The sequence below is a fragment of the Streptomyces sp. NPDC093065 genome (assembly GCF_044754585.1).
Taxonomy (GTDB): domain Bacteria; phylum Actinomycetota; class Actinomycetes; order Streptomycetales; family Streptomycetaceae; genus Streptomyces.
Genome location: NZ_JBIVPJ010000003.1, coordinates 389,117 through 501,499 on the forward strand (window position 1 = coordinate 389,117; position 112,383 = coordinate 501,499).

The following is a 112,383-nucleotide window of genomic DNA, read 5'->3' on the forward strand; positions in this document are numbered from 1 at the left end:
AGCACGGTCGGGCCCTGCCTGTCACGGGCGGGGCGGTCAGGGCGCTCAGGGGCGGCCCGTCAGATAGCCGCCCATGGAGGTGAAGTACTCCGACGCGGCCAACTCCCGGCCGTCCTCCGTCCGTACGCGCGTGACGGCCAGGCCGTGATTGCGGCCCCGCCGCGCGTCGGTCCCGGCGACGATCACCACACCCTCGCCCTCCCGGTAGAAGATCCGGCCCGGCGTGCCGCCGTAGCGGCCCTCGGAGACCACGGCGGCGAGGATCTCCAGCCGCCTGCCCCGGTGGAAGGTGAAGGCGCTGGGGTACGGCTCGGACTGGGCCCGGACCAGACGCTCCAGGTCCTCGGCCGGCCAGTTCCAGTCGATGCGGATGTCCTCGGCGGACCGCTTGTGGAAGAAGCTCGCCTCGGAGCGGTCCTGCCGGGTGAACTCCGTCTGCCCGGAGGCGATGAGCCCGAGGGCGCCGATGGTGACCGGGGCGATGAGGTCCACGGTCTTGTGGAACAGGTCCGTGGCGGTGTCCGCCGGGCCCACCGGCACGGCCTCCTGGCGGACGATGTCGCCGGCGTCCAGCTCGTCGTTCATCATGTGCGCGGTGACGCCCACCTCGGTCTCGCCGTTGATCAGCGCCCAGATCAAGGGAGAGAACCCGGCGTACTTCGGCAGCAGCGAGTCGTGCACGTTGAGGGTGCCGTGGCGGGGCAGCCCGAAGATGCGCGGGGGGATCCAGGTCCGCCAGTTGTTGGCCACGATGATGTCCGGATCGGCGTCCTTGAGGCGCTCGAACAACTCGTCGTCGTCCGGGCGGTTGCGGATCAGCACCGGCACGCCGTGCTCCTCGGCGAGGTCGGCGACGGAGTCGCTCCAGATCTTCTCGTAGGCGTGCTCGCTCCTGGGGTGCGTGACCACGAGGACCACGTCGTGCTCGGAGTCCAGCAGGGCTCGCAGGGTGCGGTGCCCCCAGGTCTGGTAGCCGAACATGACGACCCGCATGGGGGTTCCTCCTCAGGGCAGGGGCTGACCCGAGCAGTTAAGCAAGGCTTACCTTAGTGCGCAACACCGTCTCGGGGTGCCTCAGTTGGCTCGAATCGGCCCCTGGGGTGCCCTATCGACAGCCGTATCTCATTAGCTTAGGCTCACCTAAGTTTCCGGCGTACGATGGGAGTGACATGTCACAGGTTCTTCCTGCTGACTCAACGCTGGTCCACGACCTCATTGGTATCGGCTTCGGGCCGTCCAATGTCGCCATGGCGATCGCGATCCGCGAACACAACGCACAGGCCGGCGGGCAGGAGGCGCTCGACGCCCGCTTCTTCGAGCAGCAGCCGCGCTTCGGCTGGCACCGCGGCATGCTGATCGACGACGCGACCATGCAGGTGTCCTTCCTCAAGGACCTGGTGACACTGCGGAATCCGGCCAGCGAGTACAGCTTCCTCTGCTACCTGCAGAGCAAGGGGCGGCTGATCGACTTCATCAACCACAAGAACCTCTTCCCGCTCCGGGTCGAGTTCCACGACTACTTCGAGTGGGCCGCGGCCAAGGTCGACGACATGGTCTCCTACGGCCACGAGGTCGTCGGCGTGGTCCCCGTCGTGCGGGACGGAACCGTGGACCACCTGGAGGTCACGGTCCGTTCGGGGGAGGGGCTCGAAGTCCACCGGGCGCGCAACCTCGTCGTCGGGACCGGACTGCGCCCCGTCGTGCCGGAAGGCGTGGAGCGCGGCGAACGGATCTGGCACAACTCCGAACTGCTGTCCAGGGTGGACGCGTTGGAGGGCACCTCGCCCTCCCGGTTCATCGTTGTCGGCGCCGGTCAGAGCGCCGCCGAGAACGTCGCCTACCTGCATCGCCGCTTCCCCGGCGCCGAGGTCTGCGCGGTCTTCGCCCGCTACGGCTACAGCCCCGCCGACGACAGCGCGTTCGCCAACCGGATCTTCGACCCGTCGGCGGTCGACGACTACTTCACCGCACCCGCCGGCGTGAAACGCAGGCTGATGGACTACCACGGAAACACCAACTACTCCGTGGTGGACATCGACCTCATCGACGACCTGTACCGGCAGATGTACCGGGAGAAGGTCCTCGGCACCGAGCGGCTGCGCTTCCTCAACGTGTCCCGGCTCACCGACGTCAAGGAGACACCGGACCGGGTACGCGCCACCGTGACCTCCCTGGTCACCGGTGAGGAGACCCTCCTGGACGCGGACGTCCTGGTCCTCGCCACCGGCTACGGCCCGGCCGACCCCCTCGGTCTGCTCGGCGAGGTCGCGGACCACTGCCTGCGCGACGAGGAGGGCCGGGTGCGCGTTGAGCGCGACTACCGCGTGGCCACGGACCCCGCCCTGCGCTGCGGCATCTATCTGCAGGGCGGCACGGAGCACACGCACGGCATCACGTCGTCGCTGCTGTCCAACACCGCCGTCAGGGTCGGCGAGATCCTCGGGTCGCTCCTCGACCGGGGAGTCAAGTCCGCCTCCGACGAGGTCCGTACGGTCGCCGACGGGACCGGCACCGGCGCGCGTTAGTGTACGAGTCCATGACCACGACTGCGGTTGAGCGCCCCGTGCCCGGGGGCACGACAGAGGCACGTAGGCGCCGTATTGCCGGATTGGGCGTCCTCGCGGCGCTTCTCGTGGTCGCGGCCGCGGCGTCGCTGGCGGTCGGAGCGCGGGCGCTGAGCCCCGCCGAGGTCTGGCACGGGCTGTTCGCGGCGCCCGAGGCCGACCAGCGGCTCACCGAGATCAGGCTCATCGTGCAGACCGTGCGGGTGCCCCGCACGGTGCTCGCGGTCGTGGCCGGTGTCGCGCTGGGCGTCGGAGGGGCGCTGATCCAGGGCTACACGCGCAATCCCATCGCCGACACGGGGCTGCTGGGGGTGAACTCCGGTGCCTCGTTCGCCGTGGTGTCGGGGATCGCCGCCTTCGGGTTCACCAGCCCCTTCCAGTACGTCTGGTTCGGCTTCGCGGGCGCGGCGGTCGCCGGTGTCGTGGTGTTCGGCCTGTCGAGCATCGGCCGGGGTGCGGGCAACCCGCTCACGCTCGCGCTCGCCGGGCAGGGCGTCACGGTGTTCCTCGCGGCGATGACCACGGCGGTCGCCCTGACCGACAAGGCCTCGCTGAACGCCCTGCGGTTCTGGAACGCGGGCTCGCTGACCGGTGTCGGCTTCGACGTCATCTGGCCCGTGTCCGCCTTCATCGCCGCCGGGCTGCTGCTGGCGCTGACGACGCTGCCCTCCGTCAACCTGCTCAACCTGGGCGACGACGTCGCACGGGGCCTCGGGGTGAACATCGCGCTGACCCGCACCGTCGGCGTCGTCGCCATCACCCTGCTGGCCGGGGCGGCGACGGCGGCCTGCGGTCCCATCGCGTTCCTCGGGCTCATGGTGGCCCACGTGGGCCGGTACCTGACCGGTCCGGACTACCGCTGGCTGGTGCCGTACGCGGGTCTGCTCGGGGCCGTCGTGCTGCTGGTCTGCGACATCGTGGGGCGCCTGGTGGTGAGACCGGGGGAACTCGACGCCGGGGTCGTCGTCTCGCTCCTCGGCGCACCGTTCTTCGCCGTCCTGGTGTGGCGCGGGAAGTTCAAGAACGCGTGAACGGGGCGGACATGAAGGCGGACGGGGCGGACACGGCTGTGGACGTGAAGGCGGATGTGCGGGCGTCGGTGGCGCCGGGTGTGCGGTTCGGCGGTGTGTCGTTCGTGTGGCGGCCCTGGATCGCGGGCGTCACCCTGCTCCTGGCGGTGGCGGGCTTCCTGGTGTTCTGCCTGTCCATCGGCGTGGGGGACTTCCCCATCGCCCTGCCCCGGGTCGTCGCCACGATCTTCGGCGGGGGCGAGCAGGTCGACGAGTTCGTGATCATGGACCTGCGGATGCCGCGGGCCCTGGCCGGGATCGTCGTGGGCGTCGCGCTCGGGGTGTCGGGCGCCCTCACCCAGTCGATCGCCCGCAATCCGCTGGCCAGCCCGGACGTTCTCGGCATCACCAGCGGGGCCGGCGCGGTCGCGGTGTTCCTGGTGACGGTGTCGGGCGGCGCCGCGACGGCCGTCGCCGACTCCGTGGGCCTGTCGGCGGCGGCGCTCGCGGGCGGCCTGGGCACGGGACTGCTGGTGTACTTCATGGCCTGGCGCCGCGGGATCGACGGCTTCCGGCTCATCCTCATCGGCATCTCGGTGAACGCCGTGATGCAGGCGATCACCACCTGGCTGCTGGTCACCGCCGACATCAGGGACGTGGCCAGGGCCCAGGCGTGGCTGGTCGGCTCGCTGGACAACCGGTCGTGGGGCGAGGTGCACGTCGCGCTGTGGTGCACGCTCGTCCTCCTGGTCGTCGTGGCCTGCGTCGCCTTCCAGTTCAAGCCGCTGCACTTCGGCGACGAGGTCGCCGCCGGACTCGGGGTCCGGTACGGCGCGGTACGCGCGGTCCTGCTGCTGTGCGCCGTGCTGCTGGCCGGCGTGGCGGTGAGCGCGGCGGGCCCGGTGCCGTTCGTCGCGCTGGTGGCGCCGCAGGTGGCGATGCGGCTGGCGCGGTGCCCCACGCCGCCGCTGGTCGCCTCCGGCCTGGTGGGGGCGCTGCTGCTGACCGGCTCCGACCTGCTCGCGCGCACCGCCCTGCCCGTCTCCCTGCCGGTCGGCGTGGTCACCGCGGCCATCGGCGGACCCTTCCTCGTCTATCTGCTGGTACGGGCGAACCGCAGATAGCTGGTACAAAGTAAGGCGAGCCTAATCGAGGGGGCCTTGTGGTCGTTCAGTCCATCACCGGGACCGGTACGCGAGTTGACGGGGCCTCACGGCTGGCGGCCCGGGGAATCACCGTCGGGTACGGCGCGCGGACCGTCATCGACGGCCTCGACGTGGCGATCCCGCCCGGCGTGATCACCACCATCATCGGACCGAACGGCTGCGGCAAGTCGACCCTGCTGCGCACCCTCTCGCGGCTGCTGAAGCCGACCGGCGGCACGGTCGTGCTGGACGGCGAGGACATCGCCGCGCTCAGGACCCGTGACGTGGCCAAGAGGCTCGGCCTGCTGCCCCAGGCGCCGGTGGCGCCGGAGGGGCTGACGGTGTCCGACCTGGTGGCCCGGGGCCGTCATCCGCACCAGAGCTGGCTGCGGCAGTGGTCGTCGGACGACGCCGACGTCGTACGGCGGGCACTGGCCATGACCGGGGTGTCCGACCTCGCGGACCGCCCGGTCGACTCGCTGTCCGGCGGACAGCGCCAGCGTGTGTGGATCTCGATGACCCTGGCCCAGGGCACCGACCTGCTGCTGCTGGACGAGCCGACCACCTATCTGGACCTGGCGCACGCGGTCGACGTCCTCGACCTGGTCGACGACCTGCACGAGTCCGGCTGCACCGTGGTCATGGTGCTGCACGACCTCAACCTGGCCACGCGCTACAGCGACAACCTCGTCGTCATGCGGGAGGGCGCGATCCTGGCCCAGGGCCACCCGCGCGACGTGATCACCGCCGATCTGCTGCTCGAGGCGTTCGGGCTGCGCGCCAAGGTGATCGACGACCCGGTGGGGGACCGCCCCCTCATCGTGCCGATCGGGCGAACCCACGCCGAACTCGACCGACCGACGCCGGAGTTGTCACGGTGAGGGTAGGCTAACCTCACTCAGGCGCGATAAGGTTTGCTGCCCTCAGACGGGCGCAGTGGACGGCGCGACAGCAAAGGGATCTCCGGATGCTCCTCAGAACGACGCGTATGAAGCCCTGGCGACGACTCGCGGCGGCCCTGTCCGCCGCCGCGCTCGGCGTCGGACTCCTCGCGGGATGCGGTTCCGACTCGGACGACTCGGCGGACAAGGCCGGCGGCGGCACACCGGCCGCCGCCGGTGCCTTCCCGGTCACCGTGGAGCACGCGTTCGGAACGACGAAGATCGAGAAGGCGCCCGAGCGGGTCGTCTCCGTCGGCTACACCGACGACCAGACCATCCTGGCCTTCGGCGTCAAGCCCGTCGGCATGGTCGACCAGTACCCGAACCCGGCCGGTCAGAGCCCCGACATCAACACCCAGTGGCCCTGGGTGAAGGACAAGTGGGGAGACACCAAGCCCGAGGTCATCATGAAGAACGGAGACTCGGGGCCCAACTACGAGAAGATCGCGGCCCTGCGCCCCGACCTGATCATCGCGGTCTACTCCGAGATCGACCAGGCCGGCTACGACAAGCTCTCCAAGATCGCGCCCACGGTGGGCCGCACCAAGGGCGAGAAGGAGCCGTTCAGCGCCCCCTGGCAGGACAACGCGCTGCACATCGCCAAGGCGCTCGGCAAGGCCGAGGAGGGCGAGAAGATGGTGGCCGACATCCAGGGCAGGCTGGACGCGGCCAAGCAGGCGCACCCCGAGTTCGCGGACAAGACCGCGGTCGTACTGTCCTGGTACAAGGACTCGGTCGCCCCGTTCACCTCCACCGACGTGCGCGGACGGCTCGTGACCGGCATCGGCTTCAAGTACCAGACCGAGATCGACAAGGTCGCCGGCGGCGACTTCTACACCACGCTCTCGCCCGAGCGCGTCGACCTGGTCGACGTGGACCGCGTCTTCGTCATCAACGACAAGGCGGACCAGGACGCGCTGAAGAAGTTCAAGCTGTTCGCCAACCTGGACGCCGTCAAGAAGGGCAACGTCTCCTACCTGCTGGACAGCGAGGGCCCGGCGGTCGGCGCGGCCATCTCCCAGGGCACCCTGCTGTCCATGCCGTACGCCGTCGACGAACTCGTCAAGGCGGCCGGGTAGGTGTGAGCGTCACCGACACCCGCGTCGCCCCCGCCGTCCTGCGTACGGCGACCGGACGCGAGGCCGGACGATGGGTCGCGGCACACTGCCGCGAGGTGCCGTGGCTGACGGCCGCCACCGTGCTCACCACGGTGGCCGGAGCGGCGCTCCAGGTGCTTCCGGTGGTGCTGCTCGGCCGCGTGGTCGACGCGGTGGCCGGGGGCGGGTCGCAGTCCGTCCTGGTCACGATCGGGGCCCTGATGGTCGCCGCCGCGCTGCTCGGCGCGGCGGCGACCGCGGCGTCGACCTACCTGATCGGGCGGTTGGGCGCCGACCTGCTCGCCCGGCTGCGGGAGGGCGCCGTCCGCGCGGTACTGGGCATGCCCAGCGCACGCGTCGAGCAGGTCGGGCGCGGCGACGTGCTGTCGCGGGTCGGTGACGACGTCGCAGTGATCTCCAAGGGCATCCGCACGGCCGTGCCCACCGTGTTCTCGGCCGGTGTCCTCGTCGCGATCGCCACGGCCGGCATGTTCGGCCTCGACTGGCGGCTCGGTCTCGCGGGCGCCGGCGCGCTGCCCGCCTACGCGCTGGCCCTGCGCTGGTACCTGCCGAGGTCCGCGCCGCTGTACCGGAAGCAGCGGGTGGCCCAGGCCGACCGCGCGCAGGCCCTGATCAGCGGTCTGAACGGCATCGACACGGTCCGGGCCTACCGGCTCGAGGACGCCTTCCGCGAGCGCGTCACCCGGGAGTCCTGGCGGGTGCGAGACCTCGGCATCGAGGTGTTCCGGTTCTTCGGCCGCTTCGTCGGCCGGGAGAACCGCGCCGAGTTCATCGGGCTGACCCTCATCATCGTGGTGGGCTACGCGCTGCTGGAGGCGGACGCGGCCACCCTGGGCGAGGTGTCGGCGGCGCCGCTGCTCTTCCACCGGCTGTTCACCCCGCTGGGTGCCATCATGTTCACCTTCGACGAGGCACAGAAGTCGGGTGCCAGTCTGACCCGTCTGGTCGGCGTGCTGGGCGAGGACGCCGAGGACCGGCTGGTGGGCGACGAGTCCGTCGGGACGCCGGGCGGACCCTACCCGGTGACGGTGCGCGGACTGACGTTCACCTACCCGGGCACCGAACAGCCGGTCCTCAGGGACGTCGACCTGACGATCCCGGCGGGAGGCTCGCTCGCCCTGGTGGGGGCCACGGGCGCGGGCAAGACGACGCTGGCCGCGCTGGTCGCGGGCATCGGGACGCCGCAGACGGGATCGGTGCGCGTGGGGGCCACCGACCTGGCCGGGCTCGACGAGGCCGGGGCGCGGGCCCTGGTGAGCATCCTGACCCAGGAGACCCACGTGTTCTCCGGGCCGCTCGCCGACGACCTGCGGCTGGCCGCATCGGAGGCGACCGACGACGAACTCATGGACGCCCTGCGCACCGTCGGCGCGGCCGGGTGGGTCGAGGCCCTGCCCGACGGGCTGGACACCCCGGTCGGCGAGGGCGGCGAGCGCCTGGACGTGACCAAGGTCGCGCAGATCGCACTGGCCCGCCTGGTGCTCGGGCGGGCGCCGGTGGTGGTGCTCGACGAGTCGACCGCGGAGGCGGGCAGCGAGGGCGCGGCCGAGCTGGAACGGGCCGTGCTGGCCGCGTGTGCGGGCCGCACCACGCTGTTCGTGGCGCACCGCCTGACCCAGGCGACGGCGGCGGACCGGATCGCCGTCCTTGACGCCGGGCGGGTCGTCGAGGAGGGCACGCACGAGGAGTTGGTGGCCCTGGGCGGCCGCTACGCGCGGCTGTGGCGCGCCTGGCGAGAGGGCAGCCGGGCGGGGTAGTTAGGCATGCCTTAGTTAGGTTAGCCTGCCTTCATTCCTTGGAAGGGGCGTTGAGTCTTCGATGATGGAACCGACCGCTTCTCTCGTCCGGCTTTCTCATGGGCACCTGACCGGCATACGGCGGCGTACCGGTGACTTCTCCGACCAGGTCGTCGCCACGGCGTGCGCCCTCGGGCTGTCGTACTGGGCCTCGGGCGACAGTCCCGCCGGCCTCGACCTCACCGCGAACACCCTGTTCACCGATGTGCTCTCCTGGGTCGACAACGGCGGTACGGCGCCCGGCGGTTGGGAGATCGGTGCCGACGGCCGGAGCATCACCCTCCCGGACGGCGTCGTGCCGGACGACGCGCGGCTCGCGCTCGACGACCTGGCCGACTTCCCGGACCGGCCGCTCGGCACCATCGGCCCCTCCGGTCCGGCGGAGCGGCTGGAGAACCTCGCCAGGTGGAACGACACCGACGCCCACCGGGTCCGCCCCACCCTGGTGGAGATGTTCCGCGAACAGGTACGCGCCAGACCGGACGCCGTGGCCGTCGTCGACGAACACCGCACGCTGACCTACCGTCAGGCGGACGAGCTGTCCGCCCAGTTGGCGCATCACCTGATCGCCCGCGGGCTCACCGCCGAAGACGTGGTCGGCATCTCCCTCGAACGCTCCGCCGACATGGTGATCGCGCTGCTCGGAGTGCTCCGGGCGGGCGGCGCGTTCGTCCCGCTCGACCCGCACTGGCCCGCCGAGCGCCGGGCCGTCGTCGTCGAGGACGCCCGCGTCGTCCTACAGCTCAACTCCTCGGGCGAGCCCGCCCCGAACGAGCCGGAAGCCCTGGCCGTGGACCTCGGCGCCTGGCGATTCGGCGCCCACCCCACCGGGGGGCCCGACGTCGACCTCCCCGGCGACGCCCTGGCGTACGTGATCTTCACCTCCGGTTCCACCGGGCGGCCCAAGGGCGCCATGATCCGGCACGAGGCCATCAGTGAGCGCCTGTTGTGGCAGATCCACGAGATCCTGGGCTTCGGGCACGACGACGCGTCGCTGTTCAAGGCCCCCCTGTCCTTCGACATCTCCATCAACGAGATCTTCCTGCCTCTCGTCAGCGGCGGCAGGCTCGTGGTCCTGCGACCCGGTGGCGAACGCGACCCGCACCATCTGCTCGGCGTGATCGCCGAACAGCGCGTCACCTTCACCTACTTGGTCTCCTCCATGCTGGACGTGCTCCTTGAGATGACGGGCGACTCGGGGCGCCTCGACAGCCTCCGGCACGTCTGGTGCGGCGGCGAGGTGCTCACTCCCGAACTGTACGAGCGCTTCCGCGCCCGGCTCGACATCCCCCTGTACCACGGTTACGGCCCCGCCGAGACGACGATCGGTGTCTCCCACGTCGTCTACCGGGGAGCGGCGGAACGCCTGTCGACGTCGATCGGCAGGGCCAACCCCAACACCCGGCTGTACGTCCTGGACGACGAACTGCGCCCGGTCCCGGTCGGCGTCGGCGGCGAACTGTACGCCGGTGGCCTGCTGCTGGGGCGCGGTTACGTCAACGCGCCGGGCCTCACCGCCTCCCGGTTCGTGGCGAACCCCTTCGCGAACGACGGCTCCCGGCTGTACCGGACCGGCGACCTCGCGCGCTACGCCCCCGACGGCTCGCTCGACTTCCTCGGCCGCGCGGACAACCAGGTCAAGATCCGCGGCATGCGCCTGGAGATCGAGGACGTCGAGGTCGGTCTCGCGGAGCACCCCGGAGTGCGCCACACGTGTGTCGTGGCGAAGAAGAACACGGCGGGCGGCACCTACCTGGTGGGATACGTCATCCCCGCCGCCGGCCACGAGGACCTGCGCGCGGACGACGTGAAGACCTGGGCCGGCGCCCACATGGTGGAGTACATGGTGCCCACCCACGTCGTCGTGATGACGGAGTTCCCGCTCACGGCCAACGGCAAGCTCGACCGGAACGCACTGCCCGAGCCCGTCGTGGGCACGGCCGCGGTCGTCCCGCCCGCCACCGACGAGGAACGGGCGGTGTGCGCGGCGGTCGCGGCGCTGCTCCACCTCGACCAGGTCGGCGTCGACCAGGACTTCTTCCAGCTCGGCGGAGACAGCATCCTGGCGATCTCACTGCTGAGCGCGCTGCGCGACGCGGGGCTCTACGTCACGGCCGGGCAGATCTTCACCCACAGCACGGTGGGCGCCCTGGCGGCGGTGGCGAGCCGCGAGGACACCACGACCGTGGACCACCGCGACGTCCCGACCGGCACCGTCGTGGGATCCCCCGTGGTGCAGTGGCTCGGCGAGACCACCGACGCCGTCGACGGCTTCGTCCAGTCCGTCGTGCTCAACACCCCGGCCGACCTGACCCCCGGTGCCCTCGACGCGGTCCTCGCCGCCGTCGTCCGCAGGCACCCCATGCTGCGGGCCGCTCTGGTGCGGGGCGAGCGCTGGGGGTTCGACATCCCGGAGGCGGACGAGGCCCGGGCCGCGGACCTGTGGCAGGCCGGCGACCGGGATGTGGAGGCGTGCGTCGCCCTCGCCACCGGACAACTGGATCCGTCGGGCGGCGCGATGCTGCGCGCCGTCTGGCGCCGTGCGGCACGGCAACTGGTCGTCGTCGTCCACCACGTGGTGATCGACGGCGTGTCCTGGCGGGTGCTCATGGAAGACCTGGCCACGGCATGGCGACAGTCCGTCTCGGGCGCACCCGTCGAACTCCCGTCGACGGGAACGTCGTTCCGGCGCTGGACCCAACTGCTGGAGCGTGCGGCGTTCGACGCGGACAGCGCCTACTACCGGCGCCCACTGCCCGGACCGGACGAGCCGCTGGGCCGACGCGCCCTCACCGCGGACGACACCGTGGCACGCGAGCGGATCCGGACCGTCCCGGTCGACGCCCGGACCACGGCCGCGCTCCTCGGTGAGACGCCCGCGAGATTCCACGCGGGCGTCAACGACGTACTCGTGACCGCGCTCGCCGTCGCCCTCGCCCGATGGCGCCAGGACCTCGGCCAGGACCAGACCTTCGCGCACATCGAACTCGAGGGCCACGGCCGGGAACCGCGCTTCGTCGCCCCGTCCGCCGGCTTCGAGCCGGAACTCTCCAGGACGGTGGGCTGGTTCACCACCCTCTTCCCGGTGACCGTCGACCCCGGCGAGGCCACCGACCCCACCGCACCCGAGTACCTGACCACCGCCCTCAAGGCGGTCAAGGAGGACCTCGCGCGCGTCCCGGACAACGGCGTCTCCTACGGAGCCCTGCGCCACCTGGCCCGGATGGCCTTCGACGCCCCCGCACCCCAGGTGCTCTTCAACTACCTGGGCCGCTTCGCAGCGGGCTCACCGGACGACTGGCAACTCGCCCGCACCACAGGACAACTGGGCGAGAGGCGCGACCCGCGCATGCGCCTGCCGCGCGCCCTGGAGTTCAACGCGATCGCGGAACCCGACCCCACCGGCGCCTACGAACTGGTCACCGCGATCTCCTGGCCCGAGGGCGTGTTCACCGACGCGGACATCGAGACCCTCGGCACCTACTACCAGGAGGCACTCACGGGGCTGGCCGCACTGGACGGCGGCGGCCACTCGCCCAGCGACTTCCGCCCGCTGCCGCTCACCCAGGCCGACGTCGACGCCCTGGACGGCCCGGCGCTGCGGGACATCCTCCCGCTGACCCCGCTGCAGGAGGGGCTGTACTTCCACTCGGTCTACGACGACGAGGCCACGGGCAGCTACGTCGAACAGCAACTGCTCACGCTGGAAGGCGAGGTGGACCCCGACCGGCTGGCAGCGGCTGCCACCCGCCTGCTCACCCTCCACCCGAACCTGGCCGCACGCTTCGTGGCCCTCGCCGACGGGCGCGTGGTCTCCGTGCTGGAGAGCGGAGCACAGGCGCCCTTCACCGTGCTGGACCGCCCCGGCATCACCGAGGACGAGATCCGCGCCCACGCCGAGCGCGACCGCCGCGCAGGATTCGACCTGGCCGTCGGCCCGCTGATGCGCTGCACACTGATCCACGCCGGAGCCGGACGGCACGTCCTGGTGCAGACGGTGCACCACATCGTCGCCGACGGCTGGTCCGTGCCGCCCATGCTGCGCACCCTGCTGGCCGAATACCACTCGCCCGGTTCCGGACACGCGCTCGGCGGCTTCCCCGACCACGCACGCCGCCTCGCGGCGCGAGACGACGAGGCGAGCGACCGGGTGTGGTCCGGGCAACTGGCCGGACTCCCCGGCCCGTCCCTGATCGCCGAGGGGCACACCCCCTCCGAACACTTCGCCGACACCGCCGCGACGGCGGACACCGACGTGGACACGGCGGCCCGGTCGGCCGGGGTGCCGCTGAGCGTCGCCGTGCACAGCGCCTGGGCCCTCACCCTGGGCGGCATCCTGCACAGCGACGACGTCGTGTTCGGCTCCACGGTGTCCGGCCGCGACGCCGACGTGCCCGGCATCCGGGACATGGTGGGCCTGTTCATCAACACGATCCCCCTGCGCGCCCGCTGGACCGCCGCCACCACCGCGCGCGAACTGCTCTCCTCCGTCCGGGCACACCAGAGCGCGGTACTGCCGCACCAGCACGTGTCGCTGGCGCGGATCACCCGCCGGGCCGGCGTCGGTGCGCTCTTCGACACCCTGGTGGTCTTCGACGTGGCGACCGACGTGTCCGCGCTGCGGCGCCCCGGCGACACCCTCGTCGTCACCGACATCGTCAACGAGGGCGCCCCGCACTACCCGCTGACCCTGGTGGTGGAGCGCACTCCGGACGGCAGCCCGCGCTTCAACCTGATCTACGACGCAGACCTGCTGCGGGAGACCGAGGTCCGCGAGATCCTGCGCACGTTCACCCGGAACCTCACCGGCCTGCTCACCCGGCCGGACGCACCGGCCGGCGGCCTGGCAGCAGGGGACACCGGGCGCGTCGAGCCGGTCGCCCCCACCACCCTGGGGGAACTTCTCGACGCCGCGGCGCACCGCGACCCGGCCGCCACCGCGGTCACCCAGTGCGCCCTCGACGGCACCACCCGGTCACTCACCTACGGTGAACTGCTGCGGTGCAAGGACGAGTTGGCCGCCGTCCTGGGTGCGGCCGGGGTCGGCCGCGGCAAGCGCGTCGCCGTCGCCGTGCCGCGCTCCGTCGAGCAGGTCGTCGCCCTGGCCGCCGTCGTCGGCGCGGGCGGGGCCTACGTACCGCTGGACCTGGCGTATCCCGACGAGCGCCTGGAGTACGTCCTCGCCGACTCCGCCCCGCAGGTCGTGCTCGTGGAAGCGGAGCAGCGCGACCGGTTCGCACGGCTGCTGGCCCGCGCGGGCGTGCCGGCCCGCGTGCTCGTGCCGGGGGAAGAGCCTGCGCCCCCCGTGGCGGAGCCCGCACCCGGAGCCCGGTGGCACGACCCGGCGTACGTGATCTACACGTCCGGATCGACCGGCCGGCCCAAGGGCGTCGTCGTCCCGCACTCCAGTGTGGTGACCCTGCTCGCCCACACCCGGTCCGCGATGGCGTTCGGCCCGGACGACGTGTGGGTGCAGTTCCACTCGTTCTCCTTCGACTTCGCCGTCTGGGAGCTGTGGGGCGCGCTCGTGCACGGGGGCGAGCTGCTGGTGCCGGAGTACGCGCTGACCCGTTCCCCGGTGGACTTCCACCGTCTGGTCCGCGAGCGCGGGGTGACGGTGCTCAACCAGACCCCGTCGGCGTTCTACCGGTTCGCCGAGGCCGACCGGCACGCGGACGAACCGCTGCCCGCACTGCGCCGGATCGTCTTCGGCGGCGAGGCGCTGGACCTCGGGCGGCTGCGCGACTGGGTCGAGCGGCACGGCACCGGCTCGCCCGAGCTGGTCAACATGTACGGCATCACCGAGACCACCGTCCACGTCACCCACCGGGTGCTGACCGCCGCCGACTTCGCTCCCGGCGCCGCCACCAGCCCGGTCGGCGGCCCGGTCCCCGGTCTCGTCACCCACCTGCTCGACGACCGGCTCCGCCCGGTGCCGCCCGGCCGGGTGGGCGCCATCTACGTCGCCGGTGACCAGGTGTCCCTCGGCTACCTGGGCAGGCCGGGGCTGACCGCGGGCAGGTTCGTCGCGGATCCGTTCCGGGCGGACGGCTCCCGGATGTACCACACGGGCGACCTGGCCCGCCGGACGTTCGACGGCGACCTGGAGTTCGTCGGCCGCGCCGACGACCAGGTCCAGCTGAAGGGATTCCGCATCGAGCCGGGCGAGGTGGAGTCCGCGATCCGCGAACTCGACGGCGTGGTCGACGTCGCCGTCACCGTGGCGGACAGCGAGGACCACCTGGTCGCACACGTCGTGGGCCGGGTGCCCGGGGACCTCACCGCGCTGCTGTCGGCGAAACTGCCCGCGCACATGGTGCCGGGCCGGGTGCTGCCCGTGGACGCCCTGCCGCTGACGGTCAACGGCAAGCTGGACCGCAGGGCGCTGACCGAGCGCGCGTCGCTGACACCGGCGGCGGGCGACGGCACGCCGGGTGGGGACGCGGCGAGCGCCGGCGGGGTGGACGGCGGCGCGGTGAACGGCGTACGAGAGGGCGGTGCGCCGGACGTCGGTGCGCCGGGTGGCGGGGGCGGCTCCGCGCTCGCCGCTCTCGTCGGCATCTTCACCGAGACCCTGCCCGGCACCACCCCGGACGCCGACACCGACTTCTTCGCCGCCGGAGGCGACAGCATCGTCGCCATCACGGTCATCAACCGGGCCAGGGCGCTCGGTCTGCCGATCACACCCCGTGACGTGTTCCTGCTCCGCACCCCCCGCGCCCTCGCCGGGCACCTGGACACCCGCGCACCCCGTGCGACACCATCCGCGCCCGCCCGCCACGAGGACGGCCCGCTGCCCCTCACCCCGATCGTCCTGCGACTGCGGCGGCTGGGCGGGTCTCTCGCCCGGTTCGCCCAGGCCAGAACGCTGACGGCACCCGACGGGACCGGGTTCGCCGACGCGGAACGCGCCGCGCGGGCCGTCGTCGCCGCGCACCCGGCGCTGCGACTGCGGTTGCGCGTCGACCAGGGGGTGTGGTCCCTGCGCACGGAACCCGTCCGCGAGGTCACCGTCGCCCGCCGGGCCGGCACCGACGCGACGGAAGCGGCCGACGAGGCGGCCGGCCGGCTCGATCCCGAGAGCGGCCGGGTCGTCGCGTTCACGTGGCTGGAGGCGAGCCGCACCCTCGTGGTGGCCGTGCACCACCTCGCCGTGGACGCCGTGTCCTGGCTGATCCTGCTGGACGACCTGGCCGACGCCATGCGCGGTGCGGCCCCGGCACCGCCCACCACCTCCTACGCCGAATACGCCCGAGCACTCACCCACCGGTCCGCCCAGGAGACCGAGGGCCTGGGGCACTGGATCACCACGCTCCAGGCCCCCGCGCTCCTGCCCGCCGCCGGGAACCCGCGCGAGCGGACGGTCGTACTCGCCCCCGACCTGAGCGACGGCGTCACGCGCACCGCGCCCGCCGCACTCGGCGTCGGCCTCACCGAACTGCTGTGCGGCGCGCTGCGCACCGCGCTCACCCGCGTCCAGCCGACGCCCACGGACCTGGCGGTCGACCTGGAGCGGCACGGCAGGGTCCCGGCCCTCGGCCACCACGACTACACCCGCACCGTCGGCTGGTTCACGGCCATCGCGCCCGTACGGCTCACCCCGCACACCGACCCCGTCACCGCGGCCCGCGAGGTCGCCGAACGCCAGCCGGACGAGGGCGCGCACGTCGCCTACGGCGGGCTCAGGTACCTCAACCCCCAGACGGCCCCGCTGCTCGACACCGCCCACCCCCAGGTGCTCTTCAACTACCTGGGCCGGGGCGGCGAGTCGCAGGCGCCGCGGCTCACCGGCCCGGAGCAGGGCAGCCCCTACGCCGTCGAGGTGAACGCCTGGACCGACGCCGCCACCGGCAGCCTGCACGCGGCCTTCACCCTCGCCGAGGGCGTCCCCGACGAGATCACCGAGCACTGGCACCGCGCACTGGAACAGATCGCGGACGCCGCCGCGACGGCCGAGCGCACGGCACCCGTCACCCCCCTCCAGCGGGGCCTGTACTTCCAGGCCCAGCTGACGGGACCGGCCGGACACTACGTCGCCCAGAGCTACTTCACCTTCGAACGGCGCCTGGACACCGACGCGTTGTCCCGGGCCATGGCACACGTGCTCGCACGGCACCCGGCCGCGGGCGCGGGCTTCACCACGGACGAGGAGGGGAACCCCGTCCAGGTACTCGCCGCCGGGCGCCGGGTCGACGTGCACACGGTCGAGGCGGCGACCGACACGGAGGTCGACGCCCTGCGGCTCCGGGACCGGGAGACGGGATTCGATCCCGGTGAACCGCCGCTGATCCGGCTGACCGTGGTCCGTCTGCCCGACGACCGCGACGGGCTGCTGCTCAGCTACCACCTGCTGCTGTGGGACGGCTGGTCCCGCGAGATCGTGCTGCGCGACCTCTTCGACGCCTACCGCGCCGTCCTGGAGGGCACGTCCCTCGACACCGTGCCGGCCACCCCGCGCTTCGAGGACCACGCCCGGGCCCTCGCCGCGAAGGACCCGGCCGCGTCGGAACGCTTCTGGGCAGAGCACCTGGCCGGTCTGCCCGGCCCGACCCTGCTCGCCGGACCGGCTCCCTCCCTCCCCGACGACCTGCCGCGCGCGCTCGTACAGACGCTGACCACCGGACAGTCCCACGCCCTCCGCGAGGCGGCCCGGGCCCACGGTGTCACGCTGAACACCGTGCTGACCGGAGCGTTCGGCCTCCTCCTCGGCGCCCGCACCGGACGCGCCGACGCCGTCTTCGGCGTGACCGTCTCCGGCCGGGAGGGCGAAGGACTGGCCGGCATCGTCGGCGTACTGCTCAACACCGTGCCCATGTGGACGCGGCCCCGGCCGCACGACACCGTCCGCGACTACCTGACGGCCGTACAGGCGGCCCGGGTCGAGGCCATGGAGCACGAGCACCTGGGACTCGGCGAGATCCAGCGGGCCGGCGGCCACGACACCCTCTTCGACAACCTGTTCGTCCTCCAGAACTTCCTGGACCTGGACGCCTTCGCCGAGATGAACGCCAGACACGGCATCACCTCGGTGCGGGCCGACGACTCCACCCACTATCCGTTCACGTGGGTGGTCACCCCCGGCGAACGGCTCACCGTCAAACTGGAGTACCGCGACCACGACACCGCGGGCGCCCGTGGTCTCCTCGACGACTACCTGCGCGTGCTCGACGACCTGACCGGGTCCGCCGAGCCCAAGGGGCTGATCGGTGCCCTGCCCGGCCCGGTGCCCGCGCCCGAGCCCGCCGAACGCACCGACATCGGCACGGACACCGTCGTGGACCGGTTCGACCGGGCGGCCGACCGCGAACCGCGGCGGACGGCGCTCGTCGCCCACGGCTCGGTCATGACCTTCGCCGAACTGCGGGACCGCAGCCGGGCGCTGGCCGGTGTGCTCGCCCGTCGCGGCATCGGCCCGGAGACGACCGTGGGCCTCGCGATCCCGCGCTCCCTCGACTCGATCGTGGCGCTCTTCGCCGTACTGCGGGTGGGCGCCGCCTACGTGCCGCTGGAGCTGGACCACCCGGACGAGCGGATCGCCGCCATCGTCGCGGACGCCCGCCCGGACGCCGTACTCACCGTGAGCACGGTGACGCACCGGCTCACCGGCGGCATCGACCTGATCGAGCTGGACCGTCCGCTGCCCGACGCCGAGCCGTTCGTGACGTTCGCGCAGGACGACCCGGACCGGCTGCGGCACCCCGCGTACACGATCTACACCTCCGGCTCGACCGGCCGGCCCAAGGGGGTGGTGACCGAGTACGCCGGACTCACCAACATGCTGGTCAACCACCAGCGCCGGATCTTCGAACCGGTCCTGGCGGCGCACGGCCACCGGACCTTCCGCATCGCCCACACCGTGTCGTTCGCCTTCGACATGTCGTGGGAGGAACTGCTGTGGCTCGCCGACGGCCACGAGGTGCACATCTGCGACGAGGAACTGCGCCGCGACGCGCCCCGGCTGGTCGAGTACTGCGTGAAGCACGGGATCGACGTCGTCAACGTCACCCCCACCTACGCGCAGCAACTGGTCGCCGAGGGACTGCTCGACGACCCGGCTCACCGGCCCGCGCTGGTGCTGCTGGGCGGGGAGGCCGTCACCCCGGCCCTGTGGCAGCGGCTCGCCGAGACCGAGGGCACGGTCGGCTACAACCTGTACGGACCCACCGAGTACACCATCAACACCCTCGGCGTCGGCACCTTCGAGTGCCCGGACCCGGTGGTGGGCGTCGCGATCGACAACACGGACGTGTACGTGCTGGACCCGTGGCTGCGTCCCCTGCCCGACGGCGTCCCCGGCGAGCTGTACGTCGCGGGCGCCGGCATCGCACGCGGCTACCTCGGGCAGCCCGCGCAGACCGCGCACCGCTTCGTCGCCTGCCCCTTCGGCGCACCCGGCGAGCGCATGTACCGCACCGGCGACCTGGTGGTGCGGCGCCCCGACGGGAACCTGATGTACCTCGGCCGCACCGACCAGCAAGTCAAGATCCGCGGTCACCGGGTCGAACCCGGTGAGGTCGAGGCCGCCTTCGCCGCGCACCCGGCGGTGCGGTTCGCCGCTGCCGTCGCCCAGCCCGACCCGCAGGTCGACGGCGCGTACCGGCTGGCCGCCTACCTCGTGCTGGACGACGCCGACCTGGCGGAGGTCGCCGCCGAAGTCGGCGCCGCGCTGCCGGACTTCCTGCGGCCCACGCACTACGCCCAGGTCGACGCCATCCCCCTGACCGTGAACGGGAAGGCCGACACCAAGGCGCTCCCGGAGGCCAAGCCGCTGGGCGCGCTGACCACCGCGGGGGAGCGCGCCCCCGAGACGGAGACCGAGACCACGGTGTGCGAACTCTTCGCCGAGGCACTGGACCTGGACGACGACGAGGTGAGCGCCGTCAGCGACTTCGTGGCCCTCGGCGGACACTCCATGCTGGCGGTACGGCTGACCGGACTGCTCCGCCGGGAGTACGGTCCAGTGATCACGATCCGCGATCTGTTCACCCTGCGAACCCCGGAAGCGATTGCCCGCCACCTCGATGACCACTCCTGACACCCAGCGGCCCCGCGCGGGCTCCGACATCCTCCGTACCGCCCTGCGGCGCAACGTCGGCGCGATGGCCTGGGGCACCGTCCTCATGGGCCTCTACCAGGCCGGTGAGACCGCCTTCCCCATCGCGCTCGGCCTGATCGTCGAACACACCATGCGCCACCGGAGCCCGGAGGCGCTCGGCGTCTCCGTCGCCGCACTGGCCGTGATCATCACGACCGTGTCGCTGTCCTGGCGGTTCGGCATGCGGATCCTGCAGAAGGCCAACACGACCGAGGCGCACCGCTGGCGGGTCCGGGTCGCGGACGCGGGACTCCAGCCGGTCGCCAGGGACGTCGGCCTCAAGTCCGGCGAGGTACTGACCATCGCCACCGAGGACGCCGACCAGACCGCCGACATCATCGAGGTGGTGCCACTGCTGATCAGCTCGCTGGTGGCGGTCGTGATCGCGGCGGTCGCCCTGGGACTGGCCGACATCCGCCTCGGGCTGCTCGTCATCGTGGGAACCGTCGCGATCCTGTCGATCCTGAGCGTGATGTCCAAACGCATCGGCTCCAGCACCCGCGAGCAGCAGGCGCGGGTGGCGCGGGCGGGGGCCAAGGTCGCCGACCTCATCATCGGCCTGCGCCCGCTGCACGGCTTCGGCGGCAACCACGCGGCGTTCCGCTCCTACCGCCTGGTCAGCACCGACGCGAAACACCAGTCGGTCACCGTCGCCCGCGTGAACGGCGTCTACGCGGGCACCGCACTCGCCCTCAACGCGGTGCTCGCCGCCGCCGTGACCCTCACGGCGGGCCTGCTGGCCTTCCAGGGACGGATCAACATCGGTGAGCTGGTCATGGCCGTGGGCCTCGCGCAGTTCATCATGGAACCGCTGAAACTCTTCTCGGAGATGCCGAAGTACGTGATGATCGCGCGCGCCTCGGCCGAGCGGATGGCCCTGGTCCTCACCGCGCCGCCGGTGACGGCACCGGGCCGGGAGCGGCCGGCCGAGGGTGCGGACCTGGAGGTCGACTGCGTCCGCCACGGAACCCTGCGCAAGGTGCGGTTCCGGGTCCGGGCCGGCGAGTTCGTGGCCGTCGCCGCGTATCAGCCGCGCGCGGCGGCCGACCTCGCGGCCGTCCTCGCCCTGAACGTCCCGCCCGACGCGTACGAGGGAACGGTGCGCGTCGGCGGACGGGACCTCGGGGACCTGGCGGTCGAGGCGGTCCGCGAGCACCTGCTGGTCAACCCGTACGACGGCGAGATCTTCGCGGGCACCCTGCGTTCCAACATCGACCCGACGGGCGTCAGCCGCACGGTCCCCGAAGCAGTCGAGGCCTCGATGCTGACCGATGTCGTCGCCCTGCACCGGGAGGGGCTCGACTACGCCGTCCGCGACCGGGGCGCCAACCTCTCCGGAGGCCAGCGCCAGCGGCTCTCCCTGGCCCGCGCCCTGGCCGCCGACACCGACGTCCTGGTGCTGCGCGACCCGACCACGGCCGTCGACGCGGTCACCGAACAGCTCATCGCGCGGGGCGTCGCGGAGCTGCGCCGGGGCCGCACCACCCTGGTGATCACCAGCAGCCCCGCCCTGCTGGACGCCGCCGACCGGGTGCTGGTCCTGGACGAGGGCGTCGTCACCGCCGAGGACACCCACCGCCGCCTCCTGGCCACCGACGAGGAGTACCGTCTCGCGGTGACCAGGTGACCAGACGACGGGCCGGCCCGTTGACCAAGTGCCCCCGCGCCGGATGTTTGCCCCGGCGCCGACCGGAAAGGGGCTCTGTGATCACCGGTGGCGACCATCCGGTGCACAGCGTGTGGAATACGAGCACCAAGGAGGTGTCGATGTCCTCGAAACGACGTCGCAAGAAGAAGGCCCGCCGCAAGAACGGCGCCAACCACGGTAGGCGTCCGCAGAGCTGAGGGCGTCCTAGGTGCCTCGGGTGGGCGGCGTACGGCGCCGCCCACCCGACGTGTCGACGGGGTCCTCGGCCAGTGCCCAGGCCACGTCCCGCAGGAGTGCCTGCCGCCAGCCCGCCCGGTCGTGGCCCGACGCCGAGCGGGAGACCCGCACGGTCGCACCGGCCTGCTCGGCCAGGGCCTCCACCACAGCACAGTGCGGGAGCATCCGGGTCTCGTGCTCACCCACGTCGAAGGCGATCCGCAGGCCCGACAGGTCGGGCCGCCCGCGCAGCCGGGCCGCGAGGACGCCCCCGGGCGGGCCGCCCAGCGGGTCCGCTTCGTCCACGGCCTCCGGCGTCCACCAGACCGACGGCGACTGGCAGGCCACCCGCGACACCAGACCGGGATACTCCACGGCGGCGTACAGCGCGCTCAGCCCGCCCAGGCTCTGGCCCGCGACCACGAGCCGGTCCGGCTCGGCGGGCACACCGCTCTCCGCCACCAGGGGCAGCAGCTCGTCCCGTACCGCCTCCCACAACCCGGGCCGGCATCCGAACTCGGCCGCGCGGTCCCCGGCGGGCAGGAACACGAGCGTGACCGGCGGCATCTCACCACTCGCGAAGGCCGAGTCGAACGCGGTCGCGGCCGGGTGCAGATACAGCCAGTCGTCCCCGTCGAGCAGCAGCACCACCGGTCCGCCCCCGCCCACCGGATGAACCCGCACGGTACGCCGCCCGCCGAGCCGTTCGCTCGTCCAGCGCAGCCGGGTGCGGGGCAGGGGCAGGACGTCGTCGGCGCCGATCGCGGGCCAGTGCGGCTGAGGCGGCGCGTCCGGAGTCGCGGCGACGGACCGGTCGCCGCCCGCGCCGGCCGGGTTGCACGGGTCCGGGTACGCCGCTTCGCCCACCAGGAACTGGTACGTCACCCGCAGCCGCGCCGGCATGCGCACCTTCGCGTACCAGCAGTCCGTGGCCGCCCACCGGTGCAGCGGCACCGGCTCCGACCAGCTCTCGAAACCGATGGTCGCCGCCTCGGACCCGCGCCGCAGGAACAGGGTCGCCCAGCCGTCGCCGTCCGGCACCGACGCGGGCGTGCGCGCCGCGGCCCAGAAGGCCTCGGTGCCCGGAGCACCGGGCACTCCGAACCCGGCGAACGGCTCTTCCCCCGCCAACTCCATGAAGGTCTCCTTGTGGAGCGCGAAGCCCGAAGGCTAAGCTCGCCAATAATTAGGCGAGCCTAACCTAATCCTCCGGGAGGCTTCGGGCATGAGCACCAACCCGTTCGACGACGCCGACGGTCGTTTCCTCGTCCTCGTGAACGACGAGGGACAGCACTCGCTCTGGCCGTCCTTCGCCCACGTGCCCGGCGGCTGGACCGTCGCCTTCGAGGAGAACACCCGGGACGCCTGCCTGGAGTACGTCGAGACCAACTGGACGGACCTGCGCCCCCGTTCCCTGGCCGAGTCCGCCGACTCCTGACCGGCACGGCCCGCGCCGACGCACCTCGACGCGGGCGCCGCACGTCAGACGGTCCCGGTGAACTCCCAGGTGCCGTGGGCGACCCGGTGGACGTCGAAGCCGGGCACCGACCGCAGGAACTCGGCCCCGACGGGCGCCTCGGCGCGTGACCCCTCGGCCACCGGGACGTGGACCTCGGCCCGCGACCCCACGGGCACCCGCACCGTCAGCCGGAGCCTGACGCCCACGGCGGACCACGCCACCGACGCCTCCCCGCGCACGGTCCGCACCGAGGTCCGGGCCCAGTCGACGCCCGTACGCGCGTCCGGGCGCACGGTGAACGTGCGGTACCCCGCGTCGCCCGGCCGCAGACCGGCCACGTTCTCGTACAGCCACTGGGCGACGGTGCCCTGGAAGTAGTGGTCCCGGGAGCGGGAGTCCAGCGGCCACATCTCCCACATGGTGTCGGCGCCGTGGTCGTGCCAGTAGCCCCAACTCGGGTAGGTGCGCCGGGTGGCGACGGCGTGGGCGACGTCCGGGCGGCCGTGCGCGCACAGCACCCGCAGCAACACGCTCGTGCCCAGCGCGCCCGTGTTCAGGTGGTCGCCGCGCTCCTCGATGTCCGCGACCAGACTGTCCAGCACCGTGCCCCGGGCGCCCGGCGGCACCAGCCCGAACGCGAGCGGTATCGCGTTGGACGTCTGCCGGTAGTCCGGATCCTTGGCCGTGCGGTAGTGGCCTTCCGGCCCCAGGAACGCGTCGTTGAACGCGCTCCGCAGCTCCTCGGCGGCGGCCCGGTAGCGCCCGGGGACATCGTTGTCGCCCGGCAGTCCGGACAGCGCCTCGCCCAACTCGGCGGTGTGCAGCAGCGCCCGGTACAGATAGGCCGTCGCGGTCAGCCGGGTGTCCTCCGGCGGGTTGCCGCCGTACCCGGGGGCCAGATAGTCGCCGAGTGCGGTGACGGCCAGCCCGTCCCGCAGCCGGGCGAGTTCCCAGTCCAGATAGCGGGTCAGCGTCTCCCAGTGCTCCCGGGCCGCCCGCTCGTCCCCGTACACCCGGTACAACTCGCGGACCACGAAGGGGTACACGGTCGTCCACTCCGGGGAGGGACCGAGATCCCCGTACCCCCAGCCCCCGCTGGGCACGATCACCGGCAGCTGGCCCTCGTCGGTCTGGCTGTCGGCGAGGTCCCCGAGCCACTTGGACAGGAAGCGCTGCATCCCGAAGGCGTAGATCATGACCGGTGTGCCGAGCTGGGCGTCCCCGGTCCAGCCGTTCTTCTCGTACATCGGAGTGTCGGTGGGGATGCCGTGCAGGTTGTTCAGCACGGTGCGCCGCATCGCCTGGTCCAGCCACTCGTAGAACGGCTCGGAGCAGGTGAACGTGCCGACCTCGTCCACGCGGGAGTGCACCAGCCGTCCCAGTACGTCCCCCGGCTCCGGCCGCGCGGGCAGGCCGCGCACCTCGACGTAGCGGAAGCCCTTGTACGAGAAGGCGGGCTCCCACACCTCCTCCTCCCGGCCGGCGCACACGTATTCGTCGGTCTGGAAACGGCCCGGCACGTGCCCGGTCTCGGCCTGCACACCGCCGTCGTCCCCGAGCTTCTCGCCGTGGACGAGCCGGACCACCGTGCCCCCGGCGGCCCCGCGCACGGTCAGCCGGGTCCAGCCGGCCATGGTGCGGCCCATGTCCACGACGTACACGCCGGGGCGCGGCTCCCCGATCGCCTTCGGGCGTACGGTGCCGACGACCTCGATCGGGTCGTGCGGCTGCGCGCGCAGCGTGCCGCCGGGCGCCTCGCGCACGCCCGCGGGCCGCCACCCCGAGTCGTCGAACCCGGGCCGGGACCAGCCGTCGGGCGCCCGCCGGGCGTCGTAGGTCTCCCCGGCGTAAAGGGAGTTGGACAGGGTCGGTCCCTCGGTGATGCGCCACTCGCCGTCCGTGGCGACGGTGGTGCGGCTCCCGTCCGGGTGGTCGATCTCCAGCTGTGCGAGCAGCCGGGGCTCGCCGTGCCAGGGAGCGCGGTGCCAGTTCCAGACATTCGGGGTCGTCATGCCGTAGAAGCCGCGCCCGAGGGTGACGCCGATGGCGTTCTCACCGCGCCGCAGCAGCTCCGTCACGTCGTGGACGGCGTACAGCACCGTCTCGTCGTAGTCGGTGAAACCGGGGTCGAGGACCTGGTCGCCGACGCGGCGGCCGTTGATCTCGGCCTCGTAGTAGGCGAGTCCGCTGACGTACAGGCGGGCCCGCGCGACGCGCCCCCGGACGGTGAAGGAGCGGCGCAGCAGCGGGGCGGGCGCCTCGGGGGCGGCGACCGTCACGCCGTCGCCCCAGGGCCCCTGGCCGTACGGGGCCAGGACGGCGGCCGGCTGCCAGTCGCCGTCGTCGAACCCGGGCCGCTCCCAGCCCTCCGGCGCCGCTTCGGTGCTGCGCCAGCCGTCGCCGGTGCGGAGCTCGTGGGTGTGCCCGTCCTCGGTCTCGACGGTGAGGCGGACGAGGAGTCCGCCGGGATTCACGCTCGCGCCGGGCCGGTTGGTGGCGAGGGCGGCGACGACGATCTCGTTCCCGGCGGAGCGCGCCGCTTCCGTGACGTCCGCGGTACGGCCGGTGCGCCAGCCGTCGGTCTGCTGCGGTGCGTGGAGCACCTGCTGTCCGTGGACATGGAGGGTGAAGTCGTCGTCGGCCGTGGCGCTCACCACGGCCCGCTTCACCGCGGAGCCCGTCGGCAGGGCGAGCGCGGCACGGAACCGGCGTTCGCCCTCCGGGGCGTCGGAGGAGGTCGCGCCGGGTGACCAGATCCACGACGCGCCCTCCAGGGACGGCGGCGCGGGCGGCTCCTCGGCACCGATCCAGCTCGCCCGCCAGCCGTCGGCCGGGAGCGACGTCTCCCACCAACGGGTCTCGCTCCATCCGGAGCGGCGGCCGGCGGCGTCCCAGACCCGTACCTGCCAGTGGTAGCGGGTACGGGGGAGCAGCGCGGGCCCGCCGTAGGGGACGCCGACACTTCGGTCGGAGGCGACCTTGCCCGAGTCCCAGACCGTACGGGTGCGTTGGCCCCGGCCACCGGAGTCCCTGGTGACCCGGACGTGGTAGGCGGTCTGCCGGGCGCCGTGGCCCGGGGCGGCCAGCTCCCACGACAGGCGCGGACGTTCGACATCCGTTCCGAGCAGGTTCCCGGCGTATTCGACACCGGTGCGGACGACGCGGAGCCCGGCTTTGCTCCTCGGCCCGCCGTCGGGCGTTCCCGCACCGCCCGGTGCGGCACCGGCCGCGAGGGCGGAGCCGCCGGTGGTCAGCGCCGTGACACCGGCGGCGCCCGCGGTGGCCACGGTGCCGCGGAGGAAGACTCTGCGGTCCCAGCCCTCGGTCGTGTCCTTGCCCCCGGGGGTGCTTCCGGCCGATTCATCGGTCATGTGTGTCCGCCTTTGCTCGTCGTGCCGACGCAGCGGGATGGAACCGTGCGTGTGACTCGCGTCGGCTGCCTGATACAGGGGATGAAACGATTCAATCGTCGGTCTTCACGATCCTATGCACGTCCTGTGGGGTGCAGCAAGGGATGCGGCGTCGGTCGTGCCGACGGAACGGTGACGCGGCGAAGGCGTCGCGCAGGCGCTGCCCGCGCCTTCAATTCCCCGCTTTTGCCGGTTCGGTGGAATGCGCCTGACGGGGCGTCGGCGAATTCCCGGCGGAAACAGATATCCGCAGTTCTGTTAATTTTTGCCCCGCCCACCGATCTTGTCATGGGCGCGTCCGACTAGGAAGGTTCTCCGTGCGGACAGGGGCTTCATTCCCCGCCGTAATCCGCACTTCCCCCACATGCCGCCGCAGGCGGCTGCCCGGAAATGGAGACAAGATGCTTCGTCTACGCGCGATCATGGCGTCAGGTGCCGCAGCAGCGGCGCTGGTCGTGTCCTCAGGCGCGGTCTCGGCGCACGGCACCACCGGGACCGGCTCTCCCGCGCCCGGCGGAACGTACGAGCGGCAGATGGTGCGGGCCCTCGCCGACTCGCTGGGGGTCAGCGACGCGACCGCGGCCCGGCGGCTCGACTCGCAGGCCCGGCAGCAGTCGGCGCTCGGCACCCTGCGTTCCTCCGGCGTCGACCCGCGCGGAGCCTTCTTCGACGAGGACGGCCGCCTCACGGTGAACGTCACCGACGCGGGCACGGCCCGTGAGGTCGAGGCCGCCGGCCTCGAGGCACGCATGGCGCGGCACGCCGCCGACGAACTGGACGCCGTCAAGGCGGCGCTGGACAAGGCTGCCGAGCAGGAACTGCCCACCGGTGTCCGGGGGTGGGGCGTCGACCCCGTGACGAACAAGGTGGTCGTCCAGGTACGCGACAGAACGACGGCGGCCGACCGGGAGTTCCTGGACAAGGCCGCGTCCTACGGATCCGCGGTCGCCGTACAGGACAGCGAGGGCAAGGCCGTCTCGATGGCCGGCACCGTCTACCCCGGCAGCCGGATGGACTACGGCAACCACTACTGCTCGGTCGGCTACGGCGCCCGGGACTCGTCGGGCCGGCAGGTCCTGGTCACCGCCGGGCACTGTGTGGAGAACCTGCCCGACCTGTACTACGACGGCTCGCACTTCGCCAAGGGCACCACCAGCCGGTTCCAGCACGGGCGCAACAGCATAGACATGGGCCTTGCCTCCGTCGACGCGGGGACGACCGTCGCGCCCCAGGTCGGCACCTGGAACAACGGCGGCAACATCGCCGTCAAGGGCAGCCGACGGGCCCCGGTCGGCTCCGACGTCTGCAAGTCCGGTGCCACCTCCGGCTGGACCTGCGGCTCCATCAAGGCCTACGACTACTCGGTGACGTACACCGACCCGGGCCAGCCGGCCACCCTTGTGACCAACCTCGGGCTGAGCAACGTCTGCGACCTGGGCGGGGACAGCGGCGGTCCCTGGATCTCCGGGAACCAGGGCCAGGGCATGACTTCGGGCGGCCAGACCGACAACCGGTGCAACGGCGTCTACGGGCAGGGCACTTCGTACTTCCAGCCCCTGGACGACGCGCTGCGGCACTACGGCCTGAGCCTGAACACCGCCTGACCGACGCACCGACCGTGCCCGGCGCGACGCTCTCCCCAGGTGCCGCGCCGGCCGGTGGACCACCCGTACCCTGCGGTGATCCACGACGGCAGGGCTGCCCCGCTCACCGGCGGCGGCAGTCCTGCCGGCCCCTTCGACACAGCCGTTAGGGAGCCGACGATGAACCAGCGGGACGACCAGCCGGAGGCGGACCGGCCCGAGGAGCCGCTGTGCGCGGACGAGGTCACCTTCGGGCAGGCCCTCCACCGGGCACTCAAGGCGCGCGGACTGTCCCTGCAGCGTCTCCACCACCACCTCGGCGAACGCGGCATCTCGGTGAGCCCGGTGACGCTGAGCCACTGGCAGCGGGGCCGCAGCCAGCCCGAGCGCCGGCAGTCCCTGCGGGCGGTGGCGGAGATCGAGGTCATCCTGAACCTGGCGCCGGGCACCCTGCAGACCCTGCTGGCCCACCGGCGTCCCCGCGGCAGGGCGCTGGCCCGGACGAACCGCGTGCCAGACGCCCTCTCGCGCGTTCTGGGGCCCGGGGCGCCCCTTGAACAGGCCCTGGGAGCGGACGCCTACCGGTTCAACGAGAACCTCGTCAGCCTCTCCGTCTCGGAGACCCTGCACCTCGACGACCACGGGTGCATCGCGCGCTACACGGTCAACCACGTCGTGCGCGCCACCGGGGACGACGTACGGCACCTGACGGCCCACCACAACCTGGACGACCCCGGCACCCCCTCCGTGCAGGTGACCGTCAACTGCGGGCGCCTGGAGGCACTGTGTTTCCGTCAGGAAGTCAGTTCCGCGGTATTCGACATCGGATTCGGACGAGCCCTTCGGCGCGGGGAAACCGCGATCATCGACTACACGCTCGACATAGGCCCCAGGTGGAAGCCCTCGAATCATCACGAGCGCACCCTGCCCGTCCCGGTCCGCCAGTATCTCCTGCACATCTTCTTCCACCCCCGGCACCTTCCGTCGGCCGTGCACGGGTACTACCGCCACAACTCGGAAGCGGAGCGGGAGGAGATCCGCCCGCTCGGCCTGGACGCTTCCCACAGCGTCCACATACTGCCCGCGAAATGCCAGACCGGCATTTACGGAATCGCCTGGAGCCGGCAGGAGGACGCCGGGCCCCACGAGCGGTCACAGCGGTACTCAGCCGACTGACGCACGTCGACGACGACGGTGCGCGTCCCCGCAGGAGACAACGATGCTTCGAACTCGCTTCACCGTGGAAGCCGCCCCCGCCACCGTCCGCGCCGCGCGCAGGAGGATCGCCGGCACCGTGCGGTCGTGGGGCGTCCCGCTGTCCGAGGACCAGCGCCTGAGCCTCGAACTCGTGGCCTCGGAACTGCTCACCAACGGCCTGCTGCACGCGGGGGGACGGCTGGCCGTGGACGTCGTCCTGGACGGGCACCTCCTCGTCGTCGAGGTGTCCGACACGAACCCGGCCCTGCCCCGGCGGCGCCGTGCGGGCCCCGACGCCGAAGGGGGACGCGGGCTCACTGTCCTCGACGGTCTCTGCCTCCTGCGGGGCGCGGAGGCCACGGATAGCGGGAAGCGCTGCTTCGCGGTCCTGGACCTGAACGCCCCCGTCCGGCACCGGGGGACCGTGCCGCCGGACGCCCTCGTCGGCGACGACGCCGAACGCGAGCGGTGGTCGCTCACGCCGGCCGGCGGACGGCTGCTGGGCGCGCTGCTCCCGGCGCCGGAGCGACCGACCCGGTCGCGGACACCGTAGGGCGGGATCCGCTTGGCCCAGCGGCCAGACGTGCTCGGGGGAGCGGTCTCACCGCCACCCGTGCAGGAGCAGATCGAACACCGTTTCCACGGTCGCCCGTGGATCGTGCCGGCCCGTGGTCAGGGCGGGCACCTCCAGGACGAACCGGGCCAGGGCCGCGCACGCCAGGTCGTCCGGCTCCCGGCCGAGCTCCCCGGCGATCACGGCGCCCAGGGCGTCGGCGTGCCGCATCCACATGCGCTCCCCGTACTCCCGCAGCGCCGGGGTGCCGTTCACCAGCGCGGTGAAGCTCTCCCGGCGCGGATCGGTCACGATCGGCACCCAGGACTTCAGGGCGTGGGCGCGCAGCGCCTCGACCACGCCCTGACCCTCGGGACGCTCCCGGACGGCGGCGGCCAGCGCGGCGTCGACTTCGTCCTCACGGTCGAAGACCAGAGCCTCCTTGCTCGGGAAGTGCGCGAAGAGCGTCGTCGTCGAGACGTCGGCCCTCTCGGCGACGTCACGGACGCTGACGCGGTCGAAACCGTGCTCAAGGAAGAGCTCCAGAGCGGCGTCGGCGATGGCCTGCCTGGTCGCGGCCTTCTTCCGCTCGCGACGGCCTTGGGTCGGTGAGTCGGGCATGGGCGTCACCCTACCGCACGACTGGAACCACACAGAAAGTGAATCAGGGCAGGAAGCACACTGACTCATTAACTGGAACAGTTGCAGTTTCTCACTCACTTCTGCTTTGGTGGTCGCACGGGGGACCAGCCGACGGAAGGAACCGCCATGAAATCTCCGGCACCCGCGGACGCGCGCATCAGCATCATCGGTGCGGGCCCCGGAGGACTCACCTGCGCACGTGTCCTGCAACAGCACGGCATCGCGGCGACGGTGTACGACCGCGACCCGGACGCGGCCTCCCGCGATCAGGGAGGCTCGCTCGACCTGCACGAGGAGGACGGTCAGCTCGCGCTCCGTGAAGCGGGCCTGTTCGAGGGCTTCCTCGCGCTCGCCAGGTGTGAAAGCCAGGAGGAGCGCCGCATCGACATCACGGGGCGCCTTCTCGGTCACCGGCTGCCGGCCGAGGGAGAGACCGCCCGCCCGGAGATCGACCGCGGCCAGCTGCGGGACCTCCTGCTGCGTTCGCTCGACGCCGGGACGGTGCGCTGGGGGCGCGCACTGAAGTCGGTGAGCGGCCCGGCCGACGGGCCCCGGACCCTGACGTTCACCGACGGGAGCACCGTGGAGACGGACCTCGTCGTCGGCGCGGACGGTGCCTTCTCCCGGGTCCGCGCGGCGGTGTCCGGCGCCGCGCCGCGCTACACCGGGGTCGGCTTCCTCGAAGCGTGGTTCGACGCCGTGGACTCCGCGCACCCGGAGCTGGCCGAACTGGTCGGCCGGGGCAGCGCCCACGTGGCCGACGGAGAACGGGGGCTCTTCGCGCAGCGCAACAGCGGCGGTCACATGCGCGTCTACCTCATGCGCCGGGTCCCCCTGGACTGGATGACGGCGAGCGGACTCCGGCCGCAGGACACCGAGGGCATCCGAGCGCGGCTCCTCGCCGAGTACGCGGGCTGGTCACCGCGGGTACTCCGGTTGATCACCGACAACGACGGCGCCTACGTCGACCGCCCGCTCTTCGCCCTGCCGGTGCCGCACACCTGGCCGCACACGCCCGGCGTGACCCTGCTGGGGGACGCCGCGCACCTGATGCCGCCGCTCGGGACCGGCGTCAACCTCGCCATGCTCGACGCCGCCGAACTCGCGCTCGCCCTCGCCGGATCGGCCCGAGTCGACGACGCCGTGCGCACCTACGAGAGGACGATGCTCCCGCGCTCGGCCGAGATCGCCGGGATGCTGGAGGGCGGCGCCGGGTTCCTGCTGGAGGAACCGGACGCCGACGAACTGGCGCGGTTCGGCGCGCCGGGTGCCGGACCGGCCGACGGCCCCCTCGCGGCCGGGCACGCCGGTGAGCGCGAGGGGGCCGGCCGTCCGGCCCGGGTCGCTAGCAGCTGAGGTTGCCCCCGGGCTCGACGCCGAGCACCTCGGTGAAGCGCTCGTAATTGTCGATCCGGCTCTGGACCTGCCCGGGGTTGCCTCCGTCGCACTCCAGGCTGCCGTTGATGGCGCGGATGGTCTCCCCGAATCCGACCCCGTTGACCATCGCGTCGTGCGGGGTCATGGTGCCGGGCCCGTTCTGGGTGTTCCAGTACCACAGGCCCGTCTTCCAGGCCACGGCCGAGTCGTTCTGGACCAGGTCCGGATTGTTGAGCAGATCGATGCCGAGGGCGTCCCCGGCGGCCTTGTAGTTGAAGTTCCAGCTCAGCTGGACGGGCCCGCGCCCGTAGTACTTGTCGTTGCCGGCCGGACAGCCGTACGGCTGGGAGTCGTCGCAGTAGTGCGGGTAGTTGGCGGTGTTCTGCTCGACGACGTAGACCAGCCCGCCGGTCTCGTGGCTGACGTTGGCGAGGAAGGCGGCGGCCTCCTGCTTCTTGACCGTGTCGCTGCCGGTGTTGGAGAAGCCGGGGTAGGCGCTGAGCGCGTCGGTGAGGCCGCTGTAGCTGTAGAAGGAGTTCCGGTTCGGGAACATCTGGTCGAACTGGCTCTCGCTGACGACGAACTCGGCGGCAGCGGCTCCGGCGGCGGGCTTCTCGGCCTTCTCGGCGACGGCCGACGGGGCCATGGTCAGGGTGCACAGGGCGGCCGCCGCGCCGGTGGCGGCCAGCAGTGCGAGTTTGCGGTGCTGCACGGTATCGACTCCTGCTCGGTGGGAGGTTCGGCGTGGGGAGGGGAGGGGCGGGGGAGCGACGGCGCACCTCGGAAGGCGCGCGGTCGCTCCCGGACCGCCCGGTCCGGCCCGTCAGCCGCCGACGTTGACGTCGATGCAGGCGTAGAACGCGTTGTCGGTGTCGGCGACGTTCCACACGGCGAGCACCTTCTGCTGCCCGGTGAGGCCGCCGAAGTCCACCTGGTGGTTGACGACGGCACCCGGCTTGGCGCCGCCGTCGTCGAACAGCGCGATCCGCTGGCCGCCGGCGTAGTACTCCCAGGTGCTGGTGGCGTGCTGCGCGGTGAGCTGCCACGAGAACGTCGTGGTCTTCGACACCGGGGTGACCTGCCAGCCCTTGCTGTCGTCGTCCAGCTCCGCGAAGCGGCTGTTGCCGCCGCTGCAACTGGTCAGGCCCTTGGGCCCCTCGACGCTCTGCGGCTCGTACTGGATGTCGCCGCAGGACACCGTGCCCGCGGCGCACTGGGCCTGACGGCTGGGCGGGTCGGAGATGTAGCCGTGTGCGCTCGCCGAGGAGGCGGGCAGGCTCACCGCGACCACGGGGGCGAGAACGGCGCCGATCAGGGCAGCGGTCTTCCGACGTGCGTGCATGGGAAACTCCTTCACATCCGGCCGTCCCGGGGCGCGCGCGGTCATGTGTGGGGGTGACCGAGCACGCCGGGTACGGCCTCTCGTGGGTGGGGCCAGGAGGCGCGAAGGTGACGCGCACTCACCGTCCTCGCAGGGGAGTGGGACCCCGGCAGGGCTCAACTCCGCAAACGGAGCGGCGAGTTCTGTTGGACTAGACCATACAAGCGGTCGACGTGACCGTGTCAAGAGTGTGTCGGCTGCGAACCGGGGCCTGCGGAGCGGACGTTGACCAGATCCGCCATCACGGCCCCCGGAAGCGACGGATTGCTCGCCGCCGCCTGCGCGACCTGCGGGTCGGCGTCGTCCGGCAACTCCAGGAGCACGGGCGGCGGGAGCGCCGGACGGCCGGCGGCCACCCGTCTCGCGTCCCGGTCCGCCAGGCGGACGAGCAGGGCCGGGGACGCACGGGGGTGCCGCGCGACCTCGCGGAGCACTTTGCGTGCCGCGCTCGCGTACCCGGTGAGCTCCTCCGACAGCGCCGGAGCGGCACCGGGGTTGGCCGCCACTTCGGCGGCGACCCGGCTTCCGTGCCCCCCACCATGGCGCGCAGCACGCCCTCGGACAGCCCGGGATCCGTGGCAACGGACTTGGCCACCTCCGCGTCGGCGTCGGCGGCCGGCACGTCGCGGATCCGGGACGGCAGATCGCGTCGCCGGGCCAGGAGCATCCGTGCCGGCGACGCGGTACTCCGCACCACGCGGCGGGCGGAGTCCGGGCCATTACCCTGCTCACCGTGATCAACTCACCTGTGAGCCATGACGACACCGAAGTGGCGATCGCCGCCGCCCGGGCCGGCGCGGAGATCGTACGGACCCGGTACGGGCAGCGGTTGACCCGGATCGACAAGGGCGGCGGGGACTTCGCCACCGACGTCGCCCTGGCGGCCGAGGAGGCGATCCTCGACGTCATCCGCGCCGCTCGGCCCGGGGACGCGACATGCGGTGAGGAGGGCGGCCGGCGGGGAGCGGCGTACGCGGTGCGCGAGTGGCTGGTGGATCCCCTGTGTGGCACGCTCAACTACGCCGTCGGCACCGCCCTGGTGGCCGTCAACGTGGCACTGCGCGACGGTCCCGCGGCGGTGGCCGACCCGTTCGCCGGCGAGGTCTACCACACCGACGGCGTGCGGGCCCGGGTCCGGCGCGACGGGCAGGACACGCCCCTGGCACCCACCGGGGCCACCCGGCTGGTCGACGTGAACCTCGATCCGCCCTTCCCGGGCGCGCCCTCGTTCCGCGCGGTGGACCTGCTCGCGCACCCCGGGTTCGGGCGGGCGTTCCGGCCGCGGGTCGTGTCGACGACGCCGGCACTGGCCTGGGTGGCGGCCGGGAAACGCGCCGCCTACGTCACCGACGGCGCCGGCCTCACCGACAGCGTGCACTTCGCCGCCGGCATCGCGCTGTGCCGGGCGGCCGGCTGCGTCGTCACCGGAATCGACGGTGCCCCGGTCGGCCCGGCGGGGCGGGGGCTGGTGGCGGCGGCCGACGCCGAGATCCACGGGGAACTGCTGCCGCTGATCCGTGAGCCGCTCGGATCCGGCACCGGAGGCCGCCGGTAGGGCCGACCGGGTAGAGGATGGCCCACTCGGTGCCGCCCGCCCGGGAAACGGCCTCGTCGCTGCTAGTTTCGCCTGCCGTCGGAGAAATGCGGACGTCTCGGTCAGAGGCGGGCGTCGCTTGCAGAGGGAGTACGGGTGACTGGTGTGCGCGAGGAGTCGTCGGGGACGGGCGCCCCGCTCGGGCGAAGGACCTTCATGGCGTCGGCCGTCCTGACGGCCGCCGTCCCCGTCACGGCCGCCGCACCCGCGCGGGCGGCCGGGCGGCCGGAAGGCGCCGTGTCCGGCTGCCGGTCCGTGGCAGGGCTGCTCGCCGTCCCCCACGGCGGCCGCGGTGTCGACTGGCTGCGGGAGGCCCTGCAGGTCGCCGTGGCGCTCGAACTCGCCACGATCCCGCCCTACTTGTGCGGATGGTGGTCCGTGGGGGACCGCACCAGCCACGTCGCACGGCTCATCCGGCGCATCATCGGCGACGAGATGTACCACATGGGCGTCGTCTGCAACCTGCTGGTGGCCGTGGGCGGCCGGCCCCGGATCACGGCCGCGGCCCCCGACTACCCCGGCCCGCTGCCGGGCGGGGTGCGCGACGGGGTGAACGTCTACCTCTCCGGCCTCGACAGGCCCTTCGTGCACGACGTGATGATGGCGATCGAAGCGCCCGAGGACCCCCTGGCCCGCGGCATCAACAGCTCGCCCAGCATCGGGCACTTCTACGACGACCTCATGAAGGCGTTCCGGACCACGGCACCCGAACTGTCGGCCCGCGGACAGCTGTCCCAGCACATCGGCTCCGACGTCCTGGAACCCGTGACCGACCTCGACGGCGTCGAGCGGGCGATCGAGATCATCAAGGAACAGGGCGAGGGCACCACCAGTTCCCCCGACGACGCCTTCGGAGACGACTACCCGGCCCACTACTACGCCTTCGGCGAGATCTACCACGGACGGCAACTGCGCCAGGAGGACGACGGCTGGCGGTTCACCGGCGCCCCCGTGCCCTTCCCCGACGCCCGTCCCATGGCCCGCGTCCCGGCCGGCGGGTGGCCCGACCCGCCGCAGCGGGTCCAGGACCTCCTCGACCGGTCCGACGCCGCCTACGCCAAGGTGCTGAGCACCCTCGAAGCGGCCTGGGCCGACGGCGACGCGCGCACCCTGCGTTCGGCCGTCCGGACCATGGGCGCACTGGAGGCGCCGGCAATCGAGCTGATGGAAACCGCCATTGCGGGCGGGCCCGGCACCTACGGCCCGCAGTTCCGCCCGCCGGGCGCGTGAGCCGCCGCCCCGCGCGTGAGGGCGGCCGGGAGGGTCAGTGGTCGCCGGTGAGGGTGCCGCCGAGCCTTTCCCGCAGCACGGTGCTGTGCTCGTTGAGGCCGACGATCTCGACCCGCTTGCCGCGCTGCGCGTACTTGGTCTCGATCGCGTCCAGGGCGGCGACGGACGAGGCGTCCCAGACGTGGGTGGCGGACAGGTCGATGACGACATGGTCGGGGTCATCGGCGTAGTCGAAGCGTGTGACCAGGTCGTTGCTGGAGGCGAAGAACAACTCGCCGGTGACGGAGTAGACGACCTGGCCGCCGTCGGGGTCGGTCACCGAGGTGACGTCGGCCAGGTGGGCCACCCGCCTGGCGAAGATCACCATCGCGGTGACGGAGCCCACCACGACGCCGACGGCGAGGTTGGAGGTGGCGACCACGACGGCGACGGTGACCACCATGACGAGGATCTCGCCGGCGGGCATCCGCCTGAGCGTCCCCGGAGCGACGGAATGCCAGTCGAACGTCGTGAACGACACCATCACCATCACCGCGACCAGGGCCGCCATCGGGATGTCGGAAACGACCGGCCCGAAGACGATGCACAGCACCATCAGGAACGAGCCCGCCAGGAACGTGGACAGACGGGTACGCGCGCCGGACACCTTGACGTTGATCATCGTCTGGCCGATCATGGCGCACCCGCCCATGCCGCCGAAGAGGCCGGTGACGATGTTGGCGATGCCCTGACCGATCGACTCGCGGGTCTTGTTGGAAGGGGTGTCCGTGATGTCGTCCACCAGCTTCGCCGTCATCAGCGACTCCATGAGCCCGACCAGCGCCATGGCGAGCGCGTACGGGGCCACGGTCGTCAGGGTGTCCAGGGTGAACGGGACGTCGGGCAGCCCCGGCACCGGCAGCGTGTGCGGCAGTTCCCCCTTGTCGCCGACGGTCGGTACGGCGATGCCGGCCGCCACGGTGATCACGGTCAGCACGACGATGGAGACCAGCGGCGCCGGGACCACCCGGGTCACCCGCGGGAAGAACACCATCAGCACGAGCCCGGCGCCGACCAGCGGGTAGACCGGCCAGGGCACGTCGGTGATCTCGGGCACCTGCGCCATGAAGATGAGGACGGCCAGCGCGTTGACGAAGCCGACCATCACCGAGCGCGGCACGAACCGCATCAGCCTGGCCACCCCGAGCGCGCCGAGGACCACCTGGAAGACACCGGCGAGGATGACCGCAGCGACGAGGTGTCCGAGGCCGTGCTCGCGGTTCAACGGTGCGATCACCAGGGCGACGGCACCGGTCGCCGCGGAGATCATCGCGCGGCGGCCGCCCACGATCGAGATGGTGACGGCCATGGTGAACGCCGCGAACAGGCCGACCTCCGGGTCGACCCCGGCGATGATCGAGAACGAGATCGCCTCCGGGATCAGGGCCAGGGCGACGACGAGTCCGCCGAGGACCTCGGTGCGCCACACCTTCGGGTCGGAGATCCAGTCGGGCTTGAGGCCGCGCAGGCGCGCGGCGGGGGAGAGCGCGGGAGCAGACAAGAGGGAAGTACCTGTCGTGGTCGGGCACGCCCGGCAGCGGGGGACGTGCGGGGGAGCGCGAGGGCCGGGCCGGTCCTGCGCGGGGCCGCGCGGCGGCGGACCGAGGGCGAGAGACGGCGTCCCGACGGGGACGGCCGCCGCTCAGGGGCGAAGCGTCACGGTGGGCAGACGGCGGCGCGGGGCATCATGGGCATGCGCTCGCTCTCCTGCCGGCGTCGGTCTTCGCCGGGGGCCTCCTCGGCCCCGGCACGGCATGGTGCACCGGGTCTCCCGCACCTTGTCGGGTCTCCCGCACCATTGGAGTACCGAACGGCACAGTGGCCCGGCACCCGGGCAACTCTACCCTAACGTTACGGTAGGGATCCAAGCCGTCGAGGCGGCGGCAGGACCAGCGACGAGGAAGGCGCACGCGTGAGCGGCGGGCACATGCAGATCGGCGAGGTGGCGGCCAGGACCGAGTTGTCGCTGCGCACGATCCGGCACTACGAGGAGACCGGCCTGGTCGTCCCCTCCGCCCGCTCCCAGGGCGGCTTCCGCCTGTACACGGAGGCCGACGTCGCCCGCCTCATGGTCGTCCGCCGGATGAAGCCGCTCGGCTTCACGCTCGACGAGATGCGGGATCTCCTGGAGGCCACCGACCGCCTGGACCGCGGCGACGGCCCGCTGCCGGCCGCCGAGCGCGAGCGGCTCCTCGAGCGCGTACGCGTCTTCGAACGGGCGGCCCGGCAGCGGGTCGCCGACCTGCGGACCCAGCTGGCGCGGGCGGAGGAGTTCGCCGCGACGCTGTCCGACCGCATCGAGAGCGCGACGGCTCCCTAGACCGGGACGCGGCCGGACGCACTCGCGGCTACGGGCCCTGCACGATCTGGATCAGGTTGCCGCAGGTGTCGTCCAGGACCGCCGTGGTGACCGCCCCCGTCTCCACCGGCTCCTGGGCGAAGCGCACCCCGAGCCCGCGCAGCCGCGCGTACTCCGCCCGCACGTCGTCGACGGCGAAGGAGGCGGCCGGGATGCCGTCCTGGGCCAGGGCCGTCCGGTACGGCGCCACCGCGGGATGACCGGAGGGCTCGAGCAACAGCTCGGTCCCGTCGGGAGCCTGCGGCGAGACCACGGTCAGCCACCGGTCCCCTCCCGCCCCCACCGGCACGTCGTGCTTCTTGAGAAAGCCCAGCGTCTCGGTGTAGAAGCGCAGGGCGTGGGCCTGATCGTCGACGAAGACGCTGGTGAGATGGATCTTCATGGGCTCTTCTCCGGTGTGTGGGTTCCGGGCCGTCGGGTCACGATGTGCTCGGGCGGGCCGAAACCCTCCGGAACATCACCTGCGTATCAGGGGCCCGCGTGTCCGGCAACGGCCCCGAACCCGGCCAGGGCGTCCGCCGGGAGCGCCGGTACGGTCCGGCCGCCGAAGCCGGTGGTCGTGTGCGCCGCGAGCAGGGAGTTGAGCACCGCTTCCTCGACCCCGTCGAGCACGGCCTCGAACAGCAGGCCCAGATCGGCGTCGGCCACCGGGCGACCGGCGTCCGGCCGGGTGCCGAAGGCGACCGCGTAGTCACCACTGCCGTGGCCGTAGACCGCGCCGGTGCGGGCCAGCGCGAACACGGCGCGCCGGGCGACCCGGGTGAGCTGCCGGGAGTCCACGGGCGCGTCGGTGGCCACCACGATCATGCAGGAACCGACGTCCGCGTCCTGGCCGGGGCCGCCCGGCCCGACGCCCGGGGACCGCGGGGCGAGGGTCCGGCCGAGCACCCGCAGCGTGCCCCCGAAGTTCGCCTGTACCAGCACGCCCACCGTGAAGCGCCGGTCCCCCACGTCCGGGGTGCGGGAGGCGGTGCCGATGCCGGCCTTGAAGCCCAGCGCGACGGTGCCGGTCCCCGCGCCGACGCACCCCTCGGCCACCGGACCGTCCGAGGCCGTGTCGAGGGCGGCCCGCACGTGCTCCTCGCGGACGGGACGGGCCCGGATGTCGGACAGGAGGCCGTCGTTGCACTCGCCCACGACCGGGTTGAGGCTCCGCACCTCCTCGCACCCGGGCCGCCGCAGCACCCAGCCGACCAGGGCGTCGGCCACCCGGAACGCCGAGAGGGTGGAGGTGAGCAGCACAGGGGTCTCCAGCGTGCCCAGTTCGGCGAGTTGGGTGGTGCCGATGAGCTTGCCGTAGCCGTTGCCGGTGAACACCCCGGCCGGCAGGGGGGTGTGCGGCCCCACGAGGTCGGGCACGACGGCGGTGACCCCGGTGTGCACGTCCGGCGGCCGGCGCACGGTGGTGTGCCCGACGCGCACGCCCGGCACGTCGGTGATCGCGTTCAGGGGCCCGGTGCCGCAGGACCCGAAGACGACACCGAGGTCACGGGCCCGGCGCCCGGAGGCGCCGGGCGGGGAGTCCGGATGATCCAGTGGTTCCATGCGCCGGACGTTACGCGCCCGGCCCGGAGGCCGGACCCGGTGCCCCGGGAGGCGCCGGACGGGTACCCCTAGGACTGGGGCCGCCGGCCGTGGTTGGCGGCGTGCTTGCGGCGTGCCTTCTTCTTGCGGCGTCGCTTCGAGGACATGGGTGCCTCCTTCGGAGGGCGGCTCAGCGTGTATCCGTGTCTGCCGTCCATCCACGATTCCACGCGGCCCCGGGCGGTGCCATCCGGCGCGGAGCGGGCCGCACGGCCCCGGTGGACCGCGTGCTCCCCGCGGGCGACGAGCCCGGCCACGCGACGTCGTCGATGGCGAGCCACGGTGCGCCGGCCACCGCCGTGGGAGTGAGCCCGGTGAACGCCTTGACCTCCCGGTGGAGGTGCGACTGGTCGACGTAGCCGCTCTCGGAGGCGACGGTGGCCGGAGGGAGGCCGGCCGCCAGCAGATGGGCGGCGTGGTCGAACCGCACCAGCCGGGCGGCCCGCTTGGGCGTGATGCCGAGCTGGGCGTGGAAGCGGGCCGAAAGGCGCTTGCGGCTCCAGCCCACCTCGTCGGCCAGACCGTCGACCCGCACGCGCCCCCGGCTGCCGAGCGTCGTCCGCCAGGTGTGTGCCACCTCCGGATCGACCGGGTGCCGGTCCGTCGTGCGCCTGCGGAGGAGGCGTGCCGCGACCGCGAACCGTTCGTCCCACGGCCCGGCGGCGTGCAGCTCGTCCCGGACCCGCTCCGCATCGCGGCCCCAGACGTCCGCGAAGGACTCCACCGTCCCGCCGAGCCCGGCCGGCGGGCCGAACAACGCGGCCGCCGTGCCCGGTTCCAGGCGGATCTGCAGGCACTCGCCCACCCGCCCCGCCGCCCTGAGGTCTCCCGGGGCGAGCCCGATGACGAAGCTGCCGTACCCGTGCCGGCCCCGGGCGTCGTACAGCAGGCCGTCGCCCTCGCTCAGATCGATGAGCAGGGTGACGGAGGGATGCGCGACCATGGCCATGTCCACGAAGGCGGGCGCCCGCCAGCTGAACCCGGCCATGCTGATGCCCGGCAGCCTGGCCGAGGGACGCGGGACGGCGACCCGCACGCTCGACCAGTCGGGCGCCACCCCGTTCGGTGCCCCGGTGGACGACACGTCACCAGTCTAGGTCTCGGGGCCGGCGGCCGGGACGTCAACGCCCCTTGCGGCAAGGCCCAGGAGCAGGTCGGCGGTCGCTTCGGGCGCCTCCAGCGGAGGCAGGTGCCCGACGCCCGGCAGGACTTCGAGCCGCGCGTTCGGCACGGCTTCGTACCGGTGCGCCGACGACGGGTCCCAGCGCGGGTCGGCGGCACCGAAGAGCACCAGCACCGGGACGCTGAGGGCGGCGAGGCGCTCGGGCACGCTGCGCTCGGAGAGGTAGGCGGTGTTCCCGCGCAACACCGTTCTGAAGGACCGGTACGAGATGCTCCGCACGTCCTCGATCATGTCGGCCGGGACGTCCACGGGGCGGGCGGCCGTCGCGTCGATCCCCTTGCGGAGCATCGCGTCCGTACGCCGCGGCCACAGGAGCGGACCGAAGGGCGGGGCCAGCAGGAGCCGGAGGATCATCGGCTGCGGGAGCAGCGCGTCCAGCGCCGGGCCGGTGCTGACCAGCGCGATCGCCCCCACCAGGTCGGGACGCCGCTCCGCCAGCGCCGTGGCGGCGTAACCGCCGCTGGAGTGACCGACCACGGTCACGGAGCGGAGCCCGAGGTCGTCCAGGAGCGCCGCCAGCCGCCCCGCCTGCCGCGGCACGTCGTAGGACTCGGCGGCCGGGGACCTGCCGCAGCCCGGAAGGTCGACGCGCAGGACGTGCCGGCGCCCGGCCAGTGCCGGGACCACCGGGCCCCAGGAAGCGCCCGAGGCGCCGGAGCCGTGGATGAGCAACATGGGCGGCGCCTGTGGCGGGCCGTCCTGGACCAGGTGCATTCCGTGCGAAAGACCGACGTCGTACTGACTCATGTCTGAACACTGCGCCCGCCGCGGGTCGCGGGTCTTGTACAAATGTCGCCGGACGCGTCGGACCGTCGGCGGTCGGACGCCCGAGGCGACGCGCAGCCCACTCACGCCGACGAACGCGCCATCGCCGGGGAGGCGTTGAACATCGCGTGGACGGAGGCCCGGACCCGGGCGGCGACGACTTCGGGTCCAAGTGGCCGGACAGGTCACCGGCCGCCGGATCCGGTACACCGTGCTCCCGCCGGCCGTGTTCGACATCGGCGGCCGCTTCGTCGGGCCGCTCGGAGAGGTCCGGGAGCTGCTGCCGCGCTACCGCGGCGACAACGTCTTCGACGCCTCGAAGTTCACGACCCGCTTTCCCGACTTCCCCGTCACCCCCTACGAAGAGGGCATCGCCAGGATCCTTCGCTGAGTCCCGCACCCGGGCGCCGCGACCGTCGGGCATGCGGCACGCCGCTCACTCCGGCCAGGCGGAGTTCTCGATCACCTCGACGAAGTCCGTGCGCCGGAAGCCGGGCACGAAGTGCTCCAGCACGTCCGCGTTCACCGTGCCGAAGGTGGTGTCCGGACGGTGCCTGAACCCCTCGGTGAACGCCTGGAGGATCTGCTTCTTGAAGTCCGGGCGGGGGTGGGCGGCGGTGACCGCGTCGATCTCCGCCCGGGTGATGCGGGCCAGGTTCAGACCGAGCACATCCGTCTCGACGCCCGCCGTGGTCGCCGCGATCTCCGGCGCCAGCTTGTAGGGGACCTCCGGCGTGGTGTGCAGCGCGACGGCCGTCCACACGGTGCCCGCGTCGGCCTCGGGCACGCCGTGGGCCAGCAGGAACGCCCGTGCCTGGTCCGCGCCGTCCATCTCGAAGCGCTGGTCGTCGCCCCGGTAGGGCGGCACCAGACCGGTGTCGTGGAAGAGCGCGGCGACGTACAGCAGCTCCGGGTCCGGCCGCAGGCCCAGGGCGGCGGCCTGGAGACTGCCGAACAGGTAGACGCGGCGCGAGTGGTGGAAGATCAGCGGCGGTGTCGTGTCACGGACGAGTTCGGTCGCCTCCCGAGCCAGCGCGCTGTCGGGGATGTCGATTCCGGCGATGGTCTCCGTCATGGTGGTCCTCCCGGGAGAGTGCCTGTCGTGTCCTGTCCACCCTGCGCCGGACGGCCGGGCCGCGTCCGCCGACCGATGGCCATGAACCCCTCGGAACCGGTCATGGCTGCCGCGCGTCACGGCTTCCGCGTGTCACGACTCCCGCGCGGTGGTGGCGAAGCGCTGCTGGTACCGGATGGGGGAAAGCCCCAGGTGCCGGGCGAAGGCCCGGCGCAGACTCTCGTAGCTCGGGAAGCCCGATCGGGTGGCGGCCTCGGTCGCGTTGTGCCCGGCGTCGAGCAGGGCCTTGGCCATGTCGAAGCGGATCAGCTCCACGTACTTCATCGGCGTCGTGTCCAGCTCGGCCCGGAACATGCGCGTCAGATGCCGCGGACTGACCCGCACCCGGGCGGCCAGCGCCTCCAGGCCGTGGTCCGCCGTCGGGTCGCCCTGCACCGCCTCCTGGACCAGCCGCAGCACCGGCGTGCGCGGAGCCGGGCCCTGGAGCGAGGCGGAGAACTGCGACTGGCCGCCGGCCCGCTGCATGTACACCACCAGCGAGCGGGCGACCTCGCGGGCCAGGGCGGGACCGTGGTCCTCCTCCAGCAGGGCGAGGGCGAGGTCGATGCCCGCGGTGACACCGGCGGACGTGTGGATGCCGCCGTCCCTCACGAAGAGCGCGTCGGCCTCGACCCGCGTCGCCGGACAGCGGCGGGCCAGCGTGGCGGTGTGCTGCCAGTGCGTCGTCGCGCGCCTGCCCTCCAGCAGTCCCGCCGCGCCCAGGACGAAGGCACCGGTGCACACCGAGGCGACGCGCCCCGCCCGGTCCGCCAGCGCCTTCGCGGCCGCGGCGAGGGCGGGGTCCACGGGGGAGCCGGGCAGGGCGTCGCCGCCGACCACGACCAGCGTGTCGTAGGCGGTGGCGTCCTGCGCGTCCGTGTCCGCCGGGACCCGCATGCCGATGGACGAGCGCACCGACGCCCCGTCCGCCGAGACGATGCTCAGCCGGTAGTCGGCGCCGAACCGGTTGGCCTCGCTGAAGACCTCCGCCGGACCGGACAGGTCGAGCAGCTTCATGCCGTCGAACACGAGGACGCCCACCCTGTGCGGTCCCGCTCCCATTGCTTCCTCCGCCATCCGGTTCTTCATGATCTGGTCATTATGAGTGAAAAATAAGGTATGCCGGTTACCGGCGTAATGTGGCCGGCGCGGATCAGTCACCTGAGTGGCAGGATCAGCCATGGCTGCGGTCACGACCTCGGACGGCACGAACATCTTCTACAAGGACTGGGGCCCGCGCGACGGCCTGCCGATCGTCTTCCACCACGGCTGGCCACTCAGTGCCGACGACCGGGACAACCAGATGTTGTTCTTCCTCTCCCACGGCTACCGCGTGATCGCACACGACCGCCGTGGCCACGGACGCTCCGACCAGCCCACCGGCGGCCACGACATGGACACCTACGCCGCCGACGTGGCGGCACTGGCCGAGGTCGTGCCGTACGCGGACGCGGCGCCGAAATCGGTCGAACTCCTGGCGAACGGCACCCTGAAGTCGTACGAAGGGCTTCCGCACGGCATGCTCTCGACCCATCCGGAGGTTCTCAACCCCGACCTCCTGGCCTTCGTGAAGTCGTAGGCCCGCGCCGGGCTCAGCCGGCCGCCGCCTTCCGGCGGTGGCCGGCCGCCTTGGCCTGGTTGCCGCAGCGTCGCATGGAGCACCACTTGCGCGGCCGGCCGCCGCCGGAGTCGAGGAAGAGCATCCCGCACACCTCGGACGCGCAGGCGGTCAGCCGCGCACGCCGTCCCTCGTCGGTCACGAGGTCGATCAGGTCCCGTGCGACGAGCGACAGCAGTGCCTCCTCGGTGAGCGCCCGGCTCCCCTTCGGCACCCACTCGCCGTCGCCCGACGGCTCCAGCCGTGGCGCCGGAGGTTCGGCCCCGGCCCGAAGGTTGACCAGGTCGACCGACTGCTGCCGGGGCCGGCGCGCGCCCAGGGTGCAGGAGGCGATGTCGTGGGCGGCCGCGCGCAGTTCGTGCAACGACCGCAGGACGTCCTGGGGTTCGTATCCGCTCTTCAGCGTCATCCCCACGCCACGGCACCAGGCTTCGAGGCGTGCGGCGTCGCCCATCCGCTCGATCGGGGCCACGGGTCTGCGGCCCACGGTAGCCACGAGGTCGAGGCACAGGGCCCCGGCGTCGAAACGGAGCTCCCGGGCCTGCGCGGTGACTCTTGCGCGGGGTGTGTCGTGCCGCTCGACCGCCATGGTCCTATAGTAACCGTTCAGACGGTTACCAAGGGAGCGGGGGCGGAGCCATGCGTATCGCGGTGATCGGGGCCGGCGGCGTCGGAGGCTACTTCGGGGCCCGGTTGGCCGCGGCGGGGCACGAGGTCACCTTCGTGGCCCGCGGCCGGCACCTGGAGGCCATCCGGCGGGACGGCCTGCTCGTGCGCAGCCCACTGGGCGAGTTGCGCACCTCGCGCGACTCCGTCGTGGCGGGCATCTCCGAACTCGGCCCCGCCGATCTCGTCCTCGTCGCCGTCAAGCTGTGGGACACCGAGGCCGTCGCGGGGCAACTGAGCTCCTCGGCGGCGCACAGGGCCCCGGTGCTGTCCCTGCAGAACGGGGTGCACAAGGACACCGTGCTGCGCGGCCGGCTGACGGACGAACAGATCCTGGGCGGTGTCTGCTTCATCTCGGCCTTCATCGAGGAGCCGGGAGTGGTCAGGCACAAGGGCACCCTGCAGAAGGTCGTGCTCGGCCCCTACGGATCCGGCGCGGCGGAGACCGCCCGGGCCGTACTCGCCGCCTTCCGCGACGCCGGGGTCGAGGCGGAGGCGAGCGACGACATCGAGAGGGCGATCTGGGAGAAGTTCGTGTTCCTCGTGGGCCTGTCGGCGACCACGGCGACCGTCCGCCGGCCCATAGGCGTCGTCCGCGCCCACGAACGCAGCCGACGACTCCTGTACGACGTCATGGCCGAGACGGTGGCCGTGGCGCAGGCGTCGGGAGTGCGGCTGGACAGCGGCTTCGCAGAGGACCGGCTCGCCTTCTGCGACACGCTCCCCGCGGACATGACCTCCTCCATGCACAACGACCTGGGCAAGGGCAACCGCCTCGAACTGCCCTGGCTCAGCGGGGGAGTGGCGGACCTCGCGGACCGCCTGGGCGTGGCCGCACCCCGCAACCGGACGGTGGCCGACATCCTCGCCCCGTACGTCCTCGGCCGCCCTGCCGGGTCCTGACGGGCGCGGCGGCGCCGGTTCAGGCCGCCGCCAGCGCCTCGTGCTTCCAGAAGCCCGAGAACGTGATGCGCTCCTTCGGCAGGCCCACCCGGTGCAGGTGCCTGCGTCCCTCGGTGGCCAGGGTCGACTCGCCCACGACGAACGCGTATCCCCTCGCGTCGGCGCGGGTCAGCCGGTGCAGTTCACGGAGTGCGGCCGCGCCGGGCACCGAGGTGCTGTCCTCGCGTACGACCCAGGAGACGGTCATGCCGGCCGGGGCGTCCAGCTCGCGGCGGTCGCCGTCGGTGGGGATCTCCTGGATGAGCCGCCCCACGGTGCCCTCGGGCAGTGAGCGCATGATGCCCGCCGTGGCGGGCAGTCCGGTCTCGTCGGCCACCACCGTGACCTCGGAGGCGTCGTGCGGACAGTCGAAGAGGACACCCTGGTCGAGCAGGGCGAGCGTGTCCCCGGGCGCGGCGGTACAGGCCCAGATCGCGGCCCTGCCCTCGATCTCACCGGTGGGCCCGCGGTGGACGACGAAGTCGATGTCCAGCTCGGCGGTCCGGCGGCGGTAGTCGGCCACGGAGTAGTTGGCGCAGTGCGGCCGCTCCTCCTCCGGAATCGCGAGATACGGCTGCCACCACTGGGAGCCGGTGAACTCCGGGAGGCGCAGGGCGCTTTGGTGGGGGAGCGGGAAGAACAGCCGGAACCAGTGGTCGTACCCCAGCCACGGGAAGCCGCCGAGTCCCGGCCCGGTGACCGTGACGCGTTGCATGGACGGGGAAACCCGCTCGGTCCGCACCACGCGGGCGCGGAACATCTCCGGGTGCTGGGGCGTGAGCCGTCGTACCTTCGCCATGTAGGCAAGGCTAGCCTAAGTTGCGTTCGATTCCGAGTCGGTGATCTCCAGGCGGACACCCCGGGTCCGGTCCGACGCCGGACCCGTCTCCAGCTCGACCACCCCCGGCTCCACGGCGAGCCGGAGGTCGCGCCCCACCGACGCCAGCGTGTCGGCACCCACCTCGAAGACCGCGTCGGCCCCGGCGCCGGGCGCGATGCTCAGGCGGACGAAACCGCGCAGTTCGCGCACGCGCGGCCAGGACGTGCCCCCGGACAGGCGGCGCACATAGAGCTGGACCGTCTCCTCGGCCTGTCGGGACCCCGTGTTGCGCACGGTGACCCGGCAGGTCAGACGCGGGGCGTCCACGCCGGCCCGGGAGCACGACAGGCGCGGCGCCCCGTACACGACGCTCGTGTACGACAGGCCGTGCCCGAAGGCATGACGCGGCCCGGCGCTCTGGTCGACGTACCCGCGGTAGCGGTGGTCCTTCCCGTTGTAGAAGACGGGCAGTTGGGCGGCCGACCGGGGCACCGAGACCGGCAGCCGGCCACGCGGCTCGGCGTCCCCGAACAGCACCTCGGCCACCGCGCGCCCACCGCGCGGCCCCGGATACCAGGCGCTCAGCACCGCCGCCGCGGGCGGGTCCGTCTCGGGCAGGGCATGGGGGCGGCCCTGGACCAGCACCACCACGACCGGCGTTCCGGTCGCCGACACCGCGGCCAGCAGCGCCCGTTGCGCGGGCGGCAGTGCGAGGTCCGCCAGGTCGACGCCCTCTCCGCAGGTCGTCCCGGTCGGTGTTCCGGCCCCCGCGACGGCCGCGCCGTTCACGTCGAAGACCGTGTCCGAGGAGCGGGCGCTGGAGCCGCCCAGCACCAGCACCGCCGCGTCGGAGCAGGCCGCCAGCGCGACGGCCGCCGGGACCTGGGACACGTCGTCACCCACCAGACCGCACCCCCGGCCGTGCACCACCTCGGTACCGGGCGCGACCGCCGCGCGGACGCCCTCCAGGACGGTGATGCCGCCGCCCGGCCGCTGCGGCGCCGTGTAGTCGCCGATCTGCTGTGCCAGGGAGTCGGCGTTCGGACCGAGGACCGCGATCCGGCGCATCGCACGGGACAGGGGGAGCACCCCGCCCTCGTGGGAGAGCAGCGTCACCGAGGCACGGGCGATGCGTTCCCCCAGCTTGGCGGGGTCCGGGAGACCGTCGGACCCCGGCCCGGCCGCGGTGACGGGCTCTTCGAACAGGCCCAGGCGGAACTTCAGCGTGAGCACCCGGGCCACCGCGGCGTCCAGCGCCGACTCGGACACCAGGCCGCGTTCCAGCGCCTCGCCCAGCCGGGCGAAGGAGTCGTCCCACAAGCTCAGATCACACCCGGCGTCCAGGGCCAGTGCCCCGGCCGACACCGGATCGCCGGTCAGCCGCACGAGCCGGTCCACCGCCGTGCCGTCCGCCATGACGACGCCCTCGAAGCCCCACTCCGCGCGCAGCAGGTCGGTCAGCAGGTACCGGTTGGCGACGCACGGCAGGCCGTCGAACTCGTTGTAGGCGGCCATCACCCCGGCAGCGCCCGCGGCGACACCGGCCCGGGCCGCCGCCAGGTGCACCTCGTGCAGTTCGCGGGCCCCCAGCTCCGTCGCCGCGCTGTTGCGGCCACCGACCGTGGCGCCCTGCCCGGCGAAGTGCTTGAGGACCACGGCCACCCCCGCCCGCCCCGCACCCTCGACCAGCGCCTCGGTCATCCGCGCGGCGAGGTACGGGTCCTCCGCGAAGCACTCCTCGCTGCGGCCCCAGCGCGGGTCGCGCACCAGGTCGAGGGCCGACACCAGCGCGATGTGCGCGCCGCGCGCCCGCAGTTCCGCCGCCGCCCCGGCCACCGCGTCGGCGTACAGGTCGGGGTCCCAGGTGGCGCCGACCGCGAGGTTCACCGGGAGCACCGTGCCGTCCAGCGCCTGGTGGCCGTGCGGCATCTCCTCCACCAGCAGGACGGGGATGCCCAGCCGGGTGTGCTCCATGACGTGCCGCTGCACGGCCGCCGCCGTCCGCGCCCCGTCCCGCGCGTCGAGGCCGTCCGCGAAACCGACGCCGGACCAGGCGTCGGCCCGCTGCAGCCCGTACAGCGCGCCCATGCCGTCGAATGCGGCGACCTCCGCGCGGAAGGCGTCCGTGAGGCGGTGCTCCGACCCGGCGCGCTCGTAGGCGTCCCAGCCGTACATGCGCTGGTTGAGCTGGCCGACCTTCTCCGCGAGCGTCATCCGGCCCAGCAGGTCGCGGACGCGGTCCGGCACCGGCGCGGCCGGATCGCGGTAGCGCGGGAGGGTCATCGCAGCTCCAGCACCGCGACGCCGTACGGGTCGAGCGCCACGTCCTCCACCGGGGCGCCCTCGGCCAGGTCGTGCAGCTTCCCCTCGGCGGCCGGACGGACCACGAGCGGGTCGGGACTCTGGCTGACCAGCCACACGAAACGGCGGCCGTCGGCATGGACGAGGACGTCCGCCGACACGTGCGGGTCGGCGACCGTGACGGGTCGCCGTACGCCCGCCACCCCCGCCAACGCCGCGTACAGGCGCTGCGTGACATCGGGGTTGACGCGTGCGGTGCGGGCCGCCATGTGCTCCAGCGGATAGGTGGCCAGCACCGTCCGGCCCACTCCCGTCTCGTTGACGATCAGGGCGGGCCGGCCGTGGGCGTCCACGGCCACCACCCGGCCCGCGCGCGGTTCGACGGGCAGGTAGGCGCGGCTGTCCTCGTTCCCCGCGACCGGGAAGCGCAGTACCTCGCCGGCCCGCAGGTCGCCGAAGTCCTCGGTGAACGTCATCTCCAGCACGTCGTCCTCGATCGGCTCGGCGACGCCGTACGACAACTGCAGCTCGACGCCGAAGAGACCGTCGAGGCCGTCGAACCAGGGGCCGCGGGTGGCCGGATGCTCGCCCGAGCAGAACGACAGGTACACGGTGGCGCCCTCGGCTGCCCGGCGGGCCAGTTCCCTGCGGGTGCGGGTGGTGAGCTGGCGGGTGGCCGGCAGCAGGTAGAGCGACGCCTCGCCCGGCAGTCCGTCGGCCTCGCGGGTGAGGGCCACCGGCAGGTCGGCGGCCCGTGCGGTGACGTAACCCTGGTGCAGGGACGTGAAGATGAGCGGCCGGTCGGCGGGACGGCTGTAGGGGTAGCCCCGTTCGAGGAAGGCGGGGACGACCAGGGCGGCGCCGGCGTCCGTGCGGGAGCAGCGCGGGAAGTCCACGGCCTTCAACACCTCGGCGAAGGCCGCCAGTTCCCGCAGCGGCTCCTTGGGGGCCCCGGCGGAGTCGGTGATGCCGAAGTGCATCTCGAAGGGGTGGTGGTCGTAGGGGGCCTGGTCCCACAGGTCGTCGTAGTCGGTGTTGTTCCAGGCGAGCCAGCCGGTGGCGCCGCCCAGCAGCGAGTTGTGCAGCGTCTGCCGGTAGTAGACACCCGCGTTGGCGGCCGAGACGGTGTCCGTGGACAGCCCGAACTCCTCCAGCACGACGGGCTGTCCGGTCACCGAGGCCAGCTCGCACTCGAAGGCGGCGCGGTAGTGCTGGCGCGGCCGGTCGGTGTCCGAGCGGTACACGTGCGGGCCCACGAAGTCGACGTACTCGGCCGTCTCCCGCAGCGAGAAGCCGTTGTCGCGGCCGGTCACCTCGATGCCCCAGGCCCCGTCGCCGAGGGACACCGGCTGCGTCGCACCCGTCGCCCGCACCGCGTTGCACATGGACTGGGCCCACGCGGTCACCACGTCCGAGGACGGCGGGTCGACCTGGTAGATCCTCCCGTACCCGGGCATCTCGTTGGTGATCAGCCAGCCCGTCACCGCCGGGTGGTCCTTGAAGCGGCGCGCCATCCGGGAGACGAACCACGCCTGGCGGCCCACCATCCACACGTCTTCGTACAGGTCGCGGTTGCCGCGCCAGGCGGGGTCCCAGTTCTCGCCGGACATGTGGCCGACGATGAAGGTCGGTATGGACCCCATGCCCGTCTCCACGTGGGCGTCGAGGAAGTCCTTGAAACGTTCGCACAGTTCGTCGTCGATCCGGCCGGGCTCGGGGTGGAAGTCCGGCCAGTAGAAGAAGGACCGGGTGGTGTTGAGGCCGTGGCCGGCGAGCACGCGCAGTTCGTCGCGGACGGTCTTCGGGTCGTAGTTGCGCCACATCAGCGGACCGCCGGTGCGGGACCAGAAGTTGGCGCCGAGCCAGGGCAGGACGTCGGGCTGGTGGGTGAGCTGGGCGCTGTGGCGTCGCATGGTCCTTCTCGGGTGGTGGGGGTGCGGATGGTGCGTGGCCGCGGGCCGCCGCGGCCGGGTGGGGGTCAGCCGGGCGCGGACCCCGTGGACTCGCGTACGACCAGGCGCGGCCGTTCGGCGAGGACGGACTCGTCGACCTCCTCGCCGCACAGGGCGAGCAGCATGCGCGCGGCGGCCGCGCCCACCCGCTGGACCTGTTGGTCGACCGTGGTCAGCCGGGGATGGAGCCAGCTGCCGAGCGGCAGGTTGTCGTAGCCGACGACGGACACGTCCCGGGGCACGGTCAGTCCGGCGCGCTGCGCGGTGCCGATGCCGCAGACCGCCATCGAGTCGTTGGCGTACACGATCGCGGTGGGCCGGTCGGCGGAGTCGAGCAGCGCCTCGGTGGCGCCGACGGCGCGCCGCTCGCTGAAGTCGGTGGGCAGGACCGCGAACGGGCGCAGCCCCGCCTCGCGCAGGGCCCCCTCGAAGGCGGCCCTGCGCACGCGGGTGTGCTGGAGCTCGGGCGGCCCGCTGACGTAGGCGACGCGCCGGTGGCCGAGGGCCAGCAGGTGCGCGACGGCCTCGGCGATCCCGGCGCCCTGGTCGCGCAGCCCGACGCGCGGGACGACGGCCGTGTCGTCGGGCGAGCCGAGCAGCACCGCCGGCAGCCCCAGACGGGCGAGCAGCGCGGGCCGGGCGTCGTCGTCGCGGGCGTCGGTCAGCACGGCGCCGTCCACCCGGCCCTCGGCCGCGAGCCGCTCGTACAGCGCGTTCTCCTCGCGGTGACCGCTGACCAGGTGCAGCAGCAGACCGTAGCCGCGTGGCGCCAACTCGCCCTCTATGCCGGTGATCAGCTCACTGAAGTGGGGGTCGGAACCCAGTACGTCCGTGGGGCGCCGCACCACCAGGGCGAGGCTGCGGGTACGGGCGTTGCGCAGCGCCGCGGCGGAGGCGCTGGGCGACCAGCCAAGCTCCAGCGCGGTGTCGAGGATCCGGCGGCGGGTCGCCTCGGAGAGCCGGCCCTTGTTGTTGAAGGCCTGGGACACGGCGGCCGTCGACACCCCGGCCGCCGCCGCGACCGCCTTGATGGTGGGCCGGCGTCCGGCCCGCTCGGTGGAGACGCTCACATCTTCACCGCCCCGCTGACCAGGGCCTGCTGCATACGCTTCTGGAGCAGGGTGTAGACGACCCACACCGGCACCAGGGTGAGCACCGTGCCCGCCGTCAGCACGCCGTAGTCCGTGCCGGTGATCGACTTCAGGGTGGGCAGCGCCACCTGGACCGTGCGCTGCGCCGGGTCGGGGCCGATGATGACCAGCGAGTACAGGTACTCGTTCCAGAAGGTCAGGAAGTTCAGCAGCAGCACGGTCGCGATGCCGGGCAGGCACATCGGTGTGTAGACGTGCCGCAGCACCGCGAAGGTGGACGCCCCGTCCAGCCGGGCGGCCTCCTCCATCTCCGGCGGGATGGTGCGCATGAACTGCACCAGGATCACCACCGACAGCGGCAGCGCGGTGGCCGGCAGGAACAGCACCATGAAGATCCGGGTGTGGAACAGTCCGGTGGCCGCCGCGAGGAGGAAGGTGGGGAAGAGCGCCGCGAACGTCGGGATCAGGAAGCCCAGCGAGAAGACCTTCTCGACCACGCCCGCCAGCCGCCCCGTCGAACGCGCCAGCGCGAACGCGGCCGGGATCGCCAGCAGCAGCGTGAGCGCCAGCGAGAACAGGGTCACCAGCGCCGAGTTGACGACCGCGAGCCCGAGGTCGGCGCTCTCGAAGGCCGTGCGGAAGTTGCCGAACCCCAGCGAGGACGGCGGGGCGAAGGGGTGCGCGAAGATCTCGTCGTTCGACTTGAACGCCGAGGCCAAAAAGTAGTACAGCGGAACGACGAGCAGCACCGCGTACGTCCACACCAGGATGTGGGCCGGGAGCCAGCGCTTGCCGAGCTTCATGAGTGCTGCTCCGATCAGTAGTTCTGGCGGAAGACGCGGCGGATCGTCAGCAGCCCGACGAGTCCGGCGAGGAAGAGGAGCACGCCGACGGTCTGGCTGTAGCCGAGGTCGGCGGCGATGAACGCCTTCTGGTAGACGAGGAACGACAGCGTGGTGGACGACGTCCCCGGACCGCCCTGCGTGAGCAGCAGCACGTGCTGCGCGGAGCCGAACAGCGTCCACAGGAACTGGAGCATCGTCACCACGCCCACGTAGTCGCGGACGACGGGGAAGTGGACCGACCACATCGTCCGCCAGTGCCCCGCCCCGTCCAGCTGGGCGGCCTCCCCGAGCTCGTCCGGCACACTGCCCAGCCGCGCGGCGAACAGTACGGCGGTGAAGCCGATGCCGGCCCAGATGTCCAGGGCGATCAGACACGCCAGGGCCGTCGAGGGCGAGGCCAGCCAGGCGTCGGCGAGGGAGCCGAGACCGATGCTCTCCAGCCCTCCGTTGAGCAGGCCGTCCGGCGAGAGGGCCGCGTAGAAGACCATCGCCTTCGCGGGCGTCGAGATCAGCCCCGGAATGAAGAGCAGGTACCGGACGACCCGGTGCCCCGGCGGCCGCTGGGCCACGTAGTACCCCAGCATGAACGCGCAGACGATCATCACCGGGAGGGCGACGGCCAGCTGTACGGCGGTGTTGCGGACCGCGTCCCAGAACACCGGGTCGTCAAGGACCACCCGGGCGTTGTCCAGGCCGGCGAAGGACACCGGCTGGAGCATGCCGGGCCAGTGCAGGGCCGCGATCACGAAGATCGCGAGCAGCGGCCCGACCATGAAGACCAGGTACCACACCAGCGCGGGCACCGCGAGGACGGTGCCGCCCTGCCGGGGCCGGCGCCCGGCCGGTGCGAGGGAGGCGGGCGGGGCGGACCTCGGAGCCGCGCTCCCGTCCGGCGTCGTCGTGAGCGTCGTCATGCGGTGACTCCCGGAGAGCGGGTGGAACGGGGGAGGAGTGCGAACGTGACCCGGGCGGCGCGGCCGGGGGTGCCCGGGCGGCTCATGCGGACCGGTACGCGGACTCGAGGGCGGCGCGCACCCGGGCCGGGCTGGTGCCCCGGGTGAACGACGTGCTGGTCGCGGTGATCAGTGGCTGCGCGGCGGCGGGCGGCACGTACACGTCGGGCAGGAGCACCTGGCTCACCTCGGAGCCGAGCCGCTGGGCCGCCCCGACCAGCGGGAAGTCGGTGCTGACGGCGTCCGTGCGCAGGGCCATGTCCCGGCCGCTCTCCGTCACGAACCGCGCGACGACGTCCTCGCGGTACATGAACCGCAGGAACTTCTCGACGTGCTCGATCTTGCGGACGCCGTTGGGGCTGATCCAGAAACCGATGAGGGTGTAGGCGCGGATGACGGTGGGACCGTCGTGTGCCGCCCCGTCCGCCGTCGGCCAGCCGCCGACCTCCGTGTGCCGGGCCACCTTCTCGGGCACCTTGGCCAGGGCGGAGGACATCGCCGACTGGACGGCCGCCTCCTCGGTGTTGAACTGGGTGGTCATCGAGTCGGACGTGAGGCCCTGGGCCTTGTCCGCGAAGACACCGGAGTCGCGCAGGTGCGTGAAGTACTCGATGCCCCGGCGCGCGCCGCGACCGGAGAAGTCACCCGTGGAGTAGACGTGCCGGGCCTCCTCCTGGGACAGGAACGTCTGGATGATCTGCGCCAGCAGCTTCTGGCCGGTCCAGTCGTTGCCGCCCACCGTCACCGGGGCGATGCCCTTGGCGCGCAGCCTGCGGGCCGCCGCGATCAGCTGGTCCCCGGTGGTGGGGATCTCGCCCACCCCGGCCCGGTCCAGCAGGGCGCGGTTGTAGGCGACGGGCCAGTTCGTGGCGAAGTAGGGAAAGGCCCGGATCCGGCCCTCGTCGTCGGTCCAGTCGGCCAGCGCGGCGGGCAGGACGCGGCCGCTCAGCCCCCAGTCGTCGAGGTAGGGCTTGACGTCGACGGTCGCGCCGACGTCCGTCCAGGCCAGCGTCTTGTCGTACAGGTTGACCATCACGACGTCCGCCTCCTTGCGGGCCAGCCGTGAGGTCTCGTAGACCTGCGCGAGGTCGTCGCCGTTGACCAGGTTCTTGACCTTCAACCCCGGGTTCTCCTCGCGGAAGCGGTCCACGGCCGCGAGGTAGGTGGGGGAGCCGGGCGCCGTGGTGCCGAGCTGGGTGTGGACGACGAGGGTGTCCGGGTCGGAGTCCGCCGACGCCAGCGACGAGCAGCCGGACAGAGCGGGCAGGGCAGCGGCCGCGGCCAGACCGGAACCGGCGGCGAGCAGTTCGCGCCGTGTCAGCGATGAGCGCACAGGGGTGGTCTCCAACCAAGCGGTTAACGATTGGTTAATCGATGTACCTCGTGAGGTGCGAGGACCATATGGAGTGCGGAGACCACGGTCAAGGGGGTGGCGCGGGAAGATTCCGGACCGGGCGCGGGACGCGGGCCGCCTGGTCAGGCCGTCGCCGCGTCCTCGACCGCCAGCCCCAGCCGCTCCGCCACCCCTGTGAGGGCCGGTCCCAGCGGCAGCGCGATCCGGGTGACGGCCAGCCGGTCCCCCCGGGTGGCGTCCCGGTTGACGATCAGTACCGGCTTGCCCGCCTCGGCCGCCTGGCGGACGAAACGGAGCCCCGACATCACCGTCAGCGAGGAACCGAGGACGAGCAGCGAGGACGCCTCGCGCACCAGCTCCCGGCAGTGCTCGACGCGACCGGGCGGCACGTTCTCGCCGAAGAACACCACATCCGGTTTGAGGACGCCGCCGCAGACCGCGCAGGGCAGTACCCGGAAGTCCCCGACCTGCTCGTCGGTGAGGTCGGCGTCGCCGTCCGGATTGATGCCGGCGGCCACCGGCGCGAAGCCCGCGTTGGCCTCCTCCAGCCGCCGGGCGAGTTCGCGGCGCGGGCTGAAGACACCGCACGACAGGCAGACGACCCGGTCCAGGCTGCCGTGCAGCTCCACGACACCGGCGCTGCCCGCGGCCTGGTGCAGACCGTCGACGTTCTGGGTGATCACGCCGGTGAGCAGACCGTGCCGCGCGAACACCGCGACCGACCGGTGCCCCGCGTTGGGCCGGGCGCGGCCGAAGGTGCGCCAGCCGAGGTGACTGCGCGCCCAGTACCGGCGGCGGGCCTCGGGGGAGCCGGTGAAGTCCTGGTAGGTCATCGGCGTGTGCCGGCTCAGGCTCCCGCCCTCGCCCCGGTAGTCGGGGATGCCCGACTCCGTGGAGATGCCCGCCCCGCTGAGCACCAGCACCCCGCCGGCGCGCAGCGCGTCGGCGACCGGCTCCAGGTCCGTGGTGCCCGGCGGCAGGTCGGCTCCCGGGGTCCAGGTCAGAGTGGGGCGCATGCGCATGCGGCAAGGGTACGGAACGCGGCGCCGTCCCGGGCCCGGCGGGGCGCGGAGCCCGGGGACGGCTCCGCATGACCTTTTCCGTCCCGGGTGACAGACTTGCACTGTCCAGGGGGCCGAGAGGCCTCGGCCGGGAGAGGCGTCCTGGCGGGGAGTGGCCGATGTTCCGCAAGCGTCCCGCACCTGACGGCGAAGAGCTGCTCGACCGGCTGGCCTCGCTGACCACACAGGCCAGGGAGCTGGCCGAGCTGCGGCGCTCGCAGGTGGAGCTGGCGATCGCCCTGCAGCGCGACATGCTTCCCGCGGACCTGCCCGCCGTCCCCGGCATCCACCTGGCCGCGTGCTACTCGCCCGCGTACGCCGGACTCAACGTGGGCGGCGACTGGTACGACGCCTTCACCCTCCCCGACGGCCGCATCGGCCTCTCGGTCGGAGACGTGCAGGGCCACGCCATCGACGCGGCCGCCTTCATGGGCCAGGTGCGAGTCGGCCTGCGGGCGCTCGCCTCCGTGACCGGCGAGCCCGGCGACCTTCTCGCCTGCACGAACGAACTGGTCCTGTCCCTCAACAAGGACCTGTTCGCCACCTGCACCTTCATGCGGTACGACCCGGCGACCGGCCTGCTGGAGAGCGCCCGGGCCGGCCACATCCCGTGTGTCCGGGCCACCGCGGACGGCAGGGCGGAGGTCTGCCGGGACGAGGGCGGACCGCCCCTGGGCGTCATGGAGGGCAGCGACTATCCCGTGACCCGGTACCGGTTGGGTACGGGCGGGGTGTTCGTCCTGGTCACGGACGGCGTGGTGGAGGGGCCGTCCCTGAGCGTCGACGAGGGCCTGGAGAGGGTGGTGCGGCTGGCGAGCCTCGCCGCCGCCGTCGGCATGGAGGCACACGCGCTGGCCGCCGCCGTGCTCAAGAACGCCGAGCTGATCGGACACGAGGACGACGCGGCCGTCCTCGTCGTCGGCCATGACGGGCGTTCCGTTACGCCGTAGGGCGGGACGGCGTGCCTCCCGCCTCGCCGACCCGGCGGCGCCGGTATCTGATGGCTGCTGTGGTGGGTATCCGTGCATGGCCGCGACCGGTCGTCCTCGTCGGTGCGACGCTGCTGGTCGCCGGCTGCTACTACGCGGCGGGGCGGCTCGGGCTGTCCCAGCAGCTGACCGCCGACGGGTCGGTCGTCACGCCCATCTGGCCGCCCACCGGCCTCGCGGTCGCCTGCCTGCTCCTGTTCGGGCCGTGGTGCGTGCCGGGCATCGCCCTCGGCGCGCTGCTGGTCATCCTCTCCCTCGGCTCTCCCGGGCCCGAGACCGTCGGCATCGTGGCCGGCAACACCGCCGCCCCCGTCTGCGCCTGGCTGATGCTGCGCGCCGTGGGCTTCCGGGTGAGCCTGAGCCGCCTGAGGGACGGGCTGGCGCTCGTCTTCCTGGGGGCGCTGACCGCCATGCTGATCAGCTCCTGGACGGGCGTCGGCATGCTCGTGCTGTCGGACAAGCTGCCCACCGACCATCTCGGGATCGTCTGGCTGGCCTGGTGGGTCGGTGACGCCATGGGGGTCGTTCTCGTCACCCCGCTGCTGCTCCTGCTCTACCGCGCTCGCCTGCCGCCCCCGTCCGTGCGCTGGACCGAGGCCGTCGGGCTCACCGTCGTGGTGTGCGTCCTGGTGCCGATGATCATGTACAGCTCGGTCAGCGTGATGTTCCTGACGTATCCGATCCTGATCTGGTCGGCGCTGCGCTTCCAGCTGGCGGGCGGCATCCCCTGCGCCCTCTTCGCCTCGGTCATGGCCACCGTCGTGGCCCGGGAGGGGGCCGGGTCCTTCGGAAGGCTGACCGAGATCGAGACGATGATGAAGCTCCAGGCATTCAACGGGACGCTGGGACTGACCGCGCTCCTGCTCTCCGCGGTGATCAGCGAGCAGCTCAACACCAGACGGTCGGTGGAACGGGCCTGTCACGAACTGGTCGAGGCGCTGCAGCACCTGAACGCCGGAGGCTCCGGTCCGGGACCGCCCGCGGGAGGCGTCCGGTGAGCCCGGCGGCGGGAGCACCGCCGCCGGGGGCGGGCGTCAGAAGTCGTAGTCGTCGATGTTCCCGGCGTCGAAGACCGTCGGGTCGCCGAGGGTGATGACGCCGTTCGCGCCGAGTTTGAACCAGCCCATGTCCCCGGCCAGGAACATCTGCCCCTCCCGGCCGGTGATCTGCCCGGAGGCGAGGGCCACCGCGGCGTGACCGGCCAGCTCACCGAGCTTGGCCGGGTCCCAGAGCAGGAACGCCTCCACCGTGCCGTCCTCGATGTAGGGACGCATGTCGTTGGGCGCGCCGAGCCCGGTGAGCTTCACCTTGCCCTTGTACGACGACTGGGAGAGGTACTTCGCGGCCGCCTTGATCCCGTTGGTGGTGGGGGAGATGATCCCCTTCAGGTTCCCGTGTTCCCGGAGCAGCTCCTCGGCCTTCTGGTACGACTTCTCGGCCTCGTCGTCTCCGTAGACCACGTCGACCAGCCGCATGTCCTTGTACCGCGCATCCTCCAGCTCCTTCTTGATGCTGCTGATCCAGGCGTTCTGGTTCGTCGCCGTCCGGGCGGCGGACAGGATCGCTATGTCACCCTTGTAGCCGGTCTGCTCACCGAGCAGTTCCAGTTGCCGTACCGCGATGTCCTCGGCGCTCGCGGGAGAGACGAAGGCATAGCGGCACTCGGGTTTCGTGTCGGAGTCGTAGGTGACGACCTTGACGCCCTCGTCCATGGCCCGCTTCAGGGAATCGCACAGCGCGTCGGGGTCCAGCGCCGACACGGCGATCGCGTCGACCTTCCGCCCCGTCAGGTCGTTGATGTGGGTCACCTGCCCGGAGGCGTCGGCGCCCTGCTCCGTGCCCACCTCCTTGAAGGACGAGCCCAGTGACTTGACGGCACGCTCCCCGCCCCGGTCGGCGACCGAGAAGTACGGCGTGTTGACCTGTTTGGGAAGGAAGCCGACCGTCAGCCCCGTCCTGGTGGGGGCGTTGGGGGAGGCCTCGGCGTTCTTGGCGTTCGTCGCGGTGCCGGCGTCCGCCGGACCGTCGCCGTCGCCGCACGCGGCGGTGAGGAGACCGAGGGAAGACACGGCGGCGACGAGTACGGAGGCACGGCGTGAGGGGGATTTGTGCATGTGCTTCTTTCGCGTGGGGCCGCCCGGGCGTGGGGGCCGGGGCACTGAAAGGATTCAATGAAGCTTGACCGGGACGTTAGGCAGAAACGCCGTTGTGGTCAATGCACTTGGGGGAAGCAGTTCTTGGGCCCGCGGTCCCTCGGGCCTGCCCCTCGGGGGGTTGCTCAGGCCGATGCCCGTGTGCCGGTCCCCGTCGCCCGGCCGAGCGTGCGGTCGAAGAGGGTGAGCAGCAGATACAGCACGCCGGCGGCGAGCATGACCCAGGCGAGCCGGTGCAGGCCGGCGGTGTCGGCGCGTTCCCCGAAGGAGGCGGCGGTCGCGGAGGAGGCGACCATCGAGCCGATGTAGGAGAACGTGCGCAGCAGTCCGGCGGAGGAGGCGGTGCGCTCCGGATCGGCCTGGAAGTACACGGAGTTCTGCAGGGCCAGGTTGTTCAGCCCCTGCGGGATGCCGAAGATCAGCGCGACCAGGAGCAGCGTCCACAGCGGGCTGTCCCCGCCGAGGGTGAGGATCACCAGGCAGGCGACGATCTGCCCGGCCGCGCCGAGCAGCAGCTTCCCCCGTACGCCCGTGCTGCGCCCCGACACGATCGAGACTCCGATCGCCAGCAGGAACATGGGTATCTGCGCCAGTCCGGCGTGGAAGGGCGTCAGTCCGAAGCCCTCCTCGGTCCACTGGGTGAAGCCGTAGAGGAAGGAGTACGCGACGACGTAGGCGACGAGCGCCCGCCCGTAGGTGGCCAGCAGCGGCGTGTTGCCGCCGAGCACGCGCAGGTCGATGAAAGGGGTGGCGGCCCGCAGCTCCCGCAGCGCGAACGCGGCTCCTGCGGTGGCGGCGAGCGCGAGCAGGTACCAGTCGCGCAGGTGCAGGTTCATCAGGAAGAGCAGCAGCGAGACGAGCGTCGCGGCGAACAGCCCCATGCCGGGCAGGTCGAGCCGGGCGGCCAGGCTCCCGTGGCGCCCCGCCCCGTCCGCCGGGTCCGCCTTGGGCAGTCTCAGCAGTCCCAGCAGTACGGCCGCGACGGCCAGGGGTACGTTCAGTGCGAAGGTGGCGCGCCAGCCGCCGACCGCGATCAGCAGACCGCCCAGCAGCGGGCCGACGACGGCGATGGTCTGGTTGGCGACCGCAAGGGCGGTCAGCACCCCGCCGGGGCTGTCCCGTCCGGTGCGCTCCGCCTCGCTGCGCACCAGTGCCATCGCCGCCGGATAGCCGGCGCAGGTGCCGAAGCCGAGCAGGACCCGCGCGCCGATCAGGACGCCCAGGTTGGGCGCGAGGGCGCCGACGACGCCGGCGACGCCGACGAGGCCGGTACCGAGGAGGAAGAGCCGGCGCGGCCCGAAGACGTCGATGAGCCGGCCGACGACCGGCTGCCCGAGCGACGTGGCGAGGTAGAGGGCGGAGACGAGCCAGGCGGTCTGCGAGGCGGGCGCACCCAGGGCTCGGCCGATCGGTACGAGGGCGACCGCGATGATCGTCGAGTTGATCGGGTTGAGCACCGAACCGAGCAGCATGGGCGGCAGCAGCCCGCGGTCGAAACCGGGCTTTTGCGCGCCGACCGCCGGGCCCGTCCTCGCGTCAGTCACTGGTCAGTCGCTCCAGTACGGCCATGGCCGCGATCACCGCGCGGCGCTCCTCCTCCGTGCACCTGGCCTGCAGCCGTTCGGCGAGCCATTCGGTCCGGGCCTGCCGGCCCTCCTCCACGCGGCGCACGCCCTCCGCGGTCAGTGTGATCAGCAGGCGGCGCCCGTCGTCCGGGTCGGGATGCCGCTGCACCAGCCCCATGGAGGCGAGCGCGGCGACCGTCGCCGTCATGGACTGGTGCCGGACCCCTTCGGTGGCGGCGAGTTCGCTGGCCGTGACGCCCCCCTTGTCGGACAGCCGGGCCAGCACCGAGGACTGGCTCAGGGTGAGGTCCTCGACCTCGGACGCCTTCAGGATGCGCCGGCGCAGCCGGCTGATGACCGCCCGGACGTCGCGCGACGCCTGGACGGCCGACGGCGACTGGCTCTCGTTCTGGCTCATGGCTCCAGGCTAATATCCACAGGGTGAGCTGTACAGCCTTGGCTGTACATGCCGAGGCGCCGCCTGTCGGCCGTACGCGGCGGTGCCGGCCGTCGGCCGCGCATATGGGCCGCGCATATGGGTCGCGCATGTGGGCCGCACCCGTGGCCGCGAGGACTTTCGCTCAGACTGCAATGACTTGCTCACGACAAGTTGGGCGCTTCATCATGCGACGACCGGTGTGCGGACAACTCCCGTGCCTCACGGGCGGGTTCGCTCCACGCATCCGGCCGGCCGCGCTCTCCGGTGCCCGTGCGGTCGCCACCCCACACCCCCCACGGGCACCGGAGAGAGCGGAGCACCCACATGTCCTCCGGACTCCCCGCCGGACGCGCGCGCACCGCGCTGTGCGCCGCGGCCGTCGCGGCCGCCCTGGCCCTGACCGGCCAGCCGTCCCCGGCCGCCGCCGCACCGGCCACCCCGCCCGGCGCCTCCGTCAACGCGGCGTTCGCCCGCGCCGCCGACGCCCACGACGTCCCCCGGGACCTCCTGGTCGCCGTCGGCTACGGCGAGACCCGCCTCGACGACCACGCCGGACTGCCCAGCCAGGACAACGGCTACGGCATGATGCACCTGGTCAGCAACCCCGAACGGCACACCCTGGAACGGGCCGCCCGACTCACCGGCGCGAGCCCCGCCGACCTGGGGCGGGACACCGGCGCCAACATCGACGGCGCCGCCGCCGTACTGCGCGCCCTGGCCGACGAGGCAGGTCTGGACGCCGCCGACCGCGACCGGCTCGGGGCCTGGTACCCCGTCGTCGCCCGCTACGGCGCCCCCGGCGGCCGGGCGGCTGCCCGCCTGTACGCCGACGCGGTCTACGAGTTCCTCGGCGAGGGCGTACGGACCCGCGTCGACGGCGGCGAACAGGTCGGCGTCGCCCCGCGCACGGTGCGGCCCGAACGCGGCCCGTACGCCGGGGTGGACACCGGGGTGGGACTCGCCGCGGCCGCCGAATACCCTTCGGCGCTCTGGAACCCGGCCTACTCCGGCAACTACGCCGCCGGTCGCAGCTCCGCCGTCACCACGGTGGTCGTCCACGTCACCCAGGGCTCGTACGCGGGTGCCATCAGCTGGTTCCAGAATCCGTCCGCCCAGGTCAGCGCCCACTACGTGGTGCGGTCCTCCGACGGGCAGATCACCCAGGCCGTCCGCGAGGGCGACACCGCCTGGCACGCCCGCTCGGCCAACCCCTACTCCGTCGGGGTGGAGCACGAGGGCTACGTCGACGACCCCGCCTGGTTCACCGACGCCATGTACCGCTCGTCGGCGGCGCTGACCCGCTACCTCACCGACAAGTACGGCATCCCCAAGGACCGCGCGCACATCGTCGGACACAGCGAGGTCCCCGGCAACGACCACACCGACCCCGGCCCCCACTGGGACTGGGCCTACTACATGAGCCTGGTCCAGGGCGACGGCGACGGTGCCACCGGGACCCCCTTCCCCACCTGGGGCTCGGACGTGAGCATCCGTCAGCAGCCGACGACCGACTCCGCACGGGTGGCGAGTCTGCCCGGACCGACGTCCGTCCGCGTGGCCTGCCAGGTCCACGGCGGCCTCGTCGAGTACGACGGCTACAGCAACGACGCCTGGTCGTACCTGCCCGACCACGGCGGTTACGTCTCCAACATCTTCATCGACGTCGACGACGCCTGGCTCCCAGGAGTGCCCACATGCTGACCCCTTCCCTCCGGCGCCGCGGCTCCGCCCCGCGCCGCAGACCTCGCACCATGCGCGCCCTGAGCGGCACCGCGTGTCTGCTCGCCCTCGCCGGTACGACCCTCGCCGCCGCGCCCGCCCCGGCCGCCGACACCCCGCCCGCCCCGGTGTCCTGGCGCGCGGACCTGTCCCGGACCGGCGCCGACGACGTCAACGTCCGGTACGGCTCCGGTGCCCTGCGGGTGCGCGACGGCTCGGTCAGCCCCGCCTCCCTGGGGCGGGACCGCGGCTACGCCTCCGCCGTACTGGAGACGCGCCACGTGGACCGTCCCGTGAACCGGGTCTCCGTGGACCTCGACGCGACGGTGCCCGACGCGGCGAGCGTCGAGGTCGACGTGCGCGGACGCGCGGCCGACGGAACCTGGACCGAGTGGCGGCGGGCGGCGGCCGCCGCCCCGGCCGAACTGCCCCGCGACGTCGTCGACGTGCAGGCCCGGCTCACCCTATGGAACGCCAAGGGCGAACCCACCGCGGCCGTACGGGCGCTGACCCTGACGGCGGACGACACAGGCACCGCTCCCGCCGAGCCCGCACCGACGACCCGGGCCTCCGCCTTCTCCGCCCGCGTCTACGCCACCCGCGAGGGCCTCGTCGGGTACACCACCGCCAACGGGCACGTCATCCAGGCGAACGACCACTTCGTCGCGCTCCCCTCCCGCAGGGCCCTGTCTCCCAACGGCAGCGGCCAGTACTCGGTACAGGTCTGCGGCCCCGCCCGCTGCGAGACGGCGCCGGTGTGGGACGTCGGCCCCTGGAACACGCACGACGACCACTGGAACCCCTCGGCGCAGCGGGAGCAGTGGAAGGACCTGCCCCAGGGCCTGCCCGAGGCGCAGGCCGCCTACGAGGACGGCTACAACGGCGGGCGCGACGAGTTCGGCCGCCAGGTCGCCAACCCGGCGGGCATCGACCTGGCCGACGGCACCTTCTACAACGTCGGTCTGAACGACAACGGCTGGGTGACCGTCACCTACCTGTGGACCGAGGGCGGCGGCGACACCACGTCGTTCCCGACCTGGGGGACCGACGTGAGCGTGCGCCGGCAGGCGACGACCGACTCCACCCGGGTGGCGAGCCTGCCCGGGCCCACGACCGTGCGCGTGCGGTGCCAGGTCCACGGCCAGCTCGTGAACTACGACGGCTACAGCAACGACGCCTGGTCCTACCTGCCCGACTACGGCGGTTACGTGTCCAACATCTTCATCGACGTGGCCGACGCCTGGCTCCCGGACGTGCCCACCTGCTGAGCCTCCAGGAGGGCGGACCCCAGCGCCGTGCGGCGGTGCAGCACCCGGTTTCCCTCGCGCCGGGTGCTCACCAGCCCCGCCTCGCGCAGCACGGCGGCGTGCCGGCTCGCCGTGGAGGGCGCCAGGCGCAGCGCGGCGGCCAGGGCGGTCGTCGTCATCGGCGCCTCCAGCGACTCCAGCACCCAGGCCCGGGAGGTGCCGATCAGCTGTGCGACGGACGGCCGGTCCGCGCCGGCCCGCAACCGGGGGAGCCAGCCCGGCTCCGGGCACAGCGGATGCACCAGTACGTGCGGCAGCGACTCGTCCACCAGGGCCAGCGGAGCGCGTACGCAGAAGAAGGCGGGCACCAGCGTCAGCGGACGCCCGCCCAGCCGCAGCAGCCTGGGCTCGGGGTAGGGGGTGGCGAGCCGCCCGCCGTCGGGCCGCCGCCAGCCCGGCAGTTCCGCGTAGCTGGCCAGCAGCGCCTCCGCCCCGCCGGCCAGCGCCGCCTCTGCCCGCCGGGCACGGTCCTGGCCGGCCCGGGCGCGGATCACGGACAGGTACGGTGCCACCGCGAGGGCGTGGTAGCGCCGCAGCGTGCCCCCGAGCCAGCGCAGCGCCGTCGGCTCCCCGGTGGCGACCCACCGCACGCTGTGCGGCACCGGCCGGGGCGACTGGGTGCCCAGCCGGGCCAGTTCGGCGACGAGCCGGCGCCGGGGCGTCGACTGCACCCGGTCGACGGCGTCCTCCAGAGCGAGGTCGCCGAGACCGGGCGTGAGGAAGTCCGGGAAGTACCCCTCGGCCGGGCACAGCGACATCAACGCCCTGACGTCGTCGGCCAGTCCGGCCCGGTGGAGGGCCCGGCGCACCTCGCGCCGCCAGGGGTCGTAGAGCAGGGGCTCCTGGCCGTTCTGGAGCAGCTGGAGGCTCAGCACGGTCTCCCAGAGCGCGTCGGCGCCGCGCGCCACCCGCAGCCGGGCCAACGCGCCCTGGTCGAACTCGACTTGAAGCACTGACTCCACTCCACTCGCGTCCCGGCGGCTTGCCGGGGAAGCCGACCGTCAGTCGTGCGGTGCCAGACGATGGTGCCCGAGGTCTACGCGCGTCCGCCACAGGCCGTGGCGAACCGGCGGCGGAACCGACCCCACAATGGGCGCATGACCTCCTCCTCAACGCGCTTCGCCGTGCGGGACGATCCGGCGCGGACACGCCTCGCGGCCGCGGTGGCCGCGGCGTTGACCGTGGGTGCCGGACTGGCGCTCAGGGCCGTGGCGGCGGGGGAGGTGGCCAAGTACGGCGGAGACGCGCTGTACACCCTGCTGCTGTTCGCGCTCGTCCTGGTGGTGGCGCCGCGCACGGCACCGGCGAAGGCCGCCGGGGTGGCCCTCGCGGTGAGCTGGGGAGTGGAGTTTCAGCTCACCGACGGGCCGGCGTACCTCGCCCGGCAGAGCACGGCGGCCCGTCTGGTGCTCGGCTCCACCTTCAACGCGCCGGACCTGTTCTGGTACGCGGTGGGCGCGGTGGCCGGCCGGCTGGCCGTCAGGCGAGGGTGAAGCGCAGCGGTGCTCCGACCGCGGCCTGGGCAGCCGCGGCGAGCGCCGGCTCCGGGACGACCGCCACGACCGGGTAGCCCCCCGTCGTCGGGTGGTCGTGCAGGAAGATCACCGGGCGTCCGTCCGGCGGGACCTGCACGGCGCCCAGGACCATGCCCTCGCTGGGCAGTTCACCCGCCGACCGGCGCTGCAGCGGCGGCCCCTCGGTGCGCAGGCCGATGCGGTTGCTGTGGGGGGAGACGCGGTAGGCGGCCGAGGTGAGCGTGCGCAGCGCGGCCGGGGAGAACCAGTCGGGGCGGGGGCCGAGGCGCACCGGCAGGACCAGCTCGGCCGGCGGCCCGGGCCAGGGGGCGGCGACGGGCAGCGGCACCGGCCGCGGGGGAGCGCCCACCGCCACGACGTCCCCGTCCCGCAGGGGGTCCGGGCCCAGCCCCGACAGCAGGTCCGTCGAGCGGCTGCCCAGGACGGGTTCGGCGGCGATGCCTCCCGCGACGGCCACGTACGAGCGGACGCCCGCGGTCACCGCCCCCACGTCCAGGACCGAGCCCGCCGGCACCCGGACCGGGGCGCCCCAGGCGGCCGGCACGGCGTCGACCGTCACCGGGCAGGGCGCTCCGCCGACCACGACGGTGACGTCCCGGTCGGGCCGCAGGGCGCAGCCGGTCAGGGTCGTCTCCAGGACGGCGGCGCCCGGGGCGTTGCCGAGGAGGCGGTTGGCGAGCCGCATCACGGGCGCGTCCAGCGCGCCGGAGCGGGGGACGCCCAGGTGGGCGTGGCCGGGCCGGCCCGCGTCCTGCACCGTCGTCAGAGCGCCGGAGCGCACCGTCGTCAGCTTGGCCGTCATGCCCCGGCCTCCTGGCCCGCACCGGCCGCCGCGGTGCGGTCGGTCCCGGTGTCCGCCCTTCCCGTGCTGCCCGTCCTCGCGCCGTCCGCCGTGACGAACCGCACACGCGTGCCCGGTGTGAGCAGCGCCGCCCGCTCCCTGGCCGGGTCCCACAGCGGGTGCGGGTCCGGCATGGTGCCGATCAGCTGCCAGCCGCCCGGGGTGGCGCGGGGGTAGACCGCGCTGTAGGGACCGGCCAGGGCGACCGCGCCGGCCGGCACGCGGGTCCTCGGCGTGGACCGGCGGGGGACGTGCAGCCGGGGCGGCAGCCCGGTGAGGTAGCCGAAGCCCGGTGCGAAGCCGCAGAACGCGACCCGGTAGGTGTGCGCGCTGTGACGTGCGCCGACCTCGTCGGGTGCGACCCCCCACAGGGCCGCCACGTCGGCCAGGTCCGGCCCGTCGTAGCGCACGGGGATCTCCACCGCGTCGCCCGTGCCGTCCGCGACCGGCGGCACCTGCCAGCCGGCGACCCGGCGGGCCAGTTCCCGGGGGTCCGCCACCCCGTCCAGCAGGACGGTCCGCGCCCCCGGTACCACCTCCGTGACCGGCGGCAGCGTCCCGGCGGCACGCCGGCGCAGCACCTCGGCGTGGAAGGCCGCGGTGTGCTCGGCGTCGGGCAACTCGACGAGGAGGGCGTGGCGGCCGGCGGGACGCGCACTGAGGGATCCTCCGCCGGTCACGCGAACGCCCCGATGCCGACCCCGGCCGTCTCCAGCGCCGCACGCACCCGGGCCGCGATCCGGGCGGCGTTCGGGGTGTCGCCGTGCACGCACAGCGAGCGGGCGGCGACCGCGACGGCCGCGCCGTCCACGGCCTCGACGGAACCCTCCACGGCGAACGCCACCGCCCGGCGCACCACCGCGTCCTCGTCCGTCACCACCGAGTCCGGCTCGCGGCGGGGGACCAGGGTGCCCCGCGCGGTGTAGGCGCGGTCCGCGAAGGCCTCCGGGACGCCGGTCAGCCCCGCGTCCGCGGCGGCCGTGAGCAGCCGCGAACCGGGAAGGCCGAGCACGGGCAGCGCGCCGCCCGCCAGCCGTACCCCGGCCACGACGGCGTGGGCCTGCTCGTCGTCGTGGACGGTGCGGTTGTAGAGCGCGCCGTGCGGCTTGACGTAGGCGACGACGGCCCCGGCGGCCTCGGCGAAGACCCGGAGCGCGCCGATCTGGTACGCCACCTCGGCCGCCAGTTCCTCGGCGGGGACGTCCATCGCGCGCCGTCCGAAGCCCGCCAGGTCGCGGTAGGACACCTGTGCCCCGATCCGCACCCCGCGCTCCGCGGCGAGGCCGCAGACGCGGCGCATCACCGAGGGGTCGCCCGCGTGGAAGCCGCAGGCGACGTTGGCGCTGGTGACGACGGAGAGCAGGGCGTCGTCGTCGGTGAGGGTCCAGCGGCCGAAGCCCTCGCCGAGATCTGCGTTGAGGTCGATCACACCCTGAAAGTAGACGATTGTTGAACGATCCGACAAGAGGCCGAGGATTGCCCCTGGGGGATGAGGATTCACCTCTTGTTAGATCGTTGAACGATCGCTAGTGTCCGTGCATCTGCCACGTATCCGGAGCTATGGTCCCCGGGACCGATGAGTCACGTTCCGAAGCTCCGGACACGTGCCCCGCCCCCTCATGCCTGAAGAAGGCCACCGAATGATCGTTCTCCTCGGTGTGGTCGTGGTGATCCTCGGATTCGTCACGCGCCGCAACCCCGTCCTCGTGGTGGGCGTCGCCGGTATCGTCACCGGACTGCTCGGCAAGATGGACCCGCTGGAGGTCCTCGCGGCCTTCGGCCGGTCCTTCGCCGACAGCCGCTCGGTCACCGTCTACGCCATCGTGCTCCCGGTGATCGGGCTGCTCGAGCGCTACGGCCTGCGCGAGCAGGCCCGCAACCTCATCGGCCGTCTGGGCAAGCTCAGCGCCGGCCGGTTCCTCACCGTCTACCTGCTGGTCCGGCAGGTCACCGCGGCCTTCGGTCTCAACAGCATCGGCGGCCCGGCACAGACCGTGCGGCCCCTGGTGGCACCCATGGCCGAGGCCGCCGCCGAACGCTCCACCGGGGCCAAGCTGCCGGACAGGCTGCGCGAGAAGGTGCGCTCCTACTCGGCCTCGGCCGACACCGTGGGCGTCTTCTTCGGCGAGGACTGCTTCATCGCGATCGGCTCCATCCTGCTGATCACCGGCTTCGTCAACTCGACGTACCACCAGGACATCGAGCCGACCCAGCTCGCCCTGTGGGCCATCCCGCTCGCCGTCTGCGCCTTCCTCATCCACGGTGCCCGGCTGCTGCTCATGGACAAGCAACTGGAGCGCGAGATGGCGCAGGCCGCCGCCGAGCACGATCTGCCGCTTCCCGAGGGGGCCGACAAGTGATCAAGGTCGAATGGCTGTACTGGCTGATAGGCCTCGTCTTCGTGGTCATGGCCGTGCAGATGGCCACGGACCGCAGCAACCCCAAGCGGTGGACGTCCGCCGCGTTCTGGGGCCTGCTCGGACTCACCTTCCCCTACGGCACCGGCGTCGCCAACGCCACCGCGGGCAACGGCGGCTGGACCCTGCCCGCCCAGCCGCTCGGCGTCGCCGTCCTCGCCCTGATCGTGCTCGCCGGCTTCAACTTCCTCGGCAAGGGCGTCCCGGTCACCACCACCGGCGAACAGCGCGAGGCCGCCGCGAGCCGGCTCGGCAACAAGATCTTCATCCCGGCGCTCACCATCCCGCTCGTCGCGATCGTCTGCGCCTCCGTGCTGGACGAGTCCGGGCTCTTCGAGTCGGGCAAGGCCACCCTCCTCGGGCTCGGCCTCGGCTGCATCGCCGCACTCGTCGTCGGCATGCTCGTGACCGGCGAGAAGAAGCTCTCCGTCCCGATCCACTCCGGCCGCTCCATGCTGGAGGCGATGGGCTCCGCCCTGCTGCTGCCCCAGCTGCTGGCCGTGCTCGGCTCGATCTTCGCCGCCGCCGGGGTCGGCGACCAGGTCGGCGACATCATGAACAAGGTCCTCCCCGACGACTCGAAGTACTTCGCCGTCGTCGCCTACTGCGTGGGCATGTTCCTGTTCACCGTCATCATGGGCAACGCCTTCGCCGCCTTCCCCGTGATGACGGCGGCGATCGGCTGGCCGGTGCTCATCCAGCAGATGCACGGCAACGAGCCCGCCGTCCTCGCGATCGGCATGCTGGCCGGCTTCGCCGGCACCCTGTGCACGCCGATGGCCGCCAACTTCAACATCGTCCCGGCCACCCTGCTCGAACTGAAGGACCAGTACGGGCCGATCAAGGCACAGCTGCCGACGGGCGTCGCGCTGCTCGGCTGCTGCACGGTCATCATGGCGCTCTTCGCCTTCTGACCGTCCCGCCCGCCGCGCGCCGGTCCCGCCCGCAGCGGCACCCGTACGACCCGACCCGCAAGGCAAGGAACGTCCATGACCCGTGTCCTCATCACCGGCTTCGCCCCCTTCGGCGGCGAGCGCGTGAACCCGTCCTGGCAGGCGGCGTCACTGGTGGCCGCCGAACCGCCCGCCGGCCTCACCGTCACCGCCGCCGAGCTGCCCTGCGTCTTCGGCGAGTCCCTCACCGCCCTGCGCGACGCGATCCGGACCGAGGCCCCCGACCTGGTGCTCTGCCTGGGCCAGGCGGGCGGACGCCCGGGCGTCACCGTCGAGCGCGTCTGCATCAACGTCGACGACGCCCGCATCCCCGACAACGCCGGCGGGCAGCCCATCGACGAACCGGTGGTCCCGGACGGCCCCGCCGCCTACTTCTCCACCCTCCCCGTCAAGGCGTGCGTCGCCGCGATGCGCGAGGCCGGAGTCCCGGCCGCGGTCTCCAACACGGCCGGCACGTTCGTCTGCAACCACGTGGCGTACGGCCTCGGCCATCTCGTCGCCACCGAGTTCCCGCACATACGCGGCGGGTTCGCGCACGTGCCCTGGGCGCCGGAACAGGTGCCCGACGGCACCGCTCCCGCCCTCCCGCCCGCCACCGTCGCCCACGGCCTGCGCGCCCTGCTGGCCACCGCCGCCCGCACCCCCGCCGAGCAGGACCTGAAGGTCACCGAAGGAGCCACCCACTGATGCCGCTCAGCGCCCACGCGGCCACCTTCGCCCAGCTCGCCCTGGCGAACATCACCCGCGAGTACCCCAACTTCCCCGCCCACCTGATCACCTCGGCCGACGAGCACGTGGCACCCCGCTCGCTGCACCCCGCCTTCTACGGCGCCTACGACTGGCACTCCTCGGTGCACATGCACTGGCTGCTCGTCCGACTGCTCCGCCGCCACGGCGGCACCCCCGCACTGCCGGACACCGGGGCGGCCGTCGCCGCGCTCGACCGGCACCTCACCCCGGGCCACCTCGCCGCCGAGGCGGCCTACCTGCGCGAGCGCCCCTCCTTCGAGCGCCCCTACGGCTGGGCGTGGCTGCTCGCGCTCGCCGCCGAGTGCCGGGCACACGGGGGAGCGCAGGGCGGGCGCTGGGCGGAGGCACTGAAGCCGGCCGTGGACGCCGTCGACGCACTGCTGGCCGACTGGCTGCCCAAGGCCACCTATCCCGTACGCCACGGCAACCACCCCAACAGTGCCTTCGCGCTGGGGCTCGCCCTCGACTCGGGCGAGCTGTCGGCCGGGACCGACCGGGCCGTACGGGAACGCCTGCTGAGCTGGTTCGCCGACGACCACGACGCGCCCGCGCACTGGGAACCGTCGGGGCAGGACTTCCTGTCCCCGGCGCTCACCGAGGCCGACGCGATGCGCAGGGTCCTCGCGCCCGAGGGGCTCGCGGCGTGGCTCGACCGCTTCCTGCCCGGACTCGCGACCGGTGCACCCTGCGCGCTGCTGGAGGTGCCGGTGGTCTCCGACCACGCGGACCCGCAGATCGGCCATCTGCTCGGCCTGACCCTCAGCAGGGCGGCCGCCCTGCGTTCGCTCGCCGACGCCCTGCCCCAGGGCCCGGCCCGCGCCCGCCTGGACGCGGCGGCCGGGGCACATCTCACGGCGGGCATGCCGGCGGTGGAACGCGGTGACTTCACCACCGACCACTGGCTGGCGACCTTCGCCGCACTGGCGCTCGACCCGGTGGCACCGCGCCGCTGACGCTCCGAGTCGCCGGGGGACCCGCAGCTCACTCCGTCCACCGACATCGTCCCTTTGGGAACGGCCGGGGGAGGGGTCCTTCCGGCAGGGAGCCGGGCGGCTCCGCGCGCCAGGGGAGCGGCGGAGCCGCCCGTTGGACCACGACGCCACATGAAAGCGGCGTTCATTACTCAACTGCGACGCTCACGGCCGGTCCGGGCGCTCCAGACGCCGCAGCGCCCGCACCAGGGCTTCGACGCCCGCCTCGGCCTTCGAGCGGGGACAGCCGACGTTGAGCCGTACCCGCCCGGGTGAGCCGTAGGCCGCCCCGGGCATGACCGCCACCCTCTCCACCTCCACCAGCTCGCGCTGCAGCTCATCGTCGTCGACGCCCAGCGGACGCAGATCGATCCACGCCAGGTAACCCGCCTGCGGGGGCCGCCAGTCGAGACGCGGGAACGCCTCGCAAAGACGGTCGGCGACCATCGCCAGGTTGCCCGAGAGATACGTCCGCAGCGCGTCCAGCCAGGGCGCGCCCTCTCGGTAGGCCGCGATGTGGCCGACCAGTGACAGCACCGCGGGAGAGGAGAGTCCGTCCGCCTCCTTGAGCTCGCGCAGGTAGGCGTCGCGCGAGGCAGGGTCGCCGATGATGCCGTAACCGCCCGTCAGTGCCGGGATGTTGAAGGACTTGGACGCCGAAGTGACCACGGCCCAGCGGCCGTCACCGCCGTGCCGGACCCAGGGGCGGTGGACGTGCGGGGCGTGTGCCAGGTCGGAGTGGATCTCGTCGGCGACGACCGCGACGCCGTGCCGTGCGCACAGCCGGGCCATCCGGTCCAGCTCACCGGCCGACCACACCCGGCCCGTCGGATTGTGCGGCGAACACAGCAGCAGCACGGCCGTGTCGGGCAGCGCCAGGAGGCGTTCCAGCTCGGCCCAGTCGTCCAGGGGGCACTCCAGGAGCCGCCGGCCGCTCGCCGACACGGTCTTGGGGAACGCGTCGTACATCGGGGTGTGGGTCACGACCCCGTCGCCCGGTCGCGACCACAGACGCAGCAGCCGCGAGATCTGGTAGACGACGGACGGTGCGTAGACGACCGACTCGGGATCCACGTCCGTGCCGTGCCGCGACGCGTACCAGTGGACGATCGCGGAGAGGAAGTCGTCCTGGCGCCAGCGCGAGTAGCCGAGCACCCCGTGGTCCAGACGGCCGCGCAGCGCCGCCAGTACCTCGGGGGCGGTCTCGAAGTCCATGTCGGAGATCGTGAACGGCAGCAGGTCCGGCACGCCGAAACGGTCCTGGACGTAGTCCCACTGCGTGCACCAGGTGCCGCGCCGGTCCACCGGCGTGTCGAAGTCGTACGGCGCGGGAGCGGGCGCATGGGCCGGAGCGCCGTGGGACGGGTGCGGGGCCATGGTCAGCCCACCGGGATCATCGTGGCGAGGGCGTCCTTCACGGACTGGACCTGCGGGCCGATGACGACCTGCACGTTGTGACCGTCGAGTTTGATGACACCCACCGCCCCCAGCTTCTTCAGCCGTGCCTCGTCGACCCGTCCGGCGTCCGCCACCGTCATGCGCAGGCGGGTGATGCAGTTGTCCAGGGACTGAATGTTGCCGGCGCCGCCGATCGCGTCGAGCATGGCGACGGCGTCGTACTTCCCCGCGACCAGCTCGCGCGCCGGCTCGGGAGCCGCCCCTTCCCGGCCCTCTTCCCGCGCCCCGTCCTGCTCCTCACCCTGCTCCTCACCCTGCGCCTCGTCGTGCGCGTCGTCCGTCGGCGGGTCCTCGCGGCCGGGCGTCCTGAGGTCGAAGCGGGTGATGGCCCAGCGGAACAGGAAGTAGTACCCGGCGAACCACACCGCCGCGATCACGGGCACCAGATACCACTTGGTCGACGAGCCCTGGAGCACACCGAAGACGAGCCAGTCGATGACGTTGCCGTCCGTGTTGCCGATGAAGACGCCGAGCACGGCCGCCGTGAGGAAGCCGAGGCCCACGAGGACCGCGTGGATGGCGTAGAGCCACGGGGCGACGAAGAGGAACAGGAACTCCAGCGGCTCCGTGATGCCGCCGACCACGCAGGCCACGACGCCGGACACGAGCAGGGCCTTGATCTCCGGGCGCATCCGGCGGTTCGCGCAGTGGTACATCGCGAGCGCGGCGCCCGGAAGGCCGCCCAGGTAGACCGCCATCTTGCCCTGGGACAGGAAGTGCGTCGCGTCGGTGACCGCGGTGTCGGGGGCCGCCGAGCAGTCCAGCTGGGCGTAGAACAGGTTCAGGGCGCCGGAGACGTGTTCGCCGCAGACCGCCCCCGAACCGCCGACGTCCGTGAAGCGGAACATGGCGACGAGGATGTGGTGCAGGCCGATCGGGCGCAGCAGCACCTCGCCCATGCCGAAGAAGAACGGCCCGAAGACGCCGGTGTGCCCGATGCCGCGGCCCACCGCGTTGATCCAGCCGTTGAAGGTCGGCCACACCAGCGGGATGAGCAGCCCGAGCACGCTCAGGACCAGGGCCGAGACGATCGGCACGAAGCGCAGGCCGCCGAAGAAGGCCAGCGCGTCGGGCATCCGCTGCGTGCGGAAGCGCCGGTGGAGCAGGCTGACGACGATGCCGACGGCCACGGCGCCGAGCAGCCCGGTGTCGATGGACTGCACGCCCAGCACGTCGGCGATGCCGTAGTGCCCGATCGCCTTCTCGTCCTCGAAGTCGACGCCCTTGGCGGTGAGGTAGAAGTTCACCGCGAGGTTCATGGCGACGAAGCCGACGAAACCGGAGAACGCGGCCACGCCCTTGTCCTCGCGGGCGAGACCGAGCGGGATCGCCATGGCGAACAGGACGGGCAGGAAGGTGAAGGCCACCAGACCCGTGTTGGCCATCCAGGTGAAGACGAGGTGGAAGCCCTCGCCCTCCAGAAAGGCAACGTTGTCAGTGACCGCGTCGCTGGACAGGGAGGAGCCGATGCCCAGCATGATGCCGCAGAACGCGAGCAGGGCCACCGGGAGCATGAACGTCTTGCCGAGCCCCTGGAGGAATTCCCAGAGTGCGGCCTTGGTCTTCTGCATGTGTACGGAACTTTCGGGCCTGGGGGACGGACCCGTCCGCTCGCCGTGGCGGAGCGGGACGGGCCGGCGGGCAAACCGGTGGCGGAGGCAGATCGAGGGGGCGGCCCGTCCCGTGCGCGCCGCCCGGGGATCGCCCGGTGACCGCACGAAGCAGGGCCGTTCCGCCGCGGGGATCACATCACAGCAGGTCGCCGGCTGTCCATGGCTGCTCCCGCCACTCGTCCGCGGATCCGACGCCGTCGCCTGCCGGCTTCCACAACGCCGTTTCGCGGGAGCGGAGTTGAGATATTGGCGTGGCGCAGGAGGCGGTGGCGTCCCAAGTGGCGTGAGTCCGGCGTCGGCCGGGGAGGATCCAGCCCTGCACCCGTCCCGTCACCTCCCGCCGGAAGGCAGGCACCGATGCACCCTCTCCTCGCCCGCACACTCTCCGCCGCCCGGGCGCCCCTGGCACGGGGCGTCGCGGCCACCCTGGCCCTCACCCTCGCGTCCTCCGTCCTCGCCGCGTCCGCGAGCACCGCCGCCGCTCCCGCCGGCACCGGGGCGGACCGTCGTCCCGGGAACAACGCCTGGTTCACGTCCTGGGCCGCCTCACAGCAGAATCTCGCGCCCACCCCGCTGCGGGACCAGTCGATGCGCATGATCACCCACCTGAGCCAGGGCGGTGACGCGGTCCGGATACGCGTCCAGAACACCTTCGGCGAGAAACCCCTCACCGTCGACGCGGCGACCGTGGCGCACAGCGACGGCGAGGACGCCGCGACGCGGGGGCGCCCGCGTCCCGTCACGTTCGACGGCCGGCGCCGGGTGGTCGTCCCGCCCGGCGGTGAGGTGTGGAGCGACACCACCGTGCTGCGGACCGCGGCCCAGGACGACGTCGCGGTGTCGCTCTCCGTCTCCGGCACGGTGGCCCCGGGGCGGCACGACAGCGCCTTCCGCACCAACTACCTGACCCCGCCCGGCTCGGGCGACCACACCGCCGACCCGGACGGCACCGCGTTCACCGAGACGACCGGCTCGACCCTCCTGGTGAGCGCGGTCGACGTGCGCAACCCGCGCCTGCGGGGGAGTCTCGTCGCCTACGGCAGCTCGGTGGTCGACGGGACCGGGTCGACGAACTGCGGACCGGACTGCAGCCGCCCGGGAGCCGACCTGAGGTGGACCGACGACCTCGCCCGGCGCATCACCGCCGAACTGCCTCCCACCCGGCAGTTCGCCGTCGCCAACGCGGGCATCGGCGGCACCACCAGCGCCGCCACCTGCCCGGGCATCGGTGAGCCCGTCCGCGGCCTGGACGCCGCCGCGCGGCTGGAACGCGACGTGCTGGCCCTGCACGGGGTCACGGGGGTCCTCTACTACTACGGAACCAACGACCTCCCGGCCGGCTGCGGCGCCGCGCAGATCGAGGCGAGCTACCGCGAGGTCTTCCGGCGGCTGCGGGCCGCGGGCATCAAGGTGTACGTCACGCCCATCACCCCCCGCCCGGGCTACACCGACCAGCACAACCGCGACCGGCACGCCGTCGGCACGTTCGTCTCGACATGGAACAGCTGCGCCGGCACCTGCGACGGGATCCTCCCCTTCGACCAGGTACTCGCGGACCCGGTGCACCCGAACAGCATCCACCCGCCGTACGACACCGGTGACGGCGTCCACGCGAACATCGCCGGCCAGCAGGCGCTCGCCGACATCGTCTCGCTCCCGATGCTGGCGGCGTCGGCCCGCCGGTGACCCGCCGGCCCGGGTCATGAACTCCCGGGCGGGCGCAGGGCGTCGACGACGAGGTCGAGCAGGCGGTGCGTGCGCTCCGGCTCGTCGTCGGCGGCCGTCGAGAGGAACACGCCGAGCAGCATCGCGGTGACGTCGTCGGGTGCCACGTCCGCGCGCAGCGAGCCCGCCCGTACCCCGGCCGTGAGCATGGTGGCGATCGCGGCCGTGATGCGCTCGCGGGTGGCCGGCGTCGCGAGGCGCCCCGTGGCCCAGGCGCTGTGCAGGGTGTTGAGCATGGAGCGCTTCGTCGCGACGAACTCCGCGTAGCGCTCCATCCACGCGCGCAGGGCCCGCTCGGGCGGCAACTCGTCGAGCAGCGTGGCGGCGCCGGCCGTCACGTCGTCCAGCTCGGCGGCGTAGACGGCCTCGACCAGGGCCTCGCGGGTGGGGAAGTGGCGGTAGAGCGTGCCGATGCCGACCCCCGCCTCGCGCGCGATGCCCTCCATGGGGACGGCGTCGTCCGCGGCCGTGAACGCGGCCCGCGCGGCGGCGACGAGCTTCTCGCGGTTGCGCCGCGCGTGCGCGCGCAAGGGGCGGTCGGCGTGGGGCGGCCGTCCTGGCTCAGCGGCGGCGGCCGGTCTCGGTTCCTGGTCCGGGCTCAAAGCGGAGGGACCTCCGGTAGTGCTACAGTCGTAGAAGCGGAGGTTCCTCCGCTTCTGTCATCTTCTCACGAGGACGGACTTCCCATGACGTCAACCGGTACCTCCTCCTCTTCCCGCGTCCCGGACGACGGCGCCCCGCGCCCCGGCGGTACGGGACCGCTCGGCGGCCGCACCGTCTCGCGGATCGGCTACGGCGCGATGCAGCTCGAACGCCTGCGCTCCGACCGTGCCGCCGCCGTCGACCTCGTACGCCGCGCGGTGGACCGCGGCGTCGACCACCTCGACACCGCCCAGTTCTACGGCGACGGATTCGTCAACGAGGTCGTCCGCGAGGCGCTCGGCCCCGCGTACGACGTCGTCGTCGTGAGCAAGGTCGGGGCCGACCCCGACCCCGGCGGCCCCCTCCCGCTGCGCCCCGCGCAGCGGCCCGAGGAACTGCGCGCGAGCGTCGAGGACAACCTCAGGAGCCTCGGCACCGACCGGATCGCGGTCGTGAACCTCCGCCGCCTCGACACCGGCCCCGGCCTGCGCGCCGAGGGCGACCAGGTGGTGGACCTCGACGACCAGCTCGCCGTGCTGACCCGGCTGCGCGACGAGGGCAAGATCGGCGCGATCGGTCTGAGCAGCGTGACCGCGGACGGGCTGCGCCGGGCCCTTCCGGCGGGCATCGTCTGCGTTCAGAACGCCTACAGCGTCGTGAGCCGCGGCGACGAGGACATGCTCGGGCTGTGCGCCGCCGAGGGCATCGCCTGGGTGCCGTACTTCCCGCTCGGCGGCGCCTTCCCCGCCATGCCCAAGGTCGCCGACGAGCCCGCGGTGCACACCGTCGCGCAGGCCCTCGGCGTCACGCCGGCCCAGGTGGGCCTCGCCTGGCTGCTCCACCACGCCCCGAACGTGCTCCTCATCCCCGGCACCGCCGACCCCGACCACCTGGACGCGAACCTCGCGGTGGGCGGCATCGCCCTGGACGAGTCGTCCCTCGCCGCGCTCGACGCCGTGCGCAGTCGCCCCGCGGACGTGCGGCTCGGCTGACGGCGGCGGTCCTTCCCAGCGGATGCCTTCGCCCCGGCGGGTGCGCCGAGGGATGTGTCCTCACGGGTGTCACAAGGTGCGCAGGCCGCGGTCCGCGAAGGCGACGAGCCACTCGAAGCTCTCGTCGACGTCGGTGCTCCACTGGAAGCCGTCCGAGGCCTGCAGCGTGGCGAAGCCGTGGAAGAGGCTGCGGAGCAGACGCAGGGCGTGGTTCACGTCGCGGTCGTCGATGTCGTAGCCGCGCAGGACCGCGGTGAACGCGCCGAGCAGCCGCTGTCCCGCGGCGGCCAGGGGGTCCTCGGGTCCCGACGGCTTCTGGCCGATCGTCGCGGCGTACCGGCCGGGGTGCTCCAGGACGAAGGCGCGGAAGGCCCGCGCCGCGGCGGCCAGGGCGTCACGGCCCGCGTACCCCTGCACCGCGCCACCGACCGCGTCGGCGGCCTCCTCCAGGGCGCGGACCGCGATCCGCCGGTTGAGGTCGTCCTGACCGCTCACGTGCTTGTACAGGGAAGGGGTGCGTACGCCGACGCGCTCGGCCAGCAGGCCCATCGTCAGGTTGGCGAAGCCCACGTCGTCGGCCAGGGCGGCACCGGCCGCGACCACGGCCGCCGGATCCAGGCCCGCCCTAGGCACGGGCGGCGTCCGAGCGGAGGAAGGCGAGCACGAGCGAGACCACCTGGTCGGGGAACTGGTCGTGCGGGTAGTGGCCGGCGCCCTCGATCATCTCCAGGCGGCCGAGCCCGGACGGCAGGGCGTCGACGACCGCCGAACCCTCGGCCTGCGGGTCGGCCCAGTCGGGGTCGAGGGTACCCATCACCACCAGGACCGGGCAGCGGACGTTTCCGAGCTGCGCGCCGGCGTCGGTCGGCGCGCTGCGCCCCATGTCCTGCATGGCCTTCATCCGGCCCGGCTCGCGCAGCCGGGTCTCGATGCGGCCGAGCCGTTCGGCCCAGTCGGCGGGCTTCACACCCGGGTAGGCCAGGTCGAGGTACGAGCGCCACAGCGGCAGACTGCCGAGGACGCCGGCGCCGAGCAGCCGCAGCATGCCCTTTCGGAACCGCTTGACGCGCAGGTCGCCGAGGCGGACCGACTGCTTGCGGGTGAACGGCGCCAGCTCGACGACCGCGGAGACCAGTGAGGGCTCCAGGGCCGCGGCGATGGTGGCCGCGCCGCCCGAGACCGAGTGGCCGACCAGTACGGCCGGGCCGCCCAGGTGGCGGATCAGGGCGAGCAGGTCACCGGCGATGGCGGTGCGGCTCCAGGCCGGCCAGTCCACGCTCGACTCGCCGCAGCCGCGCAGGTCCACCGCGGCGACGCGGTGGCCGGCGGCCACCAGGTGCGGGATCACGGCACGGTACGCGGCGCGGCTGTCCCCCATGCCGTGCGCGAGGACGATCAGCGGGCCCGACCCCGTCACCTCGTACGCGATCGTGCCGCCGTCGACAGCAAGGTACTCGGTCATGTCTCACTCCCCAGTCGGGCTAATGGCGTTAGCTAAAAGCTACTGCCATTAGCCATCGCTGTCAACGGCGCGTCCGGAGCGCTCAGCCGGCGGGTGTGCGTCGTCCTGCCGCGCGTTGTACGGCCGATTCCACCTCGTGGTGCGGGGCGCCCGTCTCGTCGGCGTAGGCGGCGATACCCCGGGCGAGGGCGGCGGTGGCGTCGGACCAGACGGCCAGGGCGACCGTGGCGTTCTCGCCCCTGTTGCTGCGGTAACGGTTGTCCGCGGCCTCCACGGCATGCATGAGTTCGATGAGTCGTCTCGGGATTTCCATGGTCCAAAAGCGTAGGGCGGCACGGCGTGCGCTCCGGTGTCTCGTCGAGCGGCAGTGCTCTCGACGAGGGCACTCGTCTTTGCCCCCGCCGGTGCCCATACGGCCAGGCGGCGCCACGGGCCCGCCGGTGCGGGGGAGACGACGCCGGCCCGCGGATGCCGTGGGGGTGGTGGTCGGCCTGTGCGTGGGCCGCCCGGTCCCTCGACCGCCGGCCGCGGCAGACCCGGAACCGGCATCAGGGCGCTGAGCGACAGTGGCGTCCCCCGCTTCCCTGCGCCACCGTGCGAGATCGTTTCGGGCAGCGATGGTGTGGGGCTGCGAAACAGCACCCCACGGGCGCCGGGCCGGCCGCGCGAATCCGGGTCTGGTTCGTCACCCGGTACTGGGCACGGGTGTCGCTCCCCCGGGGTTGACCTTGCGTGGACGCGCCGGTTACAACGTGGGAACGCCATGACAGTAAGCGGTTGCTGGGAGGCGGTGCCGGCACCCGCGCCCCCGGGCCCGGCCGCCCCCGGCGAGGAAGAGGACCACGCATGACGCTCTCACTCACCCATGTCCACGGCGACCGCGTCCGCGTGGCCCACGGGGCGGCCGGCACCGAGTTGTTCTCCTACGTGTACCGTCCCGAAGCCGACTGGGAGGCGCCCAAGCCGTACCTCCACCCGGTCCGGACCCTGTCCGGCGCACTCGTCACGGACTACCGGCCCAACGACCACCGCTGGCACAAAGGCCTCCAGTTGACCGCCTCCCACCTGTCCGGACAGAACCTGTGGGGCGGCAACACCTACGTGCACGGCGAGGGTTACCTCGCGCTGCCGGAGAGGATCGGCTCGATGGCCCACGTGGCCTTCGAGGAGGCGGGCGCCGAGGGGGACCGCGCCGTCATCGCCGAGAAACTGACCTGGCACCCGCACGGCGGCGGACTGTGGGCCGAGGAGGAGCGCCGCATCGAGGTCCGCGACGTCGCCCCGGACCGCGGCAGCTGGACGCTCACCTGGACCTCTGCGGTGACCAACCGGCGTGCCGAACCACTGCGGTTCGGCAGCCCGACCACCCACGGACGCCCCGCCGCCGGATACACCGGACTGTTCTGGCGCGGTCCGCGCGCCTTCCGCGGCGGCCGGGTCATCACCCCGGAACCGGCCGAGTCCGGGGCGTCCTCCTCGTCCGCCGGGTCACCCGAGGGCGACCCGATGGGCTCCCAGTCCCCCTGGCTGGCCTATGTCGGCGAGCACGACGGGCGGGACGGCCATGCCACGCTCGTCTTCGAACACGCCCCCTCGAACGACCACTTGGGCGAGAAGGGCGCCCACCCGGCGCACTGGTTCGTGCGCAGCGCCCCCTTCGCCGCCGTCGCGCCGTCCTGGGCCTTCCACGAGGAACTGGTGCTGCCCCCCGGCGAGACCCTCGCCCGGACCTACCGCGTGGTCGTGGCCGACGGCGCCTGGGACCGCGCACGGATCGCCGCTCACCTGGAGGGACTCGCATGGTGAGCCCGACGTACCACGGTTTCCCCGCCGCCGTGGGCGTGTCCCGCCTGACCGTGTACGACTGGCCGACCGTCGAAGGGCTGCCCGGCGGCGGCACACCCCACCTGCACCTCACGTGCAGCGAGGGGTACGTCGTCACCGCGGGCCGGGGCGCGGTGCAGACCCTCACCGCCTCGGGCTTCGAGGAGACGGCCCTGGAGCCCGGCACGGTCGCCTGGTTCACGCCCGGCACGATCCACCGCCTCGTCAACGACCGGGGCCTGGAGATCACCGTCGTGATGCAGAACAGCGGCCTGCCCGAGGAGGGCGACGCCGTCCTCACCCTGCCCCAGGACCTGCTCGCCGCCCCCGCCGCGTACGCCGACGCGGTCCGCGTTCCCGCCGACGTGCCCGAGGCCGAGCAGGCGCGGGCCGCACGGGCCCGCCGCGACCTGGCGACCAGGCGCTTCCTCGAACTCCGCGAGGCCACCGAGAACGGCGATCCGGAACCGCTGGCGGCGTTCCTCCGGGCCGCGGCCGATCTGGCGCGGCCCCGGCTGGACGCGTGGGAGCGGCGATGGCGAGAGGGCGCGCACGCCGCCTCGGAGGCGACGCGGGCCCAACTCGGCGCCCTGCGCGGCACGGACGACACCCACCTGACCGCCGCCCGGGTCTCCGCGACCGGACCCGCGGCACGCGGACGCTTCGGCATGTGCGGCAGGCTGGCCGTCTACCCGGGCCTCTGATGCGTACGACCGCTCCCGCTCGGGGACGGCCGGTGTGAAAGGATCCCGGGTCCATGGGTGAAGCGACTGAAGCGACTCGGACCCCTGTGGTCCTCTCCGGGTACGGCCCGGTCGGGCAGGCGTTCGCCGACCGGCTGGCCCGGGACGGCGCGGCGCTCGCACGCCGTCACGGCGTACGGCCGCAGGTGGCCGCCGTACGCGCGAGCGCGGCCCAGTGCCGCCCGGGCCCCGACGGTTCGGTGCCGCCGCGCCCGCAGTGGGGTCCCGCCGGGCCGCTGGACGAGACGCTCGACCACACGGGCGCGCGCGTGTTCGTCCAGGCCGTCCCGTCCTCGCCCGAACTCCGGCAGCGTGCGGCGGAGGAGGCCCTGACCGCACTGCGCCGGGGAGTGCACGTGGTGACGGCCACCAAGAGCCACCTGCTCACGCACTGGCGGGAACTGGACGGGGCAGCCCGGTCGGGCGGCAGCATGATCAGGATCTCCGGGGCCACCGGTGCGGCGCTCCCGGCGGGCGACCTGGCGCGCACGTCCCTGCGCGGCCTGGACTGCCGGACGATCCGCGCCTGCCCGAACGGTACCGTCACCTACGTGCTCGACCGCCTCGCCGGAGGCGACACGTTGGACGACGCGATCCGTGCCGCGCGGCTCCGGGGCATCGCGGAGGCCGACCCCACGGCGGACCTGTCGGGCGAGGACGCCGCCACCAAGGTGCGGCTGCTGGCCGCACTGGCCTGGGGCTGGGACCCGTCGGAGGTACGCGTGCGGGCGGAGCCGGTCGACGGGGCCACCGCGGGCCGGGCCCTGGACGCGGCATCCCGTGCCCGTCGGCTGCGGGCGGTCGCCGGTGCGTCGGCGGACGAGCCCGGCGTCGTGCACGTGCGCCTGGAGGAGACGGCGGCGGGGGACCCGCTGCACGCGCTGACCGGCCCCGAGAAGGCCGTGGTCTTCGGCTGCCCCGACGCGGGTGACGTGACCGTGAGCGGCGGACGGTCCAGCCCGGTGGGAGCGGCGCTGGCCCTGGTGAGGGACACCGTCGAGGTCACCGCCCCGCGCACGGGCTTCCACTGAAGCGTGGCTTCGGCGACCTCGGCCGCGGGACGCTCAGGGCACGGTGATCACGGTCTTGCCTCGGGCGTGGCCCTCCTCGACGTGGCGCACCGCCTCGGCCGCGCCGGTCAGGGCGAAGGTCCGGCCGACCACGGACGTGAGCTGACCGGCCTCGACGAGCGCGGTGACGGCGAGCAGATCCTCGTGGGCCGGCCCGTCCGGGACCGCCGGCAGGATCGGGCGCAGCCGGTGCCGCGTGACCGCGTTGACCGCCGCCACCTTCGCCATGGCGCCGATGGCCCCGAACACGCGGCCCGGTGAGCCGCCGCCGTTGGCCACCAGGACGCCCGCCGGGGCGAGCGCCCGGCGCAGCCGGCCGAGCGGGTGGTTGCCCACGTTGTCGAGGACGACGTCGTAGCGCTCGCGCCCGTCGGTGAAGTCCTCTCGTGCGTAGTCGAGGACGTGGGCGGCGCCCAGTGAACGCACCAGGCCGGCGTTGCGGGCGCTGCACACTCCGGTGACCTCCGCGCCCAGGACCGCCGCGATCTGCACGGCGAAGGTGCCCACCCCGCCGCCCGCCCCGTTGACCAGCACCCGCTGCCCGGACCGCACCCGGCCCACGGTCCGGATGCCGCGCAGGGCGGTCACCGCGGCCATCGGCAGCGCCGCGGCCTGCTCGAAGGCCAGACCCGCGGGCGTGGGCACCAGCAGCGACGCGGCGGTGCACGCGTACTCGGCGAAGGCTCCCGGACAGAAGCCCAGCACCGGATCGCCGGGAGCGAACCCCCGCACGTCCGCGCCGGCACTCTCCACCACCCCGGCCGCGTCGATCCCGGCCACCCGGTGCTTCGGCCGGGTCAGTCCCATGCCGCCCGACAGCCGCGCCGCGTACGGGTCCCCGCGCAGCATGTGCCAGTCGTAGGGGTTCACCGCGGCGGCGTGCACGCGCACCAGCACCTGACCGGCCCCGGCGCGGGGCCGGCCGACGTCGCACAGCCGCAGGCTGTCCGGCGGGCCGAACCTCTCCTGGACCACTGCCTTCATCGCCCTGCACCATCCCCTCGGGGGCCCTCCGGCCCGATCGCGGGTCGCGCGGTGAGGGCACCGTAGGGGCACGGCCCACCCCCGTCAATGGCTCTGCCGGGCGTCCGGCTTCACGCGTCGCCTCCTCGGCGCACCTCGTACTCCAGGTGCGTGGCGTTCGGCGTCGCCGTCGCGCTCCGGGGGACCAGTGCGCGCGGCGTCCCGCCGGTGAACAGCGGTGTTCCGGAGCCCAGCACGACCGGCGCGAGGTGCAGCGACAGCACGTCCACCAGCCCGGCGTCGAGCGCCGAGCCGATCAGGGCGCCACCGCCCATCAGGACGACGTCGAGGTCCCTGCCGCGGTCCGCCGAAGCCGCCTCGGCACGCTCGCGCGCGACGGCGACGGCGTCGGGCAGACCGGTCGTGACGAACGTCCAGTCGAGACCGGTGAGCCGGACCGATTCCGGCTCCGAGCCCGTCACGACGACGAACGGGGGTTTGCCTACCTCGGCGGCGCCGTAGCCGACGGTGTCGTCCCAGCCGCCCGGCCCGTCCACGATGTCGAAGAGCCGGCGGCCCAGGACGACGGCGCCCGAGCGGGCGGTCGCCTCCCGCACGATCCGCCGTTCCCCGGGATCGTCGGAGAACGCCCAGACGTGCAGCGCCTCGCCGCCGGTGCCCAGACCGTTGTGCGGGTCGGGGCCGGGCCCGGTGACGTAGCCGTCCAGGGAGAGCGAGATGTCCGCGACGATGTGAGTCATGAAGGGTCGACCCCGTTCGCCGCCCGAATTCATCGCTGCGGAGCGGGACAGGTGCCGGTTCCGGCACCCCAGACGTGCACGGCTTTCGTACGTTTCACAGGCGTCGCGAGTCTCCTGTTCAACCACGTTCGATCCACGCTTCACCTGGAGTCGTCCGAATGCCTCGGTTCAGCAAAGTCGTTCCCGTGTTCAAGGTGCAGGGGTACCTTCGCGAGTGCCTGGACTCGGTTCTGGGGCAGTCCTGCCGGGAGATCGAGGTGATCGCCGTCGACGACTGCTCCCCCGACTCCCGCGGCGCGATCATCGACGAGTACGCCGCACGCGACGACCGGGGTCAAGGTCCGTGCACCTGCCGGAGAACGTCGGCCTGGGGCGGGCGCGCAACGCCGGGCTCGGGCACGCGCGGGGCGACTACGTCCTCTTCCTCGACAGCGACGACTCCTACACCCCCGGCCTGCTGGAGGCGCTGGCCGCCCGGCTCGACGCCGCCGGGGACCTGGACACCCTCGTCTTCGACCACGTCCGCACCTACTGGTGGGGCACGGGCGGCCGAAGCCAGACCGCGGGCCTGTCCGAGAAGGCGGGCACGGACGTCTTCCGCCAGCGCCGCCGGGGCGCGATCACGGAGCGCGTGGTGCGCCGCCTCTTCCTCGGCCAGAAGGCGGCGCCGGCGACAGTCCCGCTCGCGCAGCGCACCCCCGGCGGCCCTCGTCCGACCGGGATCCGCGGCGGCTCCGGAAGGGCTGCTTGCAGCCGTTCCCGGGGCCGGCCGTGCCGTTGGCCGCCCGGCGCGGGGTGCCCTCGCGCAGAGTACTTCCCATGACGACACCCGCACGGTCGCTCCGCTCCCTCGCCCGCACCCGGGCATCCCCTGACGGCGAGGAAGTCACGTACTGGTGGTCCGGAAGCGTGTACTCCCGAGCCCCCGACGAACCCTACGAGCGCCTCTTCGGCTCCGAGGGCGTCAGCGTCGCCCGCCCGGTCCACAGCACGGAGGACGGCCCGGACACCCACCGGCTGCTCAGCCGCGAGGCGGCCTTCTGTCCGGGCCCACCGACCGCCCCCCGGAGTTCGCCCGGGCCGCGGAGAAATGGAGCGAGCCGGACGAGAAGAGCTGGACCTACTGGCGCAGACCCGACCCGCCCGAGTGGGCGCGATGGCCCCGGGCCGGCGTTTTATGGTGATCCGATGCGATGTGTACCCAGATGGGTCCTGCTCTCGTCGGGATGCGCGCCCGTGCTGCTGATCGCGGGCTGGACCGGCGCGGCGCGATTCGAAGGGTCCTCCTACGACCCCGTCACCCAGACGATCAGCGTCCTGGGGTCCTACGGAGCCGCGGGGTTCTGGGTGATGACGGCCGCGTTCATGGCCCTGGGCGTCTGCCACCTGCTGACCGCCTGGGGACTGCGGCCGGCCGCCACCGCCGGACGCCTCGCGCTGGGCGGCGGCGGACTCGCCGCGCTGGTCCTGGTGGCGCTTCCGGCGCCCAGCAGCGGGGGCTCCCTGCGCCACGGAGCCGTGGTGGTGGCCGGGTTCACCCTCCTCGCGCTGTGGCCGGTGCTGGCCGTCAACGGAGGGCCGGCCGCTCCCTGGGCGCTGCGTCTGGCGCCCTCGCTCGTCGTGACGACCCTGATGGCCGCCGGCGGGGTGTGGTTCCTGATCGAGATGCGGCGGCACGGCGACGCCGGCGTCGCCGAACGCGTCGTGACGTCCTTCCAGTCGCTGTGGCCCTTCGTGGTGGCCGCCTCCTGCCTCCGCCACGCCCGGCGGCGGGCCTGATTCCCGTTCCCGGCAACGCTCACCGCCGCGCCAGCGCCAGCACACTCAGCCCGAACATCAGGACGCCCAGCGGAAGATGGACCGACGGGACGTGCGCGATGCCGAGGCCGACCTGCACCGAGGCGAGGACGAGGAAGCCGGTGGCCTGCCAGACCGGCGCGACCGGGCCCCCGCCGGGCTTCCACGCCAGCACCGCCGCGAGCACGTACAGCATCGACGCCCCGTACATCACCCGTGCCCCGGCGCTGTGCAGCGTCTCTCCGTAGGACGCGGTCAGCAGCAGCCCGGCGGAGACCGCCTGGAGGAAGATGGTCAGTGTCTGCAGTGCTATCGCTACGCGCAGGAACGAGAATCGGCGCTGCGCCGCCACCTGGGTCGCCATGCCACGGTCCCCTTTTCCACCCCGCAGGGCAGTGGATCGGTAAGGTCTCACCAGCCCGACGACACGGGGCGGTGAAAGGTAAGGCGAGGGGGCGGTCGGGCATGGGCACGGCTGGTACGAGCACCGACGACACGGTCGGCGAACGGCGTCAACTGATCAACGTCGCGTACCGGTTGCTCGGTTCGCTGGCCGAGGCCGAGGACGCCGTGCAGGAGGCCTACGCGCGCTGGTACGCGCTGCCTCACGCCCGGCAGGACGAGATCGTGTCCCCGGGCGCCTGGCTGACGACCGTGACCGGCCGCATCTGCCTGGACGTGCTCGGCTCGGCGCGGGCCCGGCGAGAGCGCTATGTCGGCGCGTGGCTGCCCGACCCGCTCCCCGACCACGCGGAGCGGGTCCACGGCCCCGGCACCGATCCCGCCGACCAGATGGTCCTGGACGAATCGGTGTCCATGGCCTTCCTCGTCGTCCTGGAGTCGATGACCCCCGCCGAGCGGGTCGCCTTCGTGCTGCACGACGTCTTCCGCTACCCGTTCGCCGAGATCGCCGGCATCCTCCGGCGGACCCCCGCGGCCTGCAAGCAACTCGCGGCTTCGGCCCGGCGCCGCGTGCGGTCCGAGCGGTCTCACGCGACGGCGACGACGGCAACGGCGACGGTCGTTCGGGCCGACCTGGTGCGGCAGGTCAAGGAGGCGTGGGAGGCGAAGGACATCGCGGCCCTGGTCGACCTCCTCGACCCGGCCGCCGTCATGACCACCGACGGCGGCGGCAGGGCCGACGCCGCCCTGCGCCCGATCGAGGGCGGCGCGCGCATCGCCCAGTACATGGCCGCCATCGCCGGGAAGGCCCCGGGACTCGAACTCCTGGAGCGGTCGGTCAACGGGGCGCCGGGCCTCGTGGCCCGGCGCGCCGGCGCCGTGCTGACCGTGGCCGCGTTCGAGGTCGCAGAGGGGCGCGTCACCCGCATCTGGGTGGTCCGCAACCCCGAGAAGCTGCGGCCGTGGGTAGGCTGACCGGATCAGGACCGGCGTACCGCGGCAGATGTGACAGATGTGGAGCTTCCGCCATGACCACAGCGCACGATCTGACGATCGTCTCCCTAGAGGTTCCCTCCGACCACCCGGTCGAGCGTGGCGACCTGTCGCTGGCCCTGGCCGGAGCCGAACTGATCGACCTGCTGGAAGCGGGGGCGGTCGTGCTGGACGGGCTCCGGCCGCGGCCCGGGTCGCCGACGCCGTCGGAGGACGCGCTCCTCGACGCGGCGGCCTCCCTGGCCGTCCAGGAACCGGCCGAGTCGGTGGAGGACTGGCTGTGGCGCCGGGGAGACGGCCTGGCGGCACGCTACCTCGCCGCGGCGGGCGCGGACGACGGAGGGGGCCGCAGACGCCCGCGATGGAACGCACGGCGCACCGCCGGCCGGCAGGCCCCGGTCCCCGCCGACGCGCCGGCGCGACGGCGTGCCGGCGACCGCTGGTCCGGCGGCGATCCCGTGCTGGTGGCTCTCGCGGCCGCGGTGGGCATCCGGCACGAGGCGGCCGATCAGGTGGCGGATCCGGAGGACGAGGGGATCGACGACGGGATCGCGGTCGTTCTCGCCGCCGTGAACGACGCGGTGGTGGAGCTGGCCGCCATCCGGCAGCGCCGCAGCATCGAGGAGGCTGCGTTCGACAACATCTGGCGCGGGTTGTGACGGCCGCGCGGGTCAGATGCGCCAGGAGCGGAGCGCCTCGGCCACGTCGTAGATGCTCAGCGGGGTCTCGCGGACCTTCCTGATCAGGTCGGACAGGGCCCCGTAGGGAGGGTCGATCCCCTCACCGGACTGGTCCATGTACTGGCCGGTCACGAAGGCCGCGAAGAGGCTGTTGCGGTGGGGGAGCGGTTCGAGACGCACGACGGTGTGCAGGAGGGCCGCCGCCCGCCAGGCGCTGTCGGGATTGGACGCGGCCAGGGTCGGCATGCGGGTCTTGTGGCGGGCCACCGCCGCGACCAGGGCCGAGTAGTCCGTGACCGACACGTCCTCGTTGTCGAGAGCGGCGTCCTGGACGTCCAGGAGCCAGGGGACATCGATGTACAGGGGCTCGCTCATCAGGCGGCGGTGACTCCCTCGCCCCGCTGGGACGGCGGGATCTCGTCCGGGAACGCCTCGTCGAACTCGGCGCGCAGCCGGTCCGCCCACGAGGCGGCGCCGGCGACGAACCGCTTGCGCTGTATCTCGCGTACACCGAGGTCGTGCATGTACTGCTTGAGACTCTTGCCCTCGGCCGCGGCAGCAGCGCGCACGCCTTCCATTTCTTCCTCGGTGAAGGTCACGTTGAGTGATGGCATACCGGCATGGTACCTACTCGGTACCTGACATGCGACCCACCGGACGGGAGAGGGCCGCCCGGCATGTCGACGCCCGCACCGCCAGGACGGTCGGCGAGGATTTCGCCGATCGCGGTCCCGGGAGCGCGCCCCGGGAGCAGGGAGGCAGTGGTGACGATCGAACGGGTCGGACTCGTGGTCCACGGCGGTCGCGAGGGCGCCGCGCAAGCGGCACGGGAGGTTCGCGAGTGGTGCGCCGAGAACGGCGTGGTCTGCACGGACATCGACGTGTGGAGCGGCGAGGGGCGGCGCAGCGCCCGGGAGGAGGTGGACGCGGCGGGCGACCCGGACCTCGTCGTCACTCTGGGCGGTGACGGCACCTTCCTGCGCGGGGCACGGCTGGCGGCGGAGAACGACGCGCTGATCCTGGGCGTGGACCTCGGACGGGTCGGATTCCTGACCGAGGTCCCCGCGCCGGCGGTGCGCTCCGCCCTCGACGCCGTCCGGGGCGACCACCTGGAACCGGAGAGCCGCCTGCTGCTCACTCTGCGTGCCTCCCGGCTGCTGGAGATCCCGGCGGAGATGGAGGCGCTCCTGCGGTACGGGCGGGGGCCGCTGCTGCCGCCCCCGCGGGTGCGTACCGACTGCGAGAGCGGAGACGAGTGGGGCATCCCCCTGAACGTCACGGCCCTGAACGACGTGGTCCTCGAAAAGCTCTCCAGGGACCGGCAGATCTCCGTGGGCGTCTACATCGCCGGCCGCCTGCTCGCCTCGTACTCCGCCGACGCGCTGCTCGTGGCCACACCGACCGGCTCCACCGCCTACAGCTTCGCCGCGGGCGGCCCGGTCGTCTCGCCCCGCGCGGAAGCCCTCGTCTTCACCGCGGTGGCCCCGCACATGACATTCGACCGCTCCGTGGTCACCGCACCGGACGAGCCGGTCGGACTGCGGATCCTCGAACGGTCGGGCCGGGCCGCCGTGAGCGTCGACGGGCAACTGCGGGGCGTACTCGATCCGGGCGACTGGCTCGGTGTCTACGCCGCCCCCCGCCGGCTGCGCGCCGTACGACTGGGGCCGATGGACTTCTACGGCCGGCTGCGCGAACGCATGCGGCTGACCGATGCCCCGGCCGCGGTCGCCGACGGCACGCCGGCCCCGCTGTGGCCCGTCAGCACGCCCCCACCCGGAGACCTCGCACACCTGGCGATGCCGTTCCCGGCGGCCGAAGGGGACTCCGCCGATCTTCTTCGCGAACAGCCGTAAACATCTGTCAACGGCGTACAACCCCCGAAGGGGAGCAAAGGTCTCAACTAGTGGCTTCAGCAACACCATGGGGAGGCCAGTCCATTCACGGATCGAGGTGCCATGAAGCGTTCCATGCAAGCCGTGGGGGCGACGTTGACGGCCGTCGGGGCCATCGGGGCGGGGTTGGTGGTGACGGCTCCCGCCGCCGGCGCGGCGACCGCCGGCGCGACAGCGTCGTACAACGGGGTCTGCGGCTCTGGCTACAAAGTGGTGAACTCCATGCCGATCGGCGCCACCGGCACGGTGTACCTCACCTACAACTCGTCCACGGGCAAGAACTGCACCGTGACCATCCGCGACAAGGCGGGCTCACCGACGTACATGGTGGCCTACGTGCGCAACATCGACAGTGGCGAGGACCAGTACGACGAGGGTGACTACCGGTCGTACGCCGGACCGGTGTACGTGTCCGCGCGCGGCGCCTGTGTGGAGTGGGGCGGCGTCATCGGCAGTCTCCAGGCCTGGAACTACGGTTCCAACTGCGGGGCACTCGCGGCCAGGAGCCCGCAGAAGGACTGGTTCGCCGGCGAGCGGTGAGGCGTCACCGGAGACCGGCCGGGGGTTCCGCCGCCGCGGGGCGGAACCCCCGGCCGTGTCGTGCCCGCCTCAGGCCGGCCTGCGCCACACGGAGATGTGCTTCGCGGAGTTCTCGGTGAACGGGGTTCCGTCCCAGTCCCCGACGCGGCGCTCCAACTCGAGACCGGCGATGCGTGCCATCAGGTCCAGCTCCGCGGGCCAGGCGTACCGGTGCCGGGAGTCGGCGCGGCGGTAGGTGCCGTCGTCCGGGTCGCGGGTGAAGTGGTTCGAGACGAGGACCTGTTCGACCAGGTCGAAGGTGTCGAAGCCCAGATGACGCTCGGAGACGTCGAACGGCACCGCGACCTGTCCCGGCGGCAGGAACCGGAGCGGTGGCACGCCCAGCTCGATGACGAACCTGCCGCCGGGGCTCAGATGACGTGCCGCGTTGCGGAAGCACTCGACCTGCTCGTCCTGGGTGAGCAGGTTCGAGATGGTGTTGTAGACGAGGTAGACCAGGGTGAACTCGCCGGGGACGACGGTCGTGGCCATGTCCCCGAGGGTCACCGGAAGTGTCTCCTCGTCGGTCTTGCGCCGCAGGACCGCCGCCATGTGCTCGGAGAGCTCGATGCCCACCACCGGTACACCGCGTTCCCGCAGCGGGACGCCCACGCGTCCGGTTCCGACGGCGAACTCCAGTGCCCAGCCGTCCCCGGCGAGCTCGGCGAGGAAGTCGAGGGTCGGTCCGAGGACGGCGGCGGAGGCCATCCCGGTCTCGGCCTCCTCTGCGTCGTAGCGGTCGGCGGTCTCACGGGTCCACAGTTCGCTGCTCGTCACGGTCGGCGATTGTGCCGGGCGCGCAGGGGCACTGTCGAAGCCTTTTCGGCGGGGCGTCACCGCCCTTCGCGCAGCCGCAGCAGGTACGTCGCGGTCAGCGCGACCGCACGGTCCTCGTCCCCGGACAGCTCCACCAGGGCACCGCACGCCGTCGCACCGGGGATGCCGGCCAGCGCCTGGGTCAGCCGGCCGCGCGCGGGTGCCTCGGTGGTGTCCCGGGCGAGTCGGCCGACGAGTGCGTTCGCGATCCGGTCCGCCGTCTCGGGGCCGGCCGCCAGCACGCTCAGCGCGTCGGCGGCGTCGGTGTCGTTCCTCCCCTCAACGACCATGTCGACGAGCGTCGGGACCGCGTCGCCCACTCCACGCGTCCCGAGCGCCAGCGCCGCGTGTCCGCGAACCACGGCGTCCGGGCTGTCGAGGGCGTGCCGCAGCTGCCCGGCGGCCTCACCGCCGGGCAGTTCGGCGAGCGCCTTGACGGCACGCTCCCGCACCGCGGCCACCGGCGAGCCGAGGCCCTCCGCCAGCAGCGCCGCGGAGTCGTCGCCCGCTCGCGCCAGCGCCCACCTGAGAGCCCCGGCGACGTTGGGGTCCGCCTCGCTCAGCGCCGCCTCGACCAGGGCCTCCACCGGCACCGCGGCCTCGTGCACCGCGGAGAGGGCCGCGCGCTGGCGGGCGTCCGCGCTCTTCGACCCCAGCGCCTGGAGGAGCGCGACGACCTGGAGGACGTCCTCCCAGCCGGCCGGGCCCGCGGCATCGATCCGACGCAGCCGGGTGAGCAACTCCGTCTCCGCCGCGATGCGTTCGCGTGTGCGCCGGACGAGGTCGTCGACGAGTGCCGCGGGCGCGAAGCCGGGTTCGTCGAGCGCGCGACCGATCTCCCGCAGCGACAGCCCGAGCGACCGGAGACTCTCGACGTGGAAGATCCGCCGGATGTCGTCGCGGGAGTACTCCCGGTAGCCGGAGCCCGTACGGCCCGAGGGCCGCACCAGGCCGAGCGACTCGTAGTGCCTGAGCATGCGGGCACTGACCCCGGACCGTCGCGCCACCTCACCGATCAACACGTTCCATCGTCCCCCACGCCCGGCCCGCCCAGGGCCACGACGCGCTTCGCCTCCTCGATCGCCGACTCGAACCCGGCGTCGGGGTCGCGCAGCAGCCGTTGGGTGGCGAGGGCGTGCGCACGCACGGGCGGCGCCGGGGCGCTCGCCGCGGCCTCCAGCACCGGCACGGCCGCCTGGCCCAGCGCGACCAGGGCCCGGCTCAGACTCAGCTGCGTCTCCCGGTCGCCGCGCCCCAGTTGCCTCGCCAGCGCCGCGGCCAGCGCGGCCTCCTCGCCCTCGGGGACGAGCACGACCGCCGCCCGCCAGGCGCTGCGCGCCACCTCGTCGTCCGCGTCGGACAGCACCGCCGGTGTGATCGCAGGCCAGGCCCGCCGGTCACCGATCTTGGAAAGGGTGTGCAGCGCCTGACTGCGTGCCTGTGGGGGCCGGTGCCGCGACCGCACCTCACCGACCAGCCGCGGGAGCGTCGAGGACACCGGGTGGCGGGTGAGCGCCCAGGTCAGCATGTCGCGGACGAAGAACTCCGGCTCGACCGCGGAGCGTTCGACGAGCTTGTCCACGAAACGCGGCTCCGGCGCCGTGCCGGCCGCCAGGGCCGCCCGCAGCCGTACCGACGCCCGCTCGTCCTCCAGGCCCAGGAGCGCGCGCGTGGGATCCGAGTCCTGCCCCGTCATGGTCATCCGGACCACCTCCTCGGCAGGCAGTGAAGACCTTGTCACCGTGTGAAGGTCAAGGAAGTGGTGGTCGGAACACCGGGCCGCGGGAGAGGATGGGGCCATGACGGGAGAGAGTTCCTCGATCGACAGCACCAGACCCAGCATCGCCCGCGTCTACGACTACCTGCTCGGTGGCAAGGACAACTACGCGGTGGACCGGGAGATCGGTGACGTGTTCAAACGTGACCTTCCCGGTTCGGTGGCGATCGCCTTCGCCAATCGTGCGGCGTTGACCCGCGCGGTGGGGGAGATCGTGGCGACGACCGAGGTGCGGCAGTTCGTCGACCTGGGCAGCGGGCTGCCCACCGCAGACAACGTGCACCAGGTCGCTCAACGGCGGGTGCCGGACGCCCGGGTGGTGTACGTGGACACCGACCCCCAGGTGCTGGTCCACGGGCGGGCGCTGCTGGAGGAGAACGACCGGACGCGGGTCGTACCGGTCGACGTACGCGATCCCGAGGGGATCCGGAACCATCCGGACACCCGGGAACTGATCGATTTCGACCGTCCCGTCGCCGTCATGTTCAGCGCCGTCCTCCACCACGTCAACGACGAGGAGGACCCCGCCGGGATCGTCCGCTACTGGCGCGACCAAGTGCCGTCCGGGAGCCACTTCTTCGTCAGCCACTTCCGCTCCGGGAACAACCCGGAGACGGCCGAGGCCGAAAAGGTCCTCCAGGCGACGTTCGGCCGCGGCCGGTGGCGGACCGACGCGGAGATCGAGGCCCTGCTGGACGGTCTGGAGATCCTTGAGCCGGGGATAGTACCGGCGCCCCTGTGGCGCGCCGAGGCGGCCGGTACCGCGTGGAACGAGGGCGGCGAGCGGGAGTTGACCGTCTGGGAGCGCCTCATCGCCGCCGGGATGGCCCGGAAGCCGTAGCGCGGGCCGGGCGGGGCTCGGCCGAGGCGGAACTCGTTGCCCTCGACGTCCCGCACCATGACGCACGACTCGTGCGCGCAGTCGAAGGCGACTTGGAACTGCTCGACGGCCGCTCACGATCACCTGCTCACCGGTCGAGTGCCGTGACCAGTTCGTCCAGCCCGCCGAAGTGTCCGTCGAAGACGTCGGAGCCCGTCGGCGGATCCCCGACGGGGCGGTGGACGTACGCGGTCCGCATGCCGCTCGCCCGCGCGCCGCGAAGGTCCCAGGCGTGTGCGGCCACCATGAGCACGCGTTCCGGTGGACATCCCGCGGTGTCGACGGCGAGCCGGTAGATCTCCGGCGCCGGCTTGTAGGCGCGCACGGTCTCGCCGGACAGTGCCTGGTGCCAGCGCAGCCCGGCGTGCGCGTTGAGGTGCAGCAGGGCGGTGCGGCTGGCGTTGGAGAGGCCGAGCACCGGGAACCGCCGCGCGAGTCGTTCGAGTCCGGCGACGGAGTCGGCCCAGGGGAGCAGGCGCCGGCCCGCCGCGGCCATCCGGGCGACGGTCGCCGGATCACCGAGCCCCGCACGGTCGGCCACCAGCCGAGCGGCCTCCGCGTCGATGGTCTCGCTGGTGGCGTACGCGCGGTCCCCTTGCGCGATGCGCTGTTGCTCTCGCTCCACATGCCGCTGCCACCGGGCGAGCAGCTCGTCGACGGCCGCGTCGTCGGCCGTGGGCACCGCGTCGCGGATCGCCGCTCGGAGCCCGCCGGGCTCGTCGACCAGAGTGCCGAGGACGTCGAAGACGACGACCTCGATGTCGCGGATCTCAGCAGCCACGCTGTCTCCCTTTTCGCACGGTCTCCCTCTCGCATGTGTCACAGGCTCAGCAGGTGACGACCTCCCCGACCTTGCCGTCCGGATCATCACCTGTCAAGATGGTGACGTAAGTATCCTCTTCGCGAGTGGCGATCCGGCCCCCGGTGGGAAAGGGAGCTCTGGGACACCGTCGAGCGATTCACGGCACCCTTTGCCCAATGGCCCGAATCGGCTGTTATCAGGCCCGCGGGAGCGACTACGGTGGCCTCGACCCGAGGGTGATCGGTGGGGACCGCCCGCGAGCCGGGTGACGCGGGGGAGTGGACGAGAGCGTGGGCGAGTACCGCAGGTCCCCACGGGGCGGTGGGCGTGCGACCGGTCGGCCGGCGCCGGTGCTGCCGCCGTCGCTGCGCGTCTGGCTCGGGCTGATCGCGTCGCTCGCCGCGCTGGTGGTGGTCGTCCTCGGGGCCGTCCACGCCGGTGACAGCGAACCGGGTACGACGGACGCGCGGATCTGGGCGGCGGTGGACGGCGTGGGGCCGCCCTGGCGGCACGTCGCTCTGGCCACGGACTTCCTGGGGGAGCCCGTGGGAGCCGTGCTGCTGGCCGGGGCCGTCGTGACGGGCTGCCTGGTGTTGCGGCAGCCGAAGGCGGCGGTGTTCGTGGTGACCGGCGCCGGCCTGACCGTGGGGGCGACGACACTGCTCAAGCCCGTGGTGGGACGCACCATCCACGGCGACAACCTGTCCTACCCGAGCGGCCACACCGCCTTCCTCACCGCCGTCGCCCTCATGGTGTCGCTGCTCGCGGCCGGCCGGCTCCGCCTCGGCAGAGCGGCCGGCGTGGCGTTCGTGTTCGCCGCGGGGCTGGTGGGCGGGGCGGTCATGGGCTGGGCGCAGGTCGTCCTGGGATCGCACTACGCCACCGACACGCTCGGTGGCTGGTGCGCCGCGCTGGCGGTGCTGCCGGTGACCGCCTGGCTGGTCGACCGGACGGCCGACCGGCTGGCCGGCCGCGGAACGGTCCGCGGCTCCGGCCGGCCGTCCGAGTGGAGGGCCGACCGGGCGGACGACCGGAGGGCCGACGCCGGTCGGCAGGAGTGCCGCTGACGCCACGTCGGCCGGACCGTCCCCCCAGCCGTTCAGCCCTTCACGGCCGTTCCCCCCTCACGCCAGGCGGCGGAACACCGGCTTCACCGCCCGCCCGCCCATCCAGGGTGTGGGGTCGGCGGCGTCCAGCGCCTTGCGGTACACCGCACACGCCTGCGCCACCACGTCGACCGTCTGGTCGACGTCGGCCTCGCTGAGCGCGCCGCTCACCACGAACGAGGGGGCCAGCACCCCGCCCGCGAGGAGCCGGCGCAGGAACAGGGTGCGGTACTCCTGGGACGGCCGCAGGCGCTCGTCGAGGGTGGCGAAGACCAGGTTGCTGGCCCGCCCCCGGACGACGACGTGTTCGCCGACGCCCATACCGGCCGCCGCCTCGCGCACACCGGCGGCCAGCCGCTCCCCGAGAGCGTGCAGCCGTGCGGTGACGCCCTCCTCGACGTAGGTGGCCTGCACTGCCATCGCGGCCGCCAGCGCGTGCGTCTCCGCGCCGTGCGTGGTGGACAGCAGGAACACCCGCTCGCCCGAGTGACGCAGCCCGCCCCGCTCCATCAGCTCCCGGCGCCCGGCCAGCGCGGCCACGGCGAACCCGTTGCCCAGCGCCTTGCCGAACGTGGAGAGGTCGGGGACGACGCCGTACAGGCTCTGGGCGCCCGCCTCCGACCAGCGGAAGCCGGTGATCATCTCGTCGAAGACCAGTACACAGCCGTACCGGTCGGCCAGCGCGCGCAGCCCGGCGAGGTACCCGGGCGGCGGCTCCGTGTGGGTGGCGGGCTCGAGGACCAGGCAGGCGACCTCGTCCCGGTACCGGTTGAGCAGTTCCTCCGTGGCGGCCAGGTCACCGTAGGGGAAGGCCACGGTGAGTTCGTCGGTCGCCGCCGGGACGCCGGCGGACATCGGCGTGGTGCCGATGAACCAGTCGTCGACGGAGAAGAACGGATGGTCGGCGCAGACCGCCACCCGGGACCGACCGGTGACGGCACGGGCCAGGCGCACCGCGGCGGTGGTGGCGTCGGAGCCGTTCTTCGCGAACTTCACCATCTCGGCGGTCGGCACCGTCGCCAGGAAGCGCTCCGCGGCCTCGACCTCCACGACGGACGGCCGGACGAAGTTGCTTCCCCGGTCCAGCTCCCGCCGCACGGCCTCCGTCACCCGGGGGTGGGCGTGCCCGAGGCTCACCGACCGCAGGCCCGAGCCGTACTCGATGTACCGGTTGCCGTCGACGTCCCACACGTGGGCACCGCTGCCGTGGCTGATCACCGGGGCCAGGTTCTCCGGGTACTGGTCGTCGCCCTTGGCGTAGGTGTGCGCGCCCCCGGGGACCATGGCGTGCAGCCGCTCGTTCGCCCGGCGCGACCGTGGCAGACTCGGCTCTTCCGCGTTCACTTCGGGTCTCACCCTTCCCTGTGCTTGAGGACCTCGGCGAGGCTCGGTGCCCGCCGGTCCCGCTCGGACATCGAGGTGACCGGCAGCGGCCAGTCGATGGCGAGGTCCGGGTCGTCGAAGGCGATCGTCACGTCCTCGGCGGGATCGTGCGGGCGGTCGATCCGGTACGACACGTCGGAGGTGTCCGTCAGCGACTGGAAGCCGTGCGCGCACCCCGCCGGTATGTAGAGGGTCGCCTGCGTCTCGCCGGACAGCTCGAAGGAGGCCCGGCCCAGATAGGTCGGCGAGTGTGGCCGCAGGTCGACGACGACGTCGAAGATCCGGCCGTACGAGCACCGCACCAGCTTGGCCTCGCCCGCGCCGGAGCGCAGGTGCATGCCGCGCAGCACGCCGCGCACCGAGCGGGAGACGCTGTCCTGGACGAAGGCGGCCGGGTCGAGGCCCACCGAGCGGACCGCGTCGGCGTCGAAGGTGCGGCAGAAGAAGCCGCGTTCGTCGCCGTGCGGCGTGGGTTCGAACAGGTATGCCCCCGCTATCCGGGGAACTTCGGTCGCCTTCATGGTGTCTCCCGCGGGGCGTGGGTGGGGCCGGTCGCCGGGAACAGCGCCGCGGCCAGGTCGGTGAACTGCTGCTCGACGCGCCGGGCGACGGTCAGGTTCTGCTCGGACAGGGTCCGCCGCAGCCGAGCCGAATCCCGCTCCAGCTCGAGGAACTGTTCGAGCAGCCGGTCGGCGTCGGCCTCGCGGGCCGGGTGGCAGTAGTCGCCCATGCCCATCTCGGCCATGAGCGCGTCGCTCTTCGCCGAGTAGCTGAGGGCGAGCGTCGGCGTGCCGACCTTCAGCGCGCAGACGATGTTGTGGTACCGGGTCGCCACCACGCTGTCGGCACACGCCGTCTCCTTCATCAGGTCGGCCAGCGAGGCCGCCTCGGCGACGGTGACCAGCGGCGAACCCACCGCGTCGACGATCGCGGCGGCCACCGGCCGGTCCAGCTCGTCGCCGGTGAGCAGCCGGACCGGCCTGCCCTCCTCGACCAGCGCACGGACGAACCCCGTCGTCCCGTCGAGGTAGCGGCGGTGGATCTCCTCGGCCCGGTCGCGTTCGTCGTTGCTCCCGTGGAAGTCCATGACGCCGACGCAGACCGGGCCCGGCGTGCCCGCCGGCTCGTTCGCCGCCGGCGCCGGCAGGGCGAACACGAGGTCCCCGTAGACCTCGTCCCGCGCCGTGTTCACCCCCATCGCCCGCATCGCCTCGCGCGACTGGGTGTCCCGGTACGACCGGTACGCCGCCAGCCGCGTCGACCAGCGGGTCAGGATCCGGGTCGGCCGGTTGCCGATCGGGCCGGCGCCGACGCTGACCAGCGCGACGCGGGTGCCGAAGAGCCGGCCCGTCGCGCAGAGCAGGAACAGCGAGTACGGGAAGCCCCACGGCCTGAGCGGCAGCGTCGTCTCCAGGACGCCCGTGCCGGGCACGATCACCGCGTCGTGCCGGCGCACCCAGGCCGCGGTGCGGACGACGTCGACGAGTTTGCCCAGTGCCTTGGCCGCGACCGAACTCAACCCTGACGCGGTCCGGTACTCGCCGCGGTACCAGTTCAGCCGCGTCGCGGGTATCCCGTACCGGGTCGCGACGATCTCGGGTCCGCCGCACATCGCGTCCACCACGGCGTCGGGCCGCGCGGCGCGGAGCCGGTCGAGCACGGCCTCCAGCGATCCGTCGTTGCCGCTGTTGCCGGCGCCGAACAGGCCGAACAGGCCGATGCGCACCGGTGTTTCGTTGACAGTCATGCCTGCCTCTTCTCGCGGCCGGCGACGAGGGCGTCGACGGAGACGGTGAGCCGGCCCGGGCCGACGGGGGTGCGGTCCTCGACCCGCTCGCCGGCGCCGGGCCGGACGCGGCTGGTCATCCACGCGGCCAGATGGCGGTGGCAGGCGCGCCGGTCGGCCGAGGACAGCGGCGCCCGCCCGATCGCGGACACGAAACCCCAGACGTACTCGGCGAGCAGGCGGGGCGTCGGGTGCAGCGGGCCCGCCCGGCGCGGGTCGAGGTTGACGCACCGGGCGCGCTTGGAGGGGTTCGCCCGTTCGGCGCGGGTGGGGTGGTCGCGGCGGAAGTACAGCAGCTCCGGCACCTGGTGGAAGGGCCCGTGCAGGGTGATCTCGGCGACGAACGTCCGGTCCGCGTGGTGGTAGCTGTCGTGGGGCTTCACCCGGCGCAGCATGTCGGCCCGCATCACCCCGTAGAAGTCGTCGCCGCCCGGCTCGAACAGCAGGCTGCGGAAGCGCTCCGGGGCGTGCGGCGAGTCGGTGTCGAGCCCGTACTCGTAGGGGACCTTCACCTTGCCGTCGCCGTCGATGACCGCCTGGCCGCTGTGCGCCAGGACCACGTCCGGCCGCTCGTCCAGCGCTTCCACGCAACTGCGCAGCAGGTCCCGTGCGTAGAGGTCGTCGTGCGAGGCCCACTTGAACAGTTCGCCGCGGCACTCGGTGAACACGTAGTTGTGGTTCGGGGCGGCGCCGATGTTCCGCGGCAGCCGAATGTAGCGGATGCGGGAGTCCCGCGCGGCGTACCGGCGGCAGATGTCCTGGGTGCCGTCGGTCGACGCGTTGTCGGAGACCACCAGTTCGAAGTCCTCGTAGGTCTGCCCCAGGAGGGCGTCGAGCGCCTCGGCCAGGTACTCCTCGCCGTTGTAGACGGGAAGGCCGATGCTCAGCCGGGGGTGGGGGGTCATGTGGTCCTCACTTCGGGAATGGAAGGGTGGTCGCGCTCGCGCAGGGCGGCCCGCAACTGCAGCCACCACACGGCCGAACCGCAGACGGACGCGACGGCGGCGCCCCAGGCCGAACCGACCGTGCCGCCCGCGACCGCACCGCCGAGCCCGCCGGCGACATAGCAGGCGGAGGCGAACAACTGGCAGCGCAGACTGCGCCGGGCCGCGGCCAGCGCCCGCAGCCCGGCCGCCGCGCCGGTGCCGAGCCCGGCACCCGCGACGCTCAGGGTGACCGGCACGATCAGCTCCGAGGACGCACTCCAGACGTCGCCGAGAACGAGCTCGCCGAGCCGGTCCGGCACCAGCAGCAGCGCCGCGCCCCACAGCATGGCGGCGACGGTCTGCCCGCCGCCGAGCAGGAAACAGAACTTCCCGAGCCGCTCCGGCGCCTGCCGCAGCACCCGCGCCGACTCCGCCACGGTGACCAGCGACAGCCCCATCAGCACCGCGAGGAACGGGCCGAGCAGCAGCTCCGCGCCGCGGATCACACCCACCGCGCCGACCCCGACGATGGCACCGAGGCCGTACGCCCGGATCTGACCCGCACCGCTGACACCGACGTTCTCGACCAGGTACCGGTAGCCGAGGTCGCGGTGGTCGCGGTGCCACTCGCGAGCCCCGGTCACCCTGGGCCGGACGCCTGACTGGAAGCAGCCGTACACCGCGGCCACCGCGGCGGACCCGCCCCAGGCGAGCAGGAAGGCCGTCACGCTGCCCACGTAGGCCGCCACCACCATGGCCGGGACGAGCGCGAGGGCCCACACGACGTCGTTGACGAACGCCTTCCGGCCGACACCGGCGGCGAAGAACGAGTACCGCCAGGCGTCCTGGAGCAGCAGCCCCGGCAGTACGACGCCGAGGGCGGCGAACGCGGCACCCACCTGCCCGCCGGTGATCAGCCCGGCGACCAGACTCACCGTGCCGATACCGGCGCCGACGAGGAGAGCGCTGCCCGACGACCGGGCCACCGCCCCTCGCCAGGACGATTCCGGCACGCCGCTGAAACGGACCACGAGGGGGTCGGTGGCCAGCCCGCGCGAGACGTTGAGGACCACGCCGTAGGTCACCCAGGCCAGACTGAACACGCCGAACGCGGTCAGTCCCAGCGAGCGCGCCACATAGATGCCCACCACGAAGTTGGACAGGCTGGAGGCCGCCTGGTCGGCCAGCCCCCAGGACAGCCTGCCGACGACGCCCCGGCGCGCGGGCCCCGCCGGTGTCGTGGACTTCTCCCCCTCGACGGTCATCGGCGTCATGCCTTGATCAGCCCGGCGCCGTGCAGGGCGTCGGCCGCCGCGGCGACGGTGTCGAACGGCAGCCCGGACCGCCCGGCGACGTCGAGCAGGCTGTGCTCGCCGTCGGAGAGGTTGAGCACCCACAGCATGGCCATCTGGGCCTGCTTCGCGTCGCTGCGGCCGCCCAGCGAGTCGTACAGGCCGCGCCGCCCCAACTGCGGCTCCCCGTACGGACTGAGGTTGACGTACCGCCGGTTGCGGTCCAGGACCCCGAACGCCTCGCGGCAGACGGCGAGGGTGTCCGCCATCGCCGCGGGGGAGACGAAGTCCAGGTTGTCCGCCGACGTGTGGTACTCGGGGTAGCCCGCGTACGGGGTCCGGGTGAGCGAGCCCACGCCGAGATCGAAGCCGGGTGAGCAGTACTGCCGCTCGTCGTAGCCGTACGGAGTGAACTCGGTGATCCGGTGCGGACGTTTGGAGGCGGTCAGCACGTGCCGCAGCACCTGGTCGATCTCCGCGTCGCCGCGCCTGCTCCGCTTGTACGTCAGTTGCCCCGGGTCGCCCGCGCAGGCCAGCACGAGACCGTGCCTGACCCGCTCCACCCGCTCCCTGTTGCGGGCCAGCCAGGTGATCGCCCCGATGGTGCCGGGCGCGAAGACGAACCGGTAGGTGTAGTACGGCCGCTGCTCCGCCAGCGCCCGGGCCAGGAACACCGCCACCGCGATGCCGGCCAGGTTGTCGTTGGCCAGCGACGGGTGGCAGACGTGGCAGGAGACGATCACCTCGTCGGGCACCCGGCCGGGGACCACGTGCTCGGCGTAGGTGAGGTGGCCGTCCGCCAGCGTGGAGTCCACGCGGACCTCGTAGTCGCCCTCCGGCAGCGCGTCCAGGGTCTCCTGGGCCAGGCAGAACCCCCACTCCGCCTTGTAGTAGCTCGTGCGGTACGGCACCAGGGACGGCTGGTCGGGCAGGGTGTGCAGGTGCGGGCGCAGCTCGGCCAGCGGCATCGTCGCCGCCACCGGCACGCTGTAGCCGAGCACATGGAGGCTGGACTCGGCGAAGTCGACGACCCGGCGTCCGGCGGCGTCGGCGACGTAGGCGTCCCGGATGTTCCACTCCTGCGGCACCGTCCAGTCCAGCACCTGCGTCCCGGTCGGTACCTCGTGCACGTGCAGAGGGATGTACTCGTCGACGATCCGCAGGGTCGCGCGCACACCGTCGCCCGTGATGCTCCGGCACAGCGGGTACAGCCGCTCCACCAGCGCATACATCTCCTCCCCGGACTCGGTCATCGGCGCCACCGCAGGGTGTCGTCGACGGCGCCGGTCTCGGCGGCCCCGCGCAGCACCGCGAGGCGGGTGAAGCGCCGCTCGAAGTCCTCCCGGGTCAGCCCGTGCTTCCGGTAGGCGTCGGCGAGTTCGAGCGCGCCCTGCTTCACCGTCCACTCGCAGTCGAAGCCGGGGACCGCGGCGCGGAAGCGGGAGAAGTCCACCCGGTAGGAGCGCGGATCGGCGCCCGTCTCCCCGGTGATGACCACCTTCGAACCGGACACCGCGGCGGCGACCTCCTCGGCGATCTCGGCGACGGTCACGTTGTTGACCTCGCTGCCGATGTTGAACGCCCGGTCGTGCACCGCCTCGCGCGGCGCGACCAGCGCGGCGGCGAAGGCCCGGGCGATGTCGGCGGCGTGCACCAGCGGGCGCCACGGGGTGCCGTCGGAGAGCACCAGCACCTCGCCGGAGAGCAGGGCGTGGCCCACCAGATTGTTCAGCACGATGTCCGCGCGCAGCCGGGGCGAGAAGCCGAAGGCGGTGGCGTTGCGCATGTACACCGGGCTGAAGTCGCCGTCGGACAGCGCGTGCAGGTCGTCCTCCACCCGCACCTTGGACTCCGCGTACGGCGTCACCGGCCGCAGCGGCGCGTCCTCGGCCACCAGCTCGCCGCCGCCCGCTGCGCCGTAGACCGAGCACGTGGACGCGTACAGGAAGCGCTCCACCCCGGCGTCGCGGGCCAGCCGGGCCAGCCGCACCGACGCGTGGTGGTTGATGTCGTAGGTCAGCTCCGGCGCCAGTGAGCCCAGCGGGTCGTTGGAGAGGGCGGCCAGGTGGATCACCGCGTCGACCCCGGCCACGTGCTCGGCCGTGAGGTCGCGCAGGTCGACCCGCGGTCCCGGCGGGTCGTCGGGCGCCGGGCCCAGGACGCAGTCGGCGAACAGGCCGGCGTCGAGGCCGACGACCTCGTGTCCGGCGGCCGTGAGGACCGGGGCCATCACGGTGCCCAGGTAGCCCTGGTGTCCGGTGAGCAGTACGCGCAAGGTTCAACCCCCCAGGTTGAGAGTGAGTTTGGCGACGTCGAACGCCTCGGCGTAGCGGGCGTGGCATTCGATGCCGCGGATCCGGGCGAGCCCGAGGAAGGCCTCCCGGTCGTACCAGGGCCGGTGCCGCTGCGAGGGGTAGTGCTCCTGCAGCAGCCGCACCTTCTGTTCGGCGACCTCCGGCGTCAAGGGCTGGTACGCCGAGGGGCGGCCCAGGTCGCCGTCCCACTTGACGATCTCGTAACGCAGTACGAGATGGTCGCGGAACGCGGTGGTCATCAGCTTCGCCAGGCCGCGGTGGTCCTGGTGCGCGTCGTCGGTGCGCGGGGCCAGCACGAGGTCCGGCTCGGTCCGCTCGCGCAGCTCCTCGACGGCGGCCTTGGCCTCCTCCCAGTGCGCCGGCATGCGGCCGTCCGGCAGCTTGAGCACCGTCAGCCGCAGGTCGGCGCCCGGGCAGAAGGCGGCGAGCGCGGCCCGTTCCTCCTGCTCCCGTTCGCCGCCGCCGCCGGAGAGCACCAGCGCGTCGACGCGCACCCCCTGCCGCGCCAGGCACAGCGTGAGCAGGGTGCCGCCGGCGCCGATGGCGATGTCGTCGCAGTGGGCGCCCACCGCGACGACCCGGTCCGGACGACCGGCACTCAGCGGGATCACGCCGTCCTCACCCCGGCGGGCGCCGCGGCCTCGTCCCGTTCCCACACGGCCCACGGGCGTTCGCCCCGGGTGTAGGCGGCGTCGAGCGCGGCCCGCTCCTTCACGGTGTCGGTCGGCTTCCAGAAGCCGCGGTGCTGGTGCGCCACCAGCCTTCCGCGCTTGGCCAGTTGGGTGCAGCCGTCGGCGACCAGATCCCCGTTCTCCGGTATGTGGTCGAAGACCTCCTGGCGGAGCACGAAGTAGCCGCCGTTCTCCCACAGCGGCAGGTCGCTCACCGCCGTGATGCCGCCGACCAGACCGTCCTCGCCGAGGTCCACGCAGTGGAAGGAGGACTGCGGCGGCACCACCATCATCGACGCGCCGGCGTCCCGCCGGGCGAAGGAGTCGATCATCTGCGGCAGCGGCGCGTCGGTGAGCACGTCGGCGTAGTTGGCGAGGAACATCTCGTCGCCGTCCAGGTGGTGCCGCACCCGGCGCAGTCGCTCCCCGATCGGCGACTCGATGCCGGTCTGCGCGAACGTGATCGTCCAGTCGGCGATGTCCGTGGACAGCAGCTCGGTCCGCCCGCCCCGCAGCACGAAGTCGTTGGACGTCGTCTCCTCGTAGTTGAGGAAGAAGTCCTTGATGTGATGGGCCCCGTAGCCCAGGCACAGGACGAACTCCTTGTGCCCGAAGTGCGCGTAGTAGCGCATCACGTGCCAGATCAGTGGCCGCGGGCCGACCATCGCCATCGGCTTGGGCACGTCGTCGGACGCGCCCTCGCGCATCCGCATCCCGTAACCCCCGCAGAACAGTACGACCTTCATGCTGTGACCTCTCGGGACGCGGCCTCGACAATGCTCAGTTCCGGGATGGGGAAGACCAGCCGCCCGCCCCACTCGTGCACGAAGGAGAGCTGCTCGACCAGCTCGGCCCGCAGGTTCCACGGCAGGACCAGGACGTAGTCCGGCCGGTCGGCGGCTATCCGCTCGGGCGACAGGATCGGAACGCGGGTGCCCGGAGTGAACCTGCCGTGCTTGTAGGGGTTGCGGTCGACCGTGTAAGCGAGTAGGTCGGGCCGGATGCCGCAGTGGTTGAGCAGCGTGTTGCCCTTGCCCGGGGCGCCGTAGCCCACCACCGTCTCGCCCCGCTCGGCCGCCTCGATCAGGAACCGCAGCAGGTCCCGGCGCACCTTGGCCACCCGGGCGGAGAACTCGGTGTACCCGGACAGCTCCCGCAGTCCGGCGGCCTTCTCCCGGTCCAGTACGTCGGCCACCCGCCTGCTCGGTTCACCGGCCACCTCGGCGGGCCGGGCCCACAGCCGGACGGAGCCGCCGTGCGTGGGCAGCAACTCGACGTCCACGAGGGCGAGTCCGCCGCTGGCCAGCGCCCGGATCGCGGAGGCGACCGTGTAGTACTGGAAGTGCTCGTGGTAGATCGTGTCGTACTGGTTCTCCTCGATCAGCGTCAGCAGGTGCTGCACCTCGATCGAGACCCAGCCGTCGTCGGCGACCAGGGCACGCAGCCCCTTGGTGAAGCCGATCACGTCGGGGATGTGCGCGTACACGTTGTTGGCCACGACCAGATCCGCCGCACCGTGCTCGGCGCGCACCCCCGCGCCGGTGTCCGGGCTGAGGAACTCCGTGAGCGTGGGCACACCCCCCTCCCGCGCCGCCGCACCGACGTTCACCGACGGCTCGATGCCCAGGCACCGGATCCCGCGGTCCACCATGTGCCTCAGCAGATACCCGTCGTTGCTCGCGACCTCCACCACGAAGGAGTCCGGACCCAGCCCCAGCCGCTCGACGGCACCCTCGACGAACGTCCGCGCGTGCTCCACCCAGGAGGTCGAGTACGAGGAGAAGTACGCGTACTGCGTGAACGTCTCCTCCGGCGTGATCAGCGCGGGAATCTGCGCGAGCCAGCAGTCGGTGCACACCCGCAGGTGCAGCGGGTACGCCGGCTCCGGCCGGTCCAGTTGGTCCGCGGCGAGGAAACTCTCGCACGGCGGGGTCGCTCCCAGGTCGACGACGCTCTCCATCGCCGCCGAACCGCACAGTCGGCATCGTGTCATCTACTGCCCCCATCCCCCCTGCCCGCAGGGGTGTCCCCGTCGCGAGCCAGTGCCGTCCGCCCCGCGATCGCGGTGCGGTACCCCTCCACCAGGCGCTCCAGCCCGACGGCCGGGCTGAAACCCTGTTCGTAACGGCGCCGGGCCGCCAGGCCCATCCGCCGGTTCCGGTCCGGCTCGGCCGTGATCCGGCGCAGGCACGAGGCGAGCGAGGCGGACTCGCCCGGCCGGTGCAGCAGCCCGGTCCCCCCGTCCTCGACCAGCTCGACGAAGGCGCCGTGACCGGCGGCGACGGTCGGTACCCCCGCCGCCATCGCCTCCACGACCACCAGACCGAACGCCTCCAGCCACGTCGAGGGCGCCACCACGGCCACCGACCGCGCGATCGCCCCACGGCACTGCTCCGGGTCGTACAGGCCGACGTAGCGCACGTCGTCCCGGCCCGCCGCCCAGGCGGTCACCTCCCGTTCCAGCGGCCCCGTGCCGACGACGACCAGCGGCACCCCGACACCGCCGTCCGCGGCGAGTTCGTCCCACGCGGCCATCAGCAGCCGCACGCCCTTGGCCTCCGCCAGCCGGCCCAGATACAGCACGTGCTCGCCGGTGCCCGAGCGGCGGGCGTCCGGGTCGGGCACGAAGTTGTGCTTCACCGCCAGCCGCCCGGCCGGCATGCCCGCCGCCACCAGGACGTCGCGCTGCGCCGCCGAGATGCAGAAGAACCGCTCCACGCCGGACCACCAGCGCCGCCGGTTGACCGACAGGCCGACCGCGAGCGGCACCGTCGCCAGCCGCGAGTCGCGGTAGCAGCCGTGCCGGACGGCGGGCAGTGGCGTCGCCGCCCCGACGCACTCGGTGCACGGCCGGCCGTCGCGCTGCAGTGTGCCGGGCGGGCAGACCTGCGTGTAGTTGTGCAGCGTGGCGACGGCGGGCACCCCCGCGTCGGCGCAGGCGGCCAGCACCGCGGGCGACAGGAGCGGGAAGACGTTGTGCACGTGCACCACGTCCGGCCGCTCGGCCCGCAGCCGGGCGCCGAGCTCCCTGCGGACCGCCGGGTTCCACGGCACCAGGAGCGGCACCGCGACCTTGCCGGGCAGGGACCGGCCGGCGATGTCGTCGCTGCGCCGCTCGAACACCCCGACCCGGTGGCCGGCCGTGCGCAGCAGCTCCACCTCCTGGTCGACGACGTTGTTCTCACCGCTCGGCTGGGCGGAGTTGTAGCGGTTGTGCACCACGAGGACGTGCATGCTCAGGTCACCTCCGAGGCGCGGGCCCAGCGCGGGACACGGCGCCGGGCCGGTTCGGGCACCGACAGGGGCGCGGCCGCGGCCGGTACCGCCAGCAGGGACGCGGCCACGGCCAGGTGCAGCAGATACGGCGAGGCGTCGCCCAGGCCCGCCTCGGTGTACGACGCGAGTGCGCAGTAGCTGATCAGGAAGATCGCGCAGGCCCTCGCCGGCGACGGAGGCCGCAGCAGCGCGACGCCGCCCAGCGCGACGAAGACCGCCGCGACCAGGGCGACGCCGAGCAGACCCTGCTCGTGGTAGACGGCCAGCCAGCTGTTGTCGATCGGCAGCCCGTCGAACGACTTGTCGCCCAGCCCCATGCCGAACACCTTTTCCCCGGTCGTCCGGGGAGCCGCCAGCAGCGCGTCCCAGACCTTCGCCCGGCCGGTGAGATTGCTGAAGTTCTCCTCGCTCTGGCCCCGCAGGAACCACGCCTGCAGCGCCGAGGCGAACACCACCGCGGCCACCGCCGCGCACAGCACCGCCCAGGAGAAGAACCGGCGGGCGGCGGCACTGGTCAGGGTGAGCGAGCCGATCGCGAGCGCCAGCCCGACGAGCAGACCGAGCGTGGCCGTCCGGGTGTGGGTCAGCAGCAGCAGGACGAGCGAGGGCACGATCACCAGCGCGGCGCTGCGCCGGTCGGTCCGGCGACCGAGCAGCAGCAGCACGGACAGCCCGATGACCACCGCCGCGTACTGTCCGATCTGCGGCGGGGTGAGCGGCCACAACGCGCCGACCAGCCGCCCGCCGTACAGGTCGGGCATGGCCGCACCCGGCGAGACGAGCGCACCGGCGGCCACCGAGCACAGGACCACGAAGTACATCCGGATGTGGTGCCGCACGAACGCCGTGCCGCCGTCCCACCAGCGGCTGAGCAGCCACAGGGTGGCGACGAAGAGGGCCAGCCGGGCGCACCGGAACAGCGCTCCGAACCCGGACTCCAGGTCCGCGCTGGAGATCACGCTCGGCACCAGCAGCAGGGTGAGCAGGAGCAGGTAGGCACTGGCGCGCACGCGCAGGCGGAGGTTGAGCGCGAGCGCCAGCACGAACGCGACGGCCAGCGCGCCCATCGTGACCATCTGGATGAGCGAGCGGGGCAGCGGGACGACGGTCTCCGCACCCGTGGAGCCGAGCGTGTTGAGGACCAGCAGTCCCCAGGCCGTCCCGACCAGCTTCGGCGTGTGGTCCGTGTCCATCTCAACCACCCTCCCGCGCACGGAAGGTGCTGCCCGCGTCCTGCCGGTACGGCGCGCCCCGCCACGCCTCGAAGTCCAGGACCCGGCTCGGATCGTGGGCGACGAACTGCCACGGCCCGACGTAGACGTTGTCGTGCCAGCGGTTGTGCTGCCGGTGGGTGACGGCCTCGGCGACCCGCTCGCCCTGGTAGGGGGACCAGTCGGGATAGGTGCCGTAGTTGGCCAGCAGCGCCATGCGGTCGCACTTCACCGTGCACTCCACGACCGACTTGTCCAGGACGAAGCGGTTGTCGTGGATGTCCACCCGCTGGGTCTTCCACCGGCAGTCGGCGTACAGCGGTGCCTCGGCGATCTCCGGGCGTGCGCAGCGGTCGGTGTCCTCGACCAGCAACGTGCAGTCACCGGAGGAGGTGTTGGCCGGACTGTTGCAGAACCGGTCGGCGTTCTCCCACAGGGTGATCCCGGACCAGTTGTCCTCCAGGACGTTCCCGTAGATCTCGATCTCGTCCGTACGGGCCTCGACCCGCGGTTCGCCGCCGGACTCGGAGATGTAGACGGTGGCGAACGGGAAGTTGTCCCCGCCGTCGGTGTTCTCGCGGCCCTCGACCCAGTTGTTGCGCCGGATCGTGTTCTTGCGGACGACCGCGTTGTAGCTGGTCTCGTAGATCAGCGCGGCACCGTCGTTGGACTCCAGCACGTTGCCCTCGATGAGGAAGTCGTTGTTGTTGGTGTCCGCCCACAGACCGGTCCCGCGGTTGTCGTGCACCCAGTTGCCCCGCACGTCGGCACCCTGGACCGCCCAGAACTTGACGCCTCCGGTGCAGCCGCAGCCCGGCCGCTTCCGCTCCCAGTCGCCGGTGTTGTTGCCCACGATCTCGTTGCCCTCGACCACCAGGTCGTTGATGACGCCGTCGCCCTTGTACGCGTTCATGCCGTACTGGCCGTTGTCGCGCAGACAACTGGCGCGGACCTCCTGGCGGTCGCCGGCCATCAGCCCGGCGCCCGAGTTGCGCTGGATCGTGGCGTGCTCGATCACCCATCCGTCGGCCGAGTCGTGGTTGACCACGCCCTCGTCGTGCGGCGCGGCGAAACCCTGCACCGTCAGATGGCTGATGGTGACGTCGCGTGCGGTGCCGCCGAACGCGTACTGGTTGGTCTCGTGGCCGTCGAGCACCGCTCCCGGCGCACCGATGTACCGGTTGCCTTCCTTGGGCACGACCTGGGAGAAGCGGTCGGATTCGAGCCGGTGGCTGCCCGGCCGGAGCCAGAAGGTCGTGTGCGCCGGGCTGTCGCGGGTCTTGGCTGCGAGGTCGCCCACGACCTTGGGGTCGACGGTCACCGCTCCCTCGGGCGCCTCGTCCGGCCCGGCCGCGGGCTTCGCGCACACCCGGGCGACGGACCCCGCACCGGACGAGGAGGACGAAGCGGACGGCTTCGACGACGGCGCCTCCTCCTGCGCGCCGTCGCAGCCGCTCACCAGCAGCGCCAGCGCCAGCGCCACGGCCGGCGGCGTCGCGGCCGACCGTGCCCGGCCCCGCCACCTGCTCCCCATGCGTCCTCCCCCCTTCCGCTGCCTTCTCCGCCTAGTCGCGGAACCCGAGTACCGTCGTGAACTCCCGCGCGCCGTCGGTGAAGCCGGTGCCGACCAGCGTGGTGGCGGGCTCCTTGCGTCCGAAGCCGGGGGAGTACCAGCCCAGCGGCGGGTCCGTCTCCCCGCGGTGCGCCCGCCAGGACAGCCCGCCGGGCAGGGCGAGCACCGCGGAGCGCTCCTCGCCGTCCCGGGTCCAGGTGAGCACGGCGCGGTCGTCCACCAGCTCCGCGGCGACCTCGGGCCCGAGGTGGAACGCCAGGCGCACGGCCCGGCGCGGGCCCCGCACCTCGTCCACCACCCGCAGCTCGCGGCTCACGGCCGTCAGCTCCACCCGGCGCCGGTGCACGGACGGCCCGTACCCGTCGTGCTCGGCGCACCAGCGCTGCACCCCCGTCCCGGACGTGTCCACGCTCAGGACGCGGCTGCGCGCGTGCCGGGTCCACAGGAACGGGCCGCCCGGGACGGACTGGTCGGCGCCGTCCAGCTCCAGGGTGTTGTGGCCGAGGGTCGACCGGAAGTACCGCCGCCACCCGGGCTGCCCGTGGTAGCAGTACGTCCCCGGGTCGGCGAGCACGTCGACCCCGTCGTGCCGCACCTCCACCGACAGCGCGTCCGCGTGGGCGTGCGCGGCGATGGACAGGAACCCGTGCGGGCCACCGTCGCAGCGGCACCAGATCCCCGACGGACCGCGCAGGACGGTGAGCCCCGCGTCCGCGAAGTGGGCC

General features: G+C 72.9%; 99 protein-coding genes and 3 pseudogenes (1 of these 102 running past the window's edge). 43 read left to right on the forward strand and 59 right to left on the reverse strand.

The window, feature by feature from the left end:
* Positions 1 to 45: 45 nt before the first annotated feature.
* Entirely contained in the window at positions 46 to 993 is a 948-nt protein-coding gene (locus tag ACIQFU_RS07690) for a methionyl-tRNA formyltransferase (RefSeq protein WP_402549777.1), read from the reverse strand.
* Between the two features lie 176 nt (positions 994 to 1,169).
* Here ACIQFU_RS07690 and ACIQFU_RS07695 point away from each other — a divergent pair, with 176 nt between their 5' ends.
* The 9 genes from ACIQFU_RS07695 to ACIQFU_RS07735 all read left to right on the forward strand — a co-directional run bounded on the left by ACIQFU_RS07695 (position 1,170) and on the right by ACIQFU_RS07735 (position 21,514).
* A complete protein-coding gene (locus ACIQFU_RS07695) occupies positions 1,170 to 2,525 on the forward strand; it encodes a lysine N(6)-hydroxylase/L-ornithine N(5)-oxygenase family protein (RefSeq protein ID WP_402549779.1) in 1,356 nt (451 codons plus the stop codon).
* Between the two features lie 11 nt (positions 2,526 to 2,536).
* Positions 2,537 to 3,595 carry a FecCD family ABC transporter permease gene (locus tag ACIQFU_RS07700; RefSeq protein ID WP_402549781.1) on the forward strand — a complete coding sequence of 353 codons (1,059 nt, stop codon included), beginning with the start codon at positions 2,537 to 2,539 and terminating at the stop codon, positions 3,593 to 3,595.
* Between the two features lie 11 nt (positions 3,596 to 3,606).
* Complete coding sequence (locus ACIQFU_RS07705) at positions 3,607 to 4,698, forward strand: FecCD family ABC transporter permease (RefSeq protein ID WP_402550027.1); 1,092 nt, start codon at positions 3,607 to 3,609, stop codon at positions 4,696 to 4,698.
* 38 nt (positions 4,699 to 4,736) lie between these two features.
* Complete coding sequence (locus tag ACIQFU_RS07710; protein ID WP_402549783.1) at positions 4,737 to 5,600, forward strand: ABC transporter ATP-binding protein; 864 nt, start codon at positions 4,737 to 4,739, stop codon at positions 5,598 to 5,600.
* Between the two features lie 86 nt (positions 5,601 to 5,686).
* Positions 5,687 to 6,739 carry an iron-siderophore ABC transporter substrate-binding protein gene (locus tag ACIQFU_RS07715; protein ID WP_402549785.1) on the forward strand — a complete coding sequence of 351 codons (1,053 nt, stop codon included), beginning with the start codon at positions 5,687 to 5,689 and terminating at the stop codon, positions 6,737 to 6,739.
* Positions 6,740 to 6,741: 2 nt separating this feature from the next.
* Positions 6,742 to 8,535: an ABC transporter ATP-binding protein gene (locus ACIQFU_RS07720; RefSeq protein ID WP_402549787.1), complete on the forward strand. Its 1,794-nt coding sequence runs from the start codon at positions 6,742 to 6,744 to the stop codon at positions 8,533 to 8,535.
* A 61-nt stretch (positions 8,536 to 8,596) separates the two neighbouring features.
* Complete coding sequence (locus ACIQFU_RS07725) at positions 8,597 to 19,609, forward strand: amino acid adenylation domain-containing protein (RefSeq protein WP_402549789.1); 11,013 nt, start codon at positions 8,597 to 8,599, stop codon at positions 19,607 to 19,609.
* A complete protein-coding gene (locus ACIQFU_RS07730) occupies positions 19,596 to 21,296 on the forward strand; it encodes an ABC transporter ATP-binding protein (RefSeq protein ID WP_402549791.1) in 1,701 nt (566 codons plus the stop codon). The genes ACIQFU_RS07725 and ACIQFU_RS07730 overlap by 14 nt, the downstream gene beginning before the upstream one ends.
* Positions 21,297 to 21,436: 140 nt before the next feature.
* A complete protein-coding gene (locus tag ACIQFU_RS07735) occupies positions 21,437 to 21,514 on the forward strand; it encodes a 50S ribosomal protein bL37 (protein ID WP_372486533.1) in 78 nt (25 codons plus the stop codon).
* A 7-nt stretch (positions 21,515 to 21,521) separates the two neighbouring features.
* Here the strand turns inward: ACIQFU_RS07735 and ACIQFU_RS07740 are convergent, their stop codons facing one another.
* On the reverse strand, positions 21,522 to 22,670 hold the full coding sequence (locus tag ACIQFU_RS07740) for an alpha/beta hydrolase-fold protein (protein WP_402549794.1): 1,149 nt from the start codon (positions 22,668 to 22,670) through the stop codon (positions 21,522 to 21,524).
* A gap of 88 nt (positions 22,671 to 22,758) precedes the next feature.
* Here ACIQFU_RS07740 and ACIQFU_RS07745 point away from each other — a divergent pair, with 88 nt between their 5' ends.
* On the forward strand, positions 22,759 to 22,971 hold the full coding sequence (locus tag ACIQFU_RS07745; protein ID WP_402549796.1) for an MbtH family protein: 213 nt from the start codon (positions 22,759 to 22,761) through the stop codon (positions 22,969 to 22,971).
* Between the two features lie 44 nt (positions 22,972 to 23,015).
* Here the strand turns inward: ACIQFU_RS07745 and ACIQFU_RS07750 are convergent, their stop codons facing one another.
* The gene (locus ACIQFU_RS07750) at positions 23,016 to 26,363 is read right to left on the reverse strand and encodes a family 78 glycoside hydrolase catalytic domain (protein WP_402549798.1); all 3,348 of its coding nucleotides are present in this window, start codon (positions 26,361 to 26,363) and stop codon (positions 23,016 to 23,018) included.
* A gap of 440 nt (positions 26,364 to 26,803) precedes the next feature.
* On the opposite strand from ACIQFU_RS07750, the gene ACIQFU_RS07755 reads away from it, so the two are divergent.
* The 3 genes from ACIQFU_RS07755 to ACIQFU_RS07765 all read left to right on the forward strand — a co-directional run bounded on the left by ACIQFU_RS07755 (position 26,804) and on the right by ACIQFU_RS07765 (position 29,735).
* Complete coding sequence (locus ACIQFU_RS07755; protein ID WP_402549800.1) at positions 26,804 to 28,006, forward strand: S1 family peptidase; 1,203 nt, start codon at positions 26,804 to 26,806, stop codon at positions 28,004 to 28,006.
* A 159-nt stretch (positions 28,007 to 28,165) separates the two neighbouring features.
* Positions 28,166 to 29,161, forward strand: a complete 996-nt coding sequence (locus ACIQFU_RS07760; RefSeq protein ID WP_402549802.1) for a helix-turn-helix domain-containing protein — start codon at positions 28,166 to 28,168, stop codon at positions 29,159 to 29,161.
* Between the two features lie 43 nt (positions 29,162 to 29,204).
* Positions 29,205 to 29,735, forward strand: coding sequence for an ATP-binding protein (locus tag ACIQFU_RS07765; protein WP_402549804.1), 531 nt, complete (start codon positions 29,205 to 29,207; stop codon positions 29,733 to 29,735).
* A 48-nt stretch (positions 29,736 to 29,783) separates the two neighbouring features.
* On the opposite strand, the gene ACIQFU_RS07770 is transcribed toward ACIQFU_RS07765, so the two are convergent.
* A complete protein-coding gene (locus tag ACIQFU_RS07770) occupies positions 29,784 to 30,356 on the reverse strand; it encodes a TetR/AcrR family transcriptional regulator (RefSeq protein WP_402549806.1) in 573 nt (190 codons plus the stop codon).
* 147 nt (positions 30,357 to 30,503) lie between these two features.
* Here ACIQFU_RS07770 and ACIQFU_RS07775 point away from each other — a divergent pair, with 147 nt between their 5' ends.
* Positions 30,504 to 31,733: an FAD-dependent oxidoreductase gene (locus ACIQFU_RS07775; RefSeq protein ID WP_402549808.1), complete on the forward strand. Its 1,230-nt coding sequence runs from the start codon at positions 30,504 to 30,506 to the stop codon at positions 31,731 to 31,733.
* Here the strand turns inward: ACIQFU_RS07775 and ACIQFU_RS07780 are convergent.
* The 3 genes from ACIQFU_RS07780 to ACIQFU_RS07790 all read right to left on the reverse strand — a co-directional run bounded on the left by ACIQFU_RS07780 (position 31,723) and on the right by ACIQFU_RS07790 (position 33,641).
* Positions 31,723 to 32,466, reverse strand: coding sequence for a chitinase (locus ACIQFU_RS07780; protein ID WP_402549810.1), 744 nt, complete (start codon positions 32,464 to 32,466; stop codon positions 31,723 to 31,725). The two genes, ACIQFU_RS07775 and ACIQFU_RS07780, sit on opposite strands and share 11 nt — an antisense overlap.
* 111 nt (positions 32,467 to 32,577) lie before the next feature.
* The gene (locus ACIQFU_RS07785; RefSeq protein WP_402549812.1) at positions 32,578 to 33,096 is read right to left on the reverse strand and encodes a lytic polysaccharide monooxygenase auxiliary activity family 9 protein; all 519 of its coding nucleotides are present in this window, start codon (positions 33,094 to 33,096) and stop codon (positions 32,578 to 32,580) included.
* A gap of 221 nt (positions 33,097 to 33,317) precedes the next feature.
* Complete coding sequence (locus ACIQFU_RS07790; protein WP_402549814.1) at positions 33,318 to 33,641, reverse strand: hypothetical protein; 324 nt, start codon at positions 33,639 to 33,641, stop codon at positions 33,318 to 33,320.
* Positions 33,642 to 33,868: 227 nt separating this feature from the next.
* On the opposite strand from ACIQFU_RS07790, the gene ACIQFU_RS07795 reads away from it, so the two are divergent.
* Together ACIQFU_RS07795 and ACIQFU_RS07800 are read left to right on the forward strand one after the other, a co-directional pair.
* Positions 33,869 to 34,690 (forward strand): inositol monophosphatase family protein, encoded by an 822-nt coding sequence (locus ACIQFU_RS07795; RefSeq protein WP_402549816.1) that lies wholly within the window; start codon positions 33,869 to 33,871, stop codon positions 34,688 to 34,690.
* A 195-nt stretch (positions 34,691 to 34,885) separates the two neighbouring features.
* A complete protein-coding gene (locus ACIQFU_RS07800; protein WP_402549818.1) occupies positions 34,886 to 35,959 on the forward strand; it encodes a ferritin-like protein in 1,074 nt (357 codons plus the stop codon).
* A 34-nt stretch (positions 35,960 to 35,993) separates the two neighbouring features.
* Here ACIQFU_RS07800 and ACIQFU_RS07805 read toward each other — a convergent pair whose 3' ends face one another.
* Positions 35,994 to 37,499: a SulP family inorganic anion transporter gene (locus tag ACIQFU_RS07805; RefSeq protein ID WP_402549820.1), complete on the reverse strand. Its 1,506-nt coding sequence runs from the start codon at positions 37,497 to 37,499 to the stop codon at positions 35,994 to 35,996.
* 426 nt (positions 37,500 to 37,925) lie between these two features.
* Between ACIQFU_RS07805 and ACIQFU_RS07810 the strand changes: the two genes are divergently transcribed.
* The gene (locus ACIQFU_RS07810; protein WP_402550029.1) at positions 37,926 to 38,318 is read left to right on the forward strand and encodes a MerR family transcriptional regulator; all 393 of its coding nucleotides are present in this window, start codon (positions 37,926 to 37,928) and stop codon (positions 38,316 to 38,318) included.
* Positions 38,319 to 38,346: 28 nt separating this feature from the next.
* Here the strand turns inward: ACIQFU_RS07810 and ACIQFU_RS07815 are convergent, their stop codons facing one another.
* From ACIQFU_RS07815 to ACIQFU_RS07830, 4 genes are all read right to left on the reverse strand, one after another.
* Entirely contained in the window at positions 38,347 to 38,739 is a 393-nt protein-coding gene (locus tag ACIQFU_RS07815) for a VOC family protein (protein WP_402549822.1), read from the reverse strand.
* 86 nt (positions 38,740 to 38,825) lie between these two features.
* Positions 38,826 to 39,902: a P1 family peptidase gene (locus ACIQFU_RS07820; RefSeq protein WP_402549824.1), complete on the reverse strand. Its 1,077-nt coding sequence runs from the start codon at positions 39,900 to 39,902 to the stop codon at positions 38,826 to 38,828.
* 169 nt (positions 39,903 to 40,071) lie between these two features.
* Positions 40,072 to 41,025 carry a helix-turn-helix domain-containing protein gene (locus ACIQFU_RS07825; RefSeq protein WP_402549826.1) on the reverse strand — a complete coding sequence of 318 codons (954 nt, stop codon included), beginning with the start codon at positions 41,023 to 41,025 and terminating at the stop codon, positions 40,072 to 40,074.
* 9 nt (positions 41,026 to 41,034) lie between these two features.
* Positions 41,035 to 41,871: an alpha/beta fold hydrolase gene (locus ACIQFU_RS07830; RefSeq protein ID WP_402549828.1), complete on the reverse strand. Its 837-nt coding sequence runs from the start codon at positions 41,869 to 41,871 to the stop codon at positions 41,035 to 41,037.
* Between the two features lie 184 nt (positions 41,872 to 42,055).
* Between ACIQFU_RS07830 and ACIQFU_RS07835 the strand changes: the two are divergent.
* Positions 42,056 to 42,280 (forward strand): annotated as a pseudogene (locus ACIQFU_RS07835) (NAD-dependent epimerase); the annotation flags it as partial.
* 45 nt (positions 42,281 to 42,325) lie between these two features.
* Here ACIQFU_RS07835 and ACIQFU_RS07840 read toward each other — a convergent pair.
* Both ACIQFU_RS07840 and ACIQFU_RS07845 read right to left on the reverse strand, forming a co-directional pair.
* Positions 42,326 to 42,964: an HD domain-containing protein gene (locus ACIQFU_RS07840; RefSeq protein WP_402549830.1), complete on the reverse strand. Its 639-nt coding sequence runs from the start codon at positions 42,962 to 42,964 to the stop codon at positions 42,326 to 42,328.
* Between the two features lie 132 nt (positions 42,965 to 43,096).
* A complete protein-coding gene (locus ACIQFU_RS07845) occupies positions 43,097 to 44,080 on the reverse strand; it encodes a GlxA family transcriptional regulator (RefSeq protein WP_402550031.1) in 984 nt (327 codons plus the stop codon).
* 103 nt (positions 44,081 to 44,183) lie between these two features.
* Between ACIQFU_RS07845 and ACIQFU_RS07850 the strand changes: the two genes are divergently transcribed.
* Positions 44,184 to 44,582, forward strand: coding sequence for an alpha/beta fold hydrolase (locus ACIQFU_RS07850; protein ID WP_402549832.1), 399 nt, complete (start codon positions 44,184 to 44,186; stop codon positions 44,580 to 44,582).
* A gap of 13 nt (positions 44,583 to 44,595) precedes the next feature.
* Here ACIQFU_RS07850 and ACIQFU_RS07855 read toward each other — a convergent pair whose 3' ends face one another.
* A complete protein-coding gene (locus ACIQFU_RS07855) occupies positions 44,596 to 45,210 on the reverse strand; it encodes a CGNR zinc finger domain-containing protein (protein ID WP_402549834.1) in 615 nt (204 codons plus the stop codon).
* A gap of 50 nt (positions 45,211 to 45,260) precedes the next feature.
* Here ACIQFU_RS07855 and ACIQFU_RS07860 point away from each other — a divergent pair, with 50 nt between their 5' ends.
* Complete coding sequence (locus ACIQFU_RS07860) at positions 45,261 to 46,190, forward strand: ketopantoate reductase family protein (protein ID WP_402549836.1); 930 nt, start codon at positions 45,261 to 45,263, stop codon at positions 46,188 to 46,190.
* Positions 46,191 to 46,209: 19 nt separating this feature from the next.
* Here the strand turns inward: ACIQFU_RS07860 and ACIQFU_RS07865 are convergent, their stop codons facing one another.
* The 8 genes from ACIQFU_RS07865 to ACIQFU_RS07900 form a co-directional block, all read right to left on the reverse strand.
* Positions 46,210 to 47,028, reverse strand: coding sequence for a siderophore-interacting protein (locus ACIQFU_RS07865; RefSeq protein WP_402549838.1), 819 nt, complete (start codon positions 47,026 to 47,028; stop codon positions 46,210 to 46,212).
* 15 nt (positions 47,029 to 47,043) lie between these two features.
* Positions 47,044 to 49,332: a glycoside hydrolase family 3 N-terminal domain-containing protein gene (locus ACIQFU_RS07870; protein WP_402549840.1), complete on the reverse strand. Its 2,289-nt coding sequence runs from the start codon at positions 49,330 to 49,332 to the stop codon at positions 47,044 to 47,046.
* Entirely contained in the window at positions 49,329 to 51,263 is a 1,935-nt protein-coding gene (locus tag ACIQFU_RS07875; RefSeq protein WP_402549842.1) for a cellulase family glycosylhydrolase, read from the reverse strand. Before ACIQFU_RS07875 ends, ACIQFU_RS07870 begins: the two co-directional genes overlap by 4 nt.
* Positions 51,264 to 51,328: 65 nt before the next feature.
* Complete coding sequence (locus ACIQFU_RS07880; protein WP_402549844.1) at positions 51,329 to 52,372, reverse strand: LacI family DNA-binding transcriptional regulator; 1,044 nt, start codon at positions 52,370 to 52,372, stop codon at positions 51,329 to 51,331.
* Positions 52,369 to 53,196: a carbohydrate ABC transporter permease gene (locus ACIQFU_RS07885; protein WP_402549846.1), complete on the reverse strand. Its 828-nt coding sequence runs from the start codon at positions 53,194 to 53,196 to the stop codon at positions 52,369 to 52,371. The genes ACIQFU_RS07880 and ACIQFU_RS07885 overlap by 4 nt, the downstream gene beginning before the upstream one ends.
* 14 nt (positions 53,197 to 53,210) lie before the next feature.
* Complete coding sequence (locus ACIQFU_RS07890) at positions 53,211 to 54,152, reverse strand: carbohydrate ABC transporter permease (RefSeq protein WP_402549848.1); 942 nt, start codon at positions 54,150 to 54,152, stop codon at positions 53,211 to 53,213.
* Between the two features lie 82 nt (positions 54,153 to 54,234).
* Positions 54,235 to 55,524 (reverse strand): ABC transporter substrate-binding protein, encoded by a 1,290-nt coding sequence (locus ACIQFU_RS07895; protein WP_402549851.1) that lies wholly within the window; start codon positions 55,522 to 55,524, stop codon positions 54,235 to 54,237.
* 143 nt (positions 55,525 to 55,667) lie between these two features.
* On the reverse strand, positions 55,668 to 56,567 hold the full coding sequence (locus ACIQFU_RS07900) for an NAD-dependent protein deacetylase (protein WP_402549853.1): 900 nt from the start codon (positions 56,565 to 56,567) through the stop codon (positions 55,668 to 55,670).
* A 158-nt stretch (positions 56,568 to 56,725) separates the two neighbouring features.
* On the opposite strand from ACIQFU_RS07900, the gene ACIQFU_RS07905 reads away from it, so the two are divergent.
* Together ACIQFU_RS07905 and ACIQFU_RS07910 are read left to right on the forward strand one after the other, a co-directional pair.
* Positions 56,726 to 57,556, forward strand: a complete 831-nt coding sequence (locus tag ACIQFU_RS07905; protein WP_402549855.1) for a PP2C family protein-serine/threonine phosphatase — start codon at positions 56,726 to 56,728, stop codon at positions 57,554 to 57,556.
* A gap of 50 nt (positions 57,557 to 57,606) precedes the next feature.
* Positions 57,607 to 58,593, forward strand: a complete 987-nt coding sequence (locus ACIQFU_RS07910) for an MASE1 domain-containing protein (RefSeq protein ID WP_402549857.1) — start codon at positions 57,607 to 57,609, stop codon at positions 58,591 to 58,593.
* Positions 58,594 to 58,629: 36 nt separating this feature from the next.
* On the opposite strand, the gene rhaS is transcribed toward ACIQFU_RS07910, so the two are convergent.
* From rhaS to ACIQFU_RS07925, 3 genes are all read right to left on the reverse strand, one after another.
* Positions 58,630 to 59,709: a rhamnose ABC transporter substrate-binding protein gene (rhaS, locus tag ACIQFU_RS07915; protein ID WP_402549859.1), complete on the reverse strand. Its 1,080-nt coding sequence runs from the start codon at positions 59,707 to 59,709 to the stop codon at positions 58,630 to 58,632.
* Positions 59,710 to 59,873: 164 nt separating this feature from the next.
* Positions 59,874 to 61,292, reverse strand: a complete 1,419-nt coding sequence (locus tag ACIQFU_RS07920) for an MFS transporter (RefSeq protein WP_402549861.1) — start codon at positions 61,290 to 61,292, stop codon at positions 59,874 to 59,876.
* Positions 61,285 to 61,731, reverse strand: coding sequence for a MarR family winged helix-turn-helix transcriptional regulator (locus ACIQFU_RS07925; RefSeq protein ID WP_402549863.1), 447 nt, complete (start codon positions 61,729 to 61,731; stop codon positions 61,285 to 61,287). Before ACIQFU_RS07925 ends, ACIQFU_RS07920 begins: the two co-directional genes overlap by 8 nt.
* A gap of 345 nt (positions 61,732 to 62,076) precedes the next feature.
* Here ACIQFU_RS07925 and ACIQFU_RS07930 point away from each other — a divergent pair, with 345 nt between their 5' ends.
* Both ACIQFU_RS07930 and ACIQFU_RS07935 read left to right on the forward strand, forming a co-directional pair.
* Positions 62,077 to 63,453: an N-acetylmuramoyl-L-alanine amidase gene (locus tag ACIQFU_RS07930; protein ID WP_402549865.1), complete on the forward strand. Its 1,377-nt coding sequence runs from the start codon at positions 62,077 to 62,079 to the stop codon at positions 63,451 to 63,453.
* Positions 63,447 to 64,739 (forward strand): hypothetical protein, encoded by a 1,293-nt coding sequence (locus tag ACIQFU_RS07935; RefSeq protein WP_402549867.1) that lies wholly within the window; start codon positions 63,447 to 63,449, stop codon positions 64,737 to 64,739. The genes ACIQFU_RS07930 and ACIQFU_RS07935 overlap by 7 nt, the downstream gene beginning before the upstream one ends.
* On the opposite strand, the gene ACIQFU_RS07940 is transcribed toward ACIQFU_RS07935, so the two are convergent.
* Complete coding sequence (locus ACIQFU_RS07940; RefSeq protein ID WP_402549869.1) at positions 64,676 to 65,731, reverse strand: winged helix-turn-helix domain-containing protein; 1,056 nt, start codon at positions 65,729 to 65,731, stop codon at positions 64,676 to 64,678. The genes ACIQFU_RS07935 and ACIQFU_RS07940 overlap by 64 nt on opposite strands.
* A gap of 144 nt (positions 65,732 to 65,875) precedes the next feature.
* Between ACIQFU_RS07940 and ACIQFU_RS07945 the strand changes: the two genes are divergently transcribed.
* A complete protein-coding gene (locus ACIQFU_RS07945) occupies positions 65,876 to 66,271 on the forward strand; it encodes a DUF2809 domain-containing protein (RefSeq protein WP_402549871.1) in 396 nt (131 codons plus the stop codon).
* On the opposite strand, the gene ACIQFU_RS07950 is transcribed toward ACIQFU_RS07945, so the two are convergent.
* The 3 genes from ACIQFU_RS07950 to ACIQFU_RS07960 are packed head-to-tail and all read right to left on the reverse strand — an operon-like array spanning position 66,258 to position 68,583.
* Positions 66,258 to 67,115: a biotin-dependent carboxyltransferase family protein gene (locus ACIQFU_RS07950; RefSeq protein WP_402549873.1), complete on the reverse strand. Its 858-nt coding sequence runs from the start codon at positions 67,113 to 67,115 to the stop codon at positions 66,258 to 66,260. The genes ACIQFU_RS07945 and ACIQFU_RS07950 overlap by 14 nt on opposite strands.
* Positions 67,112 to 67,834 carry an allophanate hydrolase subunit 1 gene (locus tag ACIQFU_RS07955; protein ID WP_402549875.1) on the reverse strand — a complete coding sequence of 241 codons (723 nt, stop codon included), beginning with the start codon at positions 67,832 to 67,834 and terminating at the stop codon, positions 67,112 to 67,114. Before ACIQFU_RS07955 ends, ACIQFU_RS07950 begins: the two co-directional genes overlap by 4 nt.
* Positions 67,831 to 68,583, reverse strand: a complete 753-nt coding sequence (locus tag ACIQFU_RS07960; protein ID WP_402549877.1) for a LamB/YcsF family protein — start codon at positions 68,581 to 68,583, stop codon at positions 67,831 to 67,833. The genes ACIQFU_RS07955 and ACIQFU_RS07960 overlap by 4 nt, the downstream gene beginning before the upstream one ends.
* A 211-nt stretch (positions 68,584 to 68,794) precedes the next feature.
* Here ACIQFU_RS07960 and ACIQFU_RS07965 point away from each other — a divergent pair, with 211 nt between their 5' ends.
* From ACIQFU_RS07965 to ACIQFU_RS07980, 4 genes are all read left to right on the forward strand, one after another.
* On the forward strand, positions 68,795 to 69,514 hold the full coding sequence (locus ACIQFU_RS07965; protein WP_402549879.1) for a DUF969 domain-containing protein: 720 nt from the start codon (positions 68,795 to 68,797) through the stop codon (positions 69,512 to 69,514).
* Entirely contained in the window at positions 69,511 to 70,485 is a 975-nt protein-coding gene (locus ACIQFU_RS07970) for a DUF979 domain-containing protein (protein ID WP_402549881.1), read from the forward strand. The genes ACIQFU_RS07965 and ACIQFU_RS07970 overlap by 4 nt, the downstream gene beginning before the upstream one ends.
* Before the next feature lie 75 nt (positions 70,486 to 70,560).
* A complete protein-coding gene (gene pcp, locus ACIQFU_RS07975; protein ID WP_402549883.1) occupies positions 70,561 to 71,211 on the forward strand; it encodes a pyroglutamyl-peptidase I in 651 nt (216 codons plus the stop codon).
* The gene (locus tag ACIQFU_RS07980; RefSeq protein ID WP_402549885.1) at positions 71,211 to 72,227 is read left to right on the forward strand and encodes a DUF2891 domain-containing protein; all 1,017 of its coding nucleotides are present in this window, start codon (positions 71,211 to 71,213) and stop codon (positions 72,225 to 72,227) included. Before pcp ends, ACIQFU_RS07980 begins: the two co-directional genes overlap by 1 nt.
* 183 nt (positions 72,228 to 72,410) lie before the next feature.
* Here the strand turns inward: ACIQFU_RS07980 and ACIQFU_RS07985 are convergent, their stop codons facing one another.
* On the reverse strand, positions 72,411 to 73,622 hold the full coding sequence (locus tag ACIQFU_RS07985) for a MalY/PatB family protein (protein ID WP_402549888.1): 1,212 nt from the start codon (positions 73,620 to 73,622) through the stop codon (positions 72,411 to 72,413).
* A 2-nt stretch (positions 73,623 to 73,624) separates the two neighbouring features.
* On the reverse strand, positions 73,625 to 75,274 hold the full coding sequence (gene malX, locus ACIQFU_RS07990) for a maltose/glucose-specific PTS transporter subunit IIBC (protein ID WP_402549890.1): 1,650 nt from the start codon (positions 75,272 to 75,274) through the stop codon (positions 73,625 to 73,627).
* Between the two features lie 399 nt (positions 75,275 to 75,673).
* On the opposite strand from malX, the gene ACIQFU_RS07995 reads away from it, so the two are divergent.
* The gene (locus tag ACIQFU_RS07995) at positions 75,674 to 77,002 is read left to right on the forward strand and encodes an SGNH/GDSL hydrolase family protein (protein WP_402549892.1); all 1,329 of its coding nucleotides are present in this window, start codon (positions 75,674 to 75,676) and stop codon (positions 77,000 to 77,002) included.
* A 14-nt stretch (positions 77,003 to 77,016) separates the two neighbouring features.
* On the opposite strand, the gene ACIQFU_RS08000 is transcribed toward ACIQFU_RS07995, so the two are convergent.
* Positions 77,017 to 77,643, reverse strand: a complete 627-nt coding sequence (locus ACIQFU_RS08000; protein WP_402549895.1) for a TetR/AcrR family transcriptional regulator — start codon at positions 77,641 to 77,643, stop codon at positions 77,017 to 77,019.
* 84 nt (positions 77,644 to 77,727) lie between these two features.
* Between ACIQFU_RS08000 and ACIQFU_RS08005 the strand changes: the two genes are divergently transcribed.
* Positions 77,728 to 78,675, forward strand: coding sequence for an aldo/keto reductase (locus ACIQFU_RS08005; protein WP_402549897.1), 948 nt, complete (start codon positions 77,728 to 77,730; stop codon positions 78,673 to 78,675).
* A 69-nt stretch (positions 78,676 to 78,744) separates the two neighbouring features.
* Here the strand turns inward: ACIQFU_RS08005 and ACIQFU_RS08010 are convergent, their stop codons facing one another.
* The 3 genes from ACIQFU_RS08010 to ACIQFU_RS08020 form a co-directional block, all read right to left on the reverse strand.
* On the reverse strand, positions 78,745 to 79,278 hold the full coding sequence (locus ACIQFU_RS08010; protein WP_402550033.1) for a TetR/AcrR family transcriptional regulator: 534 nt from the start codon (positions 79,276 to 79,278) through the stop codon (positions 78,745 to 78,747).
* Positions 79,279 to 79,300: 22 nt separating this feature from the next.
* Entirely contained in the window at positions 79,301 to 80,137 is an 837-nt protein-coding gene (locus ACIQFU_RS08015; protein WP_402549898.1) for an alpha/beta fold hydrolase, read from the reverse strand.
* Positions 80,138 to 80,219: 82 nt separating this feature from the next.
* Entirely contained in the window at positions 80,220 to 80,450 is a 231-nt protein-coding gene (locus ACIQFU_RS08020; protein ID WP_402549900.1) for a hypothetical protein, read from the reverse strand.
* Between the two features lie 533 nt (positions 80,451 to 80,983).
* On the opposite strand from ACIQFU_RS08020, the gene ACIQFU_RS08025 reads away from it, so the two are divergent.
* From ACIQFU_RS08025 to ACIQFU_RS08035, 3 genes are read left to right on the forward strand one after another with little or no spacing between them, the layout of a single operon-like run.
* Complete coding sequence (locus tag ACIQFU_RS08025; RefSeq protein ID WP_402549902.1) at positions 80,984 to 81,943, forward strand: PmoA family protein; 960 nt, start codon at positions 80,984 to 80,986, stop codon at positions 81,941 to 81,943.
* Entirely contained in the window at positions 81,937 to 82,665 is a 729-nt protein-coding gene (locus ACIQFU_RS08030; protein WP_402549904.1) for a cupin domain-containing protein, read from the forward strand. The genes ACIQFU_RS08025 and ACIQFU_RS08030 overlap by 7 nt, the downstream gene beginning before the upstream one ends.
* Positions 82,666 to 82,718: 53 nt before the next feature.
* Entirely contained in the window at positions 82,719 to 83,735 is a 1,017-nt protein-coding gene (locus tag ACIQFU_RS08035; protein WP_402549906.1) for a homoserine dehydrogenase, read from the forward strand.
* A 33-nt stretch (positions 83,736 to 83,768) separates the two neighbouring features.
* Here the strand turns inward: ACIQFU_RS08035 and ACIQFU_RS08040 are convergent, their stop codons facing one another.
* Positions 83,769 to 84,758 (reverse strand): NAD(P)-dependent alcohol dehydrogenase, encoded by a 990-nt coding sequence (locus tag ACIQFU_RS08040; protein WP_402549907.1) that lies wholly within the window; start codon positions 84,756 to 84,758, stop codon positions 83,769 to 83,771.
* A gap of 110 nt (positions 84,759 to 84,868) precedes the next feature.
* Positions 84,869 to 85,498: a dihydrofolate reductase family protein gene (locus ACIQFU_RS08045; protein WP_402549908.1), complete on the reverse strand. Its 630-nt coding sequence runs from the start codon at positions 85,496 to 85,498 to the stop codon at positions 84,869 to 84,871.
* Positions 85,499 to 85,656: 158 nt separating this feature from the next.
* Between ACIQFU_RS08045 and ACIQFU_RS08050 the strand changes: the two are divergent.
* The 3 genes and pseudogenes from ACIQFU_RS08050 to ACIQFU_RS08060 form a co-directional block, all read left to right on the forward strand.
* Positions 85,657 to 86,111: pseudogene (locus tag ACIQFU_RS08050) on the forward strand (glycosyltransferase family 2 protein); the annotation flags it as partial.
* Between the two features lie 206 nt (positions 86,112 to 86,317).
* Positions 86,318 to 86,557 (forward strand): annotated as a pseudogene (locus tag ACIQFU_RS08055) (DUF1838 family protein); the annotation flags it as partial.
* 129 nt (positions 86,558 to 86,686) lie between these two features.
* Complete coding sequence (locus tag ACIQFU_RS08060) at positions 86,687 to 87,277, forward strand: DUF998 domain-containing protein (protein WP_402550035.1); 591 nt, start codon at positions 86,687 to 86,689, stop codon at positions 87,275 to 87,277.
* 19 nt (positions 87,278 to 87,296) lie between these two features.
* On the opposite strand, the gene ACIQFU_RS08065 is transcribed toward ACIQFU_RS08060, so the two are convergent.
* Entirely contained in the window at positions 87,297 to 87,659 is a 363-nt protein-coding gene (locus ACIQFU_RS08065; RefSeq protein WP_402549910.1) for a hypothetical protein, read from the reverse strand.
* 101 nt (positions 87,660 to 87,760) lie between these two features.
* Between ACIQFU_RS08065 and sigJ the strand changes: the two genes are divergently transcribed.
* Both sigJ and ACIQFU_RS08075 read left to right on the forward strand, forming a co-directional pair.
* Complete coding sequence (gene sigJ, locus ACIQFU_RS08070) at positions 87,761 to 88,672, forward strand: RNA polymerase sigma factor SigJ (RefSeq protein ID WP_402549912.1); 912 nt, start codon at positions 87,761 to 87,763, stop codon at positions 88,670 to 88,672.
* A gap of 53 nt (positions 88,673 to 88,725) precedes the next feature.
* Complete coding sequence (locus ACIQFU_RS08075; protein ID WP_402549914.1) at positions 88,726 to 89,349, forward strand: GPP34 family phosphoprotein; 624 nt, start codon at positions 88,726 to 88,728, stop codon at positions 89,347 to 89,349.
* 12 nt (positions 89,350 to 89,361) lie between these two features.
* Here the strand turns inward: ACIQFU_RS08075 and ACIQFU_RS08080 are convergent, their stop codons facing one another.
* Both ACIQFU_RS08080 and ACIQFU_RS08085 read right to left on the reverse strand, forming a co-directional pair.
* Entirely contained in the window at positions 89,362 to 89,745 is a 384-nt protein-coding gene (locus ACIQFU_RS08080; protein ID WP_402549915.1) for a toxin Doc, read from the reverse strand.
* Positions 89,745 to 89,984 carry a hypothetical protein gene (locus tag ACIQFU_RS08085; protein WP_402549917.1) on the reverse strand — a complete coding sequence of 80 codons (240 nt, stop codon included), beginning with the start codon at positions 89,982 to 89,984 and terminating at the stop codon, positions 89,745 to 89,747. The genes ACIQFU_RS08080 and ACIQFU_RS08085 overlap by 1 nt, the downstream gene beginning before the upstream one ends.
* A 150-nt stretch (positions 89,985 to 90,134) precedes the next feature.
* Between ACIQFU_RS08085 and ACIQFU_RS08090 the strand changes: the two genes are divergently transcribed.
* Both ACIQFU_RS08090 and ACIQFU_RS08095 read left to right on the forward strand, forming a co-directional pair.
* Positions 90,135 to 91,226 carry an NAD(+)/NADH kinase gene (locus ACIQFU_RS08090; RefSeq protein WP_402549918.1) on the forward strand — a complete coding sequence of 364 codons (1,092 nt, stop codon included), beginning with the start codon at positions 90,135 to 90,137 and terminating at the stop codon, positions 91,224 to 91,226.
* 114 nt (positions 91,227 to 91,340) lie between these two features.
* A complete protein-coding gene (locus ACIQFU_RS08095) occupies positions 91,341 to 91,805 on the forward strand; it encodes a spore-associated protein A (protein ID WP_402550037.1) in 465 nt (154 codons plus the stop codon).
* A 69-nt stretch (positions 91,806 to 91,874) separates the two neighbouring features.
* On the opposite strand, the gene ACIQFU_RS08100 is transcribed toward ACIQFU_RS08095, so the two are convergent.
* Genes ACIQFU_RS08100 through ACIQFU_RS08110 form a run of 3 tightly spaced genes read right to left on the reverse strand, consistent with a single transcriptional unit; the run spans position 91,875 to position 94,362 of the window.
* Positions 91,875 to 92,621 carry a class I SAM-dependent DNA methyltransferase gene (locus tag ACIQFU_RS08100; RefSeq protein WP_402549919.1) on the reverse strand — a complete coding sequence of 249 codons (747 nt, stop codon included), beginning with the start codon at positions 92,619 to 92,621 and terminating at the stop codon, positions 91,875 to 91,877.
* Between the two features lie 56 nt (positions 92,622 to 92,677).
* Positions 92,678 to 93,682 (reverse strand): MerR family transcriptional regulator, encoded by a 1,005-nt coding sequence (locus ACIQFU_RS08105; protein ID WP_402549920.1) that lies wholly within the window; start codon positions 93,680 to 93,682, stop codon positions 92,678 to 92,680.
* Entirely contained in the window at positions 93,676 to 94,362 is a 687-nt protein-coding gene (locus tag ACIQFU_RS08110; protein ID WP_402549921.1) for a HEAT repeat domain-containing protein, read from the reverse strand. Before ACIQFU_RS08110 ends, ACIQFU_RS08105 begins: the two co-directional genes overlap by 7 nt.
* Before the next feature lie 97 nt (positions 94,363 to 94,459).
* On the opposite strand from ACIQFU_RS08110, the gene ACIQFU_RS08115 reads away from it, so the two are divergent.
* On the forward strand, positions 94,460 to 95,278 hold the full coding sequence (locus ACIQFU_RS08115; protein WP_402549923.1) for an SAM-dependent methyltransferase: 819 nt from the start codon (positions 94,460 to 94,462) through the stop codon (positions 95,276 to 95,278).
* A 127-nt stretch (positions 95,279 to 95,405) separates the two neighbouring features.
* On the opposite strand, the gene ACIQFU_RS08120 is transcribed toward ACIQFU_RS08115, so the two are convergent.
* Entirely contained in the window at positions 95,406 to 96,098 is a 693-nt protein-coding gene (locus tag ACIQFU_RS08120; RefSeq protein ID WP_402549925.1) for a haloacid dehalogenase type II, read from the reverse strand.
* 299 nt (positions 96,099 to 96,397) lie between these two features.
* Here ACIQFU_RS08120 and ACIQFU_RS08125 point away from each other — a divergent pair, with 299 nt between their 5' ends.
* Entirely contained in the window at positions 96,398 to 97,186 is a 789-nt protein-coding gene (locus ACIQFU_RS08125) for a phosphatase PAP2 family protein (protein ID WP_402549927.1), read from the forward strand.
* Positions 97,187 to 97,243: 57 nt separating this feature from the next.
* On the opposite strand, the gene ACIQFU_RS08130 is transcribed toward ACIQFU_RS08125, so the two are convergent.
* The 14 genes in view from ACIQFU_RS08130 to ACIQFU_RS08195 are tightly spaced (at most 31 nt apart) and all read right to left on the reverse strand, a layout consistent with a single transcriptional unit that may run on beyond the window.
* On the reverse strand, positions 97,244 to 98,569 hold the full coding sequence (locus tag ACIQFU_RS08130; RefSeq protein WP_402549929.1) for a glutamate-1-semialdehyde 2,1-aminomutase: 1,326 nt from the start codon (positions 98,567 to 98,569) through the stop codon (positions 97,244 to 97,246).
* Positions 98,570 to 98,577: 8 nt separating this feature from the next.
* Complete coding sequence (gene rfbC, locus ACIQFU_RS08135) at positions 98,578 to 99,129, reverse strand: dTDP-4-dehydrorhamnose 3,5-epimerase (RefSeq protein ID WP_402549930.1); 552 nt, start codon at positions 99,127 to 99,129, stop codon at positions 98,578 to 98,580.
* Positions 99,126 to 100,355 carry a polysaccharide pyruvyl transferase family protein gene (locus ACIQFU_RS08140; protein WP_402549932.1) on the reverse strand — a complete coding sequence of 410 codons (1,230 nt, stop codon included), beginning with the start codon at positions 100,353 to 100,355 and terminating at the stop codon, positions 99,126 to 99,128. Before ACIQFU_RS08140 ends, rfbC begins: the two co-directional genes overlap by 4 nt.
* Entirely contained in the window at positions 100,352 to 101,299 is a 948-nt protein-coding gene (locus tag ACIQFU_RS08145; RefSeq protein ID WP_402549933.1) for a glycosyltransferase family 2 protein, read from the reverse strand. Before ACIQFU_RS08145 ends, ACIQFU_RS08140 begins: the two co-directional genes overlap by 4 nt.
* The gene (locus ACIQFU_RS08150) at positions 101,296 to 102,585 is read right to left on the reverse strand and encodes a hypothetical protein (protein ID WP_402550038.1); all 1,290 of its coding nucleotides are present in this window, start codon (positions 102,583 to 102,585) and stop codon (positions 101,296 to 101,298) included. Before ACIQFU_RS08150 ends, ACIQFU_RS08145 begins: the two co-directional genes overlap by 4 nt.
* A 5-nt stretch (positions 102,586 to 102,590) precedes the next feature.
* Complete coding sequence (locus ACIQFU_RS08155) at positions 102,591 to 103,874, reverse strand: DUF4910 domain-containing protein (protein ID WP_402549934.1); 1,284 nt, start codon at positions 103,872 to 103,874, stop codon at positions 102,591 to 102,593.
* On the reverse strand, positions 103,862 to 104,887 hold the full coding sequence (locus ACIQFU_RS08160) for an NAD-dependent epimerase/dehydratase family protein (RefSeq protein ID WP_402549935.1): 1,026 nt from the start codon (positions 104,885 to 104,887) through the stop codon (positions 103,862 to 103,864). Before ACIQFU_RS08160 ends, ACIQFU_RS08155 begins: the two co-directional genes overlap by 13 nt.
* Positions 104,888 to 104,890: 3 nt before the next feature.
* Complete coding sequence (locus ACIQFU_RS08165) at positions 104,891 to 105,538, reverse strand: PIG-L deacetylase family protein (RefSeq protein WP_402549936.1); 648 nt, start codon at positions 105,536 to 105,538, stop codon at positions 104,891 to 104,893.
* Positions 105,535 to 106,344, reverse strand: coding sequence for a glucose-1-phosphate cytidylyltransferase (locus ACIQFU_RS08170; RefSeq protein WP_402549938.1), 810 nt, complete (start codon positions 106,342 to 106,344; stop codon positions 105,535 to 105,537). Before ACIQFU_RS08170 ends, ACIQFU_RS08165 begins: the two co-directional genes overlap by 4 nt.
* Positions 106,341 to 107,591 (reverse strand): class I SAM-dependent methyltransferase, encoded by a 1,251-nt coding sequence (locus ACIQFU_RS08175; protein WP_402549939.1) that lies wholly within the window; start codon positions 107,589 to 107,591, stop codon positions 106,341 to 106,343. The genes ACIQFU_RS08170 and ACIQFU_RS08175 overlap by 4 nt, the downstream gene beginning before the upstream one ends.
* Positions 107,588 to 108,832 carry a glycosyltransferase gene (locus tag ACIQFU_RS08180; RefSeq protein ID WP_402549941.1) on the reverse strand — a complete coding sequence of 415 codons (1,245 nt, stop codon included), beginning with the start codon at positions 108,830 to 108,832 and terminating at the stop codon, positions 107,588 to 107,590. The genes ACIQFU_RS08175 and ACIQFU_RS08180 overlap by 4 nt, the downstream gene beginning before the upstream one ends.
* Positions 108,833 to 108,834: 2 nt before the next feature.
* A complete protein-coding gene (locus tag ACIQFU_RS08185) occupies positions 108,835 to 110,067 on the reverse strand; it encodes an O-antigen ligase domain-containing protein (RefSeq protein ID WP_402549943.1) in 1,233 nt (410 codons plus the stop codon).
* A 1-nt stretch (position 110,068) separates the two neighbouring features.
* Positions 110,069 to 111,619 carry a right-handed parallel beta-helix repeat-containing protein gene (locus tag ACIQFU_RS08190; RefSeq protein WP_402549944.1) on the reverse strand — a complete coding sequence of 517 codons (1,551 nt, stop codon included), beginning with the start codon at positions 111,617 to 111,619 and terminating at the stop codon, positions 110,069 to 110,071.
* Between the two features lie 31 nt (positions 111,620 to 111,650).
* Positions 111,651 to 112,383, reverse strand: partial view of an alginate lyase family protein gene (locus ACIQFU_RS08195; RefSeq protein ID WP_402549945.1) — the final stretch only. It continues 1,235 nt past the right edge of the window; the window shows 733 of its 1,968 coding nt (coding positions 1,236-1,968); its start codon lies off the right edge, out of view — the gene reads right to left on this strand; it ends in the stop codon at positions 111,651 to 111,653.

Coding starts and splice junctions, on each gene's coding strand:
- ACIQFU_RS07785 (WP_402549812.1), bottom strand. CDS start 33,096: ATGCACGCACGTCGGAAGACCGCTGCCCTGATCGGCGCCGTTCTCGCC.
- ACIQFU_RS08025 (WP_402549902.1), top strand. CDS start 80,984: ATGACGCTCTCACTCACCCATGTCCACGGCGACCGCGTCCGCGTGGCC.
- ACIQFU_RS07875 (WP_402549842.1), bottom strand. CDS start 51,263: ATGCGACGCCACAGCGCCCAGCTCACCCACCAGCCCGACGTCCTGCCC.
- ACIQFU_RS07730 (WP_402549791.1), top strand. CDS start 19,596: ATGACCACTCCTGACACCCAGCGGCCCCGCGCGGGCTCCGACATCCTC.
- ACIQFU_RS08045 (WP_402549908.1), bottom strand. CDS start 85,498: ATGACTCACATCGTCGCGGACATCTCGCTCTCCCTGGACGGCTACGTC.
- malX (WP_402549890.1), bottom strand. CDS start 75,274: ATGCAGAAGACCAAGGCCGCACTCTGGGAATTCCTCCAGGGGCTCGGC.
- ACIQFU_RS07890 (WP_402549848.1), bottom strand. CDS start 54,152: ATGACGACGCTCACGACGACGCCGGACGGGAGCGCGGCTCCGAGGTCC.
- ACIQFU_RS08110 (WP_402549921.1), bottom strand. CDS start 94,362: ATGACCATGACGGGGCAGGACTCGGATCCCACGCGCGCGCTCCTGGGC.
- ACIQFU_RS07690 (WP_402549777.1), bottom strand. CDS start 993: ATGCGGGTCGTCATGTTCGGCTACCAGACCTGGGGGCACCGCACCCTG.
- ACIQFU_RS08005 (WP_402549897.1), top strand. CDS start 77,728: ATGACGTCAACCGGTACCTCCTCCTCTTCCCGCGTCCCGGACGACGGC.
- ACIQFU_RS07930 (WP_402549865.1), top strand. CDS start 62,077: ATGTCCTCCGGACTCCCCGCCGGACGCGCGCGCACCGCGCTGTGCGCC.
- ACIQFU_RS07985 (WP_402549888.1), bottom strand. CDS start 73,622: ATGGCCCCGCACCCGTCCCACGGCGCTCCGGCCCATGCGCCCGCTCCC.
- ACIQFU_RS07815 (WP_402549822.1), bottom strand. CDS start 38,739: ATGAAGATCCATCTCACCAGCGTCTTCGTCGACGATCAGGCCCACGCC.
- pcp (WP_402549883.1), top strand. CDS start 70,561: ATGACCCGTGTCCTCATCACCGGCTTCGCCCCCTTCGGCGGCGAGCGC.
- ACIQFU_RS08035 (WP_402549906.1), top strand. CDS start 82,719: ATGGGTGAAGCGACTGAAGCGACTCGGACCCCTGTGGTCCTCTCCGGG.
- ACIQFU_RS07765 (WP_402549804.1), top strand. CDS start 29,205: ATGCTTCGAACTCGCTTCACCGTGGAAGCCGCCCCCGCCACCGTCCGC.
- ACIQFU_RS07840 (WP_402549830.1), bottom strand. CDS start 42,964: ATGACGGAGACCATCGCCGGAATCGACATCCCCGACAGCGCGCTGGCT.
- ACIQFU_RS08145 (WP_402549933.1), bottom strand. CDS start 101,299: ATGACCCCCCACCCCCGGCTGAGCATCGGCCTTCCCGTCTACAACGGC.
- ACIQFU_RS07845 (WP_402550031.1), bottom strand. CDS start 44,080: ATGGCGGAGGAAGCAATGGGAGCGGGACCGCACAGGGTGGGCGTCCTC.
- ACIQFU_RS08190 (WP_402549944.1), bottom strand. CDS start 111,619: ATGGGGAGCAGGTGGCGGGGCCGGGCACGGTCGGCCGCGACGCCGCCG.
- ACIQFU_RS07820 (WP_402549824.1), bottom strand. CDS start 39,902: ATGGAACCACTGGATCATCCGGACTCCCCGCCCGGCGCCTCCGGGCGC.
- ACIQFU_RS07935 (WP_402549867.1), top strand. CDS start 63,447: ATGCTGACCCCTTCCCTCCGGCGCCGCGGCTCCGCCCCGCGCCGCAGA.
- ACIQFU_RS07910 (WP_402549857.1), top strand. CDS start 57,607: ATGGCTGCTGTGGTGGGTATCCGTGCATGGCCGCGACCGGTCGTCCTC.
- ACIQFU_RS07695 (WP_402549779.1), top strand. CDS start 1,170: ATGTCACAGGTTCTTCCTGCTGACTCAACGCTGGTCCACGACCTCATT.
- ACIQFU_RS07735 (WP_372486533.1), top strand. CDS start 21,437: ATGTCCTCGAAACGACGTCGCAAGAAGAAGGCCCGCCGCAAGAACGGC.
- ACIQFU_RS08185 (WP_402549943.1), bottom strand. CDS start 110,067: ATGGACACGGACCACACGCCGAAGCTGGTCGGGACGGCCTGGGGACTG.
- ACIQFU_RS07750 (WP_402549798.1), bottom strand. CDS start 26,363: ATGACCGATGAATCGGCCGGAAGCACCCCCGGGGGCAAGGACACGACC.
- ACIQFU_RS07725 (WP_402549789.1), top strand. CDS start 8,597: ATGATGGAACCGACCGCTTCTCTCGTCCGGCTTTCTCATGGGCACCTG.
- ACIQFU_RS07715 (WP_402549785.1), top strand. CDS start 5,687: ATGCTCCTCAGAACGACGCGTATGAAGCCCTGGCGACGACTCGCGGCG.
- ACIQFU_RS08095 (WP_402550037.1), top strand. CDS start 91,341: ATGCAAGCCGTGGGGGCGACGTTGACGGCCGTCGGGGCCATCGGGGCG.
- ACIQFU_RS07855 (WP_402549834.1), bottom strand. CDS start 45,210: ATGGCGGTCGAGCGGCACGACACACCCCGCGCAAGAGTCACCGCGCAG.
- ACIQFU_RS07770 (WP_402549806.1), bottom strand. CDS start 30,356: ATGCCCGACTCACCGACCCAAGGCCGTCGCGAGCGGAAGAAGGCCGCG.
- ACIQFU_RS08065 (WP_402549910.1), bottom strand. CDS start 87,659: ATGGCGACCCAGGTGGCGGCGCAGCGCCGATTCTCGTTCCTGCGCGTA.
- ACIQFU_RS07865 (WP_402549838.1), bottom strand. CDS start 47,028: ATGGCGAAGGTACGACGGCTCACGCCCCAGCACCCGGAGATGTTCCGC.
- ACIQFU_RS07900 (WP_402549853.1), bottom strand. CDS start 56,567: ATGCGCATGCGCCCCACTCTGACCTGGACCCCGGGAGCCGACCTGCCG.
- ACIQFU_RS07800 (WP_402549818.1), top strand. CDS start 34,886: ATGGCGTCGGCCGTCCTGACGGCCGCCGTCCCCGTCACGGCCGCCGCA.
- rhaS (WP_402549859.1), bottom strand. CDS start 59,709: ATGCACAAATCCCCCTCACGCCGTGCCTCCGTACTCGTCGCCGCCGTG.
- ACIQFU_RS07950 (WP_402549873.1), bottom strand. CDS start 67,115: ATGACGGCCAAGCTGACGACGGTGCGCTCCGGCGCTCTGACGACGGTG.
- ACIQFU_RS07980 (WP_402549885.1), top strand. CDS start 71,211: ATGCCGCTCAGCGCCCACGCGGCCACCTTCGCCCAGCTCGCCCTGGCG.
- ACIQFU_RS08075 (WP_402549914.1), top strand. CDS start 88,726: ATGACCACAGCGCACGATCTGACGATCGTCTCCCTAGAGGTTCCCTCC.
- ACIQFU_RS08020 (WP_402549900.1), bottom strand. CDS start 80,450: ATGGAAATCCCGAGACGACTCATCGAACTCATGCATGCCGTGGAGGCC.
- ACIQFU_RS08170 (WP_402549938.1), bottom strand. CDS start 106,344: ATGAAGGTCGTACTGTTCTGCGGGGGTTACGGGATGCGGATGCGCGAG.
- ACIQFU_RS08040 (WP_402549907.1), bottom strand. CDS start 84,758: ATGAAGGCAGTGGTCCAGGAGAGGTTCGGCCCGCCGGACAGCCTGCGG.
- ACIQFU_RS08175 (WP_402549939.1), bottom strand. CDS start 107,591: ATGACACGATGCCGACTGTGCGGTTCGGCGGCGATGGAGAGCGTCGTC.
- ACIQFU_RS07945 (WP_402549871.1), top strand. CDS start 65,876: ATGACCTCCTCCTCAACGCGCTTCGCCGTGCGGGACGATCCGGCGCGG.
- rfbC (WP_402549930.1), bottom strand. CDS start 99,129: ATGAAGGCGACCGAAGTTCCCCGGATAGCGGGGGCATACCTGTTCGAA.
- ACIQFU_RS07830 (WP_402549828.1), bottom strand. CDS start 41,871: ATGAGTCAGTACGACGTCGGTCTTTCGCACGGAATGCACCTGGTCCAG.
- ACIQFU_RS07965 (WP_402549879.1), top strand. CDS start 68,795: ATGATCGTTCTCCTCGGTGTGGTCGTGGTGATCCTCGGATTCGTCACG.
- ACIQFU_RS07740 (WP_402549794.1), bottom strand. CDS start 22,670: ATGGAGTTGGCGGGGGAAGAGCCGTTCGCCGGGTTCGGAGTGCCCGGT.
- sigJ (WP_402549912.1), top strand. CDS start 87,761: ATGGGCACGGCTGGTACGAGCACCGACGACACGGTCGGCGAACGGCGT.
- ACIQFU_RS08085 (WP_402549917.1), bottom strand. CDS start 89,984: ATGCCATCACTCAACGTGACCTTCACCGAGGAAGAAATGGAAGGCGTG.
- ACIQFU_RS07700 (WP_402549781.1), top strand. CDS start 2,537: ATGACCACGACTGCGGTTGAGCGCCCCGTGCCCGGGGGCACGACAGAG.
- ACIQFU_RS07995 (WP_402549892.1), top strand. CDS start 75,674: ATGCACCCTCTCCTCGCCCGCACACTCTCCGCCGCCCGGGCGCCCCTG.
- ACIQFU_RS08150 (WP_402550038.1), bottom strand. CDS start 102,585: ATGACCGTCGAGGGGGAGAAGTCCACGACACCGGCGGGGCCCGCGCGC.
- ACIQFU_RS08180 (WP_402549941.1), bottom strand. CDS start 108,832: ATGCACGTCCTCGTGGTGCACAACCGCTACAACTCCGCCCAGCCGAGC.
- ACIQFU_RS08015 (WP_402549898.1), bottom strand. CDS start 80,137: ATGACCGAGTACCTTGCTGTCGACGGCGGCACGATCGCGTACGAGGTG.
- ACIQFU_RS08140 (WP_402549932.1), bottom strand. CDS start 100,355: ATGACTGTCAACGAAACACCGGTGCGCATCGGCCTGTTCGGCCTGTTC.
- ACIQFU_RS08030 (WP_402549904.1), top strand. CDS start 81,937: ATGGTGAGCCCGACGTACCACGGTTTCCCCGCCGCCGTGGGCGTGTCC.
- ACIQFU_RS07705 (WP_402550027.1), top strand. CDS start 3,607: ATGAAGGCGGACGGGGCGGACACGGCTGTGGACGTGAAGGCGGATGTG.
- ACIQFU_RS08060 (WP_402550035.1), top strand. CDS start 86,687: ATGCGATGTGTACCCAGATGGGTCCTGCTCTCGTCGGGATGCGCGCCC.
- ACIQFU_RS07810 (WP_402550029.1), top strand. CDS start 37,926: ATGCAGATCGGCGAGGTGGCGGCCAGGACCGAGTTGTCGCTGCGCACG.
- ACIQFU_RS07905 (WP_402549855.1), top strand. CDS start 56,726: ATGTTCCGCAAGCGTCCCGCACCTGACGGCGAAGAGCTGCTCGACCGG.
- ACIQFU_RS07775 (WP_402549808.1), top strand. CDS start 30,504: ATGAAATCTCCGGCACCCGCGGACGCGCGCATCAGCATCATCGGTGCG.
- ACIQFU_RS07860 (WP_402549836.1), top strand. CDS start 45,261: ATGCGTATCGCGGTGATCGGGGCCGGCGGCGTCGGAGGCTACTTCGGG.
- ACIQFU_RS07850 (WP_402549832.1), top strand. CDS start 44,184: ATGGCTGCGGTCACGACCTCGGACGGCACGAACATCTTCTACAAGGAC.
- ACIQFU_RS07755 (WP_402549800.1), top strand. CDS start 26,804: ATGCTTCGTCTACGCGCGATCATGGCGTCAGGTGCCGCAGCAGCGGCG.
- ACIQFU_RS07885 (WP_402549846.1), bottom strand. CDS start 53,196: ATGAAGCTCGGCAAGCGCTGGCTCCCGGCCCACATCCTGGTGTGGACG.
- ACIQFU_RS08080 (WP_402549915.1), bottom strand. CDS start 89,745: ATGAGCGAGCCCCTGTACATCGATGTCCCCTGGCTCCTGGACGTCCAG.
- ACIQFU_RS07870 (WP_402549840.1), bottom strand. CDS start 49,332: ATGACCCTCCCGCGCTACCGCGATCCGGCCGCGCCGGTGCCGGACCGC.
- ACIQFU_RS07925 (WP_402549863.1), bottom strand. CDS start 61,731: ATGAGCCAGAACGAGAGCCAGTCGCCGTCGGCCGTCCAGGCGTCGCGC.
- ACIQFU_RS07745 (WP_402549796.1), top strand. CDS start 22,759: ATGAGCACCAACCCGTTCGACGACGCCGACGGTCGTTTCCTCGTCCTC.
- ACIQFU_RS07760 (WP_402549802.1), top strand. CDS start 28,166: ATGAACCAGCGGGACGACCAGCCGGAGGCGGACCGGCCCGAGGAGCCG.
- ACIQFU_RS08115 (WP_402549923.1), top strand. CDS start 94,460: ATGACGGGAGAGAGTTCCTCGATCGACAGCACCAGACCCAGCATCGCC.